This window comes from Pseudoalteromonas sp. XMcav1-K, assembly GCF_044005875.1.
GTDB classification, from domain to species: domain Bacteria; phylum Pseudomonadota; class Gammaproteobacteria; order Enterobacterales; family Alteromonadaceae; genus Pseudoalteromonas; species Pseudoalteromonas spongiae.
The window spans coordinates 459,679-575,021 of the sequence record NZ_JBIPJE010000050.1 but is presented as its reverse complement, the minus strand read 5'-3'; the positions used below and the strand labels follow the sequence as shown (position 1 = coordinate 575,021).

Annotated in this window: 96 protein-coding genes and 1 riboswitch (2 of these 97 only partly in view); of the genes, 32 read left to right on the top strand and 64 right to left on the bottom strand. The window is 39.4% G+C overall.

What is annotated here, in order from left to right:
• The 13 genes from ACHSBP_RS19490 to ACHSBP_RS19430 form a co-directional block, all read right to left on the bottom strand.
• Positions 1-569 carry the 5' portion of an AAA family ATPase gene (locus tag ACHSBP_RS19490; protein ID WP_395390198.1) on the bottom strand. Its footprint begins 1,927 nt before the window's first position, so only the first 569 of its 2,496 coding nucleotides appear in the window; its start codon is at positions 567-569; its stop codon lies off the left edge, out of view.
• 220 nt (positions 570-789) lie between these two features.
• Positions 790-1,635, bottom strand: coding sequence for a helix-turn-helix transcriptional regulator (locus ACHSBP_RS19485; protein ID WP_395390197.1), 846 nt, complete (start codon positions 1,633-1,635; stop codon positions 790-792).
• Positions 1,632-2,528, bottom strand: a complete 897-nt coding sequence (locus ACHSBP_RS19480) for a hypothetical protein (RefSeq protein WP_395390196.1) — start codon at positions 2,526-2,528, stop codon at positions 1,632-1,634. The genes ACHSBP_RS19485 and ACHSBP_RS19480 overlap by 4 nt, the downstream gene beginning before the upstream one ends.
• Positions 2,521-3,762: a hypothetical protein gene (locus ACHSBP_RS19475; RefSeq protein WP_395390195.1), complete on the bottom strand. Its 1,242-nt coding sequence runs from the start codon at positions 3,760-3,762 to the stop codon at positions 2,521-2,523. Before ACHSBP_RS19475 ends, ACHSBP_RS19480 begins: the two co-directional genes overlap by 8 nt.
• Complete coding sequence (locus ACHSBP_RS19470) at positions 3,762-4,394, bottom strand: condensin complex protein MksE (protein WP_395390194.1); 633 nt, start codon at positions 4,392-4,394, stop codon at positions 3,762-3,764. Before ACHSBP_RS19470 ends, ACHSBP_RS19475 begins: the two co-directional genes overlap by 1 nt.
• A complete protein-coding gene (locus ACHSBP_RS19465; protein WP_395390193.1) occupies positions 4,391-8,128 on the bottom strand; it encodes an ATP-binding protein in 3,738 nt (1,245 codons plus the stop codon). The genes ACHSBP_RS19470 and ACHSBP_RS19465 overlap by 4 nt, the downstream gene beginning before the upstream one ends.
• Positions 8,129-8,240: 112 nt before the next feature.
• Positions 8,241-8,636: a hypothetical protein gene (locus ACHSBP_RS19460; protein ID WP_395390192.1), complete on the bottom strand. Its 396-nt coding sequence runs from the start codon at positions 8,634-8,636 to the stop codon at positions 8,241-8,243.
• A 287-nt stretch (positions 8,637-8,923) separates the two neighbouring features.
• Positions 8,924-9,139, bottom strand: a complete 216-nt coding sequence (locus tag ACHSBP_RS19455; RefSeq protein WP_395390191.1) for a hypothetical protein — start codon at positions 9,137-9,139, stop codon at positions 8,924-8,926.
• Positions 9,140-9,210: 71 nt separating this feature from the next.
• Positions 9,211-10,659: a TnsD family Tn7-like transposition protein gene (locus tag ACHSBP_RS19450; RefSeq protein ID WP_395390190.1), complete on the bottom strand. Its 1,449-nt coding sequence runs from the start codon at positions 10,657-10,659 to the stop codon at positions 9,211-9,213.
• 23 nt (positions 10,660-10,682) lie between these two features.
• Positions 10,683-11,636: a hypothetical protein gene (locus ACHSBP_RS19445; RefSeq protein ID WP_395390189.1), complete on the bottom strand. Its 954-nt coding sequence runs from the start codon at positions 11,634-11,636 to the stop codon at positions 10,683-10,685.
• Positions 11,633-13,051, bottom strand: coding sequence for an AAA family ATPase (locus ACHSBP_RS19440; RefSeq protein ID WP_395390188.1), 1,419 nt, complete (start codon positions 13,049-13,051; stop codon positions 11,633-11,635). Before ACHSBP_RS19440 ends, ACHSBP_RS19445 begins: the two co-directional genes overlap by 4 nt.
• Positions 13,051-15,309 carry a hypothetical protein gene (locus tag ACHSBP_RS19435; RefSeq protein WP_395390187.1) on the bottom strand — a complete coding sequence of 753 codons (2,259 nt, stop codon included), beginning with the start codon at positions 15,307-15,309 and terminating at the stop codon, positions 13,051-13,053. The genes ACHSBP_RS19440 and ACHSBP_RS19435 overlap by 1 nt, the downstream gene beginning before the upstream one ends.
• A gap of 1 nt (position 15,310) precedes the next feature.
• Entirely contained in the window at positions 15,311-16,126 is an 816-nt protein-coding gene (locus tag ACHSBP_RS19430) for a TnsA endonuclease N-terminal domain-containing protein (protein ID WP_395390186.1), read from the bottom strand.
• 400 nt (positions 16,127-16,526) lie between these two features.
• On the opposite strand from ACHSBP_RS19430, the gene ACHSBP_RS19425 reads away from it, so the two are divergent.
• Complete coding sequence (locus ACHSBP_RS19425) at positions 16,527-18,443, top strand: ATP-dependent nuclease (RefSeq protein ID WP_395390185.1); 1,917 nt, start codon at positions 16,527-16,529, stop codon at positions 18,441-18,443.
• The gene (locus tag ACHSBP_RS19420; RefSeq protein ID WP_395390184.1) at positions 18,440-20,275 is read left to right on the top strand and encodes a UvrD-helicase domain-containing protein; all 1,836 of its coding nucleotides are present in this window, start codon (positions 18,440-18,442) and stop codon (positions 20,273-20,275) included. The genes ACHSBP_RS19425 and ACHSBP_RS19420 overlap by 4 nt, the downstream gene beginning before the upstream one ends.
• Positions 20,276-20,589: 314 nt before the next feature.
• On the opposite strand, the gene ACHSBP_RS19415 is transcribed toward ACHSBP_RS19420, so the two are convergent.
• From ACHSBP_RS19415 to ACHSBP_RS19370, 10 genes are all read right to left on the bottom strand, one after another.
• Positions 20,590-20,901: a hypothetical protein gene (locus tag ACHSBP_RS19415; protein WP_395390183.1), complete on the bottom strand. Its 312-nt coding sequence runs from the start codon at positions 20,899-20,901 to the stop codon at positions 20,590-20,592.
• Positions 20,891-21,856 carry a viperin family antiviral radical SAM protein gene (locus ACHSBP_RS19410; protein ID WP_395390182.1) on the bottom strand — a complete coding sequence of 322 codons (966 nt, stop codon included), beginning with the start codon at positions 21,854-21,856 and terminating at the stop codon, positions 20,891-20,893. The genes ACHSBP_RS19415 and ACHSBP_RS19410 overlap by 11 nt, the downstream gene beginning before the upstream one ends.
• A gap of 125 nt (positions 21,857-21,981) precedes the next feature.
• Entirely contained in the window at positions 21,982-24,186 is a 2,205-nt protein-coding gene (locus ACHSBP_RS19405) for a hypothetical protein (protein ID WP_395390181.1), read from the bottom strand.
• 193 nt (positions 24,187-24,379) lie between these two features.
• Positions 24,380-24,595, bottom strand: a complete 216-nt coding sequence (locus tag ACHSBP_RS19400; protein ID WP_395390180.1) for an antitoxin Xre/MbcA/ParS toxin-binding domain-containing protein — start codon at positions 24,593-24,595, stop codon at positions 24,380-24,382.
• A 111-nt stretch (positions 24,596-24,706) separates the two neighbouring features.
• Positions 24,707-25,021 (bottom strand): hypothetical protein, encoded by a 315-nt coding sequence (locus ACHSBP_RS19395; RefSeq protein WP_395390179.1) that lies wholly within the window; start codon positions 25,019-25,021, stop codon positions 24,707-24,709.
• Between the two features lie 375 nt (positions 25,022-25,396).
• Entirely contained in the window at positions 25,397-26,845 is a 1,449-nt protein-coding gene (locus ACHSBP_RS19390; protein WP_395390178.1) for a TnsD family Tn7-like transposition protein, read from the bottom strand.
• On the bottom strand, positions 26,839-27,762 hold the full coding sequence (locus tag ACHSBP_RS19385; RefSeq protein WP_395390177.1) for a TniQ family protein: 924 nt from the start codon (positions 27,760-27,762) through the stop codon (positions 26,839-26,841). Before ACHSBP_RS19385 ends, ACHSBP_RS19390 begins: the two co-directional genes overlap by 7 nt.
• A gap of 5 nt (positions 27,763-27,767) precedes the next feature.
• Positions 27,768-29,147 (bottom strand): ATP-binding protein, encoded by a 1,380-nt coding sequence (locus ACHSBP_RS19380; RefSeq protein ID WP_395390176.1) that lies wholly within the window; start codon positions 29,145-29,147, stop codon positions 27,768-27,770.
• Positions 29,148-29,162: 15 nt separating this feature from the next.
• Entirely contained in the window at positions 29,163-31,415 is a 2,253-nt protein-coding gene (locus tag ACHSBP_RS19375; protein WP_395390175.1) for a hypothetical protein, read from the bottom strand.
• Entirely contained in the window at positions 31,415-32,269 is an 855-nt protein-coding gene (locus ACHSBP_RS19370; protein ID WP_395390174.1) for a TnsA endonuclease N-terminal domain-containing protein, read from the bottom strand. The genes ACHSBP_RS19375 and ACHSBP_RS19370 overlap by 1 nt, the downstream gene beginning before the upstream one ends.
• Positions 32,270-32,768: 499 nt before the next feature.
• Here ACHSBP_RS19370 and ACHSBP_RS19365 point away from each other — a divergent pair, with 499 nt between their 5' ends.
• A complete protein-coding gene (locus ACHSBP_RS19365) occupies positions 32,769-38,819 on the top strand; it encodes a hypothetical protein (protein WP_395390173.1) in 6,051 nt (2,016 codons plus the stop codon).
• A gap of 205 nt (positions 38,820-39,024) precedes the next feature.
• Here the strand turns inward: ACHSBP_RS19365 and ACHSBP_RS19360 are convergent, their stop codons facing one another.
• The 3 genes from ACHSBP_RS19360 to ACHSBP_RS19350 all read right to left on the bottom strand — a co-directional run bounded on the left by ACHSBP_RS19360 (position 39,025) and on the right by ACHSBP_RS19350 (position 41,451).
• Positions 39,025-39,573: an HD domain-containing protein gene (locus ACHSBP_RS19360; protein ID WP_395390172.1), complete on the bottom strand. Its 549-nt coding sequence runs from the start codon at positions 39,571-39,573 to the stop codon at positions 39,025-39,027.
• Positions 39,574-39,590: 17 nt separating this feature from the next.
• A riboswitch (purine riboswitch) is annotated at positions 39,591-39,690 on the bottom strand.
• A 322-nt stretch (positions 39,691-40,012) separates the two neighbouring features.
• Positions 40,013-40,540, bottom strand: coding sequence for a hypothetical protein (locus tag ACHSBP_RS19355; protein WP_395390171.1), 528 nt, complete (start codon positions 40,538-40,540; stop codon positions 40,013-40,015).
• A 35-nt stretch (positions 40,541-40,575) separates the two neighbouring features.
• On the bottom strand, positions 40,576-41,451 hold the full coding sequence (locus ACHSBP_RS19350; RefSeq protein ID WP_395390170.1) for a DMT family transporter: 876 nt from the start codon (positions 41,449-41,451) through the stop codon (positions 40,576-40,578).
• A 503-nt stretch (positions 41,452-41,954) separates the two neighbouring features.
• On the opposite strand from ACHSBP_RS19350, the gene ACHSBP_RS19345 reads away from it, so the two are divergent.
• From ACHSBP_RS19345 to tsaA, 6 genes are all read left to right on the top strand, one after another.
• Positions 41,955-44,270, top strand: coding sequence for an RND family transporter (locus ACHSBP_RS19345; protein ID WP_395390169.1), 2,316 nt, complete (start codon positions 41,955-41,957; stop codon positions 44,268-44,270).
• A 14-nt stretch (positions 44,271-44,284) separates the two neighbouring features.
• Entirely contained in the window at positions 44,285-45,091 is an 807-nt protein-coding gene (locus tag ACHSBP_RS19340) for an outer membrane lipoprotein-sorting protein (RefSeq protein WP_395390168.1), read from the top strand.
• A 1-nt stretch (position 45,092) separates the two neighbouring features.
• Positions 45,093-46,292, top strand: coding sequence for a hypothetical protein (locus tag ACHSBP_RS19335; protein ID WP_395390167.1), 1,200 nt, complete (start codon positions 45,093-45,095; stop codon positions 46,290-46,292).
• 8 nt (positions 46,293-46,300) lie between these two features.
• Positions 46,301-46,558, top strand: a complete 258-nt coding sequence (locus ACHSBP_RS19330; protein ID WP_395390166.1) for a hypothetical protein — start codon at positions 46,301-46,303, stop codon at positions 46,556-46,558.
• Between the two features lie 33 nt (positions 46,559-46,591).
• Positions 46,592-47,431 (top strand): helix-turn-helix domain-containing protein, encoded by an 840-nt coding sequence (locus ACHSBP_RS19325; RefSeq protein WP_395390165.1) that lies wholly within the window; start codon positions 46,592-46,594, stop codon positions 47,429-47,431.
• 254 nt (positions 47,432-47,685) lie between these two features.
• Positions 47,686-48,066, top strand: coding sequence for a tRNA (N6-threonylcarbamoyladenosine(37)-N6)-methyltransferase TrmO (gene tsaA / locus ACHSBP_RS19320; protein ID WP_395390164.1), 381 nt, complete (start codon positions 47,686-47,688; stop codon positions 48,064-48,066).
• 222 nt (positions 48,067-48,288) lie between these two features.
• Here tsaA and thyX read toward each other — a convergent pair whose 3' ends face one another.
• From thyX to ACHSBP_RS19290, 6 genes are all read right to left on the bottom strand, one after another.
• Positions 48,289-49,050 carry an FAD-dependent thymidylate synthase gene (thyX, locus tag ACHSBP_RS19315; protein ID WP_395390163.1) on the bottom strand — a complete coding sequence of 254 codons (762 nt, stop codon included), beginning with the start codon at positions 49,048-49,050 and terminating at the stop codon, positions 48,289-48,291.
• Positions 49,040-49,957, bottom strand: coding sequence for a dCTP deaminase domain-containing protein (locus ACHSBP_RS19310; protein ID WP_395390162.1), 918 nt, complete (start codon positions 49,955-49,957; stop codon positions 49,040-49,042). The genes thyX and ACHSBP_RS19310 overlap by 11 nt, the downstream gene beginning before the upstream one ends.
• 559 nt (positions 49,958-50,516) lie before the next feature.
• Entirely contained in the window at positions 50,517-53,411 is a 2,895-nt protein-coding gene (gcvP, locus tag ACHSBP_RS19305; RefSeq protein WP_395390161.1) for an aminomethyl-transferring glycine dehydrogenase, read from the bottom strand.
• Between the two features lie 241 nt (positions 53,412-53,652).
• Positions 53,653-54,042 carry a glycine cleavage system protein GcvH gene (gene gcvH, locus ACHSBP_RS19300; RefSeq protein WP_010558681.1) on the bottom strand — a complete coding sequence of 130 codons (390 nt, stop codon included), beginning with the start codon at positions 54,040-54,042 and terminating at the stop codon, positions 53,653-53,655.
• 72 nt (positions 54,043-54,114) lie between these two features.
• Positions 54,115-55,197: a glycine cleavage system aminomethyltransferase GcvT gene (gene gcvT, locus ACHSBP_RS19295; protein ID WP_395390160.1), complete on the bottom strand. Its 1,083-nt coding sequence runs from the start codon at positions 55,195-55,197 to the stop codon at positions 54,115-54,117.
• A gap of 250 nt (positions 55,198-55,447) precedes the next feature.
• Complete coding sequence (locus tag ACHSBP_RS19290) at positions 55,448-56,044, bottom strand: hypothetical protein (RefSeq protein ID WP_010558679.1); 597 nt, start codon at positions 56,042-56,044, stop codon at positions 55,448-55,450.
• A 141-nt stretch (positions 56,045-56,185) separates the two neighbouring features.
• Here ACHSBP_RS19290 and ACHSBP_RS19285 point away from each other — a divergent pair, with 141 nt between their 5' ends.
• Positions 56,186-57,028, top strand: coding sequence for a LysR family transcriptional regulator (locus ACHSBP_RS19285; RefSeq protein ID WP_010558678.1), 843 nt, complete (start codon positions 56,186-56,188; stop codon positions 57,026-57,028).
• Positions 57,029-57,143: 115 nt separating this feature from the next.
• On the opposite strand, the gene ACHSBP_RS19280 is transcribed toward ACHSBP_RS19285, so the two are convergent.
• From ACHSBP_RS19280 to ACHSBP_RS19270, 3 genes are read right to left on the bottom strand one after another with little or no spacing between them, the layout of a single operon-like run.
• The gene (locus ACHSBP_RS19280; RefSeq protein ID WP_010558677.1) at positions 57,144-57,935 is read right to left on the bottom strand and encodes a class I SAM-dependent methyltransferase; all 792 of its coding nucleotides are present in this window, start codon (positions 57,933-57,935) and stop codon (positions 57,144-57,146) included.
• Positions 57,936-57,968: 33 nt separating this feature from the next.
• The gene (locus tag ACHSBP_RS19275) at positions 57,969-59,312 is read right to left on the bottom strand and encodes an NTP/NDP exchange transporter (RefSeq protein ID WP_395390159.1); all 1,344 of its coding nucleotides are present in this window, start codon (positions 59,310-59,312) and stop codon (positions 57,969-57,971) included.
• Positions 59,313-59,330: 18 nt separating this feature from the next.
• Positions 59,331-60,314: an SDR family oxidoreductase gene (locus ACHSBP_RS19270; RefSeq protein WP_395390158.1), complete on the bottom strand. Its 984-nt coding sequence runs from the start codon at positions 60,312-60,314 to the stop codon at positions 59,331-59,333.
• A 242-nt stretch (positions 60,315-60,556) separates the two neighbouring features.
• On the opposite strand from ACHSBP_RS19270, the gene ACHSBP_RS19265 reads away from it, so the two are divergent.
• The 5 genes from ACHSBP_RS19265 to ACHSBP_RS19245 all read left to right on the top strand — a co-directional run bounded on the left by ACHSBP_RS19265 (position 60,557) and on the right by ACHSBP_RS19245 (position 67,164).
• Positions 60,557-61,654, top strand: a complete 1,098-nt coding sequence (locus tag ACHSBP_RS19265) for a sensor histidine kinase (RefSeq protein ID WP_395390157.1) — start codon at positions 60,557-60,559, stop codon at positions 61,652-61,654.
• A 2-nt stretch (positions 61,655-61,656) separates the two neighbouring features.
• Positions 61,657-62,379 carry a LytR/AlgR family response regulator transcription factor gene (locus ACHSBP_RS19260; RefSeq protein ID WP_395390156.1) on the top strand — a complete coding sequence of 241 codons (723 nt, stop codon included), beginning with the start codon at positions 61,657-61,659 and terminating at the stop codon, positions 62,377-62,379.
• Positions 62,380-62,542: 163 nt separating this feature from the next.
• Positions 62,543-63,163, top strand: a complete 621-nt coding sequence (locus ACHSBP_RS19255) for a hypothetical protein (protein WP_395390155.1) — start codon at positions 62,543-62,545, stop codon at positions 63,161-63,163.
• Between the two features lie 282 nt (positions 63,164-63,445).
• Positions 63,446-66,700, top strand: a complete 3,255-nt coding sequence (locus tag ACHSBP_RS19250) for a sulfatase-like hydrolase/transferase (protein WP_395390154.1) — start codon at positions 63,446-63,448, stop codon at positions 66,698-66,700.
• 2 nt (positions 66,701-66,702) lie between these two features.
• On the top strand, positions 66,703-67,164 hold the full coding sequence (locus ACHSBP_RS19245) for a hypothetical protein (protein WP_395390153.1): 462 nt from the start codon (positions 66,703-66,705) through the stop codon (positions 67,162-67,164).
• Between the two features lie 81 nt (positions 67,165-67,245).
• Here the strand turns inward: ACHSBP_RS19245 and ACHSBP_RS19240 are convergent, their stop codons facing one another.
• Both ACHSBP_RS19240 and ACHSBP_RS19235 read right to left on the bottom strand, forming a co-directional pair.
• Positions 67,246-67,521, bottom strand: coding sequence for a pyrroline-5-carboxylate reductase dimerization domain-containing protein (locus ACHSBP_RS19240; RefSeq protein WP_395390152.1), 276 nt, complete (start codon positions 67,519-67,521; stop codon positions 67,246-67,248).
• 18 nt (positions 67,522-67,539) lie between these two features.
• On the bottom strand, positions 67,540-68,580 hold the full coding sequence (locus tag ACHSBP_RS19235; protein ID WP_395390151.1) for a zinc-dependent alcohol dehydrogenase family protein: 1,041 nt from the start codon (positions 68,578-68,580) through the stop codon (positions 67,540-67,542).
• A 137-nt stretch (positions 68,581-68,717) separates the two neighbouring features.
• Between ACHSBP_RS19235 and ACHSBP_RS19230 the strand changes: the two genes are divergently transcribed.
• Positions 68,718-69,182 (top strand): Lrp/AsnC family transcriptional regulator, encoded by a 465-nt coding sequence (locus ACHSBP_RS19230; protein ID WP_395390150.1) that lies wholly within the window; start codon positions 68,718-68,720, stop codon positions 69,180-69,182.
• An 81-nt stretch (positions 69,183-69,263) separates the two neighbouring features.
• On the opposite strand, the gene hmpA is transcribed toward ACHSBP_RS19230, so the two are convergent.
• From hmpA to ACHSBP_RS19215, 3 genes are all read right to left on the bottom strand, one after another.
• Positions 69,264-70,454 (bottom strand): NO-inducible flavohemoprotein, encoded by a 1,191-nt coding sequence (gene hmpA / locus ACHSBP_RS19225; RefSeq protein WP_395390149.1) that lies wholly within the window; start codon positions 70,452-70,454, stop codon positions 69,264-69,266.
• Between the two features lie 65 nt (positions 70,455-70,519).
• The gene (locus tag ACHSBP_RS19220; protein WP_395390148.1) at positions 70,520-71,737 is read right to left on the bottom strand and encodes an NnrS family protein; all 1,218 of its coding nucleotides are present in this window, start codon (positions 71,735-71,737) and stop codon (positions 70,520-70,522) included.
• 8 nt (positions 71,738-71,745) lie between these two features.
• Positions 71,746-72,039, bottom strand: a complete 294-nt coding sequence (locus ACHSBP_RS19215; RefSeq protein WP_395390147.1) for a hypothetical protein — start codon at positions 72,037-72,039, stop codon at positions 71,746-71,748.
• A 182-nt stretch (positions 72,040-72,221) separates the two neighbouring features.
• Here ACHSBP_RS19215 and norR point away from each other — a divergent pair, with 182 nt between their 5' ends.
• Positions 72,222-73,808: a nitric oxide reductase transcriptional regulator NorR gene (norR, locus tag ACHSBP_RS19210; protein ID WP_395390146.1), complete on the top strand. Its 1,587-nt coding sequence runs from the start codon at positions 72,222-72,224 to the stop codon at positions 73,806-73,808.
• Between the two features lie 161 nt (positions 73,809-73,969).
• Here norR and ACHSBP_RS19205 read toward each other — a convergent pair whose 3' ends face one another.
• Complete coding sequence (locus tag ACHSBP_RS19205) at positions 73,970-74,404, bottom strand: hypothetical protein (protein WP_395390145.1); 435 nt, start codon at positions 74,402-74,404, stop codon at positions 73,970-73,972.
• Between the two features lie 572 nt (positions 74,405-74,976).
• Here ACHSBP_RS19205 and ACHSBP_RS19200 point away from each other — a divergent pair.
• On the top strand, positions 74,977-76,491 hold the full coding sequence (locus ACHSBP_RS19200) for a hypothetical protein (protein ID WP_395390144.1): 1,515 nt from the start codon (positions 74,977-74,979) through the stop codon (positions 76,489-76,491).
• A gap of 83 nt (positions 76,492-76,574) precedes the next feature.
• Here ACHSBP_RS19200 and ACHSBP_RS19195 read toward each other — a convergent pair whose 3' ends face one another.
• Positions 76,575-77,198 (bottom strand): TetR/AcrR family transcriptional regulator, encoded by a 624-nt coding sequence (locus ACHSBP_RS19195; protein ID WP_395390143.1) that lies wholly within the window; start codon positions 77,196-77,198, stop codon positions 76,575-76,577.
• A 133-nt stretch (positions 77,199-77,331) separates the two neighbouring features.
• Between ACHSBP_RS19195 and ACHSBP_RS19190 the strand changes: the two genes are divergently transcribed.
• Positions 77,332-78,432, top strand: coding sequence for an efflux RND transporter periplasmic adaptor subunit (locus tag ACHSBP_RS19190; RefSeq protein WP_395390142.1), 1,101 nt, complete (start codon positions 77,332-77,334; stop codon positions 78,430-78,432).
• An 11-nt stretch (positions 78,433-78,443) separates the two neighbouring features.
• Positions 78,444-81,503: an efflux RND transporter permease subunit gene (locus ACHSBP_RS19185; RefSeq protein ID WP_395390141.1), complete on the top strand. Its 3,060-nt coding sequence runs from the start codon at positions 78,444-78,446 to the stop codon at positions 81,501-81,503.
• Positions 81,504-81,582: 79 nt separating this feature from the next.
• Here ACHSBP_RS19185 and ACHSBP_RS19180 read toward each other — a convergent pair whose 3' ends face one another.
• Positions 81,583-82,392, bottom strand: a complete 810-nt coding sequence (locus tag ACHSBP_RS19180; protein ID WP_395390140.1) for a hypothetical protein — start codon at positions 82,390-82,392, stop codon at positions 81,583-81,585.
• A 1-nt stretch (position 82,393) separates the two neighbouring features.
• Positions 82,394-83,275 carry a PHB depolymerase family esterase gene (locus tag ACHSBP_RS19175; protein ID WP_010558658.1) on the bottom strand — a complete coding sequence of 294 codons (882 nt, stop codon included), beginning with the start codon at positions 83,273-83,275 and terminating at the stop codon, positions 82,394-82,396.
• A gap of 117 nt (positions 83,276-83,392) precedes the next feature.
• Between ACHSBP_RS19175 and ACHSBP_RS19170 the strand changes: the two genes are divergently transcribed.
• Positions 83,393-85,399 carry a winged helix-turn-helix domain-containing protein gene (locus ACHSBP_RS19170; RefSeq protein ID WP_395390139.1) on the top strand — a complete coding sequence of 669 codons (2,007 nt, stop codon included), beginning with the start codon at positions 83,393-83,395 and terminating at the stop codon, positions 85,397-85,399.
• 57 nt (positions 85,400-85,456) lie between these two features.
• Here the strand turns inward: ACHSBP_RS19170 and ACHSBP_RS19165 are convergent, their stop codons facing one another.
• The 7 genes from ACHSBP_RS19165 to ACHSBP_RS19135 all read right to left on the bottom strand — a co-directional run bounded on the left by ACHSBP_RS19165 (position 85,457) and on the right by ACHSBP_RS19135 (position 93,752).
• Positions 85,457-87,904 carry a TonB-dependent siderophore receptor gene (locus ACHSBP_RS19165; RefSeq protein WP_395390138.1) on the bottom strand — a complete coding sequence of 816 codons (2,448 nt, stop codon included), beginning with the start codon at positions 87,902-87,904 and terminating at the stop codon, positions 85,457-85,459.
• A gap of 79 nt (positions 87,905-87,983) precedes the next feature.
• Positions 87,984-88,394, bottom strand: coding sequence for an ExbD/TolR family protein (locus ACHSBP_RS19160; protein WP_395390137.1), 411 nt, complete (start codon positions 88,392-88,394; stop codon positions 87,984-87,986).
• Complete coding sequence (locus ACHSBP_RS19155) at positions 88,384-89,106, bottom strand: MotA/TolQ/ExbB proton channel family protein (RefSeq protein WP_395390136.1); 723 nt, start codon at positions 89,104-89,106, stop codon at positions 88,384-88,386. The genes ACHSBP_RS19160 and ACHSBP_RS19155 overlap by 11 nt, the downstream gene beginning before the upstream one ends.
• An 11-nt stretch (positions 89,107-89,117) precedes the next feature.
• Entirely contained in the window at positions 89,118-89,885 is a 768-nt protein-coding gene (locus ACHSBP_RS19150; protein ID WP_395390135.1) for a TonB family protein, read from the bottom strand.
• Positions 89,886-89,980: 95 nt separating this feature from the next.
• Positions 89,981-90,937 carry a FecR domain-containing protein gene (locus ACHSBP_RS19145; protein WP_395390134.1) on the bottom strand — a complete coding sequence of 319 codons (957 nt, stop codon included), beginning with the start codon at positions 90,935-90,937 and terminating at the stop codon, positions 89,981-89,983.
• Positions 90,938-90,941: 4 nt separating this feature from the next.
• Complete coding sequence (locus tag ACHSBP_RS19140) at positions 90,942-91,439, bottom strand: sigma-70 family RNA polymerase sigma factor (RefSeq protein WP_395390133.1); 498 nt, start codon at positions 91,437-91,439, stop codon at positions 90,942-90,944.
• A gap of 231 nt (positions 91,440-91,670) precedes the next feature.
• Complete coding sequence (locus ACHSBP_RS19135; protein ID WP_395390132.1) at positions 91,671-93,752, bottom strand: S8 family serine peptidase; 2,082 nt, start codon at positions 93,750-93,752, stop codon at positions 91,671-91,673.
• 458 nt (positions 93,753-94,210) lie between these two features.
• Between ACHSBP_RS19135 and ACHSBP_RS19130 the strand changes: the two genes are divergently transcribed.
• The gene (locus ACHSBP_RS19130; protein ID WP_395390131.1) at positions 94,211-94,660 is read left to right on the top strand and encodes an RDD family protein; all 450 of its coding nucleotides are present in this window, start codon (positions 94,211-94,213) and stop codon (positions 94,658-94,660) included.
• 54 nt (positions 94,661-94,714) lie between these two features.
• Here the strand turns inward: ACHSBP_RS19130 and ACHSBP_RS19125 are convergent, their stop codons facing one another.
• A complete protein-coding gene (locus tag ACHSBP_RS19125) occupies positions 94,715-95,590 on the bottom strand; it encodes a LysR family transcriptional regulator (protein WP_010558648.1) in 876 nt (291 codons plus the stop codon).
• Positions 95,591-95,772: 182 nt separating this feature from the next.
• On the opposite strand from ACHSBP_RS19125, the gene ACHSBP_RS19120 reads away from it, so the two are divergent.
• Complete coding sequence (locus ACHSBP_RS19120) at positions 95,773-96,921, top strand: S-(hydroxymethyl)glutathione dehydrogenase/class III alcohol dehydrogenase (RefSeq protein WP_010558647.1); 1,149 nt, start codon at positions 95,773-95,775, stop codon at positions 96,919-96,921.
• A gap of 66 nt (positions 96,922-96,987) precedes the next feature.
• Positions 96,988-97,827: an S-formylglutathione hydrolase gene (fghA, locus tag ACHSBP_RS19115; RefSeq protein WP_395390130.1), complete on the top strand. Its 840-nt coding sequence runs from the start codon at positions 96,988-96,990 to the stop codon at positions 97,825-97,827.
• Between the two features lie 348 nt (positions 97,828-98,175).
• Here the strand turns inward: fghA and ACHSBP_RS19110 are convergent, their stop codons facing one another.
• The 4 genes from ACHSBP_RS19110 to ACHSBP_RS19095 form a co-directional block, all read right to left on the bottom strand.
• On the bottom strand, positions 98,176-98,769 hold the full coding sequence (locus ACHSBP_RS19110) for a hypothetical protein (protein WP_395390129.1): 594 nt from the start codon (positions 98,767-98,769) through the stop codon (positions 98,176-98,178).
• 367 nt (positions 98,770-99,136) lie between these two features.
• Entirely contained in the window at positions 99,137-99,769 is a 633-nt protein-coding gene (locus tag ACHSBP_RS19105; protein WP_395390128.1) for a glycine-rich domain-containing protein, read from the bottom strand.
• A 288-nt stretch (positions 99,770-100,057) separates the two neighbouring features.
• Complete coding sequence (locus ACHSBP_RS19100) at positions 100,058-100,366, bottom strand: DUF2007 domain-containing protein (protein WP_010558643.1); 309 nt, start codon at positions 100,364-100,366, stop codon at positions 100,058-100,060.
• Positions 100,363-100,839 carry a GNAT family N-acetyltransferase gene (locus ACHSBP_RS19095; protein WP_395390127.1) on the bottom strand — a complete coding sequence of 159 codons (477 nt, stop codon included), beginning with the start codon at positions 100,837-100,839 and terminating at the stop codon, positions 100,363-100,365. Before ACHSBP_RS19095 ends, ACHSBP_RS19100 begins: the two co-directional genes overlap by 4 nt.
• A 34-nt stretch (positions 100,840-100,873) precedes the next feature.
• Between ACHSBP_RS19095 and ACHSBP_RS19090 the strand changes: the two genes are divergently transcribed.
• The 6 genes from ACHSBP_RS19090 to ACHSBP_RS19065 all read left to right on the top strand — a co-directional run bounded on the left by ACHSBP_RS19090 (position 100,874) and on the right by ACHSBP_RS19065 (position 106,020).
• On the top strand, positions 100,874-101,194 hold the full coding sequence (locus ACHSBP_RS19090; RefSeq protein ID WP_010558641.1) for a hypothetical protein: 321 nt from the start codon (positions 100,874-100,876) through the stop codon (positions 101,192-101,194).
• 84 nt (positions 101,195-101,278) lie between these two features.
• On the top strand, positions 101,279-101,503 hold the full coding sequence (locus ACHSBP_RS19085) for a hypothetical protein (protein ID WP_010558640.1): 225 nt from the start codon (positions 101,279-101,281) through the stop codon (positions 101,501-101,503).
• Positions 101,504-101,509: 6 nt separating this feature from the next.
• Positions 101,510-102,373 (top strand): DNA alkylation repair protein, encoded by an 864-nt coding sequence (locus tag ACHSBP_RS19080; protein ID WP_395390126.1) that lies wholly within the window; start codon positions 101,510-101,512, stop codon positions 102,371-102,373.
• A gap of 116 nt (positions 102,374-102,489) precedes the next feature.
• Positions 102,490-103,407 (top strand): glutaminase B, encoded by a 918-nt coding sequence (glsB, locus tag ACHSBP_RS19075; RefSeq protein WP_010558638.1) that lies wholly within the window; start codon positions 102,490-102,492, stop codon positions 103,405-103,407.
• Between the two features lie 691 nt (positions 103,408-104,098).
• The gene (locus ACHSBP_RS19070; protein WP_395390125.1) at positions 104,099-105,334 is read left to right on the top strand and encodes a sugar MFS transporter; all 1,236 of its coding nucleotides are present in this window, start codon (positions 104,099-104,101) and stop codon (positions 105,332-105,334) included.
• A 371-nt stretch (positions 105,335-105,705) separates the two neighbouring features.
• On the top strand, positions 105,706-106,020 hold the full coding sequence (locus ACHSBP_RS19065) for a hypothetical protein (protein WP_010558636.1): 315 nt from the start codon (positions 105,706-105,708) through the stop codon (positions 106,018-106,020).
• Between the two features lie 79 nt (positions 106,021-106,099).
• On the opposite strand, the gene ACHSBP_RS19060 is transcribed toward ACHSBP_RS19065, so the two are convergent.
• The 5 genes from ACHSBP_RS19060 to ACHSBP_RS19040 form a co-directional block, all read right to left on the bottom strand.
• On the bottom strand, positions 106,100-106,492 hold the full coding sequence (locus ACHSBP_RS19060; RefSeq protein ID WP_395390124.1) for a YbaN family protein: 393 nt from the start codon (positions 106,490-106,492) through the stop codon (positions 106,100-106,102).
• Positions 106,489-107,079 (bottom strand): biliverdin-producing heme oxygenase, encoded by a 591-nt coding sequence (locus ACHSBP_RS19055; protein ID WP_395390123.1) that lies wholly within the window; start codon positions 107,077-107,079, stop codon positions 106,489-106,491. The genes ACHSBP_RS19060 and ACHSBP_RS19055 overlap by 4 nt, the downstream gene beginning before the upstream one ends.
• A gap of 68 nt (positions 107,080-107,147) precedes the next feature.
• Complete coding sequence (locus ACHSBP_RS19050; protein ID WP_395390122.1) at positions 107,148-109,865, bottom strand: TonB-dependent receptor domain-containing protein; 2,718 nt, start codon at positions 109,863-109,865, stop codon at positions 107,148-107,150.
• 83 nt (positions 109,866-109,948) lie between these two features.
• Positions 109,949-110,935, bottom strand: a complete 987-nt coding sequence (locus ACHSBP_RS19045; RefSeq protein ID WP_395390121.1) for a FecR family protein — start codon at positions 110,933-110,935, stop codon at positions 109,949-109,951.
• A 16-nt stretch (positions 110,936-110,951) separates the two neighbouring features.
• On the bottom strand, positions 110,952-111,419 hold the full coding sequence (locus ACHSBP_RS19040) for an RNA polymerase sigma factor (RefSeq protein WP_040641285.1): 468 nt from the start codon (positions 111,417-111,419) through the stop codon (positions 110,952-110,954).
• A 522-nt stretch (positions 111,420-111,941) separates the two neighbouring features.
• Here ACHSBP_RS19040 and ACHSBP_RS19035 point away from each other — a divergent pair.
• Both ACHSBP_RS19035 and ACHSBP_RS19030 read left to right on the top strand, forming a co-directional pair.
• The gene (locus ACHSBP_RS19035) at positions 111,942-112,298 is read left to right on the top strand and encodes a MerR family transcriptional regulator (RefSeq protein WP_395390120.1); all 357 of its coding nucleotides are present in this window, start codon (positions 111,942-111,944) and stop codon (positions 112,296-112,298) included.
• 72 nt (positions 112,299-112,370) lie between these two features.
• Entirely contained in the window at positions 112,371-112,775 is a 405-nt protein-coding gene (locus tag ACHSBP_RS19030) for a hypothetical protein (RefSeq protein ID WP_395390119.1), read from the top strand.
• A gap of 120 nt (positions 112,776-112,895) precedes the next feature.
• Here the strand turns inward: ACHSBP_RS19030 and ACHSBP_RS19025 are convergent, their stop codons facing one another.
• From ACHSBP_RS19025 to ACHSBP_RS19015, 3 genes are all read right to left on the bottom strand, one after another.
• Entirely contained in the window at positions 112,896-113,927 is a 1,032-nt protein-coding gene (locus ACHSBP_RS19025) for an alpha/beta hydrolase family protein (protein ID WP_395390118.1), read from the bottom strand.
• 96 nt (positions 113,928-114,023) lie between these two features.
• Positions 114,024-114,899, bottom strand: coding sequence for a GyrI-like domain-containing protein (locus tag ACHSBP_RS19020; RefSeq protein ID WP_395390117.1), 876 nt, complete (start codon positions 114,897-114,899; stop codon positions 114,024-114,026).
• A 160-nt stretch (positions 114,900-115,059) separates the two neighbouring features.
• Positions 115,060-115,343, bottom strand: the end of a protein-coding gene (locus ACHSBP_RS19015; protein ID WP_395390116.1) for a S9 family peptidase. 1,618 nt of this gene lie beyond the right edge of the window; the window shows 284 of its 1,902 coding nt (coding positions 1,619-1,902); the start codon falls outside the window, past its right edge — the gene reads right to left on this strand; its stop codon occupies positions 115,060-115,062.

Sequence of the window (115,343 nt, the reverse complement as noted above, 5' to 3'; positions counted from 1 at the left end):
TCAGAAAGTTCAGGTATAAACATACTTTCTTTATGGAATACCATAATATCTATGATTCGCTGACCAAAATTGTGGATGTGTTTTTTGTCAAGAACCAAGCTTATTGCTTTATACTCGTTAAAATCTTGATAACCTGGAGGTATTGACTTTAAAGGTATAACAGACTCAGGAAAACAAAACGCCCTCCCAATGCGCATTTTTATTCCGTTATCTTTGAACCACTTCTGAAGAACAAAAACTCCCCGATTTAGCTGAGATACGGGGTCTATTCTCGAGATCGTTAGCCCTGAATCACGAGAGTAATAATAACCATCCTTGTCATGCTTTAATATTCCTCCCTTTACCTCTATAGCTAGGACTCCTAGATCTTTATTTAAAACCAAAAAATCAACTTCACCAATATAACTTTTATCTTTCAGTACATCAGTTATAAACGAAGATAACCATGGAACACTGTGAATGATATGAAAGGAGTCATCTAACTGCTCTTTTAATAGCCTATAAACCAAAGGCTCTGCGACAGGACTTTCGTTTATTCTTGGAGCACTAGAGGGGTACAATATGGCCATAAATAAGGCTTCCTACCTTTATAATTAAAATTCTTACAAAGTAGTGAGTGATTAATTTGCTCACTACAATTGGACTAACCTTTCAATCGGTTAAAGAAATATTTTTAAGGGTCTTCACGTTCAACCAATGAAACCAATCCGAATAAGTCTCAAACATAATCTTGAGAGTTTGGGCTTTAGATTGGATATTTATTAATTCTTAATTGGTGTGCATCCATTTTTAGACTTGATAAAGCCATTTTTTTACATCATTTAAGTTTACTAAATATAAAGGCCGAGCTTTCGGCTCTCCTTCAAAAGGTTCTTTACTTATAAGGTAATTTTGAAGTGTGTACTCAACCATAGAAGCTCGTACAGTTATATTGAATGTTTTACCGCCTCCATGTTCCATCATTATTACCTTTCTTTGTTCTGATGATAACTCCGGGTGTGTTCCAATAGTCAGTTCAATATTTGTATGCCATGCTTTATCATTGCTACTATCGATATTTGATGTCGCAGAAACTCTAGCTTTTGTAATTCGCCCTAGATGAAAATCTCTAAATTCACCACTTAATTCATCATACGCACGGCAATGCCACCTCAATCCGCTATTTGCTATTGCAAATGGATGAATAGTCCTCTTACTACCTTTAGGAGATGTCATTGAAAAATATTCAATTTCTATTGACTGCTTACCCGAGATTGCTTGAGATACAGCCCTGACTATTTCCGGTTCAGCATTAAACCTTGAACTAGGTCCCAGTTCTAAAGCAGATGAGGACCAAAAGTTTTCTCGGTAAATATTGGCATAATAACTAACGAATAATTCATACTCATTCCATTTTGAATCAGTGTGGTGTGATCGAAAGTTATCTTTAGGCTCAAAGCGCTTCTGAGTTTTGTTATATGCCAAATTGTCAGGATATAGCTCTCGGTAATTCACCATATCTTTAGTTATATTGCCAACTGTCACCCCAAAAAGTTTAGATAAACGAGTTGCATTAACAGCTCCTTCCCAATAAGCAAGAATCTCAATGGCTTTGAAACGGCTTTCTCTAGCTACAGATATGATTACAGGTTTCATTTTATTATTCTTATGTTGTCTGTTTTTGAAATTGAATACTGATGCTTAATCAAATGCTCTTGAGTTATTGCAATGCGATGCTCTCTCAAGTAAAGCAACATATCCATTATTGGTTTCGGGGTCGATGTTGAATTAATACGATTCTTTAACTGCACAGTTTGAGCAACAAATGAGTTTTGCTTATTCAGCTTTTTAAATTCTTCACTAGACAGTTTATGGAGCTCACTCCATTTACAAGGATGAAGAATATCAATTGCTCTAACCTCTGCTATGTTTAATGCCATGTCGAATCCAGCTCCGTCAAAGTCGTAAAAAACACCAATAGGAGTATCATCGGCAAGCTTACCAATAAGCTCTATCAGCGTATTCTGATTTTGACCGTGTCCACGATAGACTATTAATGAGGATTGATATTCTTTTGGTAGTAAAGGGATTAATTCATTCCAATGGGTCATTAATGTCCCATTTTCTATGATTAATAATGATTCAATTTTTGCAGTATCAATTTTTTCAACACTCAAACTAGTGACAACTCCAGAAGGAGTAATAAAACTAGAGTCATCTTTCACTGGTAATGGCAGCCTTTGCGCTCTAGCCATTGAAATTAATTCTTCAAACACACCTCTTTGCGACCATTTATCTTCAGAGGTATCTTCAGAGGACTCCATTCTGTCTTTAGCATCTAAATTAATATTGATAATTGATGAGCCATATAGGTTGTCTCCATATGACTCTAGGGAGCTTAAGTCATCAAACGTGAAGCTAATTTTCTTACCTTTTAATTGACCAACATTAACTTCGTCACATATTTCACGCCACAACTTTGAGTCATTGACCATATTTTTACGTTGTCGCAAGACATCCTGAATCATTCGAACTTTTATTTTATCCATGCTTTACCCTACGAAAGCAGATATCTCTAACAAAGTGATTACCATCAAAAGGCATAAATATTTTTTCATCTAAAGTTAATTTTATCTTTCCTGTTAGTTCTGATTTTTGCGCCTCATAGTGCTCCATTAGACACAACATCCAGTCTTCTGGTTCAGCATCAACTTCAAGTAACTCATGGGCTTTTAAGGCAGTTAGCTCGCTAACCTCACTTTCTTCATTTAATAAAGCATCAAAAAAGAAATCTACATTCTCTTCAAGAGTATCTATATCGCCCTCAATTGTTTCACTGCGTCCATCAGTAACTTCAACCTCTTCATCCTGATTACTATTTATTATTTCTTTTCTAACATTCTGCATAACAGAAGTAGCAATATCCGATAAAACGTCTTCATCAATTGCACTATCAATATCAGCACGGCTATTGATAGTGATTGAATTGATACGATTAAAAGACGGGGGTAAATCAATTACCGAATTTAGATCTGGTGTATAGCTTGGATACTTTTGGTAATGGGTATAAAAGGAATCTATTAATTGGTTAAGACGCTGCGCTTCTTTGTCTTTAATTAATTTCGCGATCATTTCTAGTAAGCGATGAGCTGTCGTACTCAACTCTTTTAAACACTTATCTACATGGCTCTTTAAAGTTTTCATTAGGAGCCTCTCTAACATTAGATCGGCACCCGCCCAATCTCTAATATCAGCAACGCTAAGGCTACTAAAAACTTCATTCAATTTTGCGATTTCATTCTTACAACGTGTGGTTTCTCGTATCCTGATATCAATACTCGAAATAGTGCTAAACTCATTCCCAACTATATGTGCAAAAGATTGAACGGTATCAGTAAGTTCACTCATGATATCTAAAGTAAATTCATGAATTTGATCTTGATATAACAATTTATCTTCTTGGCTTTTATTTTTAGCAAATTGATAATTTTGAATCGCATGCCTTAACTCTTCTATCATTCCAGCGAATGCTTGATGAGTTTCCCTTAATCTATACCGCTTGGTAACATGGTTTAGCAACCTTCTAACCGTACTATGTACCTGCACTCCCATTGAGTCATCAACATAATAAGCTAAATTATTTTTTTGCAACGCCTTAATTGCTGATTCATTTTCAGGAATATCAGCTATTTGACCTCGTTCCATGAAGCAGGAATCGTCAATAGTATTAATGTTTCTATGTAATGCTCCTGTTGCAGATTTAGCTTCATCTTTTCGGCTCATTAAAACATTTCCTTTTGTACTTCATCTTTGGGTTTAGAAGTATCTATTCCTTCAAACTGACAAATAAAATCTAACTGGTCATAAACAAGAGACCACTTGGCCGTCGCAATATAAACTGCACCTGAACCGCCAACACTTATTAGGAAGCCGTGCTCTGTTAAGTACTTTAAAATGCCTCTTAATTTAGATTTAGATTCAGTTGATTTATGATCACGTCTGAGACGATGAGCTATTTCATCTAATTGACTATTCAGTGAAGCAGAATCCTCTATTGCAGCAAGTAATTCAGACTCCAATAAACGATAGCCGGCTTCAATAGGGCGTGAATCTGGATCTGTTCTTCTCACTAACCTAAGCCAAAGTATCAGACCTTCAAAAGAGGCTTGAATTGCTTCAAATTGACGTTTTACATCAGCACGGTGCTTAGGATTAGACAAATCCTTATATGCACAAAAAAAGCCAGCTTTATCTCTTGTTGTAATTATCTTTCTACCTATTTGATGTAGAAACTTTTGAATTGAATTTAAATTCTCATGATCTAACAAATAGCGATAAAGGTCTGGTTGGGAGGCTTCACAAACAACATCACCGTTCAACAGGGCTTCAATGCAACTCTCAAAACGTTCACTCATGAGCTAGCTCCTTCTAACTTTTCACTGGGGCCATTTGATTGCCCAATGTTATTAATCAAAGGGTTCTTTTTATTGCTTTTCCAATCCGTATACCTAAAGACCCCTTTATCTTTAACTAAATGATTCTTAGTTGTGAAATATTTTCTTAGTACCGACGGTGGATTTGGCTGAGCACAGAAAAGCGCAATGTTATGCCTATCCATAAACTTAAATAGAAGTGTTGTATTTTGTGTAGATAGCTTGCCTAGTTCATCTAGTGGCCAATGAATTTTTACATTTTCATCACGACAAAGATATCTAGTCATTCCACAGAAAACAACAATGACGGCCAACATTGAAACCCCTGTACTACTGACATTTTTAAGGTCATTGTCATTTCGAATGTTAACTAATCTGCCGTTTTCTTCTAGCGAGATGTTTATCTCTACTAGCGAGGCTATGTCGCTAGTAACTTTGGATACTTTCAAACTTTCAATAACTGCTGCAAAGGAGTTCAAAAAATCATTACTAGGCAGCTGTCCTCTGTCAAGCTCCTGCCAAGACGACCAGGATGTATTGAAATTCTTTAGATCCTTCCAAACGTCATACTCATTGATTTTTGAAACTAAACTAATTTCAACATTACCTATTGCAGGAAATTCATGTTGAGTATTTATGTTGTTTGCTAATGTTTGGGATACAGAGCTAACTTTCCGATTTAGACTGTCCAAGCTCTGGTAAAAACGTATCACCTGCTCACCAACACTTCTTATTGACTCAATTGTTATCGATGTTACGTCAGGTATAGAAGTATCGATTAGTGTCGCTATATCTTGAATTACCTCTAAGAAAAACTCCTCTTCATGAGGCTCATATTTACTTAGCTCTTTTCGTGAATCATAAAGCTGTAGCCATAATTCATTAATCTTAGTTTTATTATTTGTTTGGCTCAAAAAAGCAACAACATTCTTAACTACTTTGATAATTGAACGCTTTAATCTCAAAGCTTCTGTTACGGAATGGTTCACACTCTCAAATAAAAGAATAGGAGCTTCCGACTCATCAACAACTAGAGGTTGCACATCAACAGGGGCAAGCTCTAACTGAGCATCTATGTTACTTAAGCAACCTTGAGCCGACTCTTCAGATTGTCTTAAAGTCGAAATCTTTTTTGTTAATGAAGATATGTTACTTTCTAAAGTAGCTTTTACACTATCAAAATTTTTCTGATTTGATTCTAACCCTTGCTCAAGATTATTTACTTCAGCAGAGATAGTACTGTCCCGTTTATTGAAGTCATCTATACGAGACCATTCAACCTTTTCCCAACTTTTAAATTCATTTACTAACGCTCTGTAACCTTCAACGCGTTCTAGCTTTTCGAAACTTTCAGCTTTAAGTTTTTTAGCGTCAGATTCCATTTTCGTGTCAATGTTTAAATCTGTTAATAAGGATTTAAATTGCTTTTCTAAGTCATGACATTGCTGCGCTAAAGTATTATTTATCTGAGATATATTTTTGTTAATAACATCCTTACTTTGAAGTGCTTTTTCTTCTTCAAACGAAAATCTCTCTTTCTCCGATAGTATTAGTTCATGAAATTTAGCGGCAATATCTGCAATATTACGTTCAATTGCACTCTCCAATTGCTTAATGTCTTCTGCGACTTTAATTTCTGCTGCTTTTGCATATTTTAATCGTTGAAGCCCATTCGATTTATATATCTCTTTTTGCGTTGCAATAAAGCTTCTTAGTCGGTTTCGCTCATCTTTAATATGCTTTATTTGACGACTAATTTCTTGTTCGGTGTTTTCAAACTCCTTTATCTCATCATTAGCAACTTTTAAACGCTTTTCGAATTGTTTAATTTCATCATCAGCAATGCTTAGGTCGAGCTTAGTAGCTTCTAATTGTTCTGATAAGACTTTATCACTTAGGGCACTTTCTTGATCAGGAAGGTTCTTCAAATCAATAGAAATACCAAAGAAGTTATCAAAATTTTGCGTGTCATAAAGCTCTGGAGACAATTTGGTATTAAGTAAAAGCTCAGGAAGAATGACTTTGCCTATACTTTCTCTCCAAGCTAACCCACTATTATTTAGAAACTCTTTAAGAGACCCAGGTAAAGGGTAACGTTGTCTAGTAATATCATCTAATTTCGACTGGAGGCGTTCTACGTCTTTTTTCTTTTTTGAGTATGAGTTAAGTAAAGCGTCTCTATCCTTACGCTTTAATTTAAATTCCTCTTGTACACGTTCAAATTTAGTTTCACTGACCTCTAAATCAGTTTCAATTTCAGTTAGCCTCTTTTGCTGACTATTAGAAGATTCCATCTCCTCGTCCGTAAGCTTAGTAGCCATCTGACTTGATACACGAGCTTCAACTAGTTTGTCTTGCAACACTAACCGCTGATTTTCCATTGACTTTTTATACCGCTCTTGCTCTTGTATTTTTTCCTTTTCAAAAGCATTAATTTTATCGTTAGACTTCTTCTCATTTGAGTGCAAATCATTATCGATGAGATGTATTTTTTCTTTTAATTCCTGAGCCTTTTTGCTAGCTTTTTCTTTTAATTTAAGCTTATTTAATTCATGTTCATCTTTTTCTTTTTTAACGGAGTTCAAGAGATTGTCATAATGCGCTGAAGCAACCTTATATTCGTTACGGTAATCCTCAAGTTGCTCAAGTTCGGCTTCTTTTTGACTTACATTTTCTTCATCCCATTTATCCCTTTGAAGATAAAGGTTGTCTAAATGCTCCTTTACAGTTTTCAGCTCAATTTTATTAGCACTTAGAGTTTCATTTAACTGCTCTCGTTTGCGGATATAAACATTGTGTTTTTCTGTTAACTCCTGTTCCAAAGCCTCTTTGCTTTTTGATTTAGCGTTAATTTCCTCGTTACATTCAATCAATAAACTATTGAGTTGTGATTTGTATGAAATGAGTCGCCCCCATACTTCATACAAATTATTATATTCACTAATGGCTTTTGAAAATTTTTCGTTATGACTATTTAGTTCAATCAGAGATTTAAGATCATTTATCAGTTCACCATTTTTTTTGTTAAATGGAACTTCTCCAATATCTAATTGCTCTACTAAAAAACTATCGACAACCATTGTTTTGAATTGCTCCAACAGTCTGTCATGTTTCATTAATACTGAAGTGAGAGATTCAATGTGTTGCATATGAGTTTCTGTTGAACATAATGAAAACTCATATGCATCTACAGAAAGAGAAGCCCCTTTAGAGCGACGAATTTTAAGCCTTTTAAGGTCGTTTTGAATTATTGCTCGATAGTCTATTGTTGTATCTATCTGCTTGCTTACTAAAGCATTGATAGACACATAGTCTTTAAGCCAGCTTTTAACCTCTTTACATTCTTTCAGCTGTATTTTAGCGTCATCACTAAACAATATTTCATCAGCAGCTCCACGAACAAAACGATATGCAAAACTTTTATCGGTTTTTCTATACATAACCGCACAGCATGTTTGTCCTAAACGAATGTATTCAAAAACCACCATAGATTGATAACGTGGTAAATAAAAATCTAAAAATGATTTTTTACTTCCTGCTTTTTGAATCAACTTATCTGGAGATAACCCATAAAAAACAGGAATTAGGTTTAATGAAGTGGTCTTTCCTGCACCATTATCACCAGTATTGTTAGTATGGCCTTCACAGCCAATTCTAGTTAATTTCCCTTTAAAATATGAATCGGAAAGATAAATAGCTATTAACCCGTTCTTCATAAATTTCCTTAGCTGATTAAAAACACAATAAACATATACACCAAATCAGTATACATCGAAACAATATATATAAAACCTGTTTATTTTTACAGCTAAATTAATATTTCTGCAATTAAATCAACCTAAACGCTTTAGTAAAATTTTTAGGGTGTTGATGAAATCTGATATGCCCTTTCGCATTCAATCGTTTTCGTGTTTGTCTAAATGGTGGTGTGATATATCCCCAGTTGCCAACTCTTGAAAAATAAATGACGTAATCAATTTTTGCGTCCCCCCATTTATTTTCTACAAGGATTTCTTCATCGTTTGTTTCAACAGATTTAACTTGGATACGATAGAAGTCATCACCATCAGAGATAACAAAATCGGTTTTTAAACCATGATCTATCATAGGAAGAAAAACATCCCAGCCATCATTAAGTAACCAGCTTGCTGCTAGAGTTTCATAAGAAAGGCTTTTGTAATGTTTTAAAGATTGATTTGCTGGAGTTGAGTTTTTTACAGGCATAGTTATATCCGATATAAATTAATGCCGCAGGCCAGTAGGGACCTCTATATGCTGCGAACCCGGTATCGTTATCGATTACCGCCAATTTAATATCACCATACAACCTAAGGTTTGTATCTAATAGAAAGGCTGCCGACCTTGCAATTTCCCGTAACGGGTATTATGCATAAATACTATTATCAGACAGTATTGCCTGTGATAAAGCTCACTTCTAAATTAGCAAAACATAATACTTATCTCAAGAATTTTATCGGGTATGAATAGCACGCCCTAAGCTAAGTTCTCAGTTATGAAAAATCACCCCGCTCTATTTGATTGAGAAGGCTTACTATTGCTTCAAAATCACTGTCTAAGCATTCTTCCGGGGTCTTTCCGTTAAGTTGCCACTTAGGCTTGCCTAACCAATTTAAAACTCGTTCTGGGGTATCGTATAGCTTTAAAAGCCTTTCCTTTAGTTCAGGAAACTCAGCTAAGGTTTGTTCTAATAATATCTCTGGTTTCATATTAAACTCCTTCAAAAACGATTAGTTTGAGCAGCTAATTAGGAAGCTATTTATACAATGCACCCTAAAACTCAATTATTGTTTCTAAACCTTTCTCGACGCTCTAAAGCCGGCGGTAGCGAACTATAAAGCCAAGCTTTGTCATGTTTGTACAACCACATGTAAGAGGCTGATATTAATTTTTTTATGCTATTTCTAGTGCAATTTGGATTAGCCTCCATAAATTGTTTTATGTTATTTCTATGCATGATTTGTGATTTCAAAAAGCGTAATCTTTTCCTATATGGAACAAGAGTCGAGTATTTGCGTAATACCTGCTCTATTGCACCGACAGACAAGTTGAACTTACTAGCAATATCTGACGTTTTTTTTCCTAAAGCCAATGCCCTGAGAATGGCCTTCTCCGTTGAGGGAAATACTTTGCTTGGGCGGGTGCTAATATTAAAACCGGAACGTTGTGCAAGTATCTTTATACTGGAAACACTCATACCAACAACTTTAGAAATTGATCGAAGACTATCCCCCTTTTTTAACATATCTATGGCTATATCACTTAACTGAAGGTTTCTTTTGGGATTTGAAATCGAATCTTTAGCAAGCAGTATATTCTCTACTGGTTTTTTGACTTCAGAGATAAAGGAAGACCAATTGCCAAATAATGCTTCAATTAAAACAACATGCTTTAAAGGGTGATGATTGGAATTAGCTAAATAGAATAAAGATTGAGGATAACGACCTTTCGATAGCTGTGAAAGCAAATAAATATATGCCCTATCAGAAGGCATGATTTGTGTTAAATGCTTATAAATATAGCTGCTAAGCTGTTTGAACCTAATCCGCTTACCGATGGTTATAAACCCTAAATCGTTAAGCCGTCGATAATAACTCTTTTGTATGTCAGCAATTATCAAGTTTTGCTCAGAAGCTATAGTCATACTTTGAATAATTCTTGAATAGCGCTCTTCGACTGAACCCGAAGAACGCTCGATAAATGCTTCAGGCATAATTGGTGAAGATTTCACCCGTCTTATTGTATGTAACGCTTCATGATGGATAGGGCATACTGTGACCCCCGTTATTTGATGGTGCATGTGCCAAAAAGGGAAACCATATTTTTCAATATCCTCAGAAATACAGTGCCGACAACAAAAAAAACTGTCTCCAGGAGTTAACCGGTTAGCAACAGCACCTAACTGGGACTGCAAACTTTTTGTCGTACCGCTAGCTAGACTTTTCCATAAGTTGCGCTTGAGATCATTTGGTAAAAAACTCGCATAATAGTTATAAGGTGTCATTTGAGTTATTAAATAGTCCAAAGGGGTACGTGTTACATGAGAAAGTTTTGGAAGATAAGAAGGAAATTCATTAAATGCTCTACCTTCTTTTACACCCAAAGCCTTCATTGTTCTGTCCCTGAAGCTATGATAGCCCGACATCAAATGATAGCGGCTAACCCAACTATAAATAGTTTCTCCAGGAGCTGGGTTGGGAAAAAATGTGAATTGATTAGCGCGACTCATATATTTTTTCCCAGCCTCCGCACTTAAATGTTCGGAATATTATCCAGCTCACCATACATTGCACGAATCAATACTAGGTGGACTATCGGCGAAAGAAACGCACTATCATTAAACGCCGCTTGATATAGAGATAATGCAGATGACCGTTTAACCGAGTGCCCCTCTTTAGCATTAGTAAAAAACAATGAGTAAAGTCGTGGATCAAACTTATTATCAACAAATTCTTGCCCTTCCTCGACTATGCGACGTTCTTTTAACTTTAAAACACCTTGGCGCTCTCCTATGCCAAGCCAATCTCGATAAGCTTTTTGCAACTTACGCAATGTCAGCGAACTATTTTCACCGTTAAGTAGCTTAAAGGCGGTCTGCTGAACCCAATCGGCATCTTCATCCCTAAAGTTATAAATTGCAGAAATTGGTGTAGCACACTTGTTGCAGTGATCGTCACTTGAGGGTGTTTTAATAAGTTCTAACTTTTGCCAGTTGTTGCCACAGCCAAGACATCCACCTTTAAGTGCATTACCATGCTTTTGACAGTAGCTTGCTCCCGGTAATTGATGCTCAAGGTGAAAATATGGAAAACCGCGAGCTTCAAAATCTTCATCTACACTAACGCTACAATAACGCCATGTCATGGTGTTGCGAATAACACGATGCACCGTCGGCATCAAACAAACCTTGCTGTTATCATCAAGCTCGTGTTGCAAAGGCAAAAATGGGTTATATAGATTTACCAGAGTATGTCGCTCAATAAATTCAGATATCTCACTAGCACCCTGCCAGTGTTTTGCTATGTCACGATAACTTTCGCGCCATACGACACCAGGTGTTAATGACTTTGAATCTAGCGAAATGTCAAACGTTGCATCACCGATGGATTTGTATGAAGAATATAAATATAACCTTCCTAGTGGCCCCAAAATATGCTCATCAGGCATGATATCAATATTAGCCAATACGGCCTTTCTCGCTATCATAATGAGACTCCCAACTGGGCTATCAAGTCATCTTTCGGAAGGCCTTTCAAGTTTCGCATATCACCAAGTGGCATATAATCTTGTTCGATATCCTCAAACTCTAAGACTTCGCCATCATCCGCACCTTTCTTTCGAGCTAGTTTTTCGTGAAATGCAATATCTCTGGCTATAGCATCCTCAATGGCCTTATCTGTCGGGCACTTAAACTCACCTTCAGGTAAAATGTCTTCAAATCCCAGATCATTTCCCGTGGCAAGTGAAAGCAGCGCATTATGAATTAAGTCAAATTGATCTTGGTAGACCTCTTCTAAAAGCTCAATCGACAAAACTTCTTCGCCAGATTCAATCGCTTGCTCATACGACAAACGCATCAAACGTGCTGTCATAGCAGGCAACCCTGCGGTTAACTCATAAACTCGCCTCATAAATGGTACGTCAAACTCAAATTCTCCATTCAATAAACTCGGATAGTAGAAACCTTTTAGAAATATATCCCAATAAGATGGCTCATCATTTTTTAAGCTCTCTAAATCATCCTTAATTGGATCAAAATTGAATTTGCGTGACGAACTCAGACGTCTTGTAGTACTCATCGTGGTATTAAACAAAGGGCGAGCTTTTGGTGTACCTGCAACGATTAATGGCACTCCCACCGAATTAAAGAAGTCATCAATAAATTCTAAAGTCGAATAGTCATCTTTGTTACAATCATTCGAGGCACAGCGCTGGACCTCATCAATAAAAACCATTCCTAGGGAGTGATTCAAGGCAATCTTTTTCGCCTCTTGGATCAATACAGGTATTGCAATGCTTTTCCCTTTCCATTCATCGTAATACTTTGTACCTATGGCCTCGTCAATTGCGTTAAAAAAACTTAAGACAAACCCTCTTCTCGTTTTAGTCACTGGTGCCTGGAACTCAACGAAAACAATCTGGTCAAGCATTAGTCGTTGATCTTTGTACTGAGTATGCTTTAAGACTTTAGGAAGCAAGGATAAGCATTTTCTTACCGCCAATGTCTTTCCTGTGCCGGGAACTCCGATAATAGATATGCATTTAGAAAGGTTCATACTTGCTGAAATCTGATAGCTTTTCTCAACAGAGGCTTTATGTTGTTCAGCCTTCATTTCAACTGACAAGGGGTTGCGATGCAAATAACCAGTCAATATGTTCTTCAGAATCGTCTTATAGAGCGTATACAGCTCAGGGTGGACGGTATAAGTTAGATCTACTAACTCAACACTAAGCTCCCGCTCGAAATCACTTATTTCTGCACAATCCTCACTAATAACTCTGTGAGTTAGATCGCTAGCAAAACATTGTAACGAAAGTGCAGGTTCAATTGCTTCGATTAGCGGATTCCCTTGAAAACTGGTAATTTTGTATGGTTTATATTCTGCTTCTTTGATTTTCATTATTCTGCACCTCCGTACATCTCAGCTAATTTCTGTTTGGTGTTTTTTCCTAAAATTGGCATAGTAAAAGATTTAGGTGTTACTTCTAGCTGCCCATCATTTCCAACGCTCAAGATGTCTCTAAAGAGTTGGGCTGTTGCGTTGTCCTGCATTTGCTTTTGAATATAAGCCATCGTCGAGATATGTTGCTTGGGTGCCTTAGTTACGTTTCCAGTCCCTTTCAGGCGTTCTTTTGCTGCTCGCGTCAACTCAGACGTCGCGTCAAGTTGCTGCATACGCGCCTCACGCTCTCGCACTTGTTGAATCGCGCGTTCTTTGTCATATAATTTCAATCGATGTAAAGCATCAAACCAGGTACGATTACGATATATTTCAGAATGATCATTTAAAGTAGCAGCGTATATTTTCCCCTCGTGGCGATACCAAATTCGATTTGTATCGGCATCAAAGTAACGCACATCCAAGGTTTTAACTGCTCTTGATTTACTGTCGGTTAGCCATCCTTCTGATTTAGCAAACGGGCAAGAATAATAAAGACCCTTAAACTTGATACCACGCGAGGTGGTAGCTGCCCTACCTGAAGGTAGTAAGGCAAATAGGTATTGTTCTTTTGCAAAGCGTTTACCACGGCCATTATTCATGTAATGCTCCATGCCAAAATTCCATACAGCTAACGAGGTTGACGGAATCCCTTCTTCAGACATGACTTGGTCGTGAATGTTGTTTTTAAATACCTCATTGTTTCGAATCAATGTCTGCATGATCAGCAAACGCATAAATTCGTCATACGTATAAGTTGCGAAATTGGATGCATGCGGTTCGCCCCGCTCAGGCAAGCGTTCAACATAGCCGGGCATGAATTGAATAACGTCTTTTTTATCAATTTCAAATCCTCCCTCAACTCCGCCTTTGCTTTTACCACTGTAGATTGCGGTATAGTTTATGCAGTCGACGCCCAATTTCTCGTCAAGCAAATTCGCCATATTTTCTTTCGGAAATTCGACACCATTATCAATAGTCAACTCATTGCACGATACGTCGCATGGCCATTGCCAGGGCTCAATATGAACCCCGTATCGTTTACAAAACTCAACCTTGTCGGTGAAGGCGTTATACAAAGCTTGCATTACACCCACCCAATTAGGCCCCCCAATGCCCACATGAAAACCAGCAACCATGCCGGAATAGACACAACTTACACGGTAAGTTACTGGTCTCCCTGAAGACAGGCGTTGCTCAGTGAAATAAGGAAAAATGAGATATACATCCTCCCTAGTCGCATCAATTTCATATCTGAATGACGGTCCTGGCACGCCATCTCTTGCACGGCCAAAACGGCTTTCGTATTCCTTTAAAAAGTGCTTATCACCATTCTTACGCCAGACGAACGTGCGGTCTTTTTCTAGCTTTTTAGTAAATGCATAGTATTGAGAAAAGCTAATGCTCTCTGACTGAAGTAGCGGTATGCGCCGTGTCGTTTCGTCACCGTTCTCGTTTACAGTCGCCACTTCTTCGCTTTGATAGTAAAAATCAAATAACCGATACTGTTGGGTGTAATTGAACCGATTGAATAATTTTTTCCCGAGCTTTCTTAAAAACTCTCTGATGTTGTCTTCATCCTGGGGCAGCCTGTTTCGATATTCTGTATACTCCGCTGGCCTACCACGCTTTTTAAGACTTTCATGCGTTTGTTTAACAGGTTGATAATTGCAACCGCAATAGCGGTAATTGGGGTACATGGCTGCTTTGCATTTACCCCGAAAGAAGTATTGTGCTAACAAACGAGATATCTGCACGGTAGCAACGCCAGTTTCCAGGCTGATTTGCTTAATGTGCTTATTAGCTTGCCCTTTTTCGTATAAATAGTCGTAAAGCTTTTCGCTATCTTCTAAGATAGGCTTAATCAATTCATAATTATCATTGGCAGCCTGCGTCCGTTCTTGGATAAAGGTATCTCTTTCCATCTTTGGGAGGTTCTTTGGGACGTAAAGACCATTTTCATACTCCGCCCGTACCACTTGATAATCATAGTTACTAATTGTCGATTGAAACTCTCCAAACGACATCACGTCTGGTTTACTTTGCTGCCGTCGAGGACGCACTGGTGAGGCCTTTGGGGAAGCTGAAAGTGACTTTCGACGATGCGGGACTTTATTCAAATCATAAAATGCGAGTTTTCCTGCTGCATTATTCACATCAACAATTAGGTAATTGATCGAGTCATTTTCGGTTCGAACAATTGAATGACGTTGAAACATATTAAACCACCTCCTTCATCACTAACGGACGAAAAGGGTTAATCTCAGTTTCCAAGTCAGCAGGGATTTGATGCGTCCAAATTCCCCAATCAAACAGAGAGATTAGATCCTCTTTGGGTAATACTAACTTGGGCTTAACTCTTCTCAATATCTCATTAACAGTAGGGTTTTCATATGCAAACCAGATATTCATGAACTCATTAATGAAACGTTCTTCATGTTCAATAAACTCATGTTTGAAATTCGCACATGCTCGGTGCTTAAGCAGGTTTTTAGCGCACATTTTTGAAATATGTGCATCTGTTACCAACTTAAATCTTATGTTTTTCTTTTCGTAATAACGTCTTTCTAGCTCAATTTTCGCTAGGGTTCTGTTAACAGAAACAGGATGCTTAGATTCAAAGTCAAGTGAAGCAAGAGGCTTATATGAGTAAGCTACTTTTTCGATTTTATTTAGCTGCTGATTATACTCACGGGCAAATAAATCAGTGGTCATGACATAAGCTTCACCATCACTATCCATGGGATACCGAATTCCCATTTCATGAGCAGTTTTAATCGCAAGTTCGATGTCCCACAAAGGAAATTGCTCGTAGTAATCGAGCACTCTAGGTAATGACTCGTGATAGATCCCAAATCGACGTTCACCATCAGATAAAAAATGATGTTTTCGCCTATCCTTCATACCGTTGAAAAAGTGACGACGAGTCCCTTTAGGACCAGACCAAACTTTTATAATGGGTTCGTAAGTGCCTTTTGATAGAGGCTTGAGCCAGTCCTTAATAATTTTTGAGGCTTTATTTATTTTTACTTTCAATTGCTATTCCTAAAAGATGACTTTAATACAGGAATAGCAAGCAAAATCGTTTTAGTCTAGCGAAAGAATAATTATAAGTAATTGTTAATAAAGGATATTATCACAATATTTATATATAACTGTCAGATAGATTTATTGACAGAAAAACGTCTTTTTTAAACAAAAGCATAAAGTTAGCTTTTCTATTTAATATAACGGTATATATATATTAGAGCCTTAGTATAGAACCCCTAGCTATATAAAATCTTAACTTATAGAAACTCAATCTAAAAAATAAACCTCCAATTAGCGCCCCAAAAAAATTAGAGGGCCAAAATTCAAGATTTCAACGTAATTTCTGTATACCTTAAGAAAAAACAACCTTAAAATGTAATCTGAAGTTAAAAATGAGAGGGAAATCATGTATATATCGCAAATAAAAATTAAAAATTTCAGACAATTTAAGGACTTCTCTTTAATATTAAACAAAGGGCTCAACCTAATCGTTGGTGAAAACAACGCGGGTAAAACCTCTCTTATTGATTCAATTAGAATCCTTCTAGACACTACTTCTGCTGAATGGGTTAGTTTAAGCACCACAGATTTTTCTATTGGAGAAAATGAACTGAAGATCCAGGTAAAGTTTGAAGGGCTTTCGGAAAATGAGGCAGGAATATTTCTAGAGCATTTAACAAATGAAAGCATTGAAAATGGTCCCGATGAGTCATCATTATACGTTAACCTAAAAGCTCAATTGTCAGAAAACCAGTTTAAAAAAACACAATTTATAAAAACAGATATTCGTTCTGGAGCTAATGGTGACGGCCCTATAATAGAAAGAGATATTCGTGAATATTTAGCAACAACATACCTAAAACCTCTTCGTGATGCTGGAACTGAACTTTCAGCAGGTCGCTCTTCTAGGCTATCACAAATTTTAGGAAGCAAATCTAGTGTTGCAGGCGATATTGACGCTACGCAACGCATTATTGACCTACTGACTGAAGCTACTAAAAATATCCAAGCAGATGATGCAATAGCTTCAGCCCAAAATAAAATATCTTCAATCCTAGAGTATCTGACATTTAAATCTAGTACTTTTGCGCCAGTTATGAGTTTACTAGGGAGCAATGAATACTCAGAAATGAGTGACCCCGAAAAGTCACAAGCTTTAAAATCAATTTTGGAGAAACTAACACTTGAGTTAGACGCTTCAGGAGTCAACCATGGCTTAGGTTATAGCAGTTTATTATTTATGGCTACTGAGTTAATGTTGATTAAGCAAGAACAAAACCAATACCCTCTTTTACTTATAGAGGAGCCTGAAGCTCACCTCCACCCTCAACTACAGTTGAAATTTATTAAGTATATTAGTGACAATAATAGCCAGCTCCAGTGTATTCTGTCGACTCATAGCCCAGTGCTTGCCTCAAAAGCGCCTTTGGAAAACTTAATATTGATGCAAGATGGTAAAGCATTTCCATTAAGAAAAGAATGCACTAATCTGGCACCTGAAGACTATGTTTTCCTTGAAAAGTTTTTGGATTCCACAAAAGCAAATATGTTTTTTGCAAGAGGTGTACTATTAGTTGAAGGGGTTGCAGAAGTAGTATTACTTCCCAAAATTGCAGAGCTTTTAGGTAGACCTTTAGAAGATTATGGTGTTTCTTTAGTGAACGTAAATGGCCTATCAAGAAAAAGATACGCGAAAGTATATCGCTCAAACCCCACATCGGAAACCCCACAATGTCTACCAATGAAGGTTGCTTGTGTTACTGATCTCGATCTGTGGCCAGACGAAGCTGAATATACCGGTGACAATGATTATGGTTTTAAAAGGAAAAAACAACCTAATGGTAGTGGGAAAGGTGGAAACCTAAGTTATTGGCTCAACGAACTAACAGCCGAACAAATTCAAGAGAAGAAAAATAAAAAACAAGAATTTGATGGTGAACTAGTTAAAACATTCATTTCTGATGATTGGACTTTCGAATTCTGTCTTGCTAAGTATGGACTTGCGAAAGAAGTTTACCAATCGATACATGGCAATACTGATGACTACGATAACCTGAACGCTAGTGAACAAATACGAGCAGTTCAGTTATATGGAGCTATTGAAAGCAAAGGAGAAGGAAAGAGTGAGGTTAGTTACTCATTAGCAAACATTTTGTCAAAATTTAAAGGGCAGCCACAGGAACTAAAGGCTAACCTGCCCCCTTATATTGTCAACGCCATCGAATATGTGACTGAACCACTCCCTGCTGAAGTCGTGCCAGAACCAGTTCCTACCGAGGTTGTAACTGTACCTGCTTCTGACGCGGTTGTAACTGAATCATGATTGAAATTAATGACAATGATATTAGCCAAGTTGAATCTCTGTTAGAAGTTGAGTTTGATGCAGTACGTCGACAGGCAATAACAAACTATGAAGATGTTCAAGCTTGTCCTGGGAGCGGGAAAACGACAATGGTTTCGGCGAAGCTCCTAATCATCGCTAAGAAATGGAAGCACAGTCATCAAGGTGTTTGCGTATTGACGCATACAAATGTTGCAAAAAACGAAATAATAATGCGCTTGAAGCAAAGTAATTATGGTGAAAATTTACTTTCTTACCCGCATTTTATCGGCACAATCCAAGAGTTTGTAAATAAGTTTCTAGCTATACCGTTTCTTCGATCTAGTGGCTACAAAATTAATTCTATCGATGATGATATTTGCAGCACCAAAGGTTGGAATTATTTAAGCTATGGAACAAAAGCTTATCTTGAACGCAAGCGCATAAACTCACTATATGGAATGGAATTTAGACTTGAACAAGAAGAGCTAAAGCTAACCGTGCCAGGCTTTGCAAATGAGTCCACGTCAAAAAGTTATAATAATTTAGTTTCAGCTAAACACCGATTAATGGAAAATGGCTATTTCTACTACAGCGAAATGTATGCGTTTGCAAAATATTACCTGCTAACTAATCCGAATATAAAGAATGCCGTGCGGTCTCGATTTCCCGTAGTGTTAATTGATGAAATGCAAGACACTCAAAGGTATCAGGACGAATTGATAAATGACATATTCGCTGAAGACGGTGTAAAAGTGCAAAGATTTGGAGATCCTGATCAAGCTATTTACAGTGGCGAAGGAGAAGAAAACCAATCCTATAACCAAATCACTTTAGAAAAAATCGAAAATAGCTATCGATTTGATCATTCTATTGCGTTGTTGTCTAAAAATTTAAGCTTTAATCGCATTGATCTTAATTCAAGCATAGATATGCCTGAACATACATCACACACAATATTTCTAGTAGATGAAAATTCAAGGAATGACGTCTTAGAAAAGTTTGCCGCATTGTGTGAAATAGAAGTACCAATCGACTGCACTAAGCCAATTAAAACTGTTGGTGCAGTTGGTGTAAGAAAAGATGAAGGACTAACTATTTGCCATTATGTTTCCTCCTATGACAAAAGTTATTCAACCAATACTTTTAAGCCTAACAAGTTAATTCATTATTTTTATGAAAGTAGAAAGTATAAATCTACCCATGACGCTTATCGATTAATACTAGAAGGGATAGCTAAAACTGGTCAATTATCGAACTCAACACTTAGTTTTTCGGATGGTTCCGAAGAACGCTATGCGGTTTCAAGTATCAGGAAATATTTAAAAGATTCTGGTGAACACATTAACTTCAATATAGCAGTTAAAAGCTTAATAAACGTTGAGATTGAAGAAGCACATTGGGAGCAAGCAACAAACACATTCAAGGCTATTTTTAATCTAAAGCATTCGGACTTTATGGATTTTGATAATAGGACTACTACTGTTGAAAACCCTATAAATCCAAACGAGGAAATCACTGAAGTTAATGGCCGAATAATTAAGAATGAAATAGCGACTATTCACTCTGTAAAAGGAGAAACACATGCAGCCACACTGGTTTTAGAGACAAAAAACCATGAATTCGATGTAGGCCAATTAATAGAATATATACTGGGAGAGAAGACTACGACTCCGACAGGCGTAAGAAAACCCAAATTCATGAAACAGTTATACGTAGCTTTTTCAAGGCCAAAGCATTTACTTTGCGTGGCAATGGATAAATCAAGGTTTCCAGCAGAACACGCTGATAAAACTGAATACGCTGGTTGGAAAATTGTTGACCTAACAAATTAGGCATTCTAAATATTAAAAAGGCGAGCCATTTATAGCTCGCCTTTTAAGTATTATCGATAGTCGTCTAAATTAACCAACTTCATTAAGATAACCATTTTAATTAAATTGTTAACCAACTTAATTAATGATCCTCATTAATGTCATTTTTGAATAAAGTTTGCAACTTAAGCACATTGTTTTAAAAGGAATTAATACCAAATGCAAGTTTGAAACAAAATGACTAAAACCTTACTTTTGAGCATTAGTGTAAAAATAAAGTTTGAAACTCCTATATTTACATTTTAGCAATTTAAAAAGTATGATTCGAACCTTCCTCAGTGCCTTTTACTCAAGTGCCAATTCCCACAAAAATCACATTTGTATTCAAACAAAGGCACACCTCGCTTTTCATAGATTGATGCAGCTTTTTCGGCAGCCTCTTTTCTTGTTCCATAAGACCTTTTGTACTTGCCATCATTCCCTCGATTCTTATTACAAATATAGGCTTTCCTTGAAGATATTGGCGACAAAAGCCAAGAGTTAGCTTTCCTATTCTCATAACATTCTAGAACTTGCTCACATCGAGTACGAATATATTCAGCTGTTAATGCAGACTCAAAATCGCATTCTAGGAGTTTAGCTTCCATAGTGGACTCCTTCACTTAACTTTATGACACTATCATTGGTCGAATAACGTTCTAAGAATGTTTTGGCGTTAAAGTTAATCTCTTTGAGAGCAAAATCGCACCCCACGTAATTAATACAGTTACTGTAAACATAGCCAAACCTTTGATTCAGGTTCTGATAAAAGCGTCCTTTAGGATCAATCATCAAGTATGACTCTGTCATTGCAAGGTTTGACTCAGGAAAAATCGGTATTCCTTGATTCTCATGACGCTTTAGAAACCGATTGAATTGCTCATCTGTTATCAATAGATCATCATTACCATAAGGCATTACCTGCAAAACCTTCCATTTATCTGGCTTAACATCAAGCATCAAAGATGAAAAGTCTTCCTCCCAATTTAGCTTGTTTACAACAGTATTAACTTTGGTTTTAAGACCCCTTTGTGTACTTCTTAACTTTGAGAAAGCAAGCTTTAAGTCATCACTGCTTATTGAGTTTCCTTTTCTATCAACCCTTCCTATTGTGGTTCTAGCATCATAACTTTGGCTATCAAAGCTAATACCAACCATATCTAGGGCATTGGCAGGAAGATCGAATTTATTATTCAATAGGTAATGGCCGTTAGTAATCACTGAAGTTCTAAAACCCTTTTGTTTTGCTAGCATCAGAACAATTGAAAAAGTACTGCCTAACATCATTGGTTCACCACCAGCAATGTTGAGTCGAACATTTTCATACTGAAGTACTTGCTTAATTGGCGGGTAACCATGAATAAAATAGTTTGCCAAACTATCTAAGAGCTTCTCTATTGATTCAAGTGAACGGTGCAATTCGTTTGGCTTGCCCCATTTAGCAAAACAATAACCGCAGTTGAAGTTACAAGCTTCGGTTATATGCCAATTAATGACTAACTCGTCTATTTTAGTAGCGAGTGGATGAGTCGAAAATTCGACGGGTCTATTTTGTGTAGACATACGTATACTCCTTGACTGACCTGCGCATGCAGACCGTAAAGTTTCAACATGGCGGACGGCTAGCGTCAGAGGAGGAGCATCAGGCTCCAGTACACCAAGGTTGGATTATTTAGGTTTTGATTAGTTTAGGGATTGCGCATTAAGTTGCGCCTTGTTTTGAGTGCTGCATCATAATCAACAGATTCAGAGCCTAGTAACTCTTGACGTTGACATAATAAAAGCCACCATTCGGCTGCAATAATGCCGCGTTTTAAATCTTGAATTGAAGGGTTCTTCTTTGCATGACGACGAACCGCTTTGTAGCACTCGCCTGCGATAGAGCGAACATCTTCGTTAGGATCAGACTTTTTAGTGAAATTCACTGTTTTATGAACTTTACCATTTAGGTCAAAACCCAACTCAGTTAAGGCTTTTAAGTACCCTTGTCTCCAAATAGAAGATTGTTCGACTACTTGGCAGGATTCATATTTACCATCTATTGCCTTTTCACCTTTACGAAGGCGCAAACGGCTCAAACAAAAATCTGCTAACTCATGAGAAAATTTAACATAAAAATCACTCTGAACTTGGTTATAATTCTCATGTGTTACTGCTCGATTACCATTTGTTTGATAAGCAAAATGAGTATTTGAAAGCTGTTTTAATGAGTCGTACCATCTATAAAAACCTTCACGTTCAAATGCACTGCCAATTTTTGAAAGGGACTCATCTGAAAATGGCTCTTTTGAAGAGCGCATCAATAATAGTCTATGGCGCAGGGCTTTTTTAGACGAAGAGTGATCAAGAGCGTTTAGTAACCTTTCAAGTTTTTGATGGTATATTTTTGTATTTTCTTTTTTTTCTGCTTTAACCAGTTCACCACGCAATATACCAATACTTTTATCAATATAAGGAAGCACATTTTCACGCTTCAAACGGTCAAGAGCGGCAATCGTCCAATCAGGAACCAAACTTTTTGGGAAGTTATTCGTTTCAATTAAGCCTGTAAAAAGCTCATCCCACCAATCAAACGAATCTTCAATACACTCCTCTGTATATGGCGGATTACAAGACAAAATACTTAATTTTTTTTCTATTGATAAGTCGTCGAGCTGCTCTAAAAGGATTCTCTTCCATGAATCAAAATATTGGCTATTGATCCACTTTTCTTTGCTATTTGAAAATGCATATATCGAGCTTTTAGATTCGAGTACAGATTGGAAGTCACTTTTAATAGAGTATTTAATCCAGCTAGGTATTTGCTTATGTGTTAAGTCAGAACACAAGTCTAGATGAGCACTTTTTAGTGCGTTATCTAGCTCTTTACGACTTAACTCGCTGCGGTCATAATGCTTATAAAATTTTTCGTTACAGTATGAGATAAAATAGCTATCTAAGCCTTTAGCCCATTGTTCACTATCTTCTGTGCTCGCAAGGGTTAAATCAGTGTTAATATACAGAAGCTTTTCAATATTTAATTTAGTATCTTCCAACCATTTATTAAGTAGCTCAGAAACATCTTCATCGTCTGTTTTTCCGTAATATACTGACGACTGTATGTTTTCCCAAGGTGAATTAAAGTCATACAGGAAATCTATACTACTCAATAACATCTTACCCGCGTTAGCATCTGACTTTACCCAAGCCTTAATAAATTCAATACCTCGTATAATATTTGAGGATTTTTTCGTTAGCGGCCCCGTAATTAAGTGGGCTTTAGCTATGCTCTGCAACTCTCTAAATAGCTCAGTTCCTTCCAAATATTTAAGCTCAGGCGCTACAGCATAAAGGTAGTTCCACAACACTGTTTGCCTCTTTTGTGGCTCTAACTTGTTTAGTGCCTCATCATCAAAAAAGGCTTGAGAATAATGGTAATCTGCTCCATAAAGCCATAAAACCATTACATAGTAGTCATTTACTTTATTTTTGATACCAGCTTCAAAAAGACCGAATGGAGAATCAGGGAAGAACTGTTGAATAACATCATCTAAAAACGCCATTTGAGGGCTATTTTTCTTTTTCTGCATTCTAAAAAAGAAAGTAAGATCATCATCAAACAAATCTTGCTTTAATAGATCTACATAGAAGCCAACACATTTTTCTTGCTCAGAGCTAAACTGTCCAAGGTTCGACAATGAATCTTCTAGTTTTTCTACTCCGCGAAAAACATTCTGCCAATTGTCAGAAAGGTGTTTAATCAATAAAAGTCGTAAGTTCCCCTGAACATCAAATTCATCAAGCGCTTGTTCAAAGCGTTCTTTGGGATCGTTTTTTTCTTCAAAGGTGACATTGCCAAAAGGCGCATCAATCCTGCACATAGTTTTCTCCATAAACTGAGAATTAGGTTTCACTAAAAGGTTCCAGATCTATATCTGGTTTGCAGTTGAAACCTCCCGTGCAACAGAGGGGAGCGGAAAAGTGAGCAACATGCTCGGTAGCCGACTGCAAAAGTCTTATTTACTATAAATAAACTTTCTTAATATAGTCAACAAGATATTACTTTAATTTTAAGCTACTGGATTTTTCGACGTATAGCGTCGGTATTCAAGAAAAATCTCCTTGCTCTATCGTTCTTATTAGATCTAATACAGCATCTAAGTCATTTTCCAAACACTCCGCGGGTGATCTTCCTTCTAGCTGCCACTTTGGATTAATTAACCAACTGAGGGCTTGGTCTGGGGTTTTAAACAAAGCCAACAATTTTCTCTTTAGCTCCGGGAAATCACTAACTGTCTGTTCAAATAAAATATCTGGTTTCATTACTTTTTCCCCTCAGAATAGAATTCAGTGCTTAGACTTAATGATTCAGTGTCTACTGACCTTAGTTGAGGTTTTCGTTCTAGTTTGCTTGTGACTCTCATGTTGATCTATTCAGTTCGAAGCGATCCCTAAGACAAGCTTTAGCGTCATTTTTAGCCCCACTATTCCTTCTCTTTCGATAAAATCTAGTGGCTCACTTCCATCAAATAGATGATGCTTATTTGGCATTTTCATAAAACCATTAATATTTTCAGGGTTGTTGAACATAATTTTTAACGCTTGGTCGATTTGTAAAATCAGTCTACTCCTTTCTTCAAGCTCTTTTTCATTAACTCCTAACGACAATATCGAATAAATTTGCCGAGAGCTTGCTTTCCAGTTTTGCAAAATTTTCTGAGCCTTTATCACTGCGAATTCGTCTACCATGGTTCACTCCTTTATTTTTACTTGCCCGCTTCGCGGAACTGAAACCAGTTGCACTGTAAGCACCTAAAAATCTGCGTTTAGACCAATTTCATCAAATATGTGTCAAGCGATATATTGGCAAAAATGGTTACATGTACAGCGTTCGGTCATCCCAAATCAATGACTTAGCAAATTCACTGTTGCAAATTTTTTAATTCTCATTATTCTCTTTTTTGAGGCCAAAATAATTTCTCTTTTGGTGAGAAATTCCTTCCTGCTTACTACTTTTAACTGTTATTCATAACTCTCTGGATTTATTCACAGCTTGCTGTGGTAGATAACGATAAGTTTGAAATCAAACAAACGCCGTATACCAATTTAAAAAATTCGAGCGACTCAAACACAGGATTTACCACCACGCGTATAACGTTGACTGCGTGGAATTTCAGCAGGAAGTTGCGAATACAACCAATCTTTGTCGTGCTTAAACAGCCAGGTATAACTAGAGGAAACTGCCTTCTTTACTTCTTGGCGGGAAGTACTGCTTTGAACAGCCGAAATTAACTGGCCACGATGCTTCTTGAGTAGATTGTGAAAACGAATTTTCTTTCTAAGCTGAACAATTTCAGGGTGACAAGAAAGTATTTGCTCAACTGCCCCCACTGACGTTTCCACCGAAGCAGCTATATTTTGCGTAGACAAGCCAACTAAGAGCTTACGCCATATTTCACGCCTTTTGCCTTCGTCAATAAATTGAGTGCGTCTATGGATAGTAATTCCATATATCTGTGAAATTTTCTTCGTATAACCTATGCTCACTCCGCACAGAATAGAAGTCCGCCTTAAGCTATAACCATTTTCTAAAAAGCCAAGAATCTTTTTGTCAGGCATACTGCGAGCTAAGTTATCACCATTTACTTCAACCTCAGAATCGACGCAAGGTTCTTGCCCTTTTTCAAATAAACGATATATCGACATAAATTCATCAAATGTATTAAACATATGACCAATAACTAGCAAATGCTTTAGAGGATGAAATGTCTTACTATTTCCATACAACAAGTTTGCTGGATACTGCCAGGGTTTGGACTTGCTTAAAATCTGTGAAATTTGCGGATCATCGCAAATAGACTCCCAATAAAGCCTTAGGTGTTTTCGCCATTGACTAATCTTAATGCGAATTGACTGGTTACATGTTGCTAACCCGAGTTCTACTAAACGATGACGATAAACACGATTAATAATTTCTGAATTAAGCCCATACCCGCCCAACTTAAATATGTTTTGGCTTAGCATTGCGAGTTTCACTGCTTTTTCATTTACTGTGCTAAGACTTACTTTTTCAGTTGGAGGCAATATTAAGCGTTTTCGGTTTACCTTAATGCCTTCGAGTCTACAGTCATGAATTGTACAAGCTAAAGCGCCTGGCAGTTGATGCTGTAAATGCCAATAGCACCATGCATACTTTTCGATGTCTTGTTTCGTACATAGTGGGCAATACTTTAGTTCTCCTGTCATTTTTGAACGGTTAGCAACCAACGACATTTTTGATTCTAAATTTAATGTTCCACCAGCCAATAAAAGCTCTTCAACTTTAGTGGATACTGCTTTTGATAAGAATGTTCGATACAAGGGATAAACAGTATGCTTATACAGCAACTGCTGAAATGGAATACCTGAAAATGACGAAACTTGAGATATGAAGCTAGGAAAAAACGCACTCCATTGCTTACTTGAGCTTCCTATTCTGTATTTTAACGCACACGCCAACGTTGGATATCCATCCATTAAACAACAGCGAGTAAGGTAACTATAAATCGTCTCGTCTGGCAGGAGTACTAACATATTTCCTCCCGACAATAACGGCTAAATAACAGGTGAATTATTGGCGCATAATCATAACTTTTAAACACATAAGTACTGACATTAAATGCGGGATGCTCTGAGTTATTCCTGCCATTTGGCAAAGGTGTTAAATGATTTAATAAGTTGAGTGAGTCAATCCAGTTTCCAAATAAGTCTTGCTGATCTCTAATTTGTTTTCTCTCAGCTACAGACCACTGCCGCTTAAATTCACCAAAACCGTACTGTACTTTGAAGCATTCTTTAACTTTATTTTTATCAAAATTTAAACTTCCATTTAAAATACCGTTTGCACTTCTTTCGATCCATAAATCGTCGTAACTATCTTCTCTGTGACGCTCTGAGAATGTACTTCCACATTTAGGGCAACTCGCTGAGGGGCCAGGCCCTTGCAAAATTGAAGACCAAGCAAAACCGCAGCTCTGACAACCAGATAATAATAATGCCCCATGTTTGGTACATCGTTTTTTGAGCGGAAATTGGTGTTCACAATGCCAATAAGCGACTCCACACTCATCTTCATCATCGAATATACATTCAGGGCACCACTTCCAGCCTTTATGAACCTGTTCCAGATTTGCATGTTTGAGTTGTAACTTGCTGGGATACTTTACTTGCTCCGCCAATACAATGGAAAAGTCACTTTCAATTAAACTGGTATAAACATTTAATAACGTATTGTTAAGCGCTAATTGATGGTGGTATTTGGGTAAGTATTGCTTGAGAATATCGGTATAAACAGATTGCCAATAACTGTTCGAATTAACTTTACTAACATTTGATGACACTCGTTTAGCTACTTTAACGTATTCCTTCCGGCCTTGGGGTAAGACGTAGCGCATTAAACATCCAAGAAGGTGCTCTTTTTCAAAAGGGGCAGGAAAGTGATAGACGCTCATAAGCACTAGCCTTTATGATCATTATTAATGTCCGGAACACTTACCCGCTTTTGGATTTTTTTTCCTTTCTGTTCTTCTAATGCCCAAACAACATTATTAGCATCATCTCGGTTCAATAGATTCTCTAGCATGTCTTCATTGCCCGTTTCGTGCAAACGTCTTAATGCTTCAGCTAACGGACCGAATTGTTCAATAAATATGTCTTCCAGTAGTTCTTCTTCAGGTATGTCTGTCACACTCAACGCTATTCGATGATAAAGCTGCGCTAACCTCGTGATAACAGCTAATAAGCCAGCACTTAAAGTTGCTACCTTAAATTTAAAAGATTCACTAAACCCCTTTTGCTTCTGACTGAGGGATGCGGGAAAGAAGGCACTAAATAAATCATCAAATAAATCAGAGTCTATCGGGGCAAGCTCAAACACATAGATCTGATCAGAATAGACTCGACGAGTTGTCGTTATTACATCGAGGTTATTCGAAAACTCAGCTGGTACAGGATCAAATAACTTTAAGCCTTCCGGCGTACAACTGGTTAATGTCGGTACAGACAATTTATTAAAAAGAGCTTCGACTGCTTGCAAAGTAATTGAGTTTCGCCCCGAACCAAACTTCAACATAAATTGCATTTCATCAATGTGAATAAACCCGATATTGTACTTTAGTATCAGTAGTTGCATCGCCGCATAATGATGCTCTATTCCCTCTGATTTTCGCCCCTTCCATTCATTGTAGTAATTGCTACCAATTGCCATGTCTATTGCTCTAAAGAACGCTAATGCGAGTGCTTTAGGTGAGTCACTAGCTGGCATATCAAAGCTTAACCATACAATTTGAGTTAGCTTCTCTGGTGTATTATCAAACTCTGGATGAATGATCACCTGTGGAATTGCTAGCAGTGTTCGTCGAATTGTTGTTGTTTTGCCGCTACCCGAAGGGCCGGTGACAACAGCGTTACTAGTGGTTGTTAGCGGACTAAGAGGAGAAACAAATATTTTTTCATAGATCTCATCACGCTTTTTAAGCATTGATAAACTTGATAACTCTCTTTGAAACCTCCGAATTTCGGGTTTCCTAGGATCTCGGTTAATATATCCAAATAAAATTGCAGACAAAATATCTTCATAAAGTGCCGCAGACCAAGGGTGTACGACATTAATACAGCTCAGTCGATGTAATGCTGTTTTTTGATAAACACCGTTTAGACTTTGAATATTACTTGGTAATTTAGGAATATATCCTATTTCACTTTCAACAACGTCTGTATCTTTAACCGTGATAGCCCGGATCAATGGATTATCGTTTAACCATTCATCTTGATGATTATGATATACAGCCTCTTCAATGAGCACAGGTTTAGGAAAAGCTGGGTCGAATAATTTCATTTGTCCCCCTTACCATTATTTTTTTGAACGCTGTAGTCGAGAGTTTAAGCTTCGTTTCTTTGGCTTCTTAGTTTGAGGCTTTATTTGCATTTCCTCATGATTGCCCTCACTTGCTCCTGTCTTCTCTATTTGCCCAATCGCTTGCTTATTACGTTTATCAATCTGAGCTTTATCAATAATCGCTTGCTCATCTTTTCGTTCTTGAATACCTTTTTGACGGGACTTTACTGTATTTTCAGGTATCCCACTTATCTCTTCTTTATTCCTATCAAGTAAGTCACGCTGTTGCTGCTCTTTGATTAATTCTTGCCTCGCTTTTTCGCGTTTGGCAGCATGCTTTTCTCTAGCGTATTCGTGCTGACGAATGGCCACAGCCTCCCAAGTCTGACGCATAAATCGACGACTTTTATCAGGTTTTATTTTCAAAGCGATGACTTCGTTTTCGGGCGTTTGGTACCAAATTAAATCCGCTGAAACTCTACTCCATTTAACCGTAATCGGAAAAACTCCGAACTGCTTGGCTCGAAAATACCACTTTTGCTGCCTAGCATAAGGAGACGTGTAGTAAACTCCTTTAAACTTAATACCCTGTGCTGTAACTGAAGCCTCGTTTTCAGGAAGACACGCTAATCTGATCGGGCCCTCATCTTTTTCAGTTGTAGGGTTACCACCTCCCATTTCTTCACCGATAAAAAAGTCAAAGATCGACTGAGCAGAAAGACCTGCACGTTTCTTTGCCGCTTTAAAATCATGATGTTCTTCTCTTAGGTTTGTATGGTTTTGATAGATTACCTCTAAAATAATCGCTTGATACAAAGACTCTAAATCCCAAACGGCGTTTTGCGATGGGTCCTGCTCTTCTCTGCGTACTTCATATACTGCACCTGGTTGATAATGAAGAAAGCTATCGTTAATAACACCGAATTTTCTTTCGGCTACAGCCTTAGCAACCCCCATATAACTTCGGGTCTTTGTCCACTCCTGAATACCTAAATTTGCTTTTAAAAGTGGCGATATATTCCCCAATGAATACTCTCCACCATTATCACTATTAATCCAGTAACATAGATGGTGGCATGGCCAATCTTTTTTATTTATTTTAAGACCATAGCGTGCAGCAAAAGAGACTTTATCCATAAATGCATTAACTAACGCCTCAGCAGCCCCAACCCAGTCAGGACCATGAAACCCTATATATATTCCAACAATACATGTAGAGAAAACGTCGACAACGACATAAAGCACAGGTCTCCCCATAGATAATCTTTCATTCTCTGAATATGGGTAACGAACGTGGATATCCATGACTGTTGCATCAATCTCATATAAATGCGTTGGCCCGATTAAAAACTCCCATGTAGATCCACTTCTATCAGCATGATCTTTATCAAAAACAATCTGTCCTTTGGCTGCTCTGATTTTATCTTCTTGAGTTATAAACTTTTGAAAGTGGTATCTAAACTGCGCATCAGATAAACAATCAGTCTCTTCATCCCATTTTAGTTTTTTATTCGTACCATAGGGGGTTGCCTCATCAACAAATCGGCATTCATTTTCACGCCGATACAATAACCGGGCTCGAGCAGTAATATTTTTTCGTGCTGAGCTAATAACAGCCGTAACAGTTTTCTTAATTTTTTTTATTTCTTTTTTAGTGATCCCTGGGGCCACTGAAAAAACGGGTTGATGCAAATGACCAAGCAGCTTAGGTGAAATAGTTTTACGTCCACGCTTTACATTTTCTACCCCACGTTCTTCAGGGATAAAATAATTACTACCGCAATTCTGATAGTCAAAAGGTAACAAAGCATTGTTGGTGCAACCATAAGTGATATAGCGATTTAGCTGCCTGTAATAATTACTAGATTTTTTCCAAATAGAGTTTTCTATTAGTAGAGCTCCTATTTTTTCTCCAACCCCGCTCCCGTATAAATATTCACGTACAGTGTCCTCGTTAAGTAAAGAACCTACTATGTTGAGCTTTTTATCCCGTTTAGCTATCCAGTGCTCTTTGCCAGACTTTATTAATTTTTCATCGTCAAAATTAATCCATGCCGGCAACATTTCAACTGTCCGGTGTAGTTTGTTTTTTTTAATATAATCGGCAAATTTTTCAAAATTATATACCTTAGGTTTACAACAAGGCTTTCCTTCTTCTAAACGAACCAAATCAACCACAGCAATCAGAGCTAGATCTATTGCTACGTGGCAAATTTTAACTTGAATAGATTGCTTGATATCGCTAAAAACTTCATTAACGCTAAACATTACGCGTTCACCGCTACCGGCTCTGAAAGCCTAATTGGATATTCAATATTGAGACTGAGTTCATGGTGATATGCTGCAAACTGAAAGATAGCTTGGGCATCTCGAAATGAACTGTTCATAAGCTTACATACACTGCTTAAGTGTTCTTCTAGCCATGCCCGAGGGTTATTCTTGTAACTCTTGATAAAATAAGCTTTAAATTGCTCTAGCTCTTGCAGCTCTACATCTAAGTCATGCTGCATCTGAAACCAGGTAATATTTTGAACAGCTACCTTTGAGGAGTCTCTTTCGGTTGCCTGAATAAATTTGACGTTCTTTTCTAGCCAGTAAATTTCTTCTATCTTATTTTTTTGCCAAGTCCGCCAGCTCTTTTGGATGACAAAACCATCTTCAGAATATTGGTAAATGGCATCCCAATATTTAAAGTTATAGGATTGTTGGTAAACCTCACCAGTCTCAATATCAACACGATCAACTAACAAGTCAGTTGTCATGATATACAATTCTTTAGTCTTCCAATTTCTGGGGTGAATAAATTTTAAACTTTTAGCTATTTCCAGTGTTTTTGGTAGGTGCAGTGGAAATTGCTCTCTAATACCGAGAATATCTGGCTCAAAGATCAGTCGCTTATAAGCATTTGCTTCTCCATCGCTAAGAAGATGAATTAATCGTTTCTGTATAGGGCAGGAATATAAATGTCTTCGACTAATAGAATTAACAGCGTCAATATTGATAAACGGACGATAGTATTGAAAATGATGCGCCAATTTTTGCTTACGAGCATCATCACACTTTTCTTTCCACTCTCTAAGTCTGGCTAATTCTTTTATGTTTACTTTATAAATCGGTTTCATTTTTACACCTATATCCAATTAATTCAGATATAGAGTAAAAACAAAACAAGATCAACATAAGTAATTGATTTACATACTATTTAAATAATTATACTTTCTGTCAATTTGATTTTTTTATTTAAATATTTCAAGTTCTTGTATTTACAGATTTCAATTTATTAGCGAGTTAATGTACGAAAAAAAATTAAAAAAAAACCAGCCCTAATTACAAAGGCAATTTAAATCAGACTAAAACATTGGTTAATTTTAGTTGAAGTGAACAAATATGCTCTTGCATGATTGCTATCTCTGAGCGCTTCAACAACAAAGCAATATTACTTTCATAAAATAAGAAGGCTCTCTCAACTTTTTCTACCATATTGAATATTACTTTTAAATAAGTAGCCATTACTCTTGATATAAACCGCTAATGCCCAAACCTATAATAATTAAGTAGTTTTACTATAATTTTAATTTCCAATTACTATCAGGAAGCAACGTATTAAAATAAGGATTTGGTTTGAAAGGTCGAGGATTAACCCCAGCTCATCAAGGATATCGATATCAAGATATTTTTACAGCGTATTTTTTTATGCGATGCCTTAGCGAAAGGTATGAATATATTTCTGTAGACAAAAAGCGTTTTGATGGTGATATATTTGACGATCTGCATATTCAACAGGGGCTTCTTACTAGACATTTCCAAGTAAAATCTAGCAGAAACGAAACAAAGCAATTTCACCATTCTCAGCTATATCGAAAATCCTCTGACATTCGAATTGACTTGCTATTCGATAGTTTCCTTAAATCTGATAGCAAAGAGGACGTTTATATTTTATGTGCTACCTGGTTGCCCCCAGTAGAAACTAAATATTTGCGTGAAACTCGAAATTGTAAAAGTATAGAAAACACTTCAAGCATTAGCTACAAATTGGACGCTGAATCCATTTGGCCTATTAATTCAGCTCCAGTTTGGGAGCCTCTAAATGATAAAAAGTACGACAGACAAAAATTTATCAAATTCTGCGACGCTTTTACTATTGAATTGGCACTCCCAATTTCTAGTGAGACTCTCAATGAGCCAAGTACTTTAGAACAAGAGCTTATAAATTTAGTTAAGTATAAAGTCGGTATAGGCTCATACCCAAATCAAGATAGGGATCCTATTGATTTTTCTGGTTTATCAATTTCCCTCGCCAATTTAGCAAGAACTCAAAACGCAACTCACACTCCTAGTAGCATCGAATCAGAACTAGGATTGAGGACTGATTTTGGAAAGCTCAACCAGATATTCCCTGTAAACTCAGATGTTTTTGTTAACAGAGATTCGTTTGAACAGTCACTTATTGCTAATGTGAAAAAGTTAAATCACCAAGTTGTTTTGGGTAGCCCTGGAGCCGGGAAATCTTGGAGTCTGACCCGACTGGCTGAAAAGCTCGAAGGTGAAGGAATATGTGTAGCAAAACATTACTGTTACCTTGAGCCTGGAGATGAAGAGCTAGAGAGAAGAATAAGTACCGAGAGTTTATTTGCTAACTTGCTGTACGAACTTACGAGCAAAAATACAAAGTTACGAGATAACCTAACTTCAAGATATTCATCAACTTTCGAGTCATTAGATGAAGCTATAAAAGTTGCGTGCGAACAAGAAGAGCTGGTGGTAATTATAGTAGACGGCCTAGACCACATCAGCAGGGTTTTGTCTGAAGCGGAACAATTAAGTTTTTCTGACACTGATATCATAGGCCAAATTTGTAGTTTATCACTCCCTAATAATGTGGTTTTAATACTTGGGTCTCAACCCGGCGAACATATACAACGAATCACAGAATCCCTAGGCGAACGCGCCTCTATAAACTCTGTTCCACCTTGGGATCGATTCGAAATCGAATTTCTTTTGAACGCTTTTAATATACGGCAAATCTACAATAGCAATTCAGCAATTACTTTCAAAAAACTAACTGATGCTATTTTGGTGAAGTCAGATGGTAACCCGCTATATGCAACTTTTTTGGCAAAAGAGATACTTAATAGAAATGATATTAATTCGATACATGATTTAGACGACTGGTTCGATTTACAACCTACCGTAAATGGGAATGTATCTTCGTACTATCAGTATCTCTTGTCAAAAGAAGACGATGGAACGTTGTTAATTGCTAACATTTTAGGACTGATAGACTTTGGAATTACGACCGAAGAATTAAAGCAAATCACCCCTTTGTTAGCCCCTATAATAGATTCAAGCATCAAGCATTTATCTCCCATTTTAACAGACGTAACAGGACAAGGTGGCATTAGAATTTATCATGAAAGTTTCAGGAGGTTTGTTGTTGAGAACCAATCTAATTCAGATCAGATTAGAAATATCTTACAACCAATAACCGAGTGGCTTTTTAAAATTGGTTTCTTCAAATCCGCAAAATCTTATCGTTTTTTGCTCGTTTTACTCAGACGACAAAAAGAGTCTGGCAAAGTGCTAGAACTAGTTTCCACCGAATTTATTTCTAAGAGTCTCGAATTCGGACACCCTGAATTGGCGATAGGAAAAAATCTTGAGATAGCTATAGAAGTCGCATCTCAGCAGAATAATTGGGCTGCACTAACAAAGCTCGCCGAATTAAAAAGATCTTTGCACACTTGTTTTGAAGAAAAACTTAACGAACAGTTCACATACTGGGAGACTTTTACAAAGGTTTTTGGTGCAGAATTAACCTCTGAGCGCTTACTGTTCGACGGTGAACCAACTTTACCCTCTGGATTAGGACTAGCAGTGTGTTCCCTCATAACAGATGCTGGACATGTCGCTCCTTGGAGGGAATATCTTCTCAAAGAGTCCACAGAAAATACCATTAACGATTCAGCTCGGTCGGCTGGCAACTCTGACTATGATGAAAGCTTCCAAAAATCCATAAATAGATTCAAAGGACTACTAGCTACAAAAGGAAAGCTAATAGGATACAAGAAATTAGTAAAGTTTCTTCTAAAGCAAAAAAGAGCACTAAAAGAAGATTACATATATGAATTAATCACAGCGCTACAATCATATTTTGACAACGATATAGGCCTAAGAATATCAAAATTTTTATCTCATCATACAAGTATAAACAGTAGCTCAATATTAGGGATTGCCCATTTGTGCAAAGCAGAGCGTGAAACAGCTCAAAATAAGGCTTCCGAAGCCAACTTAGCTGCGGGATATTTGAAAAGTAGAGATAAAATCAAACTTTGTTTGATGCTTGGTGCGGTTCCAAGTAATTGTGTCTCTATTTCCCAAAAGCCAAGTGACATAGACCTTTCCATTGGAAGCTACTCACCTGAATATGAGAACATTCTAGAATGGTTTGTTTCCCTGCATATTAACCCGAAAAGCTTTAGAGTCGAGTTAGAAAGGGTAAGAAAAGGTGATAATTGGTATTCTCAGTGGCTAGAGTTTTTAATTCGACTGGCAGAACACCGTACTTCAAATAATTCATTAGCTATTACAGACATTTTCAAGCTTATCTCTGAGAATACAGCCCCGTTTAAAGGGGAGCCTCGATCTTGTGACCTATACCGAGTACAACCACTAATTATTGAGTCAATTATTGACGGCTTAAAGCTGACTAATAGTGCAGAAGAGTTCAGGGAATGTATTCGCTACGTTAAGATAGCTATGAATGAAACAGCAACGTCTATGGATAGAGGCGAGTCGGGGCCAATACAAACAATCCCCCTGCTTACTCGGTTATGTTCCCTAAGCAACTTAAATTTTGCGCAGAATGAAATTCTAAAGTTCTCCATGGAAGTTGTTAAAGAATCAGAGTCCTACGGTACTTATTTTGAAAACCATGCAGAGATGGGGATGTCGTTGGCTTATTTACTTTCTTCTTCTGGTTTTCAAGACGAATCCAAAAAAGAGTGGGGAAAAATCACACAATACTTGTGCGCATATGGTTGGAGAAAAGATGTTACAATTAACGAAATATTGGGCTCTTTACCCTCCATCGCTAAGCCAAACTGGCCTGTGGGAAAAGATGCTTTTATCAAATCTCTTCCTTTAGCTCAAGCTTTACGTAGACACACAGACGGCAGGGAAACCAAACATGCGATTAATCATTGGTTTTCAAGTCTATGCCATTCAAATTTAAACATAGCTTTAGAAGTACTAAGTGGCACTCTTCACGACTATGACGGTGGAGTGAGTTGGGTATTAGACAGTGCAACGCACTCAGTGCTTGACGAATATTTTAAGAAATCGATTGACCCGGTTGCTTACCATGTACTTTGCACTACCGAATTCAATTTCAGGTATGAAGGAGATGCAAAAGAAAGAATTAGAGAAGAGCTGAAAATAATCGAAGACTTCCTAAAAAATGATAAAAAACTCGGCACAAAATATTTTGAAAACTTAGTTAAACGTTATCTTAGTAGCTCATCCAAGTATGCAGAAGAGGTTTTGCCACAGCTAGAAAAGTTTGCACAAATGTACTCTCTGAGCTTCAACCAACAAGTACCGCCGAAGCCAAAAGAAAAGAAATCAGAATATTTAAAACAAGATCAATTTTCAGTTTGTATTCGACAGAGAATAACTCCTCAAATCCGACTCCCTTTGACTAGTGCAGTTTCAAAAAACAAAGAAACCGAATTCAGAAAAATTATTAACTTTGTTACTGAAAAAATGGATTCTAGAGGCCGAGTTTCTATAGATGCGTTTATAAATTATTTTGGTTATGCCCTGTATGAATACTCGGAAACCAATGGAGAGCAACAAGCTGGAGAGTTCTTATTATTATTTGTTGAAAAAGCATATTCGGCATACATGTCTGATCACCATCCAATCATAGATTTAGCAGAAGGATTTAGTCGTCTAAAGAAATATGAATTGTCTTGTATTGCATATACGCTTTCGCATGTATACCGTAGAGGAAATAGAGGTTGGGGAAACATTGGCGATGAACTATCAGAGCATCACCTTTTAAAGGCAGTTGAGATCAATAAAGAACTAGCACTGAACATATATGCGAGAGGTGCTGGTCATCTAATATCCACAAACAGTTACAATTATGGAATTACTGAAGGTATTATTAGTAGGCTATCTAGCGTGGGATTACACGACGATGCAAATCAAGCTTGGTGGGCCGCTTATGAAGTCATAAAGCACCGATTACCTCTAACCGAAGAGAGTGATTACTGTTGGCTAAACTCAACACCTTTAATAAAGTCTAAGAGCTGGTCCGAACAAGAAGGAATTATCGCTGTACTCCTAGCAAAACTAGATTCTCCATACATTGCAATTAAACATCAAGCAATGCTAGCAATAAAACACTTAATCGAAACAGATAACTCTAATTTGGTTAAACCACTGAGGTGGTATTTAACTGAATCTACACCTATTACATCTTTGGAAGTGTTATTAGCATTGTTATTGAAATATGACACCGAAGAATATTCACTATCGAAAAAAATAAAATCTACGTTGGAATTGTTAGCTAATTCTCCTTTATGGATTGTAAAGAATTGCGCTAGGGCCCTACTAAGACAATTTTGTAACGATGATTATAAAGACCATATGATTCATTTTGCTAAGGAAGTTTTGGAAGACAGGTTTGTAGTCGAGCTTCTTGCAATGGATAAATCCGACAAAACATTTTTTATGAGTTCTATTTGGAGTGACTTTGCGCAGGTTTATGCCAGCACCCTTAGTTATAGACTTTCAAAATCCGAATTCAATAAGGAACAATGGAAAACGAGAATACAACTTGTGCATGGTGATAGAGGAGATTGCTATCCTGGAGTTCAGGTTATGGGCTGGGATGAAGAACTTGCTGAAATGACTACTAATGAGGTTCTTAACAACTTAGAGATTCAAAAACAAGAATTCTCAGATCCATCTGAAGCAATGGAGTTGGCAGAATCACTACTTCCAGATGTCGAAGCATATATCACATTCAAGGAGCTTCAATGCACGAGGGAAAACTACCCTCTACCCGCTGAAATTAAAGAAACATATAAAAGTAAAGAATTCACTTACGTTATGAGCAATGGTCTATATAAAGGATGGATAAGAGCAGCATATATAGAGCGACAATGGCTATTTGATGAAGAGTCCTATTCCAAAGAAGCAAAAGAAAAAGTTGAAGTTCAATCTGCATTAGCAATAGAACTTGATGAATTTCCGGCTCCTGAGGGCATAGCACCAATATTCCCTTCAAATGATATTAGCTGGGAAGTTCCGATTGATGGGCTAGATATGCCAATGGGACTATGTTTTGGAAAAGCTGACTACAGTACATTTTTAGGTAGTATAGAAGTACTTATGCCTCACCCAAGTCTAATATCAGCTCTTAATCTGAAACTTAGTAGCCCATTTTCATTGAAGGATGAATCTGAGCAAGAAGTTGCAGTGTTTAGAAACTGGCGAAAAATCTATGAGCGCTCATATGATACTGAAGTAGTTGAATTGGAAGGCTCAGAGATACTAATTCATCCCAAGTTAATAGAAAAGATAGAACGTATTGACGGCAGTAAAATCATTACATTAACCTCGAAATTTAAAGAGGCCGTATCTAATCCAGTAAAAGGCAGATGAATTGATGGCAATAAATTGTAGTGGCTCATATCTGATCTTACAGTTTCGATGAATAGGTTTAGACTTTATCTGACGGACAGCTATGAGCGATTAGCAGACCTTAAGCTACCAGTAAAATTCTTTGCTTAACTCGCTGGTAGCTGACTGTATTTAATGATAATAATTTTAACGCTATGAAAGAGTTAGAGGTTTGTTGTGATTTACTCTATTCAACTTTACAAATAAGTTGATCCAACCTGTCTTTAAATATTTGCCTGACTTCAGCCATCAATTTAAAAGATAAATCGTAATTTCCCAGTAAAACTTTATCGTTCAACCCATGGTTATCTAGCAAGAGAGACATTTCGTAATTTAGCATGGCATCATCAATTTCTTGTACCCAATAAAGCTCTTCATCACTTAAATGATCTAAACCAAAAGCCTCATATATTTGTTGCTGTAATTGAGTTTCAATTTCCAGATATTTGTCCAATAGGCTTTTTAACGGTCTGGTTAAATCGCCAATATAGGCCTCAGAAGCATCATGAAGTAAACAAGCCAGTTGTATTCTATGTGATAAGCCACGAACCTTTGCTTCTTCTGCGCAATGAATGGAATGCTGAGCCACACTGTAGAAATGTCTATAATGACCATTAGCTCGGCATAGCATAGAAAGACCATGTGCTATATCGATTGCTTTAATTTCATCTTTTTCAGGTGAAAGAGGCCAGAATTGACCACCAGAGAATGTGTTGATGTATTTGCCTCGTCTCATATTTGTCTCCGATAACTTATTAATTACGTGATATTCGTAAGCAAGATTTATCGGATCTTGGTAGAGACCCCTACACCATATTAGCAGGGTTATACGAAACTACATATGATAAAGCATGTAATGTAAAACTCAAACGGATACAAGTCTACTTTATGTAAAAACTGAGAAATGTTGTGCGACAAAAAGTCGTATTTTTTCTTTCTATTATTCTAAAACAGAGCAGTAATAGAATAAACATTGGAAGATTTTTATGCATATTAGAAATTTTATTTGCTCAGCTTGTATTACTTTCAGTCAATTTAACTTGTAATACATTGTATTAGAGCCGTAAATATATGATTACTCACGGCTTTAGATTTTATGCTTTAGGTCTGTTTGGTTTAACAATTTGAAACTTACAAGCTAAGTAAGCTCCAACTTCTATAAGCCAAATATTGTCTTACCATCTCTCGCTGTTTTCCACGAAGCGGATCAACCGACCTTCTTCAACTTCCTTGCTAAAATCGCAGCTAGTTAGTCTCAACATAAGGGTGTCGTCTTCAACCGTCTTGGTATCATGAATATCACCCTGTAAGTAAATATTGCATTGTCCCGGTTTTTGAGTGTACAAGTCTTTTTGAATGACTTTTAGTGTTCCGTCTGGCTGGATAACCTTGTGATATATCCCCATTTCAACCTGACCTTTCATCGTTGCATACAAGACCCAACCGTTACCATGATCATGAGGAACACTAACATCTCCTTTTTGTTCAACATGCGCTTGTAAGATGAATCCATGCTCTTCACTTTGGTAGACATTAGTATCAGGCTCTTTTTTGCTTAGAAGGTCTTTAACCCAATCTTCTTCTGTCCCATTGGTAATCAGATCCGTCAATAGGGCCTTAGCTTTCTTTGTAAGCTCTGAGTTTACTGGCCCCCAGACTTTTGATAACTCTTCGATAAATGTGTTTAATGATTGATTTTTCATGGTAATTCCTCAATTGATTTAAAGTGGATGCGTGCTTAATCACTGGCTTTTAGAGATAGCCATGTATATGCAACGATTGATGACAGGATAATTACACCGCCTGTAATGCTATTGATAGAGGGGACCTCTTTAAAAAACAGGTAGGCCCAAAACATAGCGAATACAGCTTCGAGTACTAGCGTCATTGATACTTCTGAAGCACTAATATAGTTAGTTGCTGCCATAGATAATGCGCGACCAATAGGTGCGCTAAACAACCCCATTGCAGCCATTACAGCCCAAGTTGAAGATGAGTAGTTACTAGGTTCAACTTGTGGAAACATAACTATTGCAAGCAATGCACCCGCTAAAGCAACTGCCGCTATTCTACTTACGTTCTGGTACTTTCTTAAAAGCACAAACATAAGTGCTAGACTCGAAACTGAAAGGAATGCCATAGAGTCACCAAGAAGATTAAGTGAGCCTAAAGAACCTTTTGCGACAATAAGTACTCCGAATAAAACAAACCCTATGGTTATCCAAGCTGCCTTTCCAAGTTTCTCTTTGAGAAGCACATGACTAAATAGAGCAGAAAAAACAGGAGTTGTGGCTAGAATCAAGAAAGTGTTTGCTACAGTTGTATTCTTGACACTGATTACAAATGAGCTGCTGCTAATGAGCATCAGTGAACTCGCAAATAATAGTGGCCATCCACTTTCTTTGATTGCTTTAAAAATACCTCTTTTGTCCGTAAATTTAAGAAAAATAGGCATCGATATAGCGGTAAATAACCCAAATAGAAATACGGTATCTACTCCTCCGACTCCAGAGTATCTAATGAATATTGGATCAAAGCTCATGAGTACTACTCCAAGTACAGCTATAGACATCCCTAAGAATCTTTTGTTTGAAAAGTAAGTAATGTTGTTCATAGCATTTGCCCTCAAAAACTAATGTGAATATATTCTTTCATTTCGAAGGGGGCGTGAAAATGGACGATCTTTCCATAACGAGGTACTATTTGAACATTTTTGCTATTTTGTTTTATTGGGCTGTCTATTTTAAAAGGGCTTTACGTGTGAGGTGGTGGTTATTTTTGTAGGTGTCTTTTATGTGCTTCTTTTCTTTTTTTATACATTCTTCATATGTCAAAGGTTCAAATAGTACCGTGTAACAACTAAATAATCCTCTTCTCATTTGAACTCCTAAATTCATAATTTAACCCTACCGTTTTGAATAGCGTGAGGCGGCAGGTACATAAAGTTGAATTGAACTTAAAAGAGAGCACATGAATTGTTTATTGGCTGCCTCTATATCAATCTCTTCACTAGTTACATTGGTCTATAGAGCTTCTATTTGTATGTGATAGCTCTAATTTAAAGCCTCTTACGCACTTTCAAAGCTAATTTTGTAAGTTCTTTTAAGAGGTTAAAACATGAAAAATAAACTTTTTGCGTTTATTGTCGGTCGGCCAATCTGGACGACACTGATGACGCTTTTATTAGTGTTATCTGCGGCAATGGGCGCACAGCATCTGGGATTTAACGATGATTACAAAATCTTTTTCTCAGAGGATAACCCTAACCTTGTAGCCTATGAAACGGTGCAAGCTGTCTTCAACAAAAGTGACAATGTAGCATTTATCGTTGCTCCAAAAAGTGGAGATGTTTTTAATGAAAAACACTTATCTTCAATTAGGAGCCTAACAGAAGATGCTTGGCAATTACCGTATTCATCTAGAGTTGATTCCTTAACTAACTACCAACATAGCTGGTCTGAAGAAGATGATTTAACTGTAGAGGATTTAGTTCCTGATTATGCTGAATTTACGCCTGAGATGCTTGCTCGCGTTAAAAATATTGCGACCAATGAACCACTTATTGTTAACAAACTGATATCACCTTCGGGGCACGTAACAGTTGTAAATGTAACTGTTCAGATGAAGAGTGGCCAAGGGTTAGAAGTAGAGGTAGTAGAGAAAGCAAGAGAACTCAGAGAAAAATACGTAAAAGAAAACCCAGAGTTAAACATCATGCTTACTGGAATGGTAATGCAAAACGCCAGTTTTGGGGAAGCAGCAATCCATGATAACTCTGTTTTAGTTCCTTTGATGTTCTTAGTTGTACTAGTGCTGATGCTATTCCTACTGAAGAGTATTACGGGTACTTTTTCAACTATTATAATCGTCGTAACAAGTATAGTTGCAGCAATGGGTATCACAGGCTGGATAGGTATTGACCTTTCAGGCCCTTCAGCAAGTGCACCAATTATCATTTTGACCCTAGCTGTCGCAGACTGTATTCATGTTCTTAGCTCAATGATTTTTGAAATGAGAAATGGGGCGGATAAACGCACTGCGATCAAAGAGAGCCTTAAGATCAATCTTAACCCTGTTATTCTAACAAGCGTAACGACGGCGATTGGTTTCTTGAGTATGAATTTCTCTGATTCTCCACCTTTCAGAGATTTAGGTAACATTGTAGCCATTGGTGTAATGATGGCATGTTTGCTTTCATTAACATTGTTTCCAGCACTGCTTTCTATATTACCTGTAAGAGTTAAACAAAGAGCAAAAACTAGCAATTCTGCCATGTTGTCTCTAGCAGAGTTTATTATTCGAAATAAGGGTAAATTACTTCCAGCAGTTTCAGTTTTAGCACTTGTGTTGGTAGCCCTTCTACCTTCAAACAAGCTAAACGATAACTTCATTGAATATTTCGATGAATCAATGACTATTCGCCAATCAACAGATTTCTTACAAAATAACCTGTCTGGAATAATTCAGATGGAAGTTGCTATCGACAGTAACGAAAAGGGTAATGTTAGTAATCCAGACTTTTTACAAAAAGTAGAGTCTTTCAGTGAATGGCTTAAACATCAGAAAGAAGTTGACCATGTGAGTTCAATATCTGACACATTCAAGCGGTTGAATAAGAACATGCATGCAGATGATGAAACATATTATAAACTGCCTGAAAACCAAGAGTTAGCAGCTCAATACTTACTGCTTTATGAAATGTCTCTTCCTTACGGATTAGATCTAAACAATCAAATTAACATTAGCAAATCGTCTACTCGTGTTATTGGCACACTTAAGAACCTTAGCAGTGTTGAGTTGGTGGATATTGAGCAAAGAGTGAGTAACTGGTTTGAAAACAACGCACCAGAATACAAAGTAATGATTACTGGCCCAGATCTGATGTTTGCTCACATTGGTCAAAACAACATTAAAAGTATGTTGACGGGAACATCAATCGCTTTGGTCTTGATCTCAATCCTTATCGGTATGGCTCTTAGATCAAAAAGATATGCTGCTATCAGCCTGATTCCAAATATGGCTCCTGCTGCTATGGGATTTGGTGTGTGGTTCTTGATTGATGGTCAAGTGGGTATTGGTTTATCAGTGGTAGCAGGTATGACTCTTGGTATTGTTGTTGACTACACCGTTCATTTCTTAAGTAAATACTTGTATGCCAAACGTGATAAATCACTCAATACTGAAAATGCAGTTCGATATGCATTTGAGAACGTTGGCAAAGCCTTATGGGTAACTACCGTAGTATTGGTATTTGGCTTTATCGTTATGGCTCAGTCAACGTTCAAAATGAATGCTGATCTAGGCTTCTTAACCGCTGTCACAATTTCGATAGCACTTTTCATAGACTTCTTTTTGTTACCTCCTTTATTACTTCTTTTTGATAAAAAGCGAGCAAAAAGCACCGTAAGTCAACATTCAAACCAGATAGCATAAGTAGGAGTCTGACAATGAAAATTAAAAGTTATCTATCAAGCGTAGTTATTGGAAGCATTTTTGCCTTTGGCGCTATTGCATCAGGTACTGCTTTGGCTGCTAGTGCCGAAGAGAAAGGTTTTGAAATCTCTAAAGAGGCTAAGGTAAGAGATAGTGGATGGGGTGACTCACAAGCATCCATGAGAATGCTGCTAAGGAACGCACAAGGTGAAGAAGATATTAGGGATATACGCATCAAGTCTTTTGAAGTCAAAGGTGATGGAGATAAAAGCTTAACTGTTTTTGATCAACCGAGAGATGTTAAAGGAACAGCATTCTTGAGTTTCTCACATGCGTTGGAAGCTGACGAACAGTGGCTTTATTTACCTTCATTGAAAAGAGTGAAACGCATTTCTTCAAGAAACAAATCAGGGCCTTTTATGGGATCTGAATTTGCATTCGAAGATTTGAGTTCATTTGAGTTAGAGAAATACACCTATAACTTTCTAAAAGAAGAGAGCTGTGACTTAGGAAATTGTTTCGTCGTTGAGCAATTCCCTGTAGATAAGAGATCTGGTTACAAGCGCAGAGTTGTTTGGGTTGATGACAAAGAATACCGAATTAGCAAGGTGGACTTTTATGACCGTAAGGACTCATTGCTAAAAACGCTGGTGTTCAGTGAATACAACCGATACCAAGATAAATTCTGGCGTGCCCACAAACAGAAAATGACCAACCATCAAAATGGTAAGTCAACTGTTTTGGAGATGTCTGATATATCTTTCTCAACAGGTTTGACAGAAAAGGATTTCAACCAAAATTCTCTAAAGAGAGCACGTTAATATGAAAAGAGGCGCAATATCAATTATTGCACCTCTATTGTTCTCATTGGGATTCGGCGCTTATGGTGCCGAAACTCAAGTGTCTGGGAAAATAGATGTGCAAGCTAGGTATTACTTAGATAAGGGTGAGTATGCTGGCCAAGATTATCATGAGCAAGGTTCTATAGGCTTTCAACCAGAGTTTTATTGGGAGTTTAACAACGGTGACGCGAGCATTATTTTTAAACCTTTCTACCGATATGACCAACAAGATGATGAACGAAGTCATGGCGATATTCGAGAATTACTTTGGACAAAAGTAGGTTCTTATTGGGAGTTCAAAGCAGGTATTGGCAAGGTATTCTGGGGTGTAACTGAGTTTCAACATTTGGTCGATACCATTAACCAGACAGATAGTGTTGAAAGTTTTGATGGTGAAGAGAAACTAGGACAACCAATGGTAAACCTAACCTTGATTAAAGACTGGGGTGTTCTAGATGCCTTTGTTTTACCGGGATTTAGAGAAAGAACATTTGCTGGAAAAGAAGGAAGATTGAGGTCACCTGTTTACGTTGATGGGGACAGTGGGACTTTTGAATCATCTGCTGAGACAAGTCACGTAGATTATGCTTTGCGTTGGAGTCATAGTGTCGATGTTTTTGATTTAGGGGCACATTGGTTTCGAGGGACTAATAGAGATCCAATACTAAACCTGAGGTCTGATAATGGTGAACACTATTTTTCACCTCATTATGAACAAATGGTTCAATTTGGAGTGGATGTACAAGCAACTGTAGATGAATGGCTATGGAAGTTTGAAGCAATCTCTAGAAATGGTCAGTTTGAGACATACTCAGCTATACAAGCTGGTTTTGAATACAGTTTTTATGGTGTAGCTGATTCGGACACCGATATTGGTATTTTATTGGAGTATGGCTGGGATGATCGAGGGGAAGAAGGAGGTGCTAGCATTCAAAATGATATTTTCTTAGGTTCCCGTTTTACATTCAACAATGTAGAAAGCACTGAGTTGTTGATCGGAGGTGGATATGATCTTGATTATGATAGCTACAGCTTTTTGATCGAAGGTAGTCATAGACTGAGCAATAACTTTAAGATGGTCGTTGATGCTCGTTTTTTTGATTCTGAAGAGCCAAAAGACCCTATTTATGCAATTAGACAAGATGACTATGTTCAGTTTACGTTAGAATATTATTTTTAGAGGTTTATATGGCAAAAGAAGTTCATGAAAAGTGGGGGCGATTCATTGATACTGAAAAGTACGGTCAGGTGCTAGTTATACTTAATCAAGATGATGGTTCGGATGACCATTGTGTCTGGCTAATTACTCGATATAACAACACTGAAAGAATAGAGTTTTGTGTACCTTTTAGTAATCGAATTGATGCCAAAAGGTTTTTAGATGAGATAGATGAAGTGGAAGCTCAAAGGCGAGTCAATAGTGAAATCGATTGGCAAGCAAAGTAGTTTTCTACCATTTATCTTTATGTGGAGGTATATATGTTAGAGGTTAAAAAGATACCTAATGGGGCTTCTTTTGATGTAGAGTTTATTGGAGCAGGCTCTCTTCCTGAGTCCCCACAGCCTCATAGACACGAATATTTCGAAATCTTTTGGGTATTGTCCGGTGAAGGACGCCAAAGTATTGATTTTGTAGAATATGAAATGCTACCTCGGAAAATATTCTTTATTACACCGGGGCAGGTGCATGATGTTCACGATTTGCCAGAAAATTTCTATGCAATATCATTTAATGCCGAGTTTATAGACTCTCAAGTTAAGAGCCAATTACCGATAGATAAGCTGTTTATTCAGAATCGTTCAAAAAAGCCTTTTATAACGCTTGACGATATAGGTGATAAACACTTAAGAGGGCTAGTTAGTATTATCGAGGATGAACTAGCTGGCGATGCTCCCGATAGCGATATGATGAGTAACCTTTTAGTTTCATTTTTACGATATGTGATGCGCTATCTTGAAACTGAAGTTAACCAGTACACTCTGAAAGATCCCCGGATGGTAAATGTTCTTAAGCTAATAGATGAAAACTTCCATGAGCGAAAAGATACAGGTTTTTATTCAGATAAACTGGCAATGACGAACAAACGTTTGAATGAGCTTACCAAGGAACAGTTTGGTAAAACAGTCACTCAACTATTGCATGATAAAGTCATTGTTGAGGCTAGACGATTGTTGGCCTTTTCAGACAAAACCATAAAAACAATTTCTTATGAACTCGGTTACAAAGATACAAGTTACTTTTGTCGATTTTTTAAGAAATTATCTGGTATTTCCCCTCAAGGATTCAGAGAGCAGTGGTATGAAAATCAATCGTCATAAAAATTAAGGTACTACAAAAAGTACCTTATTACCTCTAATTTTTACTATTCAATCCAACTCCAGATATTTAGATACTACAAATACGTTTTTACAGAAAAAATATAGTTATTTGTGCATAAGAAAGTATCGAGAAAAACAGCTATGCAGGGGCAATTACCTTCGTATTCAGTATTTATTTCCTGTTTTTTTTATTTGCGAAGAAGAAATCGTATTCACAATTGACGTTTATTTTCGCCCAACTGGAGTATCAAGTTATGAATTTAATTAAGATTGGTGAAATAGAAACACCTTATGAAAAAATTGATGATTGCCCTAACAATGTTTCTAGAAATGGAGAGGTTTGCACATTGAAGCTTCAAGATGAGTATGAAGAAGCTTTACTCGGTCTAGAACAAGGACAAAAAATCTTAGTATTGTATTGGTTGGATAAGGCAAAAAGGGATGTCCTGACTCAATCTAATGTCCATAAAAACAATGGTGAACCAGTAGGTACTTTTTCGCTTCGCTCACCATATAGACCAAATCCGATTGGCGCTTCAGAAGTTTATATAGATAACATTGATAAAAACCATGTTCTAGTTGAAGGGCTTGATTGTTTAAATGGTACAGCGTTGATAGATATTAAACCCGTATAACTAAATTGATATGTATAAACTGTTTAAAGTGAGGAGTACTAAAAATTGGCTTAGTTTCGATTTGCTGTGAACTGTTTGAACGGCTGCTTCTGGCACATATGCGACTGTCAGATTTGATTAAGTTCTATTATTCGAATCTGACAGATCAAGTTAGACTTATTCAAATAAATTGAAATTATTAATAACTAATTCAGATTATAACATGTAGATTTGAGCATAATTTTATGTCTTCAACAATTTAAAGCTACCATCTTGCATTTCTATTTTTTTGAAATCATAAAACAGTGAAGGAGCATCACAACTAACCAAGTCAAATAATTTACAAGCTACTTGTCTCATTTCCCAATCTCCCTCTAAGCAGCCTCTAACATCAAAAAAATGTCTCAACGCACGTGCATTTGCTGTTATAACAATTTTAGTTTCCGTTGCATTCGGCAGTGCAGATCTAGCCGCTGTCCTTAATTCCCTCATTGATTCTTTGTCGGATAATTCACTCTTTTCAACAGTCTTAACAATTTTTCTATATGTAGATAGACTTCGGTATATATCATCTGCCCATTCAATAAATAGTTCTTTATTCTTTTTTATTGATGGAGGAACTACAAAGTGAGCTTCCGATTCGTCATGATATTGCTGAGAAAGTTGGCTATATGCAAAACCTACTCGATGACGAACTAATTGATGCGTAAAACCTCTTGATACTCCTGACAACATAATAGTCCAATTTACATGCTCTAAAACACTCTCATGCCCTTGAGAAATAAGGTTAGCAATATAAGACTTGTTGTCTCTTGGTGATTGCTTATTTTTTCCAAATGATAAGTAACAAACTCTACCTGAAACTTCTACAATCTCTTCAGCTTCTCCGCCACCGCTTCTAATCCAATCAAATCCCTGACTTTCCAAAAAATTTATGAAGGCAATGTCATCAAAACTTGGTCGGCTAATGACTACAGCTTCAAAGTTCGCACACTTAATTTTCAACTTTTTCGTCCTCTTTTTCCTGTTCGACTGGAGATGCTGATTCTCTTTCTAAGAGACTAAATAGTTTTCCAATGTTCGATGAAAGATCTTGGATTTGAGAATCCTTTTCCTTAATTTTTAATCTAAGGTCTTCTAGCTGGTTGCTTTTGTTAGATAAACTTTTCTGTAGCGCAGCAATTTCTTTCCGTTGCTCACTACTAGTAAGTTTAAGTGGTTCAACATGCTCCAACTTGAAAGCATCCATTACTTTATTTGAAGAAATTCGTTCGCTAAGGGGAGGAATTAATGTAAATGACAATGCAACAATACTGACTGCCAATCCTCCCCATATTAATGCTTTGTTTCTAATTACAGAATTTAGTAAAGCGGGCATTCTAGTTTCCAAGTTCGCAAAATCTTTACTCAAGGTTAATACCTGCTCTTTACTAACTCCTCCCCCCGAAATTCTACTTTCCCCAACATCTCCATTTATGTAATACAACAAAAGAGTGGCAACTTTACTCCCTTTTTTCAATCTAACCGAGGATTTTCCCATATTAACCAAATAAACGCTGATATACCCACTAAACAAAGGATCAATATGACCAGGGTTCGTCATTATTACCCCTGATTTAGACATTGAGTTTGGAGGAAAAATAATCCCTGCTACTCTTGAAGGCAAAGCGAACTTTTCAGCTACTTGAATAACAATTGTTTGACCCGGTTCCAATTCAATTAAATCTAAACCTGCGCTGCAAATATCAACATTTGATTTAGATATATTATTGTCAGCTACATAAATAGACTTGATAGTTAAATCTACTGAAGACGCCTGCGTTTGATTTACTAAATCTTCGGTTGATCCTCCATCAACACTCAAAATATTCTCATCAACAATTAATTTTATAATTTCGCTGCGTCCTAACACGTTTTCTCCAAATTTAATAAAGGGTTAATGATTAGGGTATTATGCTATTATCTAACAAAGATTCAATATCGAGTTACGAGCAAATATTCTGCCACACCTTTATCAATGTTAATGTTTCCTTTTCACAAACATTTGCTTCTTTCCAAGTTAAATTCGGTTCCTAGATGCTTAAATTCACTATTGTTAATTATAAAAATCAGAGGTGGAGCTTAAAAAAACGGTGAGAAAGTAAGCTGGTAATTCGATTTTTTCCCTCTGTTGATGAATGATATGCCTTCACCACGGATACCTCTTTGTTAACTAATGATAAAGTCGGCACGCAATCTCTATTAAAGCGATAATTTTTAAACAATACTCTTCACTGGCTCACCAACTAAAATAGAATTGGATACCCCGAGATATACTAAGGGTACATACTATTATGCTTCTTCGAAGCATTCGCTGACGCCAAAAAAAGGCGAGCTAATAAGCTCGCCTTTAAAAACTTTTACTTTCATACTTTATTAAAGTTTCAAACTTGTTTTTATTGTTTCAAACTTTATTCGAAAGTGACAATTAATTACGCATCATCACGATACGTATCAACCGCAGGGCAAGAACAGATCAAGTTACGGTCACCGAACACGTCATCAATACGTGTTACTGTTGGCCAGAACTTGTCTTTTGCTACCGCTGGTACTGGGAATGCTGCGTAGAAGCGGTCATATGCACGCTCCCACTCGTTACCTAGTACGTCAGCTTGCGTGTGCGGTGCAAATACTAATGGGTTGTTTTCTACTGTCCACTCGCCTGACTCAACTTTTGCAATTTCCTTGCGGATTGAGATCATTGCTTCGATAAAACGATCAATCTCTACTTTGCTTTCTGATTCAGTTGGCTCAATCATTAGCGTGCCCGCTACTGGGAACGACATAGTTGGTGCGTGGAAACCGTAGTCCATTAAGCGTTTTGCTACGTCCATTTCAGAAATGCCTGAGCTTTCTTTAAGTGGGCGTAAGTCAACAATACACTCGTGCGCAACGCGGTTGTTTTGACCACGGTACAAGATTGGGTAGTGCTCACTTAGCTTTTCAGTTAGGTAGTTTGCACTGATAATCGCAGTTTCAGTTGCTTGCTTAAGGCCTTCCGAACCCATCATTGCAATGTATGCCCATGAAATAGGTAGAATTGCTGCTGAGCCGTAAGGTGCTGCTGATACTGCGCCATTACCTTCAGTTGTACCCGGAACGTTAATCACGCTGTGGTTAGGCATAAATGGTGCAAGGTGCGATTTAACACCGATTGGACCAACACCTGGGCCACCGCCACCGTGTGGAATACAGAATGTTTTGTGAAGGTTAAGGTGCGAAACGTCAGAACCGATAAAGCCAGGGCTAGTTACACCAACCTGTGCGTTCATGTTCGCGCCGTCCATGTAAACTTGGCCGCCGTGCTGGTGAACGATGTCACAAATTTCTTTAATTGTATCTTCAAATACACCGTGTGTAGACGGGTACGTGATCATGATACAAGAAAGGTTTTCTGAAACTTCTTCTGCTTTTGCTTTAAGGTCAGCAACGTCAACGTTACCTTGCTTATCACACTCAACAACCACAACTTTCATGCTTGCCATTTGCGCAGATGCAGGGTTAGTACCGTGTGCAGAGCTTGGGATTAAGCACACATTACGGTGACCTTCACCACGTGATTCGTGATATTTACGAATCGCGATAAGACCTGCGTATTCACCTTGTGCACCTGAGTTAGGCTGCATTGATACTGCATCGTAACCAGTTACATCAACTAACCAGTCGTGTAGCTCGTTGATCATTACTTGGTAACCTTCTGCTTGGTCAAGCGGGCAGAATGGGTGCATGTTTGCAAATTCAGGCCAAGTAATTGGGATCATCTCAGCTGTCGCGTTTAGTTTCATGGTACATGAACCAAGCGAGATCATTGAGTGGTTAAGCGCTAAGTCTTTGTTTTCTAGGCGCTTGATGTAACGCAGCATTTCAGTTTCGCTGTGGTAGCTGTTGAAATTAGGGTGCGTTAAGAATTCGTCATCACGTACTAGGCTAGCTGGAATACCTGTGATGTTGTCAGCTGTTACTTGTGCATCAAGTGCTGCAACGTCAAGGCCGTGGCCTGCACCTAAAATGATATCGAATAATTCAGCAACGTCTTCACGAGTTGTAGTTTCGTTAACTGAAATTGAGAATTCGCCGTCGTGGTTTTTAGCAAAGTTAATCTCTGCTGCTTCTGCACGTGCAACAACTTCATCTTTGTTGCTGGTTACTGTGATGGTATCAAACCAAGTATCGTGCTTAAGCGTAACGCCTTTTGCTTTTAAGCCTGTTGCTAAAATGCTAGCGAAACGGTTAATGCGTGATGCGATTGTACGTAAGCCTTCTGCACCGTGGTAAACCGCGTAGAACGCAGCCATGTTTGCAAGTAACACCTGCGCAGTACAAATGTTTGAGTTCGCTTTTTCACGGCGAATGTGCTGCTCACGTGTTTGCATTGCCATACGTAGTGCATCGTTACCTAAACGGTCTTTAGAAACACCAATAATACGGCCAGGTAGTGAACGCTTGTACTTATCGCGTGTTGCGAAGAATGCCGCGTGTGGACCACCGTAACCCATAGGTACACCAAAACGCTGTGCAGAACCTAATACTACGTCTGCACCTAGTTTACCTGGCGCTTTAAGTAGTACAAGTGACATGATGTCTGCTGCCACACACGCGATTGCTTTTTTGTCTTGAACGTCAGCGATTAGGCCTTGTACGTCAACAACTTCACCCGTTGTGCTTGGGTATTGGAAAAGCGCACCAAAGATTTCGTGGTTTACAGCATCTGCCGCAGGACCAACAACTACTTCAAAACCAAACTGTTCTGCACGTGTTGCAACAACATCGATTGTTTGCGCGTGTACGTCTTCTGCAATAAAGAAGATGTTTGCTTTTTTCGCTTTTGATACGCGCTTAGCAAGTGCCATTGCTTCTGCAGCAGCAGTTGCTTCGTCAAGTAATGACGCAGACGCAAGGTCAAGACCTGTTAAATCCATTGAAAGCGTTTGGAAGTTAAGTAGTGACTCTAAACGACCTTGCGCGATTTCTGGCTGGTATGGCGTGTATGCTGTGTACCAACCTGGGTTTTCTAACACGTTACGTAAAATTACGTTAGGTGTGTGCGTTGGGTGGTAGCCCTGACCAATATAAGATTTAAAAATCTTATTTTTGCTTGCTACTGATTTTAAGTAGCTAAGCGTTTCAACTTCAGTGCGGCTTTCACCAATGCTAAGACCTTGCTCTAAACGAATACTTGCAGGCACGGTTTCGTTCATAAGCTCTTCAACACTTGATACGCCCAGCTCAGCTAGCATTGCTGAAATCTGGTTTGCGTCCGGACCGATATGGCGGCGGATAAAATCTTGCTTTTGCTCAAGTTGTTCAAGCGATTTTACGTTTGACATGTGTCTAACTTCCTATGGCATTTACATACACGACTAGCTAACAATACTGTGTGCTCAGTATGGTTAGGCAGCTTTTCATCAGCGCACTATAAATGAGCTAAATGATTGGCTTTACTAATCAAAAATTTAATAAATATTTAAAATTTTTATCTTTAAATAAAAGATTTAAATATTTACTGAGTGTAAAAACATGAAAAGCTCCAAAATTGGAGCTTTTCACTGTAATTCGTTATACGAAGAATTAGTCTTCGTCGATCGAATTTTCGTAACCTTCTGCGTCTAGTAGGTTATCAAGTTCTGACTCGTCAGACGCTTTGATTTTGAATAACCAACCGTCGCCGTAAGGGTCAGAGTTAACTGTTTCTGGAGAATCTTCAAGTTCTTCGTTGATTTCAACGATAGTACCTGAGATTGGTGCGTAAATATCAGACGCTGCTTTTACAGATTCTGCTACTGCACAGTCTTCACCTGCATCTACTTCGTCGTCTACGTCTGGTAGGTCAACGAAAACCATATCACCTAATAGCTCTTGTGCGTGCTCAGAGATACCTACTGAGTAAACGCCATTACCTTCAGCGCGAACCCATTCGTGTGAAGATGCATATTTTAAATCGGCAGGGATATTGCTCATTCTTATAAATCCTTCGGTTTAATTTTGTTATACCAAAATTGGTACTAAGGGGTATTAATACCCCATATCGATTTAGATTACTGATTTACCATTGCGTACAAAGCAAGGTTTTACAACTTTTACGTCAACGTGCTTTTTACGCATTTCAACTTGTGCAGTCTCGCCAGTTGAGCGTGGCACACGCGCAAGGGCAATACTGTGACCGAGTGTAGGTGAGAATGTACCAGAAGTAATCACACCTTCGCCACCGTCAACAATTACTTTAAGACCAGCGCGCAGTACGCCTTTTTCTTCAAGCACTAAACCAACTAGTTTGTCAGTGCTTTTTTCTTCGCGCTGCTTAGCAACCACGTCACGACCGATAAAGTCACGATCTTCAGGTTCCCAAGCCAGTGTCCAAGCCATGTTCGCTGCAAGTGGTGATACCGTTTCGTCCATATCTTGGCCGTATAGGTTCATACCTGCTTCTAAACGTAGCGTGTCACGTGCACCAAGACCTGCTGGGCGTACACCTGCGTCTAAAAGTGCTTGCCATAACGCTTCTGCACCGTCGTTATGAACAACGATTTCATAACCGTCTTCACCAGTATAGCCAGTTGTTGCGATAAATAAATCACCCGCTTGCACACCAAAGAATGGTTTCATACCTTCAACGGCAGCTTGTTGATTTTCGTCAAGAATTGTTGCCGTTTTTGCTTTTGCATTCGGGCCTTGTACGGCAATCATTGCATACTCTGGGCGCTCAGTAACTTCTACTTTATAGTCAGCTGCAACTGCACCAATGTGTGCTAAATCTTTTTCACGTGTTGCTGAGTTAACCACTAGGCGGTACTCAGTCTCAGTGAAGAAATAAATGATTAGGTCGTCAATTACACCGCCTTCGGCGTTAAGCATACCTGTGTATAACGCTTTACCAGCAACTTGTAGTTTTTCTACATCGTTTGCTACTAGTTTACGTAAGAAAGGTTTTGCATCTTCGCCTTTAACGTCAACAATTGTCATGTGTGACACGTCGAACATACCTGCGTCTTGACGAACAGCGTGGTGCTCTTCGATTTGTGAACCATAGTTGATTGGCATTTCCCAGCCGTGGAAATCAACCATTTTTGCACCCGCTTCAAGATGCTTGGCGTGTAATACAGTTTTTGAAGTCATAATATTCCTACACTTTCAAATCTACCCGCACAAGGTGCGGCGTGGCTTCAACAGGACAATTGTCCGGTTGAGGGAATAACATGGGCGGCGATTATACCGAAACAATATGGCTTTCGCACCCAGAAAAGTTATAAGTTTTACGCATTATGTAATTAATTTATTTCAATAATTTTTATTTATTAAATTGATTACAACGCTAAATATAAAATAGCGGTCAATCTAACCGCCATTAAGTTTGTTAAGCCTTTGCTTAAACTAGTAATTCTGCTTGCTCGCTAAAGCCTAGTGCATTAAATCGACTTTGCCATTTAGCGAGTTCGTCGCTTTTTGCGACTAGCTCAAAGCCTTTATGACTTTCTAAATGGGTTGCCGTTAAAAACACATTACCCGATTGGCGCGCGTATCGCTGTTGCTCACCAGTTAAAATAATACCTGCGGTTAGTGAAAATTCGCTTAACAAGCTCTTAAAGGCGTTATCACCACGCAGCGCTAAAATGCGTAGGTCATTACGGGTGATCACATCAATATCGTGAGACTCTTCCCCTTCACTTAACGCAGCAACTAAAGCCGGTGCAATATCGTTATCAACAAAAATACGAAACGCCAGTTCAGTAAAGTAGTAAAGCTCAAGCGCAATTTCATGGCCATTTACTTTTGCTGTGCAACGAAGCCCCATTCCCGGAACAGTTAAATGACGTACATCACTGGAAATAAGTGTTTGTAAATACGGTAACGCAGCGCTGCCCGTCACATCAATAATGGTGCGGTCGTTCATTTGCGCAAATTCGTTTGCGCCCGTGTATGCATGTTGATGGCTACCAAATAGGTGAGGCACTTGTATTGTCATGCCCAATCTCCAGTGAAAATTAACAATCAAAATTATGTTAGGCCACCTTGCAACAATCAAATTGTATTTTTTTATAAATTGATAAATAATACTAATCATTAAACAAAAATAAATTTCAAAATGTAATGTGTGGAGTGCTTTATGAAAAATATCCCAACCGATAGCTTGCGCACCTTAATCACAGTGGTTGAGGTTGGCGGTTTTGCCAAAGCGGGTGAATTGCTTGGTTTATCGCAACCTGCTGTAAGTTTGCAGATTAAGCGTTTAGAAGAGTTATTAGGTAATAAGCTGTTTAAAAAGCAAGGCCAGCGCCAAGTACTTAACCAGCATGGAGAGATTTTACTGCCGCTAGCAAAGCAACTGCTTCAAGTAAACGACACTATTTTGCAAACATTTAGCTCTGAGGTATTAGCAGGGAAAGTGCGTTTGGGTATTCCAAGCGAATTTGCAGCAACGGTATTGCCTGCGATTATTGGTGATTTTGTAAGCCTCTACCCTGACGTTGCTTTAGAGGTAAAATCAGAGCTCAGCAAAAAGCTACGCCATAGCGATAACCGCGAACAATACGATTTAATATTGGCACTACTGGAAGGCCCTGAGCAGTCTAAATACCCTATTTTTATGGATGATGAGCTAGTTTGGGTAGGCGATGTAAATAACATTAATACCGAAGTGGTTAACCTAATTGCCGCAGAAGAAGGCTGTATTTATCGCCGCCGTGCCATTGAAGCACTGGAAAAAGCCGGTTTAAAGTGGCGTATTGTGTATACTAATGCCGACCTTGCTGGCATTAGCGCTGCACTCAAAGAAAACTTAGGCATTACCGTACTTGCCAAACACACGGTACCAAACGACTTAAACTGGGCAAAATCCACCAACCAACTGCCTGAACTTGGTGAAGTGGGCATTAGCTTAATAAAACAAAGCGAAGAATCCCACGCGGTTGATAAACTCGCTGAGTTTATTCAATTAAGATTAAAGTAACGGCTAGTTACTTTAATCGCCTGAGTACTCACCTTATAAAAGTAATGCTGATGTACAGCATTACTTTTGTATATGCACTTTTAATAACCACTATTAAATAAACACTTTGCCAACGCTAATGTTGCTCTGCTTTACCAAACTTTAAAATAAAACGACTGGTTTTACCTCGAATACCTTTCGCGAATACCGATTGTTCCAAATCATCGTTTGGGTTTTGCAAATAAAAGGCTTCTTCTTTTAAAACAAACCCCAGTGATTGCAGCTGATACTTCACTATATTTGCGTCAATTCGGTGTAAATCATTAGCAGCTTCATAACCAGAACCCGCCTTGGCATGATGATCAATAATGATCAGCACGCCTTCTGGTTTAAGTAAGTTTTTTATATGGCTAAAAGCCTCTCGATAATCCACAATCTTATCGCGCATAATATGCCGTTCACCATTGCGATTTCGATGAGTGAAAAATAAGTCGTGATAGTTAATGCCCATAAACGCAATATCAATGCTCGACGAAGGCAGCGGAATCTCGTTTATTGCGACTTGGTCAAAGCGCATCATATTTTTTAGCGTTTGGCGCTTAGAGCGCGCCAACATCTCTTTTTTGCCAAAGCGCCAAGTAAGCGTATCGTTATGAGCATAGACTTTACCTTGCTCTCCCACAGCGCGGGCGAAAAGTTCGCTGTACCAGCCGCCACCAGCGTAAATATCAAGTATGGTCTGCCCACTGGCAACGCCAACAAAACGCATTATTTGGGCTGGCTTTCTATTTGCATCGTGCTGTTTATCAACATCTGAGCGATTAGGCTCATTTAACAATGTTTGTAATCGAGTGAGTGAGAGGGGTTCATAAGCAATACATGAAAAACTCACACAAACCATCATCAGCAAAAGGTATTTAACGTGCATCTTTTCTCCTTAAAAGTTTTTGGTTCACACTCTTTAGGCATTCGAACGGCTTGCTGCTAATGGTGATAATTCAGCATTCGCTGTTTTTGATAAATGTGGGTTCGCATAGCCTCTTCCGAGCAAAAAACCAAAAAACGCCCAAAGTGATGCGATACACGCCCCAACCAGTGAAACTGCAAATAATCCAAGTCCTAAGCCATCGGTTAACCCCGCGAATAACATGCCACTTACCGCATCGCCGCCACGATAAACGGCTACATCAATTACCGGTTTTGCTTTAAAACGCTCATCTACCGTCACTTGAGTAAACAGCATTTCCCTCGCAGGGCGGGTAAGTGAGTAGTTACCTGCACGGCGTACAATTTGAATCACCAAAATCACCATCACGCTTGGCGCAAATGCCAAAATCAATAAACCAGCCATTAACAAAAGTGGCACTAGCGCCAAAGACACACCTAGCCCTGCCTTTTTAACCAAGCGCCCAGAAACAAAAAACGCCATAACAAAGGTCAGCACATTCACAAACCAATCAATGCTTGCCAATATTTGTGTGCGCTCTGCCCGCGAATACGGCGCCAGTAATTGCTTTTGTTCAAAGTAAATAAATGAGCCTATAAATACATAGAGCAAAATAAATGCGGCAATGCCTAACAGTTTTGGATTTGAAACGAGTGATTTAAACCCGCTTGCCCAGCCTTGTGCCAATGATGATGTAGTTGCATCAAAGCTATGCTGCGTATTGTGAAGTTGCGTATGCTTTAAACGGTAAATATATAAAGTGAGAGGCACCACCAGCATTAAGGCCGAGGCGGCAACTAACATAAGCTGCCCTTCATCTAATACACTGCCAAACAGTGACGGAATAGACGGGCCAATAATCGCCCCAGCACTTGCGCCCGCTGCGATTATGGGAAATAAACGTGTGCTTTGTTTTTGATTAAAGGTGTCGGACATAAAGCTCCAAAACACCGAAATATGAAATAAGCTAAATGCGCTCACCCATACATAAAAGGCCTTTTCAATCAAAACAGCGGAGGAAAACAGCGGCATTAACAAATAAAACGCGATAAAACTGCCCGCGAATAGGCTATAAACGGTTGGCACTATGTACTTAAACTTGAGCTTATCAATCGCAAAACCATAAACAGAGACAATCACTAAGCTAATAACAAACTGCATATTCCATAAAAAACTCACCTCGCTGTCGCTCCAATCGCTGGCAAGGGCGTCACGCACTGGGCGCAGCACAAAATACGCCGCCATTAAAATAAACGCCATAATAAATGCCGCAAGTGTGGCAGTTTGCTCGTTCGATTTAACCTGCGATAAGGTGTTTAATAAACCTGAAATACTCAATTTACGTGTTTGGCTGGGCATGCTATCACTCCTTACACGCTAATGATTTGCTTTGTCGATTTCGTGCGACAGCCACGCCAACATCTGTTTTTTATCGAACGTAAACGCATGTGAGGCATTGAGCTCTGCTACTTTTTTGAGCGTGTTTTTAATTGGCAACATAGCCTCTTGCTCGTTGGGCACCACTAGGTAGCGCAAATGGGGCGTTTCATCGAATAGGGCTTTCACAACCGCATTGGCAACATCATCGGGCGCCTTAAAACGGCTGCGATCAGGGTTGGTAAATTTGGCAAAACGTTTGTATTCATCCTGATAGCGCGAATTGGCAAAATGATGCCCTTGTTTTTCCAAGCGACGTTTCAGGTTTTTCATAATATTGGAATTGTAATTTCCAGGCGCTATAACACTGACTTTCACACCAAACTTACGCATTTCTGCTGACAACGCTTCGCTAAATGCTTCGATGGCATGTTTTGTCATGCTGTAAGGGCCGAACATGGTGCTCGACATCAGCCCTGAAATAGAACCGATATTGGCAATGCGCCCTTTGTTTTCGATAATTAATGGCGCAAACGCCTTGGTGATTCGATATGGCCCCATTACATTTACGTTGTCTTGAAAATCAATGTCACGCTCGGGGATTTCAATTAATGGGCCAAACACCGCAACCCCTGCATTATTAACAAGGCCATGAAGCTTTTTGCCTGACGCTTTAACTGTGTTTACTGCTGCATCGATATCTGACTGAATGGTTACATCTAACCGTATTGCTTGCACATTTGTAAGTTGGTTCAATGCATCAATGTCTTTTTGCTTGCGTGCCCCAGCAAATACAAAGTGCCCTTGACGTGCTAGCGTTTCAGTGATGGTTCGGCCAATGCCTGAACTTGCACCAGTCACCAAAATGGCTTTTTGGTTTTGCACGCTTGCTGCTTTTGCATGTGATGCTTCAAGGGCGGCTTGTCTGTCATCAGCAAACGCGATGTGTGTGGTTAAAATAAAAAGGGTAATGAGTAAACGCATATTAATGTCCTGCTATTAAAAGTAAGACTCAGTGTTGTGGGTTTTCTAGCGCGTATGTATTTACTAGACCAACCGCTTACAACTAGCGATTAAATTGGTGATATGGGCGTTTTGATAAAAAGCGATAGAAAAGCTGTTTTCGTCGACAGTAACGATACGCTTGTCTACACACTAGCCCTTTGAATTGTTATTGAGATATAGTGAAAGCGATACCCCAGTAGATTCAGAGCTGCCAAACTAAGATGTTGAATAAACTAAATAAAGCAAACAACTCCATAACAACGCTTAACAGCACACGCATTTGGCTGTTAGCGTTTTGGATATTGGTGTTTTTACTGAATATGGGGCCGCACTGGGAAAACTACGCATCATTTAAAGAAATAATAGAAACCATCGGCAGCATTGTGTTTGCGCAAGCCGTAGTTGCATTTGTCACCTTAAAGTTTTTAGTGCCCAAGTTACTTGATAAAGACCAAACGCCCCTTTTTATCGCCGCGTTATTGGGTGTACTTTTACTTGGTGCATACTGGGTGATTGCAGTTCGCTATTTTTATATTGAACCGAGTTACCCAGAGACCTATCAAAATTTGCTGTATGTTACGCAGGACCAAGGTATTCAGTATCGTTTGTTTAGCTTTTGGGCATTGAAATACATTATTTTTTCAAAAATGCCGCAACTGTTTTTCCCAACGGCGGTATTAATGGCAAGGCAGTTTTATAAAAAACAAAGCTACATTTTGGAATTAAAAGAGCAGAAAAACTTAGCTGAATTAGCCGCTTTAAAAAACCAACTAAACCCGCATTTTATTTTTAATACACTTAATAATTTGTATTTACTGGCACTGAAAAAGTCCGACCAAACACCGCTGGTAATAGAAAAGCTGGCTGATATTTTAGATTACGTGGTATATCGTTGTAACGAGCGCTATGTGTCGCTTAATAGTGAGATTACACTTATACAAAACTACCTTGATTTAGAATGTATTCGTAAGTCAGATACACTCAAAGTGAGCTTTTCTAGCGAGATTAATTACCCCCACACTATCGCCCCTTTACTGTTATTAAACTTGGTGGAAAACGCCTGCAAACACAGCACCAGTAATGAGCTTAATACCGCGTTTGTTGACATTGTTTTAACTTCAAATCGTGATGCAATCACCTTTGAGGTTAAAAACTCAATCCCAGAGCACAGTGAAGCCAGTAAAAACTCGCCCAGTGTGGGGTTAACCAATATGACCAAACAACTTGAAATGCTCTACCCTAACGCATTTTCACTGACCATTGAACATACCAAAAATAGCTATTTGGCTACCCTCACACTTAACATGGAAGTAAAGTAAATATGGCAATTCAAACTAAACAAACACGCTATCGCTGCATCATTGTCGATGATGAAGCCCTTGGCCGCGAACTGATTGAAATGCACTTGGCGCAGTTTGCTGAACTTGAACTCGTTGCCAGCTGCAGCAGCGCCATTGAAGCGCATCAACTCTTGCAAAACCAAAGCGTGGATTTATTGTTTTTAGACATTGAAATGCCGGTATTAAAAGGCACTGATTTTTATCAAAACCTTGCGCATAAACCCTATGTGATTTTTACTACCGCGTATCGCGACTATGCCATTGAAGGCTTTGAGCTCGATGCTGTGGATTACCTATTAAAACCCATTGTATTTTCACGCTTTTTTAAAGCCGTTGAAAAGTTTAAGCAGCGCATAACTAACACACTTCATGCTGAGCCAAGTGTGACTACGCAACAAGCGCCAAATGCGATGTTTGTGCGTGAAAACCGTAAGCAAGTACGCATTGTGTTTGAAAACGTTTTATATATAGAAGGCTTAAAAGATTATATAAAAATCTTCTTGCGTGATGGCAGCCATATTATCAAAAGCAGTATGAGCGCGTTTGAAAGCCAATTGCCCACTAACTTTGCCCGTGTGCACCGCTCGTTTATTGTGAATGTTGATCATATTAGCGCTTATGCACATCAGTATGTGGAGCTAGATGAGATAGAAATTCCAATTGGCGAGCAATACCGTGAACATTTGAAAAATAAACTGGGTTAAAGGCGTTAAAATCTGCTCACTTAAGTGTGATTTTTGTTATGTAGATGGGTCAAGTCTTGCCTTTACTTATCAAACATTGTTACTTGATCTCAACATGCCAACGTGTGTATGTTAAAAATACACACGCATGTAAAATTCAACTCGAATACGTCAAGGAGCAAGCATGGCAAAAACGGACACTGCAGCCATTAAAAAAAGCATTATCAAAATCGCATTTGAGTCTTCCCTAATCATTTTTAGTGTTTTGCTAGCATTATTCCTAAACGAATATCGCGGGCAATTGAAAGCTGAACAAGAAAAATTACGTGCCTTACAAATGATTCAAGTTGAGTTGAACACAAATCTAACAGTATTAACCAATTGGACTCCATACCATAAGCAACTTATTGAAGTGTTTGATAATGCCATCATACAACTTGGAGAAGCTCCAGCTGAAACAGACCCTCGCAGTTATATATTGGAGTTAATGCCAAAAGGCTTAATGCAGGATTTTATAAGTCGTACCGCATGGGAGTCTCTACAACAAGCTAGCAGCGATGTGTCTCTGGACATTGAAACCACTTTTTTAATTTCTAAAGTATACAAATTACAACAAATGGGGGTTGAAAAAACCTTAATGCAGTTTGTTGAGGTTATGAACTCGCGCGAAGGTATGCGAGCTGATAATTTAAAAGAAACGCTGTATTTACTGAAAAGCACTTTACAAGAATTACATGCGCAAGAAAAAGAGCTCGCATATAATTATCAAAATACGCTAACGAAACTAAAAAATAGACTGAATTAGTGTTGTACTTCTTATCAAAAGCATAAAGTTGACTTGTTGGAACGCGTCTTTGATTGTGTTTTAGTAGCCTAAATACTATTACCCCAGTAAGTTACAACTTCAAAGCCTCTTTACACACTATTACAAACCAACAAAATCTTTACATAACATTTACGCACTCAAGCTTCTAACCTACTTGTCTTCTATACTCTATTGCTTAACACTTTATTAATGATTTTTTAAATTCAATACTTCTGTTTTTTTGAACGTTTTACACTGAAGTTGAAATAAGGTAGGTGCGTTGTGCTTTATAAATTAAATCCTCTATTCACAATTAGTTTGTTAAGCGTAACGCTTATTGGCTGTGGCGGAGGCAGCAGCGAGAGTAATACCGATAACGACGTCACCCCGCCAGTCGTTACAAATCAAGCCCCACAATTAACAACCGCGATTACTGATCAAACAACCAACCAGTCACAGCAGTATTCATTTGATCTTTCACAAGGGGGGCAAACCTTCACCGACCCAGACGGCGATGCACTTACCTACTCGTTTAGCACATCACCGCAAACCAATGAATTTTCATTAAACGGCAGTGTTTTATCTGGCACACCGGCACTTGCGCAAACAATCACTTTCACCGTTACAGCGACTGATCCTAGCGGGTTATCAGCAAGTGATAGCTTTTTGCTGAACATTAATGGTGCACCAAAACTTAACAACAGCATTAGTAATCAGTCAGTGAATATTGGTGAAAACTATAATTTCGACGTCAGTCAAAATGGCACTACTTTTGAAGATCTTGATAGTGAAATACTCATTTACAGTGTGCAAATCACTCCAGCTAACGATGACTTAACAATCAACGGAACGCATTTATCTGGAGTGCCAAACCAAGCTGGCGAATACACCATTGCTGTCACAGCAACCGATGATGGTGGATTGTTTGATTCAACTAGTTTTGTATTGTACGTGGTTGAACCAAATGAAAATAACTCGCCGATAGTGGCAAATCCAATTGCCGACCAAAGTGCAACGTTAAACCAAGACTTTAACTTTGATATGAGCCAGAACAATACCACCTTTAGCGATCCTGATGGTGATATGCTGACCTTTCAGGTCGCGATTATGCCAACGGATTCAGGCTTAACATCTGATGGCTTAATTTTGTCTGGCAACCCAAATCAAACCGGCGAGATTAATGTCACCGTGACTGCCAGCGACCCTGCCGGGCTTTCGGTGAGCGACACGTTTTCAGTTGATGTATCAGCGCAAGTTAATACAAGCAAACCGAATGTATTACTGATCATTGCGGACGACTTGGGTCAAGATTCGTCTAACCAATACAGCTTCTCTACCGACTTACCAAGTACCCCAACCATTGATGAAATTGCAGCACAAGGCATTGTGTTTGAGAATTTATGGGTAAACCCAGTTTGTTCACCAACTCGTTCTACCATTTTTACCGGTAAATATGGCACACGCACGCAAGTATTAGCACCGGGTGACGAACTGAGCCTAAGTGAAACGTCACTACCACAAGCATTAAAAAATCACCCTGATACCGCAGAGTATGCCTCGGCCAAAATTGGCAAATGGCATTTAGGTGGCGACAGCAGTCACCCAGCCGCATTTGGCTTAGATTATTACGCTGGCATTTTTAATGGCGCCGTCAGCGATTATTATAACTGGGAATTAACCACCAATGGGCAAACCCTGCCACAAACCGAATACGCCACTACCGTACTAACCGATTTGGCAATCGACTGGCTAAATCAACAAACTACCCCATGGTTTTTATGGATGGGTTACAACGCTCCGCACACTCCCTTCCATTTACCGCCAAATGAATTACATAGCCGTAACTTGAGTGGTGATGAAGCTGATATTGATGCGAATCCTCGCACGTATTATCTCGCAGCAGTAGAGGCGCTCGACAGTGAAATAAACCGTTTGTTAAATAGTTTAGATCAAGCTACACGCGATAATACGGTGGTGATTTTTATTGGTGATAACGGCACACCAACACAAGCGCGCTTTAGAGGTTCAGACTTATCTGGCAGTAAAAATAATATTAGTGAAGGTGGGATCCGCGTACCTATGATAGTGTCGGGCAAAAATGTCACGCGTCAGGGGCAACGTGAAGCCAACGTATTAAACGGCACCGATTTCTTCAGCACTATTTTGGCTATAGCAGGCCAAGAAGAAGTGGCCATTCACGACAGCTTACCCTTTAACAATTTACTTAATGATGCCAATGCGACACCACTGCGTGAAACCGCTTTTTCGCAAAATGAAGAAGCCTTCACCATTCGCAATGCCCGTTATAAGCTCATTGAATATCTTGATGGCACGCGCGCTTTTTATGATCTACAAAATGATATTTCAGAACAAACTGACTTGATATCAGCTGGCTCATCCCTACCAACAGACTTTTTCTATTTAGACAGTCAATTAAGTGCGCTTAGTAATGACGGCTGGATTGTTAATAAACACAATGAACAATCAAGTTACATGATGGATAGTGGTACGTTTGTAGAAGTGAATGTGCTGTCAGTGCAAGACAATGGCACGTCAACAACAGTAACCACTAATGCCACACCAAATTACAAAGTAGTTGTGACCGATGAAGTGCTGACGGTTTATCAAAGCAAACCTGCAGCGGCCTATGCCAATGGCCAAGTATTGAGCCTCAATCAGCAAATTGATTACGGCCAAGATATTGGACTGACAGCAAATTGCGGTAACACAGGCGGCGATGGATGGTGGCCACAAGCGGGTGCTGCATGCCCTGAGTCTCAATCAGGCATGGCCCTAACCTTTCCAAATAACCCGACCCCAACACAAACAGAGTGTGAAACTGGCCTTGGCCCTGTTGGACTTTGGGTTAATGGCGTACCCATTTACAATTGGTCTGATGCCAGCTCTTACAACAACCAAGATGTTTGGAATAACTTTGCCCTGCCATTTCGCTCTGCCGCAATGGATGTATGCAATGGCCACTCAGGCAACGGCATGTACCACCACCACAGTTATAACGCGTGTTTAAAACAACAGCTTGGCGATGAAGGCAAAGGACACTCCCCGATTTATGGTTACGCAGGAGATGGTTACCCAATTCACGGCCCGTATCATAGTAAAGACGTGCTTGCGAAAAGCTGTTGGAAGAAACGTGATTATTCAGCAAACAGTGCAACTGGCTGTGGCAGCGAGGGCCAACGTACCTGTAAATTTATTGATGAAGAAAATATCAGCTTAGGCGTTGAAAACGTGACGGCAGGTCCTGCAACATCAGACATTATTAACTTCTTCACCGCGGGCGACGGCCCTGCTGTATCAGGCATTTATTATGAAGATTACTACTATGATGCGCAGTGTTCAGCGCAAGGTGAAGAATACCTCGATGAACACAGTGGTCATGACCATGATGGTCTAGGTTATCACTATCACACCAGTGTGGATGAAAACCTATCGCCTGTATTCCCACTGGTTAATGGCCCAGATTACTACGGCAGCCTTAATAGCAGCTCATTCCAGTGTTTTAGAAGGGAGTTTTAATTATGATGCGGTATTTAGTTTTACTTGCAGGTTTTGGCGTAAGCTTTTTCAGCCAAGCCCATGAGGTGCATGCCAGTAATATAGATGTCACCGTACAAGGAAATAGCATCGAAATTTTACAAACCACCCCAATTAAAGAGGCACAATCCATTGCCAAACAACTGGGGGCTGAAAACGCAGAACATGACACCACGTTAGATGCAATTTCCAGCGGGTGGCAAATTGAGCACGTCGATGGCTCGTGTAAATTAACCAAACAAGCTTATCGACTTGCACACCATAATAGCCAATTACAAATGCGGTATTTGTTTTCGTGCAGCGGTGACAATAAACCAAAATCCCTTGCGCTACCTTGGTTTAAACTCACACCAGAAGATCACTTTATTATTATGAAGCTCACAATAAACGGCAAAAGTGATACGGTAATTTTTCAACGCCAAGATTTAGTAATAGCGCTAGGTTAAACTAAACAACATTAGACTGTTGTAGTTAAAGGCTTTGAGTTTTAGAAACTCTTAATTAACAATAACCTAGATGCAGAGCGCTTACTCTGATTGACTAGAACAGTGTGCATCTAGGTACTCTTTAATAAACATTTGCAGTTTAATTGAGAGCGCTAAATCGACTGTTTCACCTTTTTCAACAGGTAAAAAGTGTGTTGCGCCAAGTACAGTTTTATATGCCAGTTGAGTTGCCATTTCATCTGTTAAACCTGATTTAACACCCGAGTTCACTAACTGTTCAACGAGTAAAGTAAATTCGTAATCAGGCTTGTTCTGAGTAACCACAGTAAATTGGTTTTGTTCAGTTTCATTGCGCATTGTAATACTTCTCTACCATCAAAATTGGGTGATTACAGTTACACCTGGCGTATTGTTCTTATCCAGTTGGGTTAACACGTCTATTGATTGTGCAAGCGTGATCGTTTTCCCTAATAGTTTTTCTGGTTGCAACTTACCGGATAAAATCATTGCTAACATGGCATCGTAACGGTGCGCTTGCATGCCATGACTGCCAATAATCTCAAGCTCATGAGCGATCACTTTATCCATTGGAATGCTTGGGTTAGCCTGATCAGCGAGCAGCAGCCCCACCTGAATATGCTTACCGAGTGGACGTAAACTGTTAATTGAGTTCACACACGTTATTGGATGGCCTAATGCATCAAGCGAGACATGCACACCACCTTTGGTCAAATCTTTAATCGCTAATGGCACATCATCGACTTGATTAGCATTGATGGTTGCAACAGCACCTAAACTACGCGCGAGTGAAAGGGCATTATCATCTATATCTACTGCAATGACATTTGCGCCAATAGCGTTTGCAATCATCACAGCCGATAACCCCACACCACCGCAACCGTGCACAGCAACCCAGTTGCCAGCAGTGACTTGACCTTGATCGACAACAGCACGAAAAGACGTGACAAAGCGACAGCCTAAACTGGCCGCAGTAACAAAATCCATGCTTTCTGGCAAAGCAACTAAGTTAACATTGGCATGATCAACTCCCACATATTCGGCAAAAGAACCCCATTGAGTAAAACCAGGCTGAGTTTGACTACTACACACCTGTTGATTACCAGAATGGCAATGTGAGCACGCGCCACAGGCATATATAAAAGGTACAGTTACGCGATCGCCCACTTTAAACTGCGTGACATCTCTGCCAACGGCGGCAATGGTGCCCGCAAATTCATGACCCGGTACGTGTGGTAATTCGATCCCTGGATCATGTCCCATCCAGCCATGCCAATCACTACGACAAACACCTGTCGCTTCTACTTTTACCACCACACCATGATTTTTTGGTGTTGGATCTGCTACATTTATTATTTGCGGCGCTTGAACAAAGTTTTCATAAACAACGGCTTTCATAATCACCTCACATTAGTTACTTGCACACTTGCTACTTTACGTAATAGCGCTGAAATTACCTTGCTATTTTGAATTGAATAAACGCTAATTTTGAAATAGTCTTTTATCTAGCCAGGCAAAATAGAAAGAGTCCGACATTGAGCGAGCTAGATAAGACAGATAAACGCATTTTGGAACTACTACAATCAAATGGTCGGCTTTCGAGCGCTAAGATTGCTAGCACATTATCGTTAAGTGAAACCCCTTGCTGGCGACGTATAAAACGGCTGGAAGAACAGGGGTATATAGAAGGTTACCAGGCAAAACTAAATCGCCGTAAAGTGGGGTTTGGTGTTATGGCGTTCGTGCAATTAACCTATATAGAGCATGATGAAAAAACCACCAAAGACTTCGAACAAATGATCCTCGCCTGTGACAATGTTCTGACATGCTACAACATGACAGGTGATGCTGATTTTTTACTTCAAGTTGTTGCCAAGGATCTGGATGATTACAGCACATTTATTGATAACGTGTTGCGAAAGCTCTCAGGTGTATCGAGCATACGTTCAAGTATTTCATTAAAAGAAATAAAGTCATCATCACGACTGCCCATTAACTAAAATCCGCCAAGTGAGAGTTCCTTTTTAATAGTGGCAATGGACAGATACACCAGTATCTGACCATCGTCTCTTTAAATTTGATTATAAATCAGCATGTGGGCCAAACACTTCATAATGAATACGTTCTGCGCCAACTCCCATATTTAATAGCTGCTTTTTGATGAAACGCATAAAGGCAACTGGGCCACATAAGTAGAAATGCGCTTGCCCGTACGGTAACCGTGCATCGTTTAAATCAATGAGTCCGTGGTATATGTTTTCCGGTAATTCGTTTGTTTCGTTATAATTCTCATACCATGTATAGGTTTGCCAGTTATTTAACATAGCAAGCTCATTGGTGCGCTGTTTAAACGAGTGTTGTTGCTTTGAGCCGCACGCATGTAAATAATACACATCGTGCTCATAATTTAGCGCCGACAAATACTCCAACATTGACTGCATTGGCGTAACACCTACCCCTGCCGAAATAAGTACTACCGGTGATTGCTTGTCTTGGAAGAAAAAGTCTCCTGCAGGTGCGTTAACTGAAAGGGTATCACCCACTTCAATATGATCATGTAAGTAGTTAGATACAAGGCCGTCTGGCATGCCTTTTTCGCGTTTTACCGAAATACGGTAGCTTTGCCCATTAGGCTTGTTTGATAACGAATATTGACGAATTTCGGTAAATGGATGATCGTTTGGTTGCACTGAAATACCTAAATATTGCCCTGGCACATAATCAATTACCGCTTTCCCGTCTTCTGGCGTTAAGACAAAACTGGTGACTAATTCCGATTCTTTAATTTTTTCACTTACCACAAATGGGCGGCTATCGCGCCAGCCACCTTTGCTTTTTGCACGGCTTTCATAAAGCTCACTTTCGCGATGAATAAACACAGATGCCAAAAAGTCATATGCTGCAGTCCACGCTTCTTCAACTTCGGCGGTAAATAGTTCCCCTGTTAATTCACGTAAGGTTTCAGTTAGGTGATGTCCTACTATTTGGTACATTTCAGGCTGAATATTAAAGCTTGTGTGTTTATGGGCTATGCGCTCAACCGCACTTTTTAATGCACCCACATTATCAATATGCTGCGCATACGCTGCGATAGCTTCAAATAATGCTGCTTTTTGTCTACCTGATTCTTGATTGCTCATATTAAAAATATGTTTAAGCTCAGAATGATGATTAAAAAGACGCGAATAAAAATGATCTGTTAAAGCTGGCCCTGTTTCTGTAAGTAATGGCACTAAACTTTTAATAATATCGATATGACGTTGTTGTAACATGGTTTACCTCGTTTGTTGCAACATGTTGTTAGAATTAAATAATCAGGGTCTGTTGACCTTAGGAATTAACGAAAACTATCTTGGCGAGGCGCGATTAATACCGGGAAATAAACCCAAACAAAAATTGCAAACGCGATAATCCAACCAAGTGCGCTAACTTGCCATGCGAAATGAGCAAGCCCGATAGCGGGAAGCAACGCTCGGGTTACTGCCATTACGAACAGCAGTAAAAACGCCACACTCATAATGGCCTTAGGCAATAACATGCGCCCTGTGTGACCCAGCGAAACACGACTCATCATGGATAAGATCATTAAGCCCATAGCCCCCACTGTGATTACATGAAGCCCAGAGCTAAAAGGAATGAGCGGCGTAAAATAGCTTACTCCAAGTAAAATAAGACCAAGAGCAAGGGCGCCGTAGGCAAGATGCAACGACCATAAAAGAGAAATACCGAGCGTTTTATTACTTTGCCAAAAACCCAGCTTTGTTAGATGTAAGCAACCTGCTGCAATCATTAGATACGCAGGCGATAACGGCAGAGAAATATAAAAATGGCTAAAAAACACTAAAGTGCCGAGCAAGGATGTAAACAATAATAGTGGGTCAAGCAAAGGCGGATGCGACACATCTTTAAGCTTGGCACCGTTACGGGTGAAAAACGGAATAACACGACCACCGACGATCGCCATTAAAATACCAAACATCAGCACCATGGTACGGCCAATATGCAGTGCCTGTGCAGTATCAATAGTTAGCTCACTGATTAAAAGTGCCATTTCAAGTAGTGCCATCACACTGAATAATGGGATAAACAAATAGTTGCGACGATTTTTAGCAGCCAAAACGATATGTGAGTAAATAGCGATAATACTGAGCCACCAAATACTTTGCAGCGCGGTGGCTAAAATGACACTTGCCGTTGAATTAACAAAAAACAGCGCACGTATAATGAGCCAAAGGCTAATCAAAGCAATAAGAGGCGTGCCTTTTATACTTGGCCTACCTGTCCATGTTTGCACCGCGGTTAATACAAATCCCGTGGCAATGGTGGCACCAAAGCCAAATAACATTTCGTGTAAATGCCACACTGTTGGCGTTAAACCAGTGGGGTTGAGTTGCCACCACGCATTTAGAAAACCAAGCCATATAACCATTGCTAAAATTGAAGCAATCGACCCGAGAATAAAGCTTGAGCGAAATGCCAATTGAAAAAAGGCATGTTCTGAAAAGGTTCTAACAGGCATGTTTTCTTGTGTTTGAGGTTCTTGAATATTTAACATCGAACCACCTACACGCGAAGGCCTAAGCCATGTTGCCCAATACAACGCACAACATAGCCAATTTTAAATAATGCAGGAAATACCATAGTGCCAATGTGAGCGGCAATTTGCTGTGCCATAGAAAAATATTCAGCAAATGAATAGCTAATCATTAAACAGCTAATAAACAAACTCACTGGCACCAACATTAACCAATTACCTATTTGTTTGGTTAAACTAAATACGTTTTTGTTATTATTTTTTATCTGCGTTTGCCCACGCTCATGATTGATAAAAGCAGTCTCATTAACAACTTGCTGCATAATTAAGCCTTTCTATTCGGTAAACTTAACTTGATATAGCAGCAATAGTGCCAAAACGTTTTTTTCGTTATTTAACATTAAGTTAAATAAATTCCAGATATTTAGAAAGCCTAAAAAGAGTCAGTTTGACACATACTAAAAATAAGTCATAATGACACAAATGTGTTTTTATGTGATTTTGTATGGCAATTAACTCTTTTACTCTTGTGGAATTTGCAAAAGCCCAAGTGACCAGTCTCGATAATCAAGACAGATTTGAACAGCTGTTGCAAACCCTTGCGACGGTGATTGAGTGCGAGGCCATTGCGCTTTTGGCACTGCGTGGGGAAGTATTAAAACCACTTGCGATTAAAGGGCTTACACCCGACACGCTCGGCAGGCGCTTTGTTATTAGCGAGCATCCGCGTTTTGTAGCAATTTGTAATGCCAAAGCAGCTGTGCGTTTCGCAGCATCGAGTCCCTTACCCGACCCGTATGATGGCCTAGTTGCTGATCACCCCGGTGATTTACCAATTCATGCTTGTATGGGCCTACCACTATATTTTGCCGAACGTTTGATTGGCATTTTGACCTTTGACTCACTAAAGCCAAACGCTTTTGACGACTTAGGCCAAGACAAGCTCGATGCTTTAGCCGCCATCGCTGCAGCCACCTTAAAAATAGCCCTGACACTCGATGAATTAGAGCAGCGCAATTCACGTTCGCATTTACTAATGGCGGAACTTAGCCAAGAAGTCATCGCCCGTGATGGCAACGAATTAATTGGCGACAGCCAAGCCATGGTAAAGCTTAAACAAGAGGTTAATTTGGTCGCTGCATCACCGTTTAGCGTGCTTATTCAAGGTGAAACAGGCGTAGGTAAAGAGCTTATTGCACGGCGCTTACACTTACAATCAAGCCGCGCCGATAAACCTTTGGTGTATGTAAACTGCGCTGCTCTGCCTGAAAACTTAATTGAAAGCGAATTATTTGGCCATGTGAAAGGCGCCTTTACCGGTGCCGATAAAAATCGCGCAGGTAAATTTGTGTTGGCCGATGGCGGCACTCTATTTTTAGATGAAGTGGGCGAACTGCCACTCGTAGCGCAAAGTAAATTACTACGCGCACTGCAATCCAATGAAATACAACCCGTTGGCCAAGATAATATTCATTATGTTGATGTGCGGGTTATCGCCGCAACCAACCGTGATTTAGCAGACGAAGTAAGTAACGGACACTTTCGCGCCGATTTATTTCACCGTTTAAGCGTTTACCCCGTTACTATTCCACCACTTCGCGATCGAAATGGCGATATTGCCTTGTTGGCAGGCTATTTTGTCGAGCAATCGCGCCGCAAACTTGGCTTGCAGCAGCTTAAAATCGCCAAAGACGTTCTGCCCTATTTAAATGCTTATCATTGGCCGGGCAATGTGCGCGAACTAGAACATGTAATAAGCCGCGCGGCACTGAAAGCATCGGTAAATGCCAAATCTCCCATAGTAATAATCAACCCGATTGATTGCGGCGAATTAGTGCGAGAGCTTTCAATTGAGGTTGCAAATAACGATAAGCAAAAGGCTAACCCAATTCAAACCCAGCAATTTTTGCTAAAACCAGATGAAAGCCTAAAACAAGCAACAGAGCGCTTTCAAAGCGAGATGATACGAAACACCCTGTCTAACCATAATGGTAATTGGTCAGCCGCCGCACGAGAACTTAACACCGACCGCGCTAACTTAACCCGCCTTGCAAAACGGTTAGGCATTAGTGTGACGAAACAGATTAGTTGATTTGATACTTGTAATTAAACACAGGCGATAGCTAAAAAATGCTTATATGCACCATGCAAAAACTGACCTATTTATTTTTAAACAAAGTGAGATTATCAAAGAATACGTTTTCGCAGCGCCAATTTGAAATAGACCAAATGAAAAGCGTATTTGAGGTTATGTCAGTTATTTTTCTTTTTAACAAAAAAGATTATTGAAGATAAAACAGCACTCACAATAAATGCGATAGAACCAACAATTGGAAATAATAAAAAATGCAACATGCCCTCTTTTTGTGGACCATACATTATTGCTCTAAAACAAATATATAAAAGCCCCGAAATAGTGGCCCCTGAAACTGCAAAAAAAGCGCATTTACTAACGAAGTCGAATATATTTTTTTCATTAAAACATATAGCAAAAATTCCACTAACAATTGAACATCCCATCATAATTAATGGCAATAAAATTGCGTGTTCTAAAACGTTATCAAGTGTCGCTCTTTCGTTAAACCGATAATTTTCATAATCGATAAAAGTCAAATCTTTACTTAGTGATAACCACGATAAGAAAAGCTGAAATATTAGTAATAAAACTATACGTTTTTGTTGTTTCATAATTGCACTTAAAATCTGAACTTTAAATATATTTGCTTTTTTATTTGTAATGTTCGGTCAACTTAAAATGATTAAACCTCAAATAGTTTTTAAAAGGTTAATTTAAACTTTGTAAAATTGGGCAGAACATGTTTTGCGTAGTAGTTCACATTGAACCCGAAATTTCGCCTTTAAATTAATTGGTTATATTCAATTCCACTACCGCACCTACGCTCAAAACAGGCTAATCACCATAAATGAACTTGCAATAGTTTACAATCAAAATCGCCTTTTGAATGCACTTCAACCTCTTCATTTATAACGTGTTCTAAGAAAAATAATCAATAAGTCAGAACTGTATACTGTTGAAAGGCGTTGACCATAACATTCCAGACGATGCGCCCGAAATAGAAATATCTAGAATCTTTGAAACAGAAGAGATTTTTTCGAAACATGGTTAAATATCGCTTGATGTTTAACTATTTATTCCGCTTTATACACTTTTAAAAAGATAGCTGAGTATACTTATTATCTTTCAAACATATACAATCCTATATATGATTTAAATACAAAGAAGCTCAAAAGGATTTGCCGTGACCAACTTCGAAACAAACATCAATGTGGGAAAGCTAGGTGAAGAAGAACTATCAAAATGGTGCACAGAAGCTGGACTGACAGCAAACCGCTCATTAGAAGAAGATAAAATGGGATGGGATCATTTGATTGAGTTCCCATACGAAAAATCAGACAAACCTAAAGACAAACAAAACTCACCTATTGAATGTAAAATACAAGTAAAATCGACTAGGCGAAATGATAAAGGCGTTACTATCAAATTATCTGCTTTAAAACGATTAGTTGACTATGCTTCACCTGCTTTTATTTTGTTCTATGAGTATGAAACAACAGAAAATTGCAACCTACTCAACGCTTATTTAATTCATTTCGATAAAGAATTAATTGGCAGAGTACTCAAACGTATCCGTAAAAATGAAGTATCAAATACACCTAAAGCTCTCAATAAAATCAAAATTAAAATTACCTATAACAATAAACACTTATTAGAAGAAAATTCAGGAATTGCTTTAAGAAATAAAATTTACAATTTCGTTCCAAATGGAATGGCTAATTACCAAAAAGAAAAATACGAACTAGTCAAAAAAGTAGGTTATGAAAATGGTGGTTATGAATTAACCTTTAAGGCTAAAACCGATGAACTTGATGACTACTTTTTAGGAAAAGTGATCGGAAATTCAAATGCATTTGAAATAGAAAATGCAATTATGATGGACAGAAGATTTGGATTGAAAGGCATAAATATAGATATTCAAAAGGGAAGTATAAACTTTAAGCCTAATTCACTTCAAAGTTGTCAATTTCATTTTCGTCAATCACCTTATTCGCCCGCGGTAACATTCACAGTAAATTTAATTAAAATTCCTCACCTTAAAAATCAATCTAACAAACTACTTTTCAAATCAGATCTATTTACAATAGCAGTGGAGGGTATTGATTCTAAAGGGCAAGTCGATGCAAAAATTTATATCACTATAAATCAAGAAACAACTTTGGATGAATGTATAAAGCTGATGTTGCTTACTGAACAAAACAACAATAAAAGTTTGCTACTAGATATTGAGTTTGAAGACCCCTCTCACAAATTAACCAGTTCTATTGAACTAAATATTCCCCTTGATGACTACTCTCAAACAGCCAGAGATTTAAGATTCTTGCAATCTCATTTTCATATCGACGGTTCTACAAAAGTCTATTTCCAGAACCTAATAGAAAATGCGACTTGCTATAGCGCGCTCAACTATTTATTCAATGAACAAGCTGAGCCTTTTTCATTTGTCTTGAACGAAGAAGCCGTTGTTGAATACCATGACGATGAAGCTGACCAAAATATTACAAAAGCTATCATCACAGGAATAGCAAATAATTATTTCGGTGTTATCGCAGCGTACCAATTAAAGAAACTGGAACCTAGAACGTACAGAGCTATTAAGGCTAAAGTTCTGGAGGTGAAAAGCTTCGGCTCAACTATACCTAACGAACAAACACTAAACGAGCTTGAAGAAGAAGCATTCAATAAGTATCTACTCTGAACATTTCAGATGCATAGTTAGTAACTTACTCATCAACGAATAATTCAGTACAAACTCATTCTTTTTTCTTGACTGTTACAAGTTTATTCCGCTTTATACGCTTTTAAAAAACGGGCGACGGCTTTATCAACATGTTCTTGCACTTCTTGATCGCTAATTGGTTCGTTTGGTAGCAATACGGCTTTAATGTGTAAACGCCCTTTAATCATTTCAATCAATAACTTTGCGGCAAATTCGGCGTCGTCGACATCGAGCATGTTTTGTTGGTGCAAATGGGTTAAATATTTCGCTAGCGGAATACTGCCTCGTAACGGGCCAAAGTGATAAATCAATTCACCTACTTCCGGCAGCTTGGGCACAATATTGGTCACTAAGCGGAACAACTTCACCATAGTCTCTGATAAAAAGCCTTGAGCAAAACCATAACACACCTGACTAAGCGCTTGTTGCGGCGGCAAGTCGTAATCGATATTAAGCAAAGTGCCCACTTGCACTTCGGCTTTTTCACGAATAACAGCAAGCAGTAGCTTTTCTTTATTACCAAACTCACTGTAAATATTGCGCCTTGAGCCGCCCGATTCGCTAATAATCATTTCAAGCGAGGTATTGTCGTAACCATGTTCTAAAAATAGCATTTGTGCTACTGCGAGGATTTTTTTACCGCGCTCTGATAACGGTTTTGCATTTAAAATTTGTTCTAAACTCAAGACTGTACCTATTAATTGTAAAAACATGGTTGACTTTGGTACTACATGGTACCAAAATATTTGGTACTGCATAGTACCAAATTAATTTACTCAATTTGTGCTTATAAAATTAGCACCTTTTACAGGAACCGTTATGCGTTTACTTTACGTTGTTGCGTGTATTATCACGCTTGTTGGCTGTTCAAAAGAAATAGAACACTCTGAACCTCCTATCCGCCCAATCGCATGGACAGCGGTAAAAACCTCAAATTTTGAACAAGTGCGCACGCTTTCGGGCATTGTTGCCCCCGTTGAAAATGCCAGCTTAAGCTTTGAAGTAAACGGTAAAGTTGAAAAGGTGTTTGTGAAATTAGGTGATACGGTGAGTAAAGGCCAGCCCCTTGCCAAGCTTAATCAACTCACGTTTCAATTAAGTTTTGAATCAGCATCAGCGCAGGTGAAACAAGCCGAAGCAACACTGCAAGAAGCGCAAAATGAATATGAGCGATACAAAACGCTGAGCGAACAAGGTTTAGTGTCAAAATCAGGTTTTGATAATTCGAAATCAGCGTTTGAATCTGCCAAAAGTGCCGTAGATGTAGCAAATGCTCAGCTCAATATTGCCCGCAAAAACGTGCAAGACAGTGAGTTACTGGCACCTTACGATGGTGTTATCACCAAGCGTTTAATTGAACCATCACAGCAAGTTGCCGCTGGCCAATCCGTATTTGAAATTGAAGGACAACACGGCTTTGAAGTACGTGTAATGGTGCCTGAAAGCATAATCCATGACTTAAACAGCGATATGACCTTAAAAGTAACCTACCCTGTAATGCCACAACTGTCGATGAAAGGGCATATTTCAGAAAAAGGCACCCGCGCTGAATCTGCCAATGCATTCCCTGTTACAGTTATTTTAGATGAAGAAAATTCGGTGCTACGTGCCGGTATGACTGCCGAAGTAGAGTTTGTTTATCAAGGGATTGGCCGTACAGGCTTTACAGGGCCAAGTATTCGTATTCCGGTAAGTAGTCTAGGGGCCGATGTGAAGCAAAAATCCTATGTTTTTGTTTTTGACCCTAATACGCAACTATTAGAAAAACGCTTTGTGCAAACCGAAAACGTTATTAATAACCAAGTGATTATTTCGAATGGATTAAACGACGACGAGATTATTGCTACAGCTGGCATTGCGTTTTTGCGCGACGGGCAAAAAGTATCGCTGCTTGATAACGCCGTGCAGCGTTTTAACTAAGGAGCGGGAATATGAATATTACCGCTTTGGCGTTTAATTATAAAAAACCCGTATTACTTGTGGTGGCACTATTAATGCTAAACGGCATTTTTGCCTACTTCACCCTGCCAGCACAAGAAGATCCTACTATTACTATTCGTGAAGCCATTGTCAGCACACAATTTCCGGGCATGGCGCCGGACCGTGTTGAGCAATTAATAACGCGAAAATTAGAAGAAGAAATTCGCAAAATTCCGGAAGTAAAAGAGATTAAGTCGTCATCTTCTACTGGACTTTCGACTATTCATGTAAAAATTTATGACCGATACTTTAACCTCGACAATATCTGGCAAGACTTACGCAATAAGGTGAATAATGCCCAAGGTAAACTGCCACAAGGCACGTTACCATCGTATGTAAATGATGAGTTTGGTGATGTATCAGTGATCACCCTTGCGCTTACTGCCGATGGCTTTGATATGGCCGAAATGTACGATATTGCGCAGCATATTCGTGACACCCTTTACGGTGTTGAAGGCACTAAAAAAATCGAGATTTTAGGCGCCAAAGCCGAGCGCATTTACCTTGAAGCGTCAAACGCAAAATTGGCGCAGCTTGGCATTTCGCCACTGGCACTTATTAGCGAGCTGCAAAAACAAAATATTGTGCAGTCAGGTGGCCGTGTTGATACCGGTAGCCGCAGCTTTATTATTGAGCCAACGGGTAATTTTAATAGTATTCCAGACATTGAAAATACCTATATTACCATTCCTGGTACTGAAGATTTTATTGCCCTTAAAGACATAGTCACAATCAAAAAAGGGTTTATCGATCCACCTGATAAACTGGCGTATTTTAATGGTAAACCAGCAATTTTCTTTTCAAATGCGATGCTGCCTGAATATAACATCTTAGAATTTGCACCGCGCTTTAAAGCCAAAATTGCAGTAATTGAACAGACATTGCCTATTGGTTATCAACTGGATATTGCCACCTATCAGGCCGACCAAGTTGAAAAAACCGTGAAAGGGGTATCAATTAATGTACTGCAAACACTGGCGATAGTGCTTGTTGTGGTAATTCTTTTCTTAGGGCTTCGCACCGGCTTAATTGTGGGTGCTATTGTGCCACTGGTGATGCTGGTAACCCTTGCCATTATGCAATACAGCGGCATCAAGCTTGAGCGCATGAGCTTGGCAACGCTGATCATTTCACTTGGTTTACTGGTTGATAACGGCATTGTTATTGCCGAAGATTTTAAACGCCGTTTAGAACAAGGCATCGATCGCTACAACGCTATGGTGCAAGGCTGTAAAGAGTTGGCAATTCCGCTACTTAGCTCGTCAGCCACCACCATTTTATTCTTTTTACCGCTAATGCTGGCGGAGCATGTCGCGGGCGAATACACCCGTTCAATCTCATTGGTGATTTTAATTACCTTGCTAAGCAGTTGGGTATTAGCGCTTACAGTAACGCCAATTTTAAGTTACTACTTTATTAAAGTGCCAAAAACGACCAGCAGCGATAGCAATGAATTTGGCAAACTAACCAGCTACTATGCGAAATACGAGCAATTTTTACACTGGGTGTTAAAACACAAAGCCCTGTTTATGGCGGCGATGTTTGTATTGTTTATTGGCGCTGGCGCGTCAATGAAATTTGTTGCTAAACAGTTTTTCCCCAATTCAGATCGCACCCAAGTATTGGTCAACATCGATTTACCACGCGGTACGTCATCGCGCGAAACTAATCGCCAAATGCAGGAAATTTTCACTTGGTTTAATAACAAAGAGCAGTTTGACTATATTGAAAGCTTTTCAGGCTATGTTGGTTTTAGCGGGCCGCGTTTTGTACTCTCACTCAATCCGGAAGACCCTGCTGAAAATAAAGGCTTTATTGTACTAAATGTTACGCCAGAAACAGATATTGCCTCGCGGGTGTTAGAACTTGATACGCAAATTGAAGCACGCTTTCCCAATGTGTCAGCACGTGTGCGCAAAATGTTCTTAGGACCGTCGGATTCATCTATTTTAAAAGTGCAGGTAAAAGGCCCAGATAAAGAAGTTATTTACCAAAAAGCACAAGAAGTAATGGCTGTTTTAAATGCCGCACCGAACTCATTGAACGTGCGTACCGATTGGGAAAATTTAATTACTAAAATCTCGGTTAAAGTGGATCAACACCGTGCAAAACGTGCAGGGCTTACCTCAAGCGAAATCGCACAAGCCCTAGAGAGCTACTTTAGCGGCGGTGTAATTACTAACTTTCGTGATCAGGATGAAATTATTCCAATTGTGCTGCGCGCCGGTGAAAACGAGCGTAATAGCCTAGATAGATTGCGTACGTTAAATATTTACTCTGAAAAATCTGGCCGTGCCGTACCGCTTTTTCAAGTTGCTGACTTTGAGCCGATTAATCAGTTTTCGATTATTCATCATGAAGATATGTTTCGCACCATTAGCATTGAAGCGCGTAACACTAAGCTTTCTGCGGAAGATTTTAAAGCCCTTGTCGATGAGCAAATTCAGCTGCTTAAACACGACTTACCGGTTAATCACACCATTGAATACGACGGTGTAATTAAAGAGTCAAAGGCGGGACAAAAGGCACTTAGCGCTAATATGCCGATGGTACTTGGCTTTATTATTATTTTATTGGTCGCGCAGTTTAATTCATTTAGAAAAGCCATGGTAATTTCACTTACTATTCCGCTTTCATTTATTGGTGCGGTGATAGGTTTATTATTAATGCAAGCGCCTTTTGGCTTTATGGTAACACTTGGCCTTTACAGCCTTGCGGGTATTATTATCAACAATGCCATCGTATTAATCGATCGTATTGCAATTGAACAAGCTGAAGGTAAAAGCGAGTATCAAGCCATTATAGATGCATGCTTAACGCGCCTGCGCCCAATTGCGATGACCACCATCACTACCATGATGGGACTACTGCCACTTATTATTGGTAAAGATCCGCTGTTTTATGGCATGGCCTGTGTAATTGCCTTTGGTTTAGGCGTAGGCACGGTTTTAACCTTGGGCGTAGTTCCAGCGCTTTATGCTGGGTTCTACCGCGTTAAAAAGCAGGACTAATGCATGTAAAAAAGCACAAGAGTTTACTTAGCGCAAACCTTGTGCTTTGCTACTAGAGATATCAGCGCATGCGCTAATTCTATGAGGATTCAGAGAAAGGACACGGAGGAAGTTGATAAATTACTTCCGACACGACCTGCGCCATAAGGAGCTGCTCGTCAGCGCGGACACCATTAACTGGCGTTAAAATCACTGAATCGACTCGCTGTCCGGTGATCACTTCAGCGAACACTAACGCCGTTAAATATTTACCCAATGGCGCAGCGTGATTACCATCACTAGCATGCAGCCTAAGGTTAGGCATTAACTGCAAAACACTATCCCAAACAAGGCCGACTGGCGCAAGGCAGCTCGCCTGTTTCGCAACAATATCTGAATGCAGGCCATAAACATATTGTGCTTCTGTTGTATCGCCACGCTGCGGGTGCTCAGGAAATAATATCGGCATCACATTAAGCTCCTTTGCATTGGCTATCCATTTTTCTGCCGCCGTCGTTGAATACGTTGTCTTACGTGATTGCGAATATTTTTGCCCTTGCAAAATAAGGTGCGTCCAGTTGCCGTTTTCTAGCGCTTGAGTTGCAATGCTACTTCGAATGCTATCATCTAAAAAACCACTACCAATAGTCTCCGATACTGTCTGCTTTTGGGGTGTTAACTGAGTAATCACCTTATTAATCTCAGCGCCTAGCCCTGCAACATGGCTATTGCCCGTTATTGCAACACGGTACGAATTAGCACTTTGATTGTTAGGAACTTCACCGTTGTATTTAGGCTTAAGTTGCCAGTTTATATCATCAATTGTTTTACTAATGTCATTGAGTGTTTTTGGTGAATCTGAACATGCAACCAATGCACATGAAAACATTAACCCAAATAATGCACGCATGTTAGTTCTCCAATGCCATACTTGATTGGTAGATTTCGAAAAGCGCATCTGATAAATAATCTGATTCATGAGGCACAGAAAACAACTTAGAGGATGCTACAGGTGTCGCGCACTGTTGCCAATTATTGGTAACGGTACCACTGCTGTTAGTAGTGACCGCAGGGTGAGTTATTTGTTCAAATTGCACGGCACAACCGTTAATACTGAGCCAGTGATTAATCGTATCCTCTACACTTTTAATGTTGCCACTGGCGCGGCCTTTAACCGGCACTTCCATATCCGTTGGGCTATGTAGATGATGAATTGCTACTGCTGTGGTGGTTGTGCATGCAGCAAAATCACCACGATATTGCCCCGCTAATGCAACAATACCAACCAACTTTTCAGGAATGTGACACGCTAAGGTATAAGCCATAAAACCACCAGCGGAATAACCGAAAATACGTGCTTTATCGCCTTCAATTGTATAATTGGCATGTGCGTAATCAATTAAATTGGCGATGTAATTGCTATCATCACTGATGTTAGCATCTGTATTACTATCCCACTGCCATGCGCTGCCATTGCCATTTGGACTAATGACTAAGTACCCTTTTTCTTCAAGCATGTTTGCATCAAAAATACCGGCTACTTTTGCCATATATCCCGGTGCACCATGTAAGGTAATAATTAGCCCTTTGTATTCTTTGCTCGTATCGCCAAAGATTAAATTCTGGCGGCCATCGACACCAACACATGCTGCACCATCAGGAATAGCTTGTCCAGCACATAAACTTGGACCATTTGTGTTATTTTCACTAACAGGTGTTGTTGTTTTACTACTGCCACCACAACCCGAAATTAAGCAACTTGCTAGCACAGCGATTTTTGTAATTTTTCTCATTATTTTATCTCAATCTGAAGTTCAAAGACCGCCTTAAAATTATGTAAAAGCTGTTATTGTTGCTTAATTAAGTTATGATAATTTGATAATGAAATTATAATAACTAGTAAAATCATAATGATAGAAGGTTCATTTAGCTTCGATGCTATTCAAGTTAATACGCAAAAAAATACCCTAACCATCAATGGAAAGGTGACTGAATGCGAGCCGAAGTTATTTGAGTTACTGATTTTTTTCTGCCGTAACAGCCAACGAGCCTTATCGCGCGACGAACTAATTGAACATGTTTGGCAAGGCCGAGTGGTAAGTGATGCTGCTGTCAATCGCGCGATTAGTCAGCTCAGAAAATTAATTGAGCCTGAACCCACAAAACCGATTTATATTGTAACGGTAAGCAAAGTGGGATATCGCTTTGCGGTCACACCCAGTGCATTAACTTTAACTTCACCCGAAAATGAAGTTAAGCAATCCCCAGCTACACGTAAAACTAAGTGGCTAATTGGCTTAATTGCGATGACCGTGCTTATCATTTTATCGGTGGTTACTTTATTAAGTAAAACTAATCACCAGCTCAAATTAACGAATCGTCACGTGCTTACTGAACAACTAGGCATGACGTTTAACCCTTATTTTGACGAGACTTCACAAACACTTTATGCCCTGCATAAAAGCAATAATGCTGCAATCAGTAAGGTAGTGAAACTAGAACAAAACGGCAGCTTAACGCCCCTTGTAAACGATAATTTCTATTACACCGATGTAGTTGCAAACGGCGATTTTCTATATTTGGCAAGGCTTTCTAATTTAACTGAACGACAATGCAACATGGTTAAATTTAATTTAGTTACGCGGCAACTAACTCAATTACTTTCGTGCGGTACCAGCGTTGTGACCAATATGGCGCTCGATAGCAATAATCGCTTAGTTTATGCCTATCGAGGAAGTGCCTCGGCACCTTATAAATTAATGGCCTTTAATACTCGTACCGCTCGTCAGCAACAGCTGAGCTTTCCCGACAATAGCGGAAACAGTTTGGGGCACCGCATATTTGCTATCAGTGATAATCAGCTTGCCTACATAAATTACGATGCAAATAAACCCGATAGTTTAGTGATTAAAACGCTAAATGATTCTAAGCCACTCTTTGAAGTACCCTTAATTGATCACGTGCAATCCTTAAGCTGGTTTAATGATATTCTGCTTATTTCTGCAAAAGATGGGCTGTATCAGTTTAATCGCGAGCAACGCACACTAACCCAGCTAGACTACTCTGATACCTTTAACCGAATTTTTGCCAGTAAAGACGTGCTGTTTGCCGAGCACTACGCCGTAATCTCAAACCTTTATCACATTACCGATAATCAAGCGCCTCAAGCTATTACTAAACGCCAAGCCAGCATTTTACAATTTGCACCATCTCCTATTAACGACCAACTGGTTTACGTTGAATCACTTAACGGTAAGTTGAGCATAAAACTGGCTGACAAACACACCAGCAAAACACTTAGGTTTGACAAGACCATTGAGTATGTCGGTAATATCGCATGGTCATTTGATGCAACTGCGCTTGTTGCCAATATTAACGATCAAATTTATCGCTACGATATAGCAAAATCACAGTGGCAAAAAATAAATCACACATTTAATACGATTCACTTTGTTGGTTTTAATGCTGAGAACCAAGTGTTTGTGAGTGCGGAGCAAAATCAAGAATGGAATATATGGCAACTCGATTCGGCATCAAGCCAAGCTAAACAAATTACCTTTAATGGCGGCTACAGTTTCTACTTTTCTGAAAGTACCCTTTATTACAGTAAATTTAGTCAAGATGGCTTGTTTGCACGTGCTTTTTTAACAAATGAGGAAAGGGTGTTAGTTAAAGATTTTGCGCTATTACAGTGGCGCGATTGGCAGTATGTGAACAACAGCATTGTTTATCGCACTAGCCTTGGTTATAAACGGCTAAATTTAGCCTCAAAGCAAACGACTAGCATCAGCTCATTGGCAAAATATGGTCGTAATTTATGTCGTCAGTCTAACGTAAATCAGCAATTTTTTTGTGCATTACTGGATAACCAAATCAGCCAAATTTGGCAGATTGATATCAGTGAGAACGCGCACTAAAAAAGGCAGCTATAAAATATCGCTGCCTTTGCCTTTACTCAATTGCGAATCGTTGCATTACCAAATATAAGTTGCGCTTAATGTTACTTGTCTACCCGACGTATAATAACATTTGCGGTTATTACACGTTGTTAATTCATAGTCGTCAAACAAGTTGCGTAGGTTAAGCGCGAAGGTCCATTGTTCAACATCGTATTTTACGGTCGAATCAAACATGACATAAGCAGGTACGCGCTTAGGCGCTTTTTCTTCTACGCCTTTGTTTGAACCGACATATCGTGCACCTAAGCCAACTTGCAAACCATTATTAAAGGTGTAATCCCCCCAAACAGACAATGCATGCTCTGATACTGCATTACTCTGCTTACCTATTTCTTCTTCAAATACACTGTTTACTACTTCCGCTTTTGGGATCCAGGTGTAGCTTGCCATCACATTACTATTGTCGGTTGGTTTAACTAAGGCTTCTACTTCTGCACCTTGCACATTTACTTCCCCTTTTTGCTCAGGGTGCGGATCTTCATCCCACACCCATTGGGTATAGTCTTTTCGTGTAATATCGAATGCTGCCACACTATAACGACCAGTGCCGTTGCGCGGCGTATAGCGAACACCAGCTTCAATCTGCTGGCCTTTTTCTGGTGGGAAAGGTTCAAGTTTAGCCGGGTCAATTGTCCCCGTTGGCGCAAATGATTCAGCATAACTTACATAAGGTGACACACCATTATTCGCTTTATAAATCACGCCAAAACGAGATGAAAATCCATCACTCTTTTGCTCTTCGGTAAATTTACCCGTTAAATCATAGGTCTGCGTTTTAGTTTCATCATAGCGTGTCGCTAAATTGACAACCCAATTTTCGCCAATAGTAATTTGATCTTGTAAATAAATACCCGTTTGCGTGATATCGTAAACGCCGGAGATATTGGTCGGCACTTCTTGAAAGGCCAATTTATCTTTACGATTAAGTGTGTCTAGTGGCTCAAAGGTTGCGCCCCAATACGCTTCAACTCTCATATCCGTTTTTTGATAATCAATGCCCATTAGCACCTGATGCGTTACATTATTAAAGGTTAACCCTTTAATAATGTAGGTGTCTAAGTTCAATGATTCTATCTCTTCTTCGCTGCCCAGACCTGTTAACTTGATATAGCGAAAGTTATCTTTGTCGCTACTATCATTCTCATTGATGGTGATCCAGCCCGACTTATAAACTGTCTTAAAATCAAAATCGAACTCTGCATAACGTGCTTTTTGCACTAACGTCCAATCATTGGCAAATGCATGTTGAATATCATAACCCAATAACCACTGTTGCTGTTTCAGCAGGTTATAATCTTCCGAACCACCGAAAATAGGCAGCTCGGTTTTACCATTTGGGTTAGGTAAAAGAGAGCCCTCCACCAGTACTTCGTGCGTATCTGCACCAGAGTCAATATCGTAATACTGGGCGTAAACAGTCAACGCCGTTTTATCACTTGGGTTCCAAGTTAATGATGGAGCAAAGTAATAGCGTTGGTCTGGCAATGGCGTACCTTCAAGTTCACCGTCTTTAACTAGTGCTGTCGCTCGATACAACCATTCACCCCGCTCGTCCATTGGGCCTGCAATGTCTGCCGCTAGCTGTTTATGTTGATTGTTACCGAGTTCAAATACGATTTCGCGCTGAGCAAATGTGGTTGGGCGTTTGCTAACTAAATTAATAACCCCACCTGGACCATTAACCCCGTACATAACCGACGACGGACCTTTCATTACCTCAATTCGCTCTAAACTGTACGAATCAACTTGCCACATCCCCCAGTTACCATTGTTACGCATTTGTAGGCCATCAAGATAAATACCTGGGTTGTAGGCATCAAAACCGCGAATATAAAACCAATCCCATTGTTGCTGGCCACCCCAAGGGGCAACATTAATCCCTGAAGAATACGCGAGCGCTTCACCAATACGGTTTGCCCCTTGTATTTCCATCTTATCTGCGGTCACAATTGCAACCGATTGCACCATATCTTCGACTGCAACATCAATCTTTGTTGCAGTACTCGAGCGCGTTGCAATATACCCTTCAACTGGTCCCGTTGCCTGCTCTAAACCATCGGCCAATACATTTACCGATGGCAAGGCAATACTATCTTGGTCACGTGTTAACACATATCCATTTTGCGTATAATCAGCGCGATATGAAGTTCCCGCCAATAGTATGTCAAAACCTTGTTTAACCGTGTAACTACCAATTAACCCATTCGAGCGAATGCCATTAAATAACGCTGATTCAAATGATACTTTCACCCCTGAAACCGCAGCAAAATTAATTAGTACATCATTTAATGGACCCGCCTGCACTTGATAACTGATTTTTTGCTGCGTTACTTGATTTGATGGATCACCTGAAGCACACACAATAGGTGCGCTGAACGCCATACAAACAGCAAAAGCAACTGGTGAAAAAGACAATTTACGATTAGGTTCACGTAACATCGAGCGAACAGGTTGTGGAAACATAGTTATTTTTACTCTTAAAATAGTGAGAACTACCCTAACTACCGAACCAAATAGAATTAAGTATCATTATTATTTGAAATTATTCTAATTCGGTAACAAATCCCAACGAGGTAACGCCTTGCTTTTGTGCTGCGGCCATTATCTTAACCACATTTTTATACGGTATATTGCCGTCAGCATAAAGCTCAATTACAGGCTGGGTATCCAACTCTGCTACTTCGGCAAAGCGCTTAGTTACATCATCAAAACTAACCTGTTTTTGATCCCACCAATAAGTGCCATCAGGCTTTAATTCAAATGCTACCGTGCTTTGCAGCGAATCAGTTTTTTCAAGAGATGCTTTTGGTAACTCAACATTTATAGACTGTGTAATTACCGGCACCGTGATCATAAATATGATTAGCAAAACCAACATCACATCGACTAGCGGCGTTACATTGATATCAGCCATAGTGTCATCTTGTGTCATACTGCTGGTATTAAACCCCATGTGACGCCTCCTCTTGTGATTTGGTCGACGATGTTTTTATTGGTGACGTGCCCAAAACTAGGTATCCGTTTAACTGTTGTGAAAAGTGGTTTAAACGATTTAATAACTGACGATTACTGCGCACTAATGCGTTGTATATTAATACTGCGGGTATCGCGACAAATAAGCCAAATGCGGTCATCACTAGTGCTTCACCAACCGGTCCTGCAAGTTTATCGATACTCACGCTGCCACTGGTGCCAATATTAATCAGCGCATGATAAATTCCCCAAACCGTGCCAAATAGCCCAATAAAAGGGGCCGTTGCACCGATTGAAGCCAATGTTGTTAAACCTTTTTGCATCGCCTCGTTAGTTTCTTCCAGTGACATTTGTAAACTTGACGCAATCCATTCAGCTAATGGCAAAGTGTGTGTTAATGCGTTTGCATTGGCTTGATGCTGGGTTTTTGCCAGCATGCCACTTTGCACTAAGTTGCTAAACGGGTTATAGCCTGATGCTTGGTTTAATGTACTTAGCCCATCATTTAAATTTGCCGCCAACCAAAATTGGCCGACATTGGACGAAATATTTTTAAACTTTCGGTTATGTAGCCATTTAGTAATCAAAACTGACCAAGTACAAATTGACATAAAAAATAAAACAGCCGCGACTGACTTAATTACAAAATCACTTTGCGCCCATAAAGAGGCAATGCCATAAGGGTTTTCCATTAAAATACCTTTTAAAAACGTGTTGTATCATTGAGTGAAAAATAAATCGGTTGTACATACCAATAAGCAATTGACCGTCCATTCTTTTGTGCTGGTTGATAACGCCATTTTGCAACGGCAGCACGCGCTGCCTGATCTAACCTTCGATAGCCACTGCTTTGTTTTATGCGCATTTCCCCAACCTGCCCATTTGCAAGAATATAAATCTCAAGTAACACTGTGCCTTGCTCTTTTAATCGCCTCGATATTCGTGGGTAAGGAGGACTAGGGTTATTGCCAAGCGCAGCATCAATGCGCGGTGGAATTACGGCATTTGTCGTTACATTTTCACTTACGGTTGGCGTATCTTCTGGTGTATTGGTTTGGGCTGATGTCGCTTGGCTTTTATTAATTAGCTCTGGCGTTTTAGGCTTTACTTGTGGTGATGGTTTATTAGCTATTTCCGGCTTGTTTTTATCTGTAAGTTCAGCGCGCGCTTCTGTTACTGCTTTCTTTTTAACAGCTTTTTGCACAGTTTTTGGCTTGCTAATACGTGTTTTTTCAGGTGGTGTTTTTATAACCTGTGGTGTTTGATTGATTGCAGGTTTAGCCTTGTTAGGTGATTGTTCAACAGGCTTTTGTTCGGACTTTGCTGGGGCACGTGTAATTAGCACGCCTTGTAAAACACGCTTATGAACGACTGGTTTTGGATTAAAGTCGAGCATTAATAGCGCAATTGCCGCAAAATGAACCACTGTAACGAAAAAAGGAATTTTAAAGTTTGAGAAAAAGCGCGCCAACTGAAACCCTGTTAGTTAACAAATACGACTGCATACATTCCTTACCGAACTCAACCAAAAAAAGTATCACTGCCCAGTGCGTTTAATTAAAAATATTATGTACTGTTTTTATCGTCGATCGTGACCCACCACTTTGAACGATACGATACGGATATCGGCAAACTTTGCTCTAACAATGCCAGTGAACTAATCAAGTTATGAATATCAAACGTGCCGGATACTCGAATATCGGCAACACTGGGAGCAACTCGAATATAACTTATGTGATAACGACGCAATTCATCAATAACCTGTCTCAAAGGTAACGATGAGGCAACAAACAAACCTTTTCGCCACATTGCGGTAGTGAATGCCTCATCCCTTACTCCATTATGACTCTTGCTAGAAAAAACTAAGCGTTCAGCGGCATTCACAACAATATTGAAATAGGGTGTATTAACCTTCACTGCATGTGTAAATACGCTTAAATGAGTCTGTTTGTTACTTACCGAAACATTAAATTCTGTGCCAAGTGCACGTAATTCGCCGTGGGGTGTAATTATTTTAAAAGGCCTTGTTGGAGTGTGATTATCACTATGGGTTTTAATAAACACTTCACCTTCAAGCAATTCGATTAAACGCTCAGTATTTGAATAACGATTGACTAACTTTGTGTTGGTATTGAGCTCAACGATACTGCCATCATCTAATGTAACGCGCTTAGTCTGCCCCAGTTGCGTGATATGATCAGCGTACGCATAATGATGCAACTCTTTACGATAGCCTAGATAGCTGAGCCCAGGTAAGGCAAATGCAATAGTCAATAATTTTACCATTCTGCGCCTGCTTTTTTGGTTAAGTGTCAGCACTGTATTGCTGCTTATTCCTTTAGGCATTGCATCAACGTTAGTTAAAAAGCAATGCGCACGAGACCACGCTTCGCGATGTGATGGGTGTTGTGCAAGCCAGGCATCAAAGCGCTGCTTTACCTCTTGATCTACATTGCCGTCTTGCAAAATAACAAGCCAATCTGCTACTTGTTCAATTAACGCTTGCTGGTTTTTTGTTTTCACAACACTACTCAACCGATAGGCAAGCAATAAATGCCGTTTTCATATGGCGTTTTACCGTGATTTCGGCAACATCACAAAGTGTTGCTATCGCGTTATAACGATAACCATCCAATTGAGATAGCAGAAAAATTTTTCGAGTTAATTCAGGCAATTCAGTCAATATCTGATCTAAGCGGATCAGTGTATCTATTACCAATTGGCGTTGCTCAGGACCCGGTTGCGCTTCTTCTGAGAAAGTCATAAGACTATCGAGATAAGCCTGCTCAACGTCTTTGCGACGCCAGTAATCGACCACTAACCCTTTAGCAATATGCGTCAATAGGGCGCGAGGTTTATGCCTATCTATCGTTGCATTTCTTTTGTTAGTTAACAGACGAATGAAAGTATCTTGGGTTAGATCAGATGCAAGCTCTGAGCACCCTACCTTGTTACGTAACCAGTTTGCTAACCATGATTGGTTATCAATATAAACGTGTCTAATATTTTGCTGGAAAGAATCCATAGCCCTACAAATACATAGTAACAATTCTCATTATTATTAATATTTTAACTATTTATATCAAGCTAAATAATTGCCACCTTGTAACGCAAATACGGAGTGTAAGCTAAAAAAGGCAACCAGATGGTTGCCTTTCGCCATTTGAGAATGGGCTTGGTATGGATAACCTCACCTCGGGATCATAAAGTGTTAGTTAACTTCTAACCCCAAGTTTAGGTTAAATATGGGTTTAGGTTAGTTACATGCACCTTCATCTTGCCATACATCCCAAGGGCCTGAGTTTTGCTCTGGGTTTGCACCTTGGGTCCACCATTTAGCTGAGTACAAACGACCATTGTAAGATGCTTGCTCTCCAGTTAGAAACACTGTGCCGGCACTCCATGCAACCACACCGTTACAACCTGCGCCAGTATCACTGCTTACAACTACTGATTGGCTTTTTGAGTGACTTAACCCTTCACTATCAGCAACTGTTAAACTTACGGTATAACTGCCCGCTTGCGCATAACTATGGCTCGGGTTGGTAGCGTTACTGGTTATGCCGTCACCAAAGTCCCATGCATAACTTACAACGCCTTTATCATCTGTAGCGGTTTGGCTAAACGCTACCGTTAATCCAGTTGCACTAAACGTAAAGTTTGAAACAGGCGCTTGATTTGCGTTGCCATCGCCACTGCATTTACCTGTGTTTTTCCAAACATTAGTATATACATCTGGCTGCGCCCCTGTTGACCACCAAGTTGCTTCGTATTGATTGCTTTGATACGCCACTTTATCGCCCACTTTATACGCTTTTGACGTCGACCAATTCGCTAGTCCGTTACATCCACCGCTTGAACCATCACTAATTGTGACGATGCTTGATTTACGATTAGTTTGACCTTTAGTATCGGTAACCGTGAGACTTACGGTGTAATCGCCAAACTTATCGTAGGTATGGCTAGGATTTTGGCTACTGCTAGTCGCGCCATCACCAAACTCCCATGCGTAACTGGTTATGCCTTTGTCATCAGTTGAGCTATCAGAAAATTGTGCAGTGTTACCAGAGACTTGTACCGCAAAATTGGCGACAGGCTTTGCATCGCCGGTACCGCCACCACAACTGCTACTTGCTAAATAATCATACGCTGCCTTGGCTTGCACAATACCATGGCCATAAGAGGTATCGCGTCCTGCTGCACCTTTATCTTTTGACGTTGTGTTTAATGCATCGCGAATTTGCTGGTTAGAACAGTTTGGAAAGTGGCTCCATACTAATGCTGCCACACCTGATACATGTGGCGTTGCCATTGATGTACCGCTAATGCTTTTGTAGCCACTGTTGATCCATGTTGAATTCACACTCACACCTGGCGCAGCAATTTCTACTTGGCTGTTATATTGTGAGAACGATGCTTTACTTTCACCGCTATTCACCGCAGCAACCGATACCACTGCATCGTACGATGCAGGATAGCTCATCGAACTATTTCCGTCGTTACCTGCTGCTGCAATATGCAACATACCTTGCGCATAACTGTTTGCAAAGGCTTGGCGCTCGGCACTTGATTGACCCGAACCACCTAAACTCATACTGGTCACATTGGCGCCCGCTTGCTGACATTGCTCAATCGCACGAATTAAATCAGAACCGTAAGCCCAGCGCCCTTGGTCGTTAAACACTTTAACAATATGAAGGCCTAACTGATTAGAAGGATTTACCCCAACGACGCCTTGGCCATTTCCGCCAATTGCCGCAATAGTACCCGCAACATGCGTACCATGGCCGTTACCATCGTTATACCAGTTACCAGTATCATTATTGCCATAACCATCATTACCTGTGATGCCGTTTGATGGTAAGTCTGGATGACCCAGTTGATAACCAGTATCCATAATACACACTTTGCGATTACCTGTGAGGTTGTCACTTAGCTGATCCGCCTGCACCATACCAATACCGTAAGGGGTGCTTTCTGCAAGTAAATAGCGTTTTGGATCAACTTCCACCGATTGCACATCACTGCGGTTTAATAATCGCTCTCGCTCAGCTTGAGTTAATTTAAGTGCGACCGAATTAGTGCTAGGTAATACATGGATTGCCTGAGACGTAACACTGCTTGCTAACGATTGCAGTTTATTAAGCTTAAAAGCCTGTTGTTGCTGTGCATCTGCTGTAACCGGTAAACCCATTTTCAGTGAATCAGATTTAAGGGTAACGATAAATCGCTCTGAACTATCGGTATCAAGTGACACTTTATCCGCCGCAAGTGCTGTACCTGCGAAGGTACTGCAAAGTAATAAAGCCTGTGTTGTTTTATTAAATTTTGCTTTCATAACGTTTGCCTTTTTGTTGTTGTGAAGCCATGTAAATAGTTAACAAACCATTTACAACACTCAAAAAAGCAGAAAAAAGACAGCGTTGTCAATTTTAATTATCAATGTAAACAAATGAAAATAAATGCAAAAGCTGGCACGTAAAACTGGCTTTACAAGGTGAGATAGTGTTTGTTTGTACCTATTAAAGGGTTTAAAACGAAGAGCAAAAACTCTACCCAATTCACATGTAAATTTATTGTTACTTTGGATATAGCGAAATCGTCTTTTAAACACTTTTTAGGTACAAAAATAATCTATTAATAATCAAGTGAACATCCAGTTTAGGTTATCAACGATTGATCAAAACACGCATTTTGCCGTTCGCAATTTAAATTCGCCGTTATTCATTTTTCAGCAATACAAAATAACTGACCGACTAGTATGAACCCATCAACAGGAAGCATACAGAGGTCGCCATGACATATTCAGATTATCAAACAGTTCAACCCCGTATTGAATACGCTGGTTTTTTTAGACGCTTTGCCGCACTTATTTTAGATGGATTACTTTTTTCACTGGTAATTGCCGCATTCGCTTTTACCTTCTTCGATGATTATTTGCCATGGACGCCTCTAAACTTCTTCGACTTTAAAGAGTTTATGAATCACGAAGTACTGCCTTTTATACTTACCGTAATGTTTTGGGTATATAAAGCAGCAACCCCAGGCAAAATGGCAGTAGACAGCAAAGTAGTTGATGCCAAAACGGGCGCGAAACCAACCGTAGTGCAAAGCATTATTCGTTACGTTGGTTACTATGTTTCAGCGTTACCGCTTGGTTTAGGCTTTATTTGGGCAGCCATTGATGAGAAGAACCGAGCATGGCATGACTTACTTGCCGGTACTGTGGTTGTAAAACACGCCTAGTAGAATGATTTAAATAAAGTTAAATATAAAAAGACTTCCTAATCTTGGCCCGCGTTAAGCGGGCTTTTTTATATGCTGCTGTAAAAAGCGAATAAATAAATCGAGCTTAGAAGGCAGCGCCCGATTATGACCATAAAGCGCCCAAATCCCTTCTTCTTTATCGCGATAACTCGGTAATACTTCAACCAAATCGCCCCGCGCTAATGCGTCGCCAACGTAATAATCAGGCAGTTGAGCAAGCCCTAAGCCACTTATTGCAGCATCTAATAAACTCACGCCTGAGTTACACTTTAATCGCCCGTTTACGCGAATATTACGCCCCTTTCCTTGTTGTAAAAACCGCCAATATTGATTACTGCCAACCAAGCATTGATGCATAGCAAGCTCAGATAAAGTATGTGGCTCGCCATGGGTTGCAATATAATCAGGGCTTGCACAAACAAACATTTGTCGTGTTGCGAGCTTTTTTGCAATAAGGTTTGAATCGTTTAGGTGACCTAAACGAATAGCAACATCAATACTGCTATCGATTAAATCGAGTTTTTGGTTGGTTAACACTAAGTCGACTTCAATTTGCCCATGCAACGCTAAAAATTCATTCACCAGCGGCGCAATATAGCGCTCACCAAAGGTAACCGGAGCGGTAACGCGAATTTGCCCACTAATACCGTGCTGAATATTACTCACATTAAGCTCTGCCAGCGCTAAGCCTTCCACCAGCGGTTTACAGTCATAATAATATTGCTGCCCCATTTCGGTGAGCGACACCTTGCGCGTTGTCCGTTGCAATAGTTTAACGCCTAAGCGTTGCTCTAGTGCTTTGACTTTACGGCTCACATTAACCACAGAGCTACCTAGTTTATCTGCTGCCGCGGTGAAACTTTGTGTTTCTGCCACCGCAACAAATTCACTTACCCCAGTCCAATCCATTTTTTTTTAATCTCTTCGCTATTCTGAACACATTATTACATATATGAAATAATAATTTTCAATTTAGGGTGATTATCTTTTAATAAGAAATAAATAAACTAGTTACCAACAAAGTAGCAAATGAACTAGCCTTTATAGCTCACACTAGTCAGGCAGTTTTAATCACATATGGGAAACATATTATGGCGTTAGATCTTAAACCAGGCCAAACATCAATAAAATCAAAAGCTGCGGTAGCTTGGGCAGCAGGCGAACCATTAAAAATGGAAGAAGTGGATGTGCAATTGCCAAAAAAAGGTGAAGTACTTATTCGCATCATTGCAACAGGTGTTTGTCACACTGATGCATTTACACTTTCAGGTGATGATCCTGAAGGTATCTTCCCATCAATTTTAGGCCATGAAGGTGGCGGTATTGTTGAAATGGTTGGCGAAGGCGTAACAAGCGTTTCAGTAGGCGATCATGTAATCCCCCTTTACACTGCTGAATGTGGCGAATGTAAGTTCTGTAAATCGGGTAAAACAAACCTCTGCCAAGCAGTACGTGAAACACAAGGTAAAGGCTTAATGCCAGACGGCACGACTCGTTTTTCACTCAATGGCGAGCCAATTTACCATTACATGGGTTGCTCAACTTTCTCTGAGTTCACAGTACTGCCAGAAATTTCTCTTGCAAAAGTAAACAAAGAAGCACCACTAGAAGAAGTGTGTTTACTAGGCTGTGGTGTTACGACCGGTATGGGTGCCGTGCTTAATACTGCAAAAGTTGAAAAAGGCGATACCGTGGCGATTTTTGGCCTAGGCGGTATTGGTTTATCGGCAATTATTGGTGCTCGCATGGCGGGTGCAAGTCGCATTATTGGTATTGATATCAATGAATCAAAGTTTGATTTAGCAAAGCAACTTGGTGCTACCGATGTGATCAACCCACAAAACTTTGATAAGCCAATTCAAGAAGTAATTGTTGAAATGACTGACGGCGGTGTTGACTACTCTTTTGAGTGTATCGGCAATGTAAACGTAATGCGCCAAGCACTTGAATGCTGTCACAAAGGTTGGGGTGAATCGGTGATTATTGGTGTTGCCGGTGCAGGACAAGAAATTTCTACGCGCCCATTCCAACTTGTTACAGGTCGCGTATGGCGTGGCTCTGCATTTGGTGGCGTGAAAGGTCGTTCAGAATTACCAGGCATTGTTGAACAATACCTTGCCGGTGACTTTGGCCTACAAGAGTTTATTACGCATACCATGTCACTTAATGACATTAACGAGGCGTTTGAGCTAATGCACAAAGGCGAAAGCATTCGCTCTGTAGTGCATATGGATAAGTAGCTTAAACTCACCGCAATTTTAGTTAAAGCGCCTGACAAATGTTAGGCGCTTTTAAAAGGAAACAACATGTCATTAGAAGTGATAAGTAAAGCCAAAGTGTGTGGCGGTTGGCATAAACAATACAGCCACAAATCTATCAGCTTAAATTGCGACATGCGATTTGCCCTATTCTTACCGCCAAATGCATCAGCAGAAAGCCCCGTTCCCGTTCTTTATTGGTTATCTGGTTTAACCTGTACAGATGAAAACTTTATGCAAAAAGCGGGCGCATTTAAAAAAGCTGCTGAACTTGGCATTGCAATTGTCGCTCCCGACACCAGCCCCCGAGGTGACGATGTTGCCGACGATGAAGGCTACGATTTAGGTAAAGGCGCAGGGTTTTATCTCAATGCGACACAAACACCGTGGGCAAGTCATTACAAAATGTATGACTATATTGTAAAAGAGCTACCTGCGTTAATGGAACAGCACTTTCCGGTGACTCAAACAAAATCGATTTCAGGCCACAGCATGGGCGGACATGGCGCGTTAACTATTGGCCTTAAAAACCAAGAACAGTACCGCGCTATCTCTGCATTTAGTCCCATTACAAACCCAATGAATTGCCCTTGGGGACAAAAAGCGTTTACACAATATTTAGGCTCTAATAAAGAGTCTTGGCGCGAGTACGACGCATCTGAACTATTGGCAAGTGCTCAATCAAGATTACCTATACTGGTTGATCAAGGTGATGCTGATAACTTTTTGCAAGAGCAACTAAAGCCTGAAAACCTAATTGCTGCTGCGAAGCAAAGCGATAGTGAAATAGAACTTCGTATGCAAGCAGGATACGATCACAGTTACTTTTTTATTCAAAGCTTTATTGACGAACATATTGCGTTTCACAGCAAATATCTAAAGGCGTAGATATTTTGTTTAAAACGTAATAACTAGGGTCTGTTGATCTTTGCTGTTCTATTTTTGTTCTTTTTGAGCGTACTTTTATCGCGGCGCTCGATGTGTGGCCTAGTAATCTAAGCGAATATCGAGCAAAGCTTCCGCGTCTGCTCTCGCCCCTTACCTACATCCATGTAGGCAACAATGAGAAAAGTGCGCTCAAAAGAACCATTCGGCAGCGCTTGATTGGCTTTTCTACTGTGTTATCGGCTGGCTCACATAGAATAACTATGCAACGCAGCCTCTGCCTTGTATAAAACCCAATCAAACTGCTGCAAAAACGAACTTGAAAGGTCAACAGACCCTAAGAAGTGCAAGCTAACTTGCACTTCTTAATTGCGTACGCAATGAAATATTTTTGAGCCAACACCCCAGCGCTGGGAAAAACATCACCAGAACCAACACACCGTCAGTAATAATAATGGTTGCCGAATATAGCATCGCAATCCAATCGACACTGCCTTGTTCAACTACCATGTAATATCCATTTACCAAGAAATGAGCTGCGCCGTTATAGAGCAATATCATCACCATAATATCGACAGCATCCAAAAAAGGGTTGGCTTGTTTGCACATACGCTGTACTACTAACATCACTAAAATGGCGGTTAAACTATCGAGTAGCGTATAGCTTACCGCAATGGCACGAAAACTATCGCCTTCATCAAAATATCGGTAAAAGTCATTTACACCGGCCATTAACAAGTCGGTTGATGAATATGACAATGCAACAATAGCAAATGCAAAACACACAAATTTAGGCACTTGCTGTTTAAGGTATTTTAAATAGGTTAAGCCCGCAGCAAGTAACATTAACCAAGAATACAGGGCCGCAATTTGGCTGCCAAACGCAACATTATTTTCGCCAACACCGAATATAGACCAATACCAATCAACAAATGATTCGTACACAGCTACTGCTCTTTAGGTTTTTGACTTTTGTTGTATTTTACGCGAGTGGTAAACAATACAAACGCAATATACCAACTGAAAAACGCAAGAATAAACACCACCAACAGGGCCGGACTAACCGTATCTATCATAATATAAACAACTACTTTATTGCGTTAAGAGAAATGAAAGTGGCGATATTGTATCACTTGCCAATGACGTTTAACAAAAGCGAGCAGCAAATATTGAGCGCGGTGGTTGAGCATCAATCGTTCGAAAACCGAATCTGTATATGCTCAAGTCAGAAGCGATAAGTAGATTTAAAATTATAGTGTAAAGGCCCAAAACTCAGTTTCAATACGTCAAACTGAGCTTTAATTGGCGGTTTCTAACTACTTGCATACCCGCCACAACTTATTATGTGTGAGGTTTGCACATTCGGTTGCTGCGATGACGTAACACGATTAGTTAATGACAATACATTGATTTTCCCAGCTTGCGGCGACTCATCTAACGAGTAGCAATAACCATTTTCAATAGCGAGCATCTCATCAAGCGCAAACAAAAATGGCAGTTTTTCTGGAGTTGAATAATCAATAAAGTGGCGTTGACAAGAATACTGCCACGTACGTTGTAAGCTTGCATCAACGTCTTGGCTATTTGTCGATGTCGATATAGGTGTGTGATGTAAAAATCGACCAAATGCTTTTTTACAGAACGTTTTATACTCTCGCGTGTGTAATATGAACGCATGCCACGCAAGATCAACCGCTTTTGATGGCATTGCAACTGGCTGCCCTTTTGCCATATGACAAATCAAAAAATACTCGCGTAAATTGGCTAATACTAGTTCACACTGCTCATCAGAAAGCGAACTATACTTTGCACGCAATGTTTGCTTAATTGCGCTTGGAAATTCAACATGCTCAATATATTTTTGCTGACTACTTTTAGAGCCGATCGCAAAATATAAGGTACTGATAATACTAAGCAACATACAAATAATAATAAATGCAGACATAATGCCTCAAACTGCTTTTTTAAAACTACGAAAGATATAGTACTTATATTATTAACCTAATTTACATAAAAAGTAACAACTATTTTACTTTTAATTGTAATGAGCTAATTACAATTAAATTTATTATTAAAATTCAATAATTTAAAATGTTACAAAGAGGTATTTTTGAAGCGTTCACACTTATGCAGTGCGGAATGCGCTATTTGTGTCGCTGTATGTGAAATGTGTTTAGCGTGGTGTAACAATCACGTAAGCGGTATCGCTAGGCGATCATAGATGGCAATAAACTTAGTGTGGTTTAGGGCTATCACAGTGCCAACAAAAATCAAATGCTGCCCCGTTTAGCTCGGTACAGTGAGTACATTGCCAATCAGGCTGTGTACTCTCTAACGTGATCTGCGCCACTATCTCTTTCGCTTGCTTCACTTGAAACTGTGACGCTACCCAAACCTCGGGCCATGTCTCAAAACAAGGAATTTCGCCACGCCCACCCGCTGCATACTGATTTTTAATTTGCGTTTTAATACCGGCATTTTGCAATGCAGTACTTACATTAACCACTAAGGTCAAATTTTCATGGGTGTATACAAGTGTCATTTAATTTCCTTTTGCATTGGCACACAACGTAGCACTGCACCGGTTGGCGATTCATAGTTGCGTGGCGTATCAGCAATAAAACCATAGGCACTATAAGCATTTACCGCATTTAGTGTGGCGTCAAGAAATAGCTTTGTTAAACCGTGCGCTTTTGCTTTTTGCTCTAAAAAAGTCAACATAGCGCGCGCTAATCCCAAACCAAAATGCGACGGCAAAACAAATATGCCATCGATTTGTCCTGTCGTAAGGTCTACTTTACCAGTGCCAACAATTTCGTTGCCCATTTCTGACACATAAAATGAATTTACAATCATGTCGGTGATCACTTTATCGGCGCTAACGCCGGTCCACAAATCAAGTTGTGTGCTATCATACGCATCTTTACAGCCAGCCAAAATTGCTTGTTTTCGTACATTAAGCACCGCTGTAACATCTTGATGTTCGGCTTTTCTAATTATGACTGTCTGTTGCAATTTAACGATTCCTTTATCCATTTAAGAAAGTGAAATGACCTACGAGCAAGCATTAAATCAACTCATTACTTACGGCAGCGATATTAATAATGCATATCGTGTACTTGCTCAACAAACACAGCAAAAAATTTTGCCGCTAAAAGTTTATAAACAACATCTAAAACATGCACTTAATTTATATATCTCAGCGCAAATTGATGACGATGATTTAACACTGTGGGCTACCGTACTAATCAATCAAACAGCAATCGATACCAATGAAATCGACGACTTTCTTTTTGCGCTAACTAACGATGACATGATGGGTGGAATTTCACCTGCGTCAATCAAAAAAATGTATTCACTTATAAAGTGAACACCACAAACTTGATTTACATTATATTGTTTTAACAAAAAAGCAGATAAACTACGGATTATTCATAACTTACAAAGTGTTCTTATGCGAAGCAAGGGACAAATTAAAAGCGAATTAATCACAATTCCAATACTACTGGTTGCCATCGTTTTGGTAATTGCCGGACACTTTATTATGAAACCCATTTTTTACGATAAAGCGTGGGCAGAATACAGTCTTGCAGCACTGCCGTTTTTAATGTTTGCATTGGTTATTTTAGCGTTTAAATTAGCACTAAAAAACGACCAAAAAGAAAACGATAGCGAATAGCCTTAAATGTCTGTGCAACTGCCATCATTTACTAAAGCGAGCATTCCCAATGCGCCACGCGCTATCGCAAAAGGAAGCTCGTTAGCCGATCTATTAAATGATAACGCCATTTGCTTTCTGGCGCGTAATATCGAACTTGTCTATGCCGAATTTAATAGCACGCAGTTTGTTGAAGCCTGTCGTTTAGCACCGAGTGATTTGGCATTAATGGCAAAAGGCCAATTTATCGCAGCTACGTTGCATCAATACCTTCCCGCACATTACCAAACTGCGATTGATATTTTATTACGTACCTTAATTGATGCTGACGAAAGCTCAGAAGAATTCGGACTGGCGGGCTTTTATTACTTACCTTTTAGCTTTTACATCGCAAACTACGGCTTAGATGCAAAATACAATGATGGAAGCGACCCGTTCGATTTATCAATGCAAGCACAATATAAGCTTACTCAACGTTTTAGCGCTGAGTTTTGCATTCGGCCTTTTTTAATAACGCAACAAGCGCGTACTCTTGAAACCCTGAATAAATGGCAATTTGATAGCAACCGACATATTCGCCGTTTAGTTTCAGAAGGTACTCGACCAAAGCTACCTTGGGGAAAACGATTACCTGCGATTATTAGCGATCCAACACCCATTTTACCCCTCTTGTGCCATTTAAAAGACGACTCCAGCTTGTACGTTAGGCGCAGCGTAGCCAATAGTTTAGGAGATATTGCCAAAGATCATCCCGAGCTAGTTTTCGATCTGCTTGATTCTTGGGTAGGTTCAGCTAACACTGAGCTCAAATGGCTTATTCGTCATGCTGTTCGTTACTATGCCAAAAAAGACCATGCTCGCGCACTGGCACTAAGAATTGCCGCTAAATAACACACATCTTTGCTCATTAGCTATATTAATTGGTTCAAATAAGTTCTTTTCGTTGGTGACAACTCGCTAAACTCATTTATAGTGATGAGCTTAATGCCAGAGTTAGAGGTTTTACAATGGATCAGATTACGTCGCTGCTTAACACTATAAATTCAGAATGTCGAAGCTTGTTTGGTCAAGGCCAAGTTGCAAATTACATTCCTGAACTTGCCAAAATTAAGCCTCAGCAATTTGCTATGGCGGTGCTCACTGTCGATGGTGAAATCTACACTACTGGTGATGCCAAAACACGCTTTAGCATTCAGTCTATTTCAAAAGTATTAACCCTTTCGCTCGCGCTACAACGTTATGGCGAGTCACTGTGGCAACGTGTTGGTAAAGAGCCATCTGGCACCGCATTTAACTCGCTAATTCAGCTTGAGATGGAAAACGGCGTACCGCGCAATCCATTTATCAACGCAGGTGCGCTTGCTGTATGTGACGCGCTACAATCACGAGTAAGTGCCCCACTGCATCATTATTTAGAAACGGTGCGTCAGCTTTCGGGCAATAGCAAAATTAACTTTAATAAATCGGTTTCAAAATCAGAGTTTAAGCATCGTTTTCGCAATGCGGCAATGGCAAACTTAATGAAGTCATTTAATAACTTTGATAACGATGTAGACGCTGTGCTCAGTAATTATTGTAAATACTGCGCCATCGAAATGAACGTAGTAGAACTGGCTAAAACCTTCAGCTTTTTAGCCAATAAAGGGGTTTCACAAACCACAAAAGAAACCTTTATTTCACGTAAGCAAAACTCACAAATGAACTCTTTAATGTTTACCAGTGGTTTGTATGATGCTGCGGGAGATTTCGCTTATCGTATTGGTATGCCGGGTAAATCAGGCGTCGGTGGTGCGATTTTAGCCGTAGTGCCTGAGCGTTACACTGTGGTAGTGTGGTCACCTGAATTAAACCAATATGGTAACTCGGTGGCCGGCTTACATGCCCTAGAGCTATTTGCGAAAGAAATGGAAATACAGCTATTTTAAAAGTCTATACATTGTTTTTGAAAAGTAAAAGCTAGAGCGTTCTGACATTTACTGTATGTCTCTTCAGCAGTTTGTTTGGCATTTAGACGAAGCAGAGCGATTGTTGCGTCGTTATTTTACATCAATGAGCGATAAAGACTTTGTGCTCCTACAAAGTTACCTTACCCTACATCCATATAGGGCAACACAGAATAAGTGCCAAATAAGCGCAGCCTAACAGGTTCAATCCAAAGCAACGTCGCGATCAAAAAGCTTTGGATTAGAACAGAATTTAAACCACAAAGGTTAACACGCTATTATGAGTTATCCGATTGCCCAATCGTCGACTGCTTCTAACGTAAACAAATTGCTTTGTATTTTAATAAAAAACAAAGTGAAATTACCAAAAACCTTATAACTTGCTCTAAATGTAACAACCTTATTGTTCATATCTCGCGATGAATGTAAAAACCTCCAAAATAACATGGCTATACAGCCAACTGGTCACAGAGTAAACGGTGCTACTCTGGCCTATCAAAGATAAGTCAAACGGCGGCTAGCTTGCTTTCACTATCAAACTAACGGCGCATTTTAAGATTTAAATACGCAATGCAATCGTATGTAATGCTTTTCAGCTTGTTTTATATTGTATACTTTAGCGTTTTAATATTAAAAACTACAAAAAACTGACAACATATTAAAGGAAATAACATTGAGCTCACCTAACCCAATTAATCAAACCGCTCAGGTTGATGTTGGCAACACCTCAAACACTCAGTTTGCACTCGTTGCTTTAACTAGCCTCTTCTTTATGTGGGGCTTTATTACTTGTCTTAATGACATTTTAATTCCCTACTTAAAAGAGGCCTTTACCCTTAATTACACCCAAGCAATGCTTATTCAGTTTTGCTTTTTTAGTGCCTATTTTATTATCTCGCTACCTGCCGGTAAGTTAGTCGGTAAAATCGGTTATCAAAAAGGTATTGTGACCGGGTTAGCCATTGCCTGTGTAGGCTGTTTGTTGTTTTACCCTGTGGCAACCTCCGGCATGTATGCGCTTTTCTTAATGGCCTTATTTATATTAGCCAGTGGTATTACGATTCTACAGGTCTCTGCAAACCCCTATGTCAGTGCGTTAGGTGACCCTAAAACAGCGCCGTCTCGTTTAACCTTAACCCAAGCATTTAACTCATTAGGTACCACTGTTGCACCATTATTTGGGGCGGCACTTTTCTTCTCTGCTGATAGCGCAAACCAAAGTCATGATGGTACCGCTGTACAATTACCTTATTTAATTTTAGCTGCGTCATTGTTGGTATTAGCGCTTATCTTTTTAGTATTAAAGTTACCTAAAATCGCTAATCAAGAAACCCCTCGAGTTACTCAAGGCTCTGCGTGGCAACACAAGCATTTAGTGCTCGGTGCTATCGGTATTTTTGTCTATGTGGGTGCAGAAGTAGCCATTGGCAGTACCTTAATCAATTACATTTCAAGTGCCAGTGCAACACAAATGACTGAAGCCACCGCTGCGAAATACATCGCTTATTATTGGGGCGGTGCTATGGTTGGTCGCTTTATTGGTGCTGCCGTTATGCAAAAAATATCTGGCGGAACGGTACTGGCCTTTAATGCAGCACTTGCTATCGTACTGATTGTGGTATCAATGTTAAGTTCTGGCCCTATCGCAATGTGGGCAATGCTGGCTGTGGGTTTATGTAACTCAATTATGTTCCCAACTATTTTTAGCCTTGCTATAAACAACTTGAAAGAGCATACCTCACAAGGTTCAGGCATTTTATGTTTGGCAATCGTGGGCGGTGCCATCATTCCTGTTTTACAAGGTATGGCCGCTGATACGATTGGTCTGACGCTCTCATTTATTATTCCTGCTGTATGTTACGTGTTTATCGTATTCTACGGTGTGAAAGGACATAAAACAGACGCTTAAGCGTTCCAAAATCTACTACTTTAAAGGCCACATAATGTGGCCTTTTTTATTTATCTTGTCCCATATTGAATTAGGTTGACACTTTTCCAACTTAAACTTGGAGAATGTCATGACCCCTATACCTAAGAGAACTCAAAGCTCAAAGAGATTATTCACTCGCTTTAAAATAATTAGTTTTTGTACAGGCACAAAAAATTGACTGCTGTTAAAAAGTTTAGCTTTTAAACCACACTGTAAAAAATATTGCTGCGTATAACTCATATAATTAAAGGCATACAGAGCTAATTTAAAAATGTTATTTAGCTTGGTTTGAAAAATGCATACAAACATAAAACCCAAACTGTATCGAACCAATTTAAAAAGTTAGCACCATGAACAAACAAGCAAATATAGTGTATGTATTAAGTGGTTACGCAAAATGCGCAACAACGAGTAATGAGAAGTACAAACTAGGTAATAAACACTCTATCGGCCTGTTAACTACCGATAAAAACTATCAAGAAAATATCAAACAGCACAAAAACTTTATTAAGCAAAAAGGCTGGGAATCAATTATGTTTTGCATGGTGGAAGAAGTCGAAGATATTAACTCGTTATCAAATAGCGTGTTGATTTCGAGCTTTAATCGCGCACAAAAAAACGGCCAGTCGCTAGTGGTAAACGATCAGGCTATTACAGTGCATTAAAACAAAGAACGTCAATGTGCTGACATTAAAAGAGTTTACTTTTAATTTTGCGTTTATAAGAAGCAAAAGTACTGCTTAGTTAAAGCAATACTTTTGACGGTTTAGCTAAAATATACGAGCCCACCAACAACTTGATGCTGCCCACTACACAGGCAACCCAAGTTGCAGGCGAAAGTACTAACAAAACACAAAAGCTAACTGCCATACCAAGCAATGCCATAATTTTCGCTTTGAACGGGATAACACGATATTGCTGCCATAATTGCAGCGTATGACCAAAACGTGGATGGTGCAGCAGCTTGTGTGCAAGCTTAGGAGAGGCTCTGGTAAAGCACGCCAAAGCGAGAATAAAAAATACCGTTGTTGGCATAACTGGCAGTGCCATGCCAATCACACCAAGGGCGACAAACACGTATCCCAATACAAATAACAGGCTATTTTTATACGTCACTAAAGCGGCTTTTAAAGTCATGAGTAAACGTGCGCCTGAAACGTTTGAAAGCGGCTAAAAGCTTGGCGTGCGCCATTAATTAGCGCACTTTCTTGCGCGTCATTGAGCTCAATCGTATCAATTACATTTACCAGCTCGCGCCATGCACTGCCACGCCCAGCACCTGGCCCCGCTAAATAACGCGCACCATTGTCAGCGCTTACGGGTAATTTTGCCTGTGCTTGTTTACCCAGCATAGCAGCACCCACTTTTGAGCCTTCTACTACATATAACCAGCCTAACGCGGTGGCAAAATCGGTTGAATCACTGATTTCAGGTGCCAAAAAGATGCGTGGCAACTCAGCTGCTAAATCAGCAAAGTCTTGCTCTAGCATGCTTAAACGACGGCGAGAGATTAAATCGTTAATAAGCTCGCTAAGCTCTCTATGCTCGTACAATGCGCTTACATCTTTTAAGAAATAATACTGCAAAGATAAAAACGCTAAATAACTTTGATTATTGGCAAAAGGGTCGTGTGCCATAATGCTTTTATCAACATTATCATGCACATCTGCGGTGGCGGCTTTTAAATTTTGTGCACGCGAAAATGACGAAGTGACGGTGGTCATAACTGCTCCGAAAAAGTAAAAATAAGTATCCAATAGCGCAGCAATGCGCTATTGGGCATAAAAGGTGTTTATAACTTTGCTTCTAAGCTAATGGTGATGGTTTGCCCAGGTTCTGGCATAGCCACAATTGAACCCGTTGATACCTTGTATTGATCCGTTAAGTTGGTAACGGATAGATTGCTTTTTATGCTGTCGCTAATTGCGTAGCTTAGGTAGAAATCAAGCTGATAACCTGATGGAATATATTCCAATGTATTTACTGCGGTACCTGCTAAAAACCCACCTGGATGGTGTTTTTCAGAATGCTTTTTATAGGTAAACCCTAAATCAAGGGTATCGTCTAACAAGCTGGTGCCGATATTTGCAATATAGTTTTTATCGGCAGGAATTCTGAGCGGCGTTAAACTGCCCGAAAACCCAGTATTATTACATTTATCAACCCCTTCTGCGCTCGCAATTAGGCTTGAGCACATTTCAACATTGGCGTATTTGGTGTAGCTAAACTTGCCGTAAAGCCAATCACTTTGGTAGTTAAAGCCAAGCTCGGTACCCGGTAATTCAAATGAGTCGTAGTTGGTGAATGAAAAAGTTTGATCCCACGACTGCGCATCTGGTTTTGTACTCGGTAAAAAACCCGTTGCTAACATGTCTTTGATGTTAGTGTAAAAATACTCGGCTGAAAGCACCAATTGATCGCCTTTAAACAGCACACCGCTAAATTCGCTTTCGATACCAATATCATAAGATTGGGTGTTTTCAGCTTTAACTGGGTAATCTGGCGAGTAGGAAAACACCTCGTTTGACACCGTTGACTCATAAAGATTTGGCATACGGTACGCATTACTGTATTTAGCTTTTACGCTTGTGTTATTAAACACATTTACCCGTGCTTGCAGCGTTGTATCGGTTTTAGCATCGAACGTTAGGGTTTCGCCCGTTTGATAATCATCATTAGTTGAATCATGATGGTTAATGTTTAAAGTGAGCTCAACAGGTGCTAAATCGATTTGCGCATTAGTAAATAGCGCGCGCTTAACTTGCTTGCCGTGGCGCGATGTTGCCTTGTACTTATGATCTTCCGGTAGCCAGTCTTTTTTGAAGTTATCTAACCAATCTTTATGGGGCGCCAACTTCTCTTCTTGCCACGACAAACCATAAGTGAGCACAATTGGCATATTCGCAATGTTAATATAAGAGGCGTTAAGTGCGCTTGCACCAATTCGGGTGTTGTTGTAGCGGTGAAAATACTGCCCCGCATTTTGTCCTAAATTGCTGCCAAGTGCGTTGTACTGCTGAAGATTCGCACTGGTGCGCCATACATTTACCGTGACATCCAAATACGAATTATTGCTCGGTAAGTAATGGTACAAAGCACTGGCACTATTTACCTTGGCTGTGCCTGGTTGCCATTGTGGCATGGTTTCAACACCCTCTGGTATTTCTTCAGACATCCACTGCTCTTGACCATTTTCGTCAACTTCTTTCCAGAATTTAGTATCGCCTGCGCGCTGCTTATACCAATACGATGCAAGCATTTCGCCAGCCTCTTGTTGATGCAAACGCGTATTAACTTCCAGTGAGTGCTCTTTGGTAAAATCATAGGTCAACTTTGCTAAAAAAGAGTCGCTTTCAAAGCTGGTGTTTACCACTTCACCATTTTTATTAACCGGAGGCGGAATAAAGAAATCATACGGCTCATCAACATATTTTGTCGGGTCTTCTTTTGATGGCACCCAGCGAATGTATTCTTTTACTTCTACAAATTCTTCAAAGCCGTTTTTACCCGCAAAGTAGTTGCCAACTTCCTTTTTGCTATAAGCCACGACGGCTTGTAATTTATCGCCTTTAAATGCACCGGCAAGTGATACACCACCGCCGTTAAAATCGAGCGTATCGATGCCATTGGTTACTTCGTAATAGCTTTGCAAGCCAAAGTTCTCTGGCACTTTAGGCGTTTTATTGTTGTTGTGAGTTTTTAACTTAACTAACGCACCAAATGTTTCGCCACTTTTTAAAATATCATGCACACCTAAAGTGCGAATATTCACTGTACCGCCAATGGCACCTGAGCTATATGGTGATGCTTTGCTTGACGATCCTTTTTCAATATCTATGGTGCTGATTAGGTCTGAATCGATATAACTGCGATCAGCTGAGCCCATATAACCACGGTTGGTATGGGTTGATTGCAAGCTACCATCAATAAAAATTGGCACGCGCCCTTCGCCCTGAACACCTCGAATACCAATATCTAACGCGCCTGCTTCGTTGCGAATATTATTCGCTTCAATGCCTGAAAATGTTGAGAAAATATCTGAATTAGACAGACCACTTGAGCGCTCAATTTCACTGCGGTGCATTTGCAGCTTATTGCCCGTTACCGTGATCACTTCAATATTGGCTTTGCTTGGTTCGGCCTTTGATTTTTGACTTTTTTCTTCGCTTTTAGGCTTTAAAGTATCAGCAGTTGTTTTAATCACAATATTATTATTCACAATATGTGCGCTTAACTTGCTTTGTGCCAAAGTGATTTCAAGTGCATTAAGCAAGCTCAGTTCGCCTGCAAGCGCTGGCGCTGTTAATCCCGTAAGCAACTTAGCGTCGGCAATCAAATTCATATTCGCTTTTTCAGCCAAAGTGGTAAGGGTGTAAACCAGTGGCTGCTCAGCAAGGTTAAATTGGTAAACTGACGCGCTGCTACTTGCCATGGATGGCAACGAAAGGCTAAGCCCAAGTGCAAATGCAAGCGGCGTCAATTTAGTTTTGATTGGCGAGTAAGTACTCATTGTGTCATCCGTATTTAATTTTCTTAGTTATTAAAACGAATGAGAATGAGAATCCCTCAATAAAAAATACAGTTTTTTTGCACTTATTTTTTAGAGCTAATAACTATTTGATTATTAATAATTTTAGCCTCAACCGCTAACGCATGTGGCAGCATATTAACAAAGCCATCTAGCTCAGATGCTGAAAAAACGCCCGATAAACGTAGCTGCTCAGCGTGTGCATCAGTAAAAATAACGTCGCGATTGTGATAACGCTTAAACGTGTGTAAGGCATTTAGCAAAGGCTCATTATTAAACACCAAACGCCCTTGTTGCCACGCCCCAACATTGGCATGTGCCATGGCGTCACGCTTTATGCTGTTGTCATTAATGAGTGCAACTTCGCCCTGACTAAGCACCACATTATGCTCATTCATTTGCACTGCCACTTTGCCATGTGCCACCGCAACACGAACCTGATTTGCTTTTTTATCTACCGAGAAACGCGTACCGAGTACGGTTATTTTAGTATTGCCAACATTAACAACAAACGGCCGTGCTTTATCACTTTCAACATCGAATAGCACCCGCCCAGAGGTAAGCTGTGAAAGTCGCTGCTTGTCATTAAACGCCAGCGACAACTGTGTTTTTGCATCTAAGGTGATATGTGAATTATCAGGCAAGGTATATTCGAGCAATTCTCCGCGTGTTGATTGATATTCGGCAACAAAGGTGTGCTGCGAAAACATATTTGGCACAAAGTGATAACTCAGTACGCTTATCATTAAAAGCGCACAACACGCGGCAATGGCACGGTAGTTTTTGAGCCAAACGGTTCTTTCAGTAGTACGTGTATTTTCGCTTTGTGGCTCTAGCAGTGTTGTTGCGGTGCTCTCAGTCGTAAGCTCACTTTCGTTAAATTGCGCTAGCAGCGCATCAACGTGTTTGCTTTCTTGATAAGCGGTTTGATGCGCTTCACATGCATTAAGCCAGTGTTCAAATTCAGCGCGCTGATCTGCATTAAAACCCAATTTTTCGAGTTCAATGTATTTGTTAGCTTGCGCTTGTATTGCGAGTGTTTGACGGTTCATTCTGCAGTTTCTCTTATTATTTTTTTAGTGCATCACGACACGCTAACATGGCAGTTGCTAGGTGTTTTTCCACCATGCTTACAGAAATTTCCATCTGCTCTGCAATTTGTGGCTGCGTTAAGTTTTTAAATTTATATAAAACAAAAGCTTGTTTTGTTTTGAGCGGTAAAGCATCGATGCAGCGCTGTAGTACTGCAAGCTGTTGCTGCGCTGTTACCACAGTTTCAGGCTCAAAATTAGCAGGGGCGACAAGCTCAAACTCATCTGGCTGCGCAACACTTTTACTGTTGCGATATTGGTCTATCACAATGTTTTTCGCGGCTCTAAAAAATAACGCTCGCGCATGTGTTTTATCTTGTTGAGGATAGTTTTGATTATGACTTAATAGACGGGTATACGCTTCTTGCACTATGTTTTGCGCTTTATCTTTACAGCCAACAGAACGCGCAATATAGCCCAACACCTCTGAATAATACCGTTCCACAATATGCTCGACAGAATTTAAAAGGTGCGCATGCTAGCACGCAAAAACGCAATTGAAAACAATTCTTAGTTAGATTTAAATATTTCAGCAACTGTTCGTTTAAAAATCAGACAAGGTTTTAGACTAAATATTAAAAGACCTATTTAACGAAGGGTTTAAGCAAAAAGTGTACACTGTAAGTTTAAATGCTTATGCCCTTGGCTGGAATGTAAGCACCCACCAACACTAATCGACATGACATCGGTATTGATGGCTTTGTGAGCTATATTTTGCGCTCAGAAGACAGTGGTTACTTTGTTGCTGTGCTTGCCAATGAGGAAGAGTTTCCTTCAAATGCTTTGGCTTTCAATATTATGAGTTTAGTGGATAAAGACTAAGTTAAGGCGGGCTGTGTTTTTAAAACATAGCCTTTTACGCTTTAAACTAGGGTCTGTTGATCTTTGCTCCGATGCCTTAATTATTTTAATCACACCGTAAATATGCCTTAATACTCTCATAGCAGCTGTAATTAAAAGGAATAGCATGTTTATTGGGGAATTTAGCAAGCGGGTTGGCACAACCACGAAAACGATTCGTCATTATGAAGCGATAGGGTTATTACCCGAAGCAAAACGCCAAGGCCGTTATCGCGTTTATGACGAGCGCTACATCGAAACTGTAAAGCAAATTCGCTTGGCACAATCTCTTGGTTTTTCACTTAATCAAATAAAACAATTATGCCAAGGCGCAAATATTAATTATGGTTTGCCAAAACACGTTTTATTAACCGCGCTAAGTGAGCGTGAAGCACAGCTAAAAACACAAATCGCCAAGTGCCAACAACAGCTCAACGACATAAAAAGCTTTAATCTCCTACTCGCAAATTCTAACTGCGCTTAATTAACCTTTGACTTTGCCCTATAGGGCAAAGCGTACACTTGTGCTCGATGTTTAATAAGGAGCACAAACACAATGCAAAACTATAATAAATGGGTAGCACGAAGCGCCTACTATGATTTAATTATCACTACACCGTTTGCCATTCCCGGTGCTGCCAGCTGGGTAATCAGTTTGTTTGCCAGTTTTCACCAAACACTTGGCTTTCAAGGAGAATTTCCCGCTTTTCAAATACAGCATTTACTGTTTGCCCATTTACTGGGCTCAGTTGTGATTGTGTGGTCGCTGCTGAGAATAAAACATACCAGCCCTTTACTTGGCTTATACGATGGTTTTGCGAGAGTACTTTTCAGTGTGTTTTATATTTATGCAATAACTCTAGGCGCAAGTCCGCTTATTTTAATTTTTTTAATTCCAGAGCTATTTTTTGCAGTCGTGCAAAATGTGGGTTATTACCAATTAAAAAAGCAAGATACATAAACTCGAGTTGAGTTAAGCAAAGTAGCGCATTGGTAAAGCGCTACTACTTATCAGGCTCAGAAAAATATACGATTCAAATTCGACTCACTTAAGTCCGAGAATTAGGGAATGCACTAAACTTTACAACACATTTAAGCCATGTCGATTAATAAATGAAAACACGTGACCTAGTACTTGCTGTTGAAGCACTTTACGGTCAACGCCTTCACGGTCTTTACATAACAACACACCTTGCGCCTTAAAGTTATGTTCGCATTGGTTAATGTAAATAAAGTGCCCTGCACCTTGTTTAATACCAACTAGCTCGGCATTTTTAATATGCTCAGCATAATATTGTGCATGTTGCTTGAACGGCAAAAAGTCATTTTCAACCGAGCCAATCACCAAGGTCGGCACTGTCACATCCATTAAACTGCTTTCATTTACGGCGTGACCAAGGGCAGGATCAAGTGAAATAACGGCTTTAATGCGCTTATCCAGCATATGTGATTGCACTTCACTGATTTTGCTTATTTTATCGTTTGTGTATGGCGTTGTTTTTTGCTTGTTATAAGCACAGCTTTTATCGTTTTTGGCAGTAGCTAAAGCGCAGTAACGCTCTGACTTTCCGGCTTCTAACTTTGCCCCCGCAAGCGCCAATGCCGTAAAGCCCCCAGCGGAGTGACCCAGCATCAGTACATTATTAGTGTCGATATTTAGATTAAATAACCCTTTATTGGTTAATTGCTCAAGGGCAAAGCTGACTTCTTGTGGGCGCTGCCAAAAACGTGCAAGCACACTTGGGTCAATTGTTTCTTTGCCGTACACCCAAGATTCACCATAGTGCGCAACGCCTGCCACCAGCCAGCCTTGTGATGCCAAGGCATAACCTAACCAGTTCATTTCAATGGGTGAGCCAAATGCGCCGTGCGAAATTAACGCAATTTTTCGCTTATTTTGCGATTCAACTAAACACACTGTTGCGCCACAGTTTGCATCGCTTGCCAAATACCACAGCTTCACCTTTACAGGCTGATTAGTTTGCTTATTAAAAAAATCGAGATCGTTCGATTGCAACGTACTTGCTGCAACTACTTTATTACCTTGTGCGCTCATTGCGTTATTTGTGAAAATTAACACGATAACAAGTAACAAGAATCGGATTGGCTTCATTTAAGGTTACTCCATTAAGCTAAGATGATTTTACTTTAACCAATGAGGTTGTCGCGTGTCTGTGCAGAAAGTGCGATTTGTGAGTGTAATCTCACTTTAAATAGCATCACTTTCCACCGCAAAATAAAGCTCAGTAATCAGTTTTTCAGCATCTGTATCTGCTGGGTTGTTTAAATAGCGCTGCACAATATGCTGATCTTTCAATCGGATTTGATTAGGCAACACCCAGTGGGCATATACCTGAGAAATGGTTTGCCACATTGTATTGTGCGGCCCTTGATGGCTAAAACAAGCATAGCGCCCACCTTGCAGTGTGTAGTGCTCTAATTGCTGCTGTTGAGCTAACCCTTTTAAAAATCCTGCAAAAAATTGGCTTTGTGTTTGTTCGCCTACCCAAGGGTTATCAATTGCTACACCAATAGGTTGAAGCTCACTAAAATCAAGCGGTGCGGCAAGTTCACTTAAGCGCTTATAGAGCTGCCCAGCCACCTTTGAAAACGATTGCTCATTAAAGCCAGAACCGTACAAACCAAGCACGGTGGTTTGTGGTAATTCGCGCCATTTTGGTTCAAGTTTAAACGCTTCAGCTAGTTTTTTTGGCGGTAAAGTGCCAGCGCGTACATTTAGCGGTGATTTACCATTTTGAATATCAGTTGGGGTGCAAGCAAAATTGTTTTTAAACGCACGGGTAAAGGATGACGGCGAATCATAGCCAACACGCATTGCGACTTCTAATATGTTCTCTTTTCCGCTTTTTAATAAAAACATCGCTTTTTCAAGCTTTTGCCGTTTTATAAACTCACCGAGCTGAAACCCCGTTGCGGCAAAAAACATGCGATTGAAATGATATTTTGAAAAACCAGCATAAGCGGCAAGCGCTTCAACATTGATTGCCTCTTCACTGTGATCATAAATATATTGTGCCACCTTGCTGATAATCGCGGCATTAAACTGTGCGGGACTAGTTGCCATACATTAATAGATTATTTTTATAATTATATTAGTAAGATAGCGAATGTTAATCAGTGAGTCGAGTGAATTTTAGAAGGCTTAAAAAAGGCCTTATTGATGTTCTTCAATAAGGCCTTTTTTGTAAGTTTACCTAACTCAAAATTGAGTAAGGAAAATTAACTTACAGTGTTTCTTCTAACCACTTGAAGAACTCACGCTGCCATACAATGCCATTTTGCGGCGTGAGTACCCAGTGATTTTCTTCAGGGAATAGCATAAAGCGGCTCTTTATACCACGTAGTTTAGCTGCTTGGAACGCGGCAATGCCTTGCTCAACTGGTACGCGGTAATCTTTGCCACCGTGGATCACAAACATAGGTGCATCCCACTTCTCAATGTGGTTAATTGGGTTGAATTGACCGTATGCTTTTTTCGTTGCTGCATTGTCTTGCCAATATGCGCCGC

Coding starts and splice junctions, on each gene's coding strand:
- ACHSBP_RS19255 (WP_395390155.1), top strand. CDS start 62,543: ATGGCAAAAACGGACACTGCAGCCATTAAAAAAAGCATTATCAAAATC.
- gcvT (WP_395390160.1), bottom strand. CDS start 55,197: ATGACTTCAAAAACTGTATTACACGCCAAGCATCTTGAAGCGGGTGCA.
- ACHSBP_RS19280 (WP_010558677.1), bottom strand. CDS start 57,935: ATGCACGTTAAATACCTTTTGCTGATGATGGTTTGTGTGAGTTTTTCA.
- ACHSBP_RS19190 (WP_395390142.1), top strand. CDS start 77,332: ATGCGTTTACTTTACGTTGTTGCGTGTATTATCACGCTTGTTGGCTGT.
- ACHSBP_RS19135 (WP_395390132.1), bottom strand. CDS start 93,752: ATGAAAGCAAAATTTAATAAAACAACACAGGCTTTATTACTTTGCAGT.
- ACHSBP_RS19275 (WP_395390159.1), bottom strand. CDS start 59,312: ATGCCCAGCCAAACACGTAAATTGAGTATTTCAGGTTTATTAAACACC.
- ACHSBP_RS19420 (WP_395390184.1), top strand. CDS start 18,440: ATGATTGAAATTAATGACAATGATATTAGCCAAGTTGAATCTCTGTTA.
- ACHSBP_RS19410 (WP_395390182.1), bottom strand. CDS start 21,856: ATGTCTACACAAAATAGACCCGTCGAATTTTCGACTCATCCACTCGCT.
- ACHSBP_RS19450 (WP_395390190.1), bottom strand. CDS start 10,659: ATGAGTCGCGCTAATCAATTCACATTTTTTCCCAACCCAGCTCCTGGA.
- norR (WP_395390146.1), top strand. CDS start 72,222: ATGGCAATTAACTCTTTTACTCTTGTGGAATTTGCAAAAGCCCAAGTG.
- ACHSBP_RS19125 (WP_010558648.1), bottom strand. CDS start 95,590: ATGGATTGGACTGGGGTAAGTGAATTTGTTGCGGTGGCAGAAACACAA.
- ACHSBP_RS19395 (WP_395390179.1), bottom strand. CDS start 25,021: ATGGTAGACGAATTCGCAGTGATAAAGGCTCAGAAAATTTTGCAAAAC.
- glsB (WP_010558638.1), top strand. CDS start 102,490: ATGGATCAGATTACGTCGCTGCTTAACACTATAAATTCAGAATGTCGA.
- ACHSBP_RS19240 (WP_395390152.1), bottom strand. CDS start 67,521: ATGCGCAATGAAACTGAACAAAACCAATTTACTGTGGTTACTCAGAAC.
- ACHSBP_RS19390 (WP_395390178.1), bottom strand. CDS start 26,845: ATGTTAGTACTCCTGCCAGACGAGACGATTTATAGTTACCTTACTCGC.
- ACHSBP_RS19175 (WP_010558658.1), bottom strand. CDS start 83,275: ATGAGAAAAATTACAAAAATCGCTGTGCTAGCAAGTTGCTTAATTTCG.
- ACHSBP_RS19360 (WP_395390172.1), bottom strand. CDS start 39,573: ATGAGACGAGGCAAATACATCAACACATTCTCTGGTGGTCAATTCTGG.
- ACHSBP_RS19030 (WP_395390119.1), top strand. CDS start 112,371: ATGCAAAACTATAATAAATGGGTAGCACGAAGCGCCTACTATGATTTA.
- ACHSBP_RS19060 (WP_395390124.1), bottom strand. CDS start 106,492: ATGACTTTAAAAGCCGCTTTAGTGACGTATAAAAATAGCCTGTTATTT.
- ACHSBP_RS19400 (WP_395390180.1), bottom strand. CDS start 24,595: ATGAAACCAGATATTTTATTTGAACAGACAGTTAGTGATTTCCCGGAG.
- ACHSBP_RS19335 (WP_395390167.1), top strand. CDS start 45,093: ATGAAAAGAGGCGCAATATCAATTATTGCACCTCTATTGTTCTCATTG.
- ACHSBP_RS19465 (WP_395390193.1), bottom strand. CDS start 8,128: ATGAAGAACGGGTTAATAGCTATTTATCTTTCCGATTCATATTTTAAA.
- ACHSBP_RS19385 (WP_395390177.1), bottom strand. CDS start 27,762: ATGAGCGTCTATCACTTTCCTGCCCCTTTTGAAAAAGAGCACCTTCTT.
- ACHSBP_RS19215 (WP_395390147.1), bottom strand. CDS start 72,039: ATGCAGCAAGTTGTTAATGAGACTGCTTTTATCAATCATGAGCGTGGG.
- ACHSBP_RS19180 (WP_395390140.1), bottom strand. CDS start 82,392: ATGCGTGCATTATTTGGGTTAATGTTTTCATGTGCATTGGTTGCATGT.
- ACHSBP_RS19245 (WP_395390153.1), top strand. CDS start 66,703: ATGATGCGGTATTTAGTTTTACTTGCAGGTTTTGGCGTAAGCTTTTTC.
- ACHSBP_RS19480 (WP_395390196.1), bottom strand. CDS start 2,528: ATGGATAAAATAAAAGTTCGAATGATTCAGGATGTCTTGCGACAACGT.
- ACHSBP_RS19170 (WP_395390139.1), top strand. CDS start 83,393: ATGATAGAAGGTTCATTTAGCTTCGATGCTATTCAAGTTAATACGCAA.
- ACHSBP_RS19380 (WP_395390176.1), bottom strand. CDS start 29,147: ATGAAATTATTCGACCCAGCTTTTCCTAAACCTGTGCTCATTGAAGAG.
- ACHSBP_RS19085 (WP_010558640.1), top strand. CDS start 101,279: ATGCGAAGCAAGGGACAAATTAAAAGCGAATTAATCACAATTCCAATA.
- ACHSBP_RS19270 (WP_395390158.1), bottom strand. CDS start 60,314: ATGCGTTTACTCATTACCCTTTTTATTTTAACCACACACATCGCGTTT.
- ACHSBP_RS19355 (WP_395390171.1), bottom strand. CDS start 40,540: ATGAAAAATCAATCATTAAACACATTTATCGAAGAGTTATCAAAAGTC.
- ACHSBP_RS19415 (WP_395390183.1), bottom strand. CDS start 20,901: ATGGAAGCTAAACTCCTAGAATGCGATTTTGAGTCTGCATTAACAGCT.
- ACHSBP_RS19165 (WP_395390138.1), bottom strand. CDS start 87,904: ATGTTTCCACAACCTGTTCGCTCGATGTTACGTGAACCTAATCGTAAA.
- ACHSBP_RS19155 (WP_395390136.1), bottom strand. CDS start 89,106: ATGGAAAACCCTTATGGCATTGCCTCTTTATGGGCGCAAAGTGATTTT.
- gcvH (WP_010558681.1), bottom strand. CDS start 54,042: ATGAGCAATATCCCTGCCGATTTAAAATATGCATCTTCACACGAATGG.
- ACHSBP_RS19290 (WP_010558679.1), bottom strand. CDS start 56,044: ATGACAATACAAGTGCCTCACCTATTTGGTAGCCATCAACATGCATAC.
- hmpA (WP_395390149.1), bottom strand. CDS start 70,454: ATGTTACAACAACGTCATATCGATATTATTAAAAGTTTAGTGCCATTA.
- ACHSBP_RS19475 (WP_395390195.1), bottom strand. CDS start 3,762: ATGAGCCGAAAAGATGAAGCTAAATCTGCAACAGGAGCATTACATAGA.
- ACHSBP_RS19025 (WP_395390118.1), bottom strand. CDS start 113,927: ATGAAGCCAATCCGATTCTTGTTACTTGTTATCGTGTTAATTTTCACA.
- ACHSBP_RS19235 (WP_395390151.1), bottom strand. CDS start 68,580: ATGAAAGCCGTTGTTTATGAAAACTTTGTTCAAGCGCCGCAAATAATA.
- ACHSBP_RS19325 (WP_395390165.1), top strand. CDS start 46,592: ATGTTAGAGGTTAAAAAGATACCTAATGGGGCTTCTTTTGATGTAGAG.
- ACHSBP_RS19160 (WP_395390137.1), bottom strand. CDS start 88,394: ATGGGGTTTAATACCAGCAGTATGACACAAGATGACACTATGGCTGAT.
- ACHSBP_RS19455 (WP_395390191.1), bottom strand. CDS start 9,139: ATGAAACCAGAGATATTATTAGAACAAACCTTAGCTGAGTTTCCTGAA.
- ACHSBP_RS19460 (WP_395390192.1), bottom strand. CDS start 8,636: ATGCCTGTAAAAAACTCAACTCCAGCAAATCAATCTTTAAAACATTAC.
- ACHSBP_RS19265 (WP_395390157.1), top strand. CDS start 60,557: ATGTTGAATAAACTAAATAAAGCAAACAACTCCATAACAACGCTTAAC.
- ACHSBP_RS19340 (WP_395390168.1), top strand. CDS start 44,285: ATGAAAATTAAAAGTTATCTATCAAGCGTAGTTATTGGAAGCATTTTT.
- ACHSBP_RS19035 (WP_395390120.1), top strand. CDS start 111,942: ATGTTTATTGGGGAATTTAGCAAGCGGGTTGGCACAACCACGAAAACG.
- ACHSBP_RS19435 (WP_395390187.1), bottom strand. CDS start 15,309: ATGTTTCAACGTCATTCAATTGTTCGAACCGAAAATGACTCGATCAAT.
- ACHSBP_RS19370 (WP_395390174.1), bottom strand. CDS start 32,269: ATGAAACCGATTTATAAAGTAAACATAAAAGAATTAGCCAGACTTAGA.
- ACHSBP_RS19120 (WP_010558647.1), top strand. CDS start 95,773: ATGGCGTTAGATCTTAAACCAGGCCAAACATCAATAAAATCAAAAGCT.
- ACHSBP_RS19260 (WP_395390156.1), top strand. CDS start 61,657: ATGGCAATTCAAACTAAACAAACACGCTATCGCTGCATCATTGTCGAT.
- ACHSBP_RS19205 (WP_395390145.1), bottom strand. CDS start 74,404: ATGAAACAACAAAAACGTATAGTTTTATTACTAATATTTCAGCTTTTC.
- ACHSBP_RS19065 (WP_010558636.1), top strand. CDS start 105,706: ATGAACAAACAAGCAAATATAGTGTATGTATTAAGTGGTTACGCAAAA.
- ACHSBP_RS19090 (WP_010558641.1), top strand. CDS start 100,874: ATGACCTACGAGCAAGCATTAAATCAACTCATTACTTACGGCAGCGAT.
- ACHSBP_RS19130 (WP_395390131.1), top strand. CDS start 94,211: ATGACATATTCAGATTATCAAACAGTTCAACCCCGTATTGAATACGCT.
- ACHSBP_RS19220 (WP_395390148.1), bottom strand. CDS start 71,737: ATGTTAAATATTCAAGAACCTCAAACACAAGAAAACATGCCTGTTAGA.
- ACHSBP_RS19440 (WP_395390188.1), bottom strand. CDS start 13,051: ATGAAAATCAAAGAAGCAGAATATAAACCATACAAAATTACCAGTTTT.
- ACHSBP_RS19055 (WP_395390123.1), bottom strand. CDS start 107,079: ATGACCACCGTCACTTCGTCATTTTCGCGTGCACAAAATTTAAAAGCC.
- tsaA (WP_395390164.1), top strand. CDS start 47,686: ATGAATTTAATTAAGATTGGTGAAATAGAAACACCTTATGAAAAAATT.
- ACHSBP_RS19330 (WP_395390166.1), top strand. CDS start 46,301: ATGGCAAAAGAAGTTCATGAAAAGTGGGGGCGATTCATTGATACTGAA.
- ACHSBP_RS19345 (WP_395390169.1), top strand. CDS start 41,955: ATGAAAAATAAACTTTTTGCGTTTATTGTCGGTCGGCCAATCTGGACG.
- ACHSBP_RS19470 (WP_395390194.1), bottom strand. CDS start 4,394: ATGAGTGAACGTTTTGAGAGTTGCATTGAAGCCCTGTTGAACGGTGAT.
- ACHSBP_RS19140 (WP_395390133.1), bottom strand. CDS start 91,439: ATGGATTCTTTCCAGCAAAATATTAGACACGTTTATATTGATAACCAA.
- ACHSBP_RS19375 (WP_395390175.1), bottom strand. CDS start 31,415: ATGTTTAGCGTTAATGAAGTTTTTAGCGATATCAAGCAATCTATTCAA.
- ACHSBP_RS19020 (WP_395390117.1), bottom strand. CDS start 114,899: ATGGCAACTAGTCCCGCACAGTTTAATGCCGCGATTATCAGCAAGGTG.
- ACHSBP_RS19050 (WP_395390122.1), bottom strand. CDS start 109,865: ATGAGTACTTACTCGCCAATCAAAACTAAATTGACGCCGCTTGCATTT.
- ACHSBP_RS19485 (WP_395390197.1), bottom strand. CDS start 1,635: ATGAAACCTGTAATCATATCTGTAGCTAGAGAAAGCCGTTTCAAAGCC.
- ACHSBP_RS19100 (WP_010558643.1), bottom strand. CDS start 100,366: ATGACACTTGTATACACCCATGAAAATTTGACCTTAGTGGTTAATGTA.
- ACHSBP_RS19285 (WP_010558678.1), top strand. CDS start 56,186: ATGAAAAATATCCCAACCGATAGCTTGCGCACCTTAATCACAGTGGTT.
- ACHSBP_RS19185 (WP_395390141.1), top strand. CDS start 78,444: ATGAATATTACCGCTTTGGCGTTTAATTATAAAAAACCCGTATTACTT.
- ACHSBP_RS19425 (WP_395390185.1), top strand. CDS start 16,527: ATGTATATATCGCAAATAAAAATTAAAAATTTCAGACAATTTAAGGAC.
- gcvP (WP_395390161.1), bottom strand. CDS start 53,411: ATGTCAAACGTAAAATCGCTTGAACAACTTGAGCAAAAGCAAGATTTT.
- ACHSBP_RS19445 (WP_395390189.1), bottom strand. CDS start 11,636: ATGATAGCGAGAAAGGCCGTATTGGCTAATATTGATATCATGCCTGAT.
- ACHSBP_RS19105 (WP_395390128.1), bottom strand. CDS start 99,769: ATGTCTGCATTTATTATTATTTGTATGTTGCTTAGTATTATCAGTACC.
- ACHSBP_RS19080 (WP_395390126.1), top strand. CDS start 101,510: ATGTCTGTGCAACTGCCATCATTTACTAAAGCGAGCATTCCCAATGCG.
- ACHSBP_RS19350 (WP_395390170.1), bottom strand. CDS start 41,451: ATGAACAACATTACTTACTTTTCAAACAAAAGATTCTTAGGGATGTCT.
- ACHSBP_RS19045 (WP_395390121.1), bottom strand. CDS start 110,935: ATGAACCGTCAAACACTCGCAATACAAGCGCAAGCTAACAAATACATT.
- fghA (WP_395390130.1), top strand. CDS start 96,988: ATGTCATTAGAAGTGATAAGTAAAGCCAAAGTGTGTGGCGGTTGGCAT.